Here is a 115,343-nt window from a genome sequence, read left to right on the forward strand (position 1 = left end):
GACCAGTGCGCTTGGCATGATCCTACGTGATAACAATTGGGGAACGATTGAGCAGGATTTTGCTCGTCGTGATTTCTCTATTAATGCGATGTACTATCAACCACGTCAGGGTGTGATTTTAGATTTTTGCAATGCCATTGATGATGTAAAAAGTAAAACTTTACGTTTATTGGGTGAACCAAAGCTACGCTTTGAAGAAGATCCTGTGCGAATGTTGCGTACATTACGCTTTGCAGCCAAACTTAATTTTAGTATTGCACCTGAAATCCTGGATGTGTTTACCCCTGAAATGACGCAGTTATTACGTGACATTTCTCCGCACCGTTTATACGATGAATCACAAAAACTCTTTACAATGGGGCATTTGCAACGTGTTTTACCATTACTGATTGAATTTGGTTTATGGAAACAGTTGTTTGCTGAAGTCAGCCCAGATGTAACTGCATTTGTTGCTTTGGCTGCAAAAAATACCGATCAGCGTATTCAGGTTGGCAAAACCATTAACCCTGCATTTTTCTATGCCGTATTGCTTTGGCGCAACTTTCAGGAGCGTACAGAGTTTTATTTGGCAAAAGGTGTAGTTGCCGCTGAGGCTCGTGCACAAGCAGGTTTAGATGTACTCAAACGCCAGTCGACGCGTACCATTATTCCACGTTTTGCTGAAACTTTTATTCGTGAAGTTTGGGAAATGCAAACGCGTTTGTTGAGCCCAAAACCACAACAAATTGAAAGTTTAGCAGGGCATGCGCGTTTTCGTGCAGGCTTTGACTTTTTGTTGTTGCGTGAAAAATCGGGTGATGACACTACGCAAGGTATGGGACAGTGGTGGGAAGCCTATCAGGATATGACCATAGACCAAAAAGAAGTGGCTATTTCCCAGTACAATCGTCAACGTGCCAAGACCCGTCGTAAACCACGTACAGAAGATGTTGAGGTTGATACAGTAATCGCACCGTTGGTTGCAGAAGCAGCACCAACCCGCAGTCGCCGTTCGCGCAACAAATCTGCACAAGCACCAGTTCGTTCAACTGCAAACACAGCTGTAAGTAATGCTGATGGTGTTGATGCGAATCATCCGATTTTAAAACGCAAACGGGTACAGCGTGATTTAAGCCAAGTGATTTTTGGGCCAACACAATGACAGTGACCAGTTATATCGGTTTAGGAAGCAACTTGGGTGATTCACTACATATTCTGCAAGAAGCCATCGCAAAACTGCGAACTTTAGGTGATGTCCGAGTCTCGCAGTTGTACAGTACCCCACCGATGGGACCACAAGACCAACCCGATTATTTGAATGCAGTTGCTGAGTTGAAAACCGATTTGGCACCCCTTGCGTTATTGGATCAATTACAGCAATTTGAACAGAATGCCGGTCGAGTACGTTTACGTCGCTGGGGCGAGCGTACTTTAGATTTGGATCTGCTGTTATATGGACAAGAGAAAATTCAACATGAACGTCTCACTGTACCGCATGTGGGGCTGTTATTGCGCGATTTTGTGGTGATCCCACTATTAGACTTAGATGTAGAGTTAACTGTTGATTCGCAGTCACTGAAACAGCTCGATATTGTTCAGGCATCCACTCTAACCCCGATACTGAACCGTCATTGGGCTGATGTGTCACAGCAGAATCAACCTCAGGATGAACAAGAGGACGCTGAATGATTAGTCTCCATGATTTAAGACAATTGAAAGCACAAGGTAAAAAGTTTTCTTGCTTGACTTGCTATGACGCCAGTATGGCAAAAGCAATGCAAGTTGCAGGAATTGATAGCATTTTGATTGGAGATTCCTTAGGAATGACCATTCAGGGGCACGATTCGACTTTACCTGTGACAGTTGCAGATATGGCATATCATACAGCAGCGGTGCGCCGTGCTAACCAGCACGCTTTTCTCATGACAGATTTACCTTTTATGAGTTATGCCACACTGAATGACGCATTGCAAAATTCCAGAATGGTGATGCAGGCTGGCGCACAGATGGTCAAAATTGAGGGTGGAGCATGGCTTGCAGATACGGTCAAAAACTTAACCCGTAACGGTATTCCAGTCTGTATGCATCTGGGACTCACGCCGCAGTCAGTACATGTCTTTGGTGGTTATAAACTACAAGCGAAAACCCGTGATGCAGCCGATCAACTGATTGAAGACTGTCGGGCTTTGGTTGAAGCAGGCGCTGCCATGTTGCTCTTAGAGTGTGTACCTGCACAGCTAGGCAAAGAAGTCACTGAACTGTTTCCTCATATTCCTGTCATTGGGATTGGTGCTGGAAAAGATACAGATGGGCAAGTGCTTGTTGTGCAAGACATGTTAGGATTAACTTTTGGGAAAGTTGCCAAATTTGTGCGTAACTTTATGGCAGAGCAGTCAGGTGAACATGCGATTGTCGATGCTCTGAAATCCTATCATCAAGCGGTGCTTGAGCAAAGTTTCCCAAATATTGAACATACTTTCCAAGTTGAGTTGTAATCATGAAAACTGAAACGACCATTCAGGGGTTAAATGCAGCGCTTAGTCCAGCACGTACTGCAAAAAAACGCATTGGATTTGTCCCAACCATGGGGAATTTGCATGAAGGACATCTCAATTTAGTTCGCGAAGCGAAAAAATTGTGTGATGTTGTCGTGGTCAGCATTTTTGTGAATCCAATTCAGTTTGGACCAAACGAAGATTTTGATAATTACCCACGGACTTTAGACAAAGACAGCCAGTTACTTGCCGATGTCGGTTGCGATATTGTTTTTGCACCGAGTGTGGAACAAATGTATGGCAAACAGCCATTGTTAACAAACATTAGTGTTTCGGGTATTACGGCTGATTTGTGTGGTGCGTCGCGCCCAGGACACTTTGATGGTGTTGCAGTTGTGGTTAGCAAGTTATTTAATATTGTTCAACCTAGCTTGGCATTTTTTGGGCAAAAAGACTTTCAGCAGTTGGCGGTCATTCGTCAGTTAGTGCAAGATTTAAGTTTCCCGATCGAAGTGATTGGTGTGCCTATCACACGTGCTGCTGATGGTTTGGCACTGAGCTCACGTAATGGTTATTTGACCCCTGAGCAACGTGCGGTGGCACCAACGATTTATCAAAGTTTGAAACATGCTGAAAAGGCTTTGCTAGAGGGTGTGAGTCTGGATACCGTTTTGGCTGAGATTACAACACAACTTACACAGGCAGGTTTTGTCGTTGATTATGTTGAGGCGCGTAGTCCAGCGCTGCAAATGGTCACAGACTTTAAACAAGATACTGTGATCTTTGTGGCAGCAAAATTAGGCACAACTCGTTTAATCGATAATTTGATTGTCAAATTTGTTGGATAACATTGTCTAAACGCAATGAGGAAAGCAGTGTCATGAAACGTATTTTAATTGTCACAGGTCAATCAGGTTCAGGAAAATCCTCTGCGCTACAGGTGCTCGAAGATTTGGGCTATTACTGTATTGATAATTTGCCGTTGGCACTGCTTCCCGAAATTGTTGCCAAACTGGATCATGAAAATAATCTTGAACAATTGGCGCTTGGTGTAGATGTTCGTAGTACACAAGCGGATTTTCAGGAATTTGATCACGTTTTTGAACAATTACAAAAACATGGTGTGGTCGATGTGATTTATTTGACCACGCAGGATCAGGGGTTGATTTCTCGTTTTAGTGCGTCACGCCGTCCTCACCCACTTGCAACACGTTATAAAACTTTGCTTGAATGTATTGCAATAGAAAAAAGCCTGTTGCTGCCAATGCAGTTTCGTGCAACAGTCAATATTGATACTACAGACAAAAGTGTGCATGATTTAAAGCATACCTTGTTGTCCAAACTTGGACAGTCAGAAGATATGGTTGTGATTTTACAATCATTTGGTTATAAACATGGCATTCCACTCGATGCTGACTATGTTTTTGATGTAAGACACTTGCCAAATCCGCATTGGGATTTAGAATTACGCAAATTCTCTGGTCTAGATACACCGATTCAGGAATTTTTGGGTGCAAATGATCAAACCAATGCCATGTTTAATGATATTTATCAGTTTTTAGAAAAATGGCTTCCTGCCTTTGCAGAAGGGCATAGACATTACATTACCGTCTCCATTGGATGTACGGGTGGGCAGCACCGCTCAGTTTATATGGTGGATAGACTCAGAAAAGCACTGAAGGCGAACTGGTCTATTCAGGTTTTACATAGAGAAATGAAGCATTGGTCATGATCGACACGACAGTAGATGTAATTAACAAACTTGGTTTACATGCACGTGCCTCTGGCAAATTAATTGAAGTGACCACCAAATTCCGCTCTTCGATTCAGGTAGGTAAGGGCGAGAAATTGATCGATGCAAAAAACATTATGGCATTGTTAATGCTTGGTGCTGGAAAAGGGACAACATTACGCATTGTTGTAGACGGACCAGATGAAGAGAAAGCCTTAGACGAAGTTCTGGCACTTTTCGCAGCAAAATTTTATGAGGCAGATTAAACGTGGCACGACGACCGCAACCGCAACAACGCTATACCGAAGAAGATTTTGAATCTTTAGATGGTCGTGCAAGCAAAACTGAACAAAAGAAAGCTGTACAGCGTATGGCAGCTTTGGGTGAACGATTGGCCGCACTATCCATTAAGCAAATTCAACAACTCCCTGTTGAAGAACGTTTAATTGAAGCGCTGCTTGATGTACAAACTATTAGCTCATTTGAAGCACGCCGCCGCCAATTCCAGCGGATTGGTAAACTGCTTCGCAATGAAGATGAAAGCCTGATTTTATCGTATCTAACTCCGCAGCAAGGCGTGAAAAAACAGGTACAGTTGCAACGCTGGGTCGATCGCATGATTGAGCAAGGCGATAGTGCGATTCATGAATTTAGCAAGCAGTTCAATGCAACTGATAAGCATACTTTGCGTCAGCATGTCTTGCGTATTTACCGCGACAAGCAACTTGAAGCAACGGACGAAGAGCTTGAAGTTTCACGTCAGAAGTTGTTGAACTATGTACAGCAAGTTGGACTGCTCTCTGATCAGGGTAAATCAAGATAAATAAAGCGACCTTTAAGGTCGCTTATTTTTTGTGTTGAATTTAGCCTGTTTGCTGTTCTGCACGTTGTTTTGCCCATTCTCGCAAAATAAATTTCTGTAACTTACCTGTCGAGGTTTTGGGGATTTCGGTCATCACGATATCTTTTGGTAACTTATAACGTGCCAGATATTGTTTGCAATGTTCAATTAGTTGCTCTGCACTGAGTTCATGACCTGTTTTGACTTCAATAAAAGCACAAGGTACTTCCTGCCAGTAAGGATCGGGTTTGGCAACCACTGCCGCAGTTAAAACAGCAGGATGCTGATACAGCACTTCCTCAATTTCAAGAGATGAAATATTTTCTCCACCTGAAATAATCAGGTCTTTAGAACGATCCATAATTTTGGCATAGCCATCAGGCTGACAAACTGCAAGATCACCCGTGTGAAACCATCCGCCAGCAAAAGCTTCTTCGGTGGCTTTTGGGTTTTTTAGATAACCTTTCATGACAATATTGCCACGGAACATGATTTCGCCCATGGTATGTCCATCATGTGGTACGGGTTCCATAGTTTCAGGATCAATCACTTTCATGCCATCTTGTAATGGGTAGGGTACCCCTTGACGCGAATGCAATTGAGCTTGTTCCTGAATAGATAACTCACTCCAGCCTGCTTGTGAAGCACAGAGTGCAGAAGGACCATAAGTTTCAGTCAGACCGTAGACATGCGTGACATTAATGCCAATATTGCGCATACCTTCAATGATCGCTGCGGGTGGTGCGGCACCTGCGACCATGACTTCTACTCGATGGTTAAACGCGATCTGTTTGTCTTTAGGGGTGTTAATCAGCATAGACAACACAATCGGTGCGCCACAGAAATAATCAACTTTATGTTGGGCAATCAGCTGAAAAACCTGTTCCGTGTCGACTTTACGCAGGCAAATATTGGTGCCGCCATTGGCAGCCATTGTCCATGCGAAACACCAGCCATTGCAATGAAAGAGTGGTAGTGTCCATAGATATTTAGCGCGCGGAATCATGCCACTGGCAATGATGTTACTGGCGGCATTAATGTACGCCCCCCGATGATGGTAAACCACACCTTTGGGGTTGCCTGTTGTGCCTGACGTGTAGTTGAGACTGATGGCATCCCATTCATCGTTAGGTAAATGCCATTCAAAATCGGCATCTCCCTGTGCGAGCCAAGTTTCATACTCAATAAAACCAATATCCTTTACAGCGCCATCATATTCGGCATCATGCACATCAATCACAAGAACCTGATGTTTAACCAAAGCCAGTGCTTCTTGTGCTAGTGTCGAAAATTCACTATCAACTAGCAAGACTTTGCTTTCGGCATGGTCTAGCATAAATGCCAGTGTTTTGGCATCGAGGCGGGTATTGAGTGTATTGAGTACAGCACCAGCCATGGGAACTGCAAAGTGCGCTTCAATCATTGCAGGAATATTGGGCAATAATACCGAAACAGTATCATTTTTCCCGATACCGAGCTGATTGAGCTGGTGAGCAAACTGGCGACAGCGAGTATATTTTTCACGCCAAGTAATCTGCCGCGTACCATGAATTATGGCGGCTTGATGCGGATAAATATGAGCTGCCCGTTCCAGATAGCGCAGTGGTGATAATGCAACAAAATTCGCTGCATTTTTCGGTAATTCATCGTATGCACTGACTGCCATGTCAATTGCTCCTGTCGTGTTGTTGTTCTATCGTTTTGACTATTTTGCATACACATTAGATGAGTTTTGCTGTAAAAATTAGCCCTGCTTTAGTCTTAAGTGTACTGGCTGGAGAATTTTATTTTAGGCCTGAGGATTGATATGGTTTAAAAAAATTATAGATTGAAATACAAAGGTTTCTTAAATAGCACAAGACGTGTAGAATCATAGGGGACTTTTTTAGCCACCGTTTTTATTTTGAGGTTTTCCTCGATTTTAATCTCGCGGTGACATGCTCTATTGTGCGGGGCATCACTCCTTAAGGATTTATCTATGCCAATTATCACATTGCCAAATGGCGATCAAAAAACTTTTGATCAAGCTGTATCCGTTATGGATGTCGCTCTAAGTATCGGACCTGGACTTGCAAAAAATACTGTTGCAGGTCGTGTAAATGGTCGCTTGGTCGATGCGTGTGACTTAATTACCGAAGATGCAACGCTGCAAATTATCACGCCTAAAGATGAAGAAGGCGTCGAAATCATTCGTCACTCATGTGCGCACTTGGTTGGTCATGCAGTTAAGCAGCTTTTCCCAGAAGCAAAAATGGTGATTGGTCCTGTCATTGAAGAAGGTTTCTACTATGACATCTGGATGCCACGTCCATTTACATTAGATGATATGGCTGCCATCGAAGAGCGTATGAAAAAGCTCATCGACCAAGACTATGATGTCATCAAAAAAATGACCCCGCGTGATGAAGTGATCGCAGAATTTACTGCACGTGGTGAAGAATACAAATTACGTTTGATTGCGGACATGCCAAATGAAACGCAAATGGGCTTGTACTACCATCAAGACTATTTGGACATGTGCCGTGGTCCACACGTACCAAATACAAAATTCTTAAAATCATTCAAGCTGACTAAAATCTCTGGTGCTTACTGGCGCGGTGATGCGAAGAATGAACAGTTGCAGCGTATCTACGGTACGGCTTGGGCGGACAAGAAACAGCTTGCTGCTTATATCAAGCGTATTGAAGAAGCGGAAAAACGTGACCACCGTAAAATCGGTAAAGCACTTGATTTGTTCCACATGCAAGAAGAAGCGCCTGGTATGGTGTTCTGGCATCCAAATGGCTGGACCATTTATCAAGTGCTTGAACAATACATGCGTAAAGTTCAGCAGGACAATGGCTACCTTGAGATTAAAACACCACAAATCGTAGATTTCACTTTGTGGGAAAAATCAGGCCATGCGGCAAACTATGCGGACAACATGTTTACGACTCATTCAGAAAGTCGTAACTATGCTGTGAAGCCGATGAACTGCCCATGTCACGTGCAAGTGTTTAATCAGGGCTTGAAATCTTACCGTGATTTACCAATTCGCTTGGCCGAGTTTGGTTCATGTCACCGCAACGAACCATCGGGTTCATTGCACGGTATTATGCGTGTGCGTGGCTTTACTCAAGATGATGCGCATATTTTCTGTACCAAAGAACAAATCGGTCAAGAAGTTGCTGACTTCATTAAACTGACTTTAGACGTATATAAAGACTTTGGCTTTGAAGAAGTGCAAATGAAATTGTCTACTCGCCCAGAAAAGCGTGTGGGTGATGATGCACTTTGGGATATGGCAGAGAAATCTTTGGCAGACGCGTTGGATGCAGCAGGTCTTGATTGGGACTTGCAACCAGGTGAAGGTGCATTCTATGGTCCGAAAATTGAATTCTCATTGAAAGACTGCTTAGGTCGTGTGTGGCAGTGCGGTACAATCCAGTGTGACTTTAACTTGCCAGAGCGTTTAGATGCTTCATTTGTAACTGAAGATAATGAACGTGATCAACCTGTGATGTTGCATCGTGCAATTCTTGGCAGTTTTGAGCGTTTTATTGGTATACTTATTGAACACTATGCTGGTTTCATGCCACCTTGGTTATCTCCAGTTCAGGCATGTGTCATGAACATTACCGATTCTCAAGCAGAAGCGTGTGAACAAGTTGTGGCAAAACTCAAAGAAAATGGTTTACGTGCCATTTCAGACTTGAGAAATGAGAAAATCGGCTTTAAGATTCGTGAGCGTACACTTGAGCGTATTCCGTACCTTTTGGTACTCGGCGATCGTGAAGTTGAAGAAGGTACTGTCAATGTCCGTACCCGCTCAGGAAAAAATTTAGGTACTATGTCAATTGATGCTTTCATTGACTTGGTGAAATCTGCCGTAGCCGAACGCGGCCGGTACATTGTGGAGTAAGAAAGATTAAACAGCCTGATCGTAACCAACAACAAGGTGGTAAAAGCAATCGTCCAGCATTGAACACTGAGATTCGTGCCAAAGAGGTACGGCTTATTGATGCTGAAGGTGAACAAAAAGGGATTGTTTCATTAAATGAAGCATTGCGAGCTGCAGAAGATGCTGATCTTGACCTTGTTGAGATCGTTGCCAATGCAGAGCCACCTGTTTGTAAAATCATGGATTTCAACAAGCACTTGTTTGATCTGAAGCAAAAGCAAAAAGATGCAAAGAAAAAACAGCATCAAGTGCAAGTGAAAGAAATTAAGTTGCGCCCTGCAACTGATGTTGGCGATTACAACGTTAAGCTGCGTGCGATTCTTCGTTTCTTGGAAGAAGGTAACAAGGTTAAAATTACCTTGCGTTTCCGTGGTCGTGAAATGGCACACCAACAGTTAGGTTTGGCTCAATTACAAAAAATTGAAACAGACGTGGCTGAATGGGGTGTTGTTGAACAGGCACCAAAAATGGAAGGTCGCCAAATGGGCATGTTACTTGGACCTAAAAAGAAAAAGTAATCGCTTGGTTTGACGTAAAAAAGCATCGCCAGTTTTGGCGGTGCTTTTTTTATTTATGCGGTTTTTCGCTGAGTTGAAGTCATGACTTTGTTAAGATGCAATTGAGTATAATAAATGTAATATTTATGACAGTGTCAGCTTTTAATTGACTGTAATGATTAATTTAATTCTCATAATATGATTTTAAGATTTATTTTTGTCTTGATATATTGATTATTTTTATCAGTTTTATAGTTTTAGACCTTTCGTAAAAACATGATATAACAGGCAAACCAAAACTGACTCACTCAAATAAGCAAAGGAATTCGAATGATTGATGTATATTATTGGGGCACTCCCAATGGTCATAAAGTAACAATTGCGCTTGAAGAAATGGGACTTGAATATCAAATTTTCCCGATCAATATTTCAGAAAATGATCAGTTTCAGCCAGACTTTTTAAAAATCTCTCCAAATAATAAAATTCCTGCGATTGTTGATCAGAATGGTCCGCGTGGTGAGCCTATCTCTGTGTTTGAATCAGGGGCTATTTTGCAATACCTTGGGCGAAAAACCGGATTGTTTTATCCAACGGATGAGCAACAGCGCGTTGAGGTTGAACAATGGTTGATGTGGCAAATGGGTGGCTTGGGGCCAATGCTCGGGCAGAATCATCATTTTAACCGCTTTGCCAAAGAAAAAATTCCCTATGCGATTGACCGTTATATCAATGAAACCAAACGCTTATATGGCGTACTTGAAAAGCAACTGATTGGTCTGGACTATGTGGCAGGGGAGTACTCAATTGCAGATATGGCAATTTTCCCGTGGCTATGCCGTTATGAATGGCAAAGTATCGAGTTAGACGAGTTTCCAAATGTAAAAGCCTATATGCAACGTATGAACGCCCGTCCAGCGGTTCAAAAAGCATTGTCGATACACGTATAGTTTTTACTTGTTCTCCTTGGGTCTCATGAGTTATTGGTTGTTGTTTATCTCTGCTTTTGGGGCTGCAACGTTACTTCCTTTACAGTCAGAAGCTGTGTTGATGACTTTACTGATGCAAGGTCATCACGATCCCGTATTGTTGTTGTTTGCTGCCAGCGTTGGCAATGTTTTAGGTTCATGTGTGAATTGGTGGTTAGGGCTTAAAATTGAGCATTTTAAGCATAAAAAATGGTTTCCAGTGTCCGAATCTCGCCTAGAACAAGCACAGCAGATCTACCATCAATATGGTTTTTATTCATTATTATTGAGCTGGACACCAATTATTGGTGATCCGATTACCCTGATTGCAGGCTTAATGCGGGAAAATTTTTGGCGATTTTTAGGAATAGTGACAATTGCCAAAGCTGGGCGCTATATATGTCTGTATATTTTATATTTAGGCATGTTTGGGTGATGTGAGGGAAAGATATTCCTTTCCCTCATGAAATTAATGCTGAGAGCTTTTATTGACATCTACATCAAACAGTTCAGACGTTTTAATCCAGCTTAAAATCACGACAGCTAGCGTCATGCATCCCCCGAAAATGGTTGCGGTGATGGTGCCCATGTATTTGGCAGCCAAACCCGATTCAAACGCGCCAAGTTCATTACTACTCGAGACAAACATACCGTTGACTGCTGCAACGCGGCCTCGCATATTTTCTGGTGGGTAGAGTTGTAAAATTGTCTGGCGAATGACAACCGAAACGCTGTCACAAGCACCCGTCATGAGCAATGCAAACAGTGAGAGCCACATATGGTTGGAAAAAGCAAACATGAGTGTAAATATGCCAAACCCTGCCACCGCCAAAAGCATATTACGCCATGCATGTTGAGTTGGAGGGAAACGGGTCAGCAAGAGCATGGTAATGAGTGCTCCAATCGAAGGTGCAGCACGTAATAATCCCAAGCCTTCAGGCCCTGTCTTTAGAATATCTGAAGCGAAAATCGGTAGTAATGCGATGACGCCACCAAACAATACTGAAACCAGATCTAGCGAGATTGCCCATAGTACAATTTTGGTATTCCAGATAAAACGGAAGCCTTCTTGCATGCTTGACCAAAGGGCGGCTTTCTCCATCGCAGGAAATTGGCGTTTTTGTAGTAAATTCACCAAACAAAAGCAGGTAAACATCAGTGCTGCAACGGTGAGTAAACTAGTTTCACGTCCTAAACCTGCCAACATGAAACCGCCAAGCATCGGTCCTAAAATCACGCCACTTTGCCAGCCAATCGTGGTCCATGTTGCACCATTGGTATAGAGTTCACGTGGAATCAGGAAGGGTTTCAGTGAGGTTGCAGCGGGTGAATAAAACCCGCGAATAATCCCGAAACCAAAAATAACGCTATAAATTCCCCATTTGAGCATTTCAACTGAAATGAGATGAATATCATAACGATGAAATAGCGTCCATAGTATGAGCGGCAATGGGAAAGAGAAAAATAGACAGATTTTCATGATGGTCTGTTTATTGAACTTATCCGCAAAATATCCACCCCATAAAGACAGGCTAATAAAGGGGATGGCTTCTGCCAGACCAATCATACCAAGGGTTAGCGGGTCTTTGGTAATCTGATAAAGACTGTATCCGACAATCACTTCCTGAATGAGGATACCGAGCGTTAAACAGAGTTGGTTAATCGTAATAATCGAAAAATCGCGATAGCGAAGTGCAGCAAAAGCATCCTGTTTTGTGTGCATGATATTAGAATATAGGCGAGGTAAAGAAGTTGATTATAGCGATATTGGACTAAGATTACTCTCATGATTTGAGATTTTAACTATTGAATATAGTGAAAATGGATATAAATTTTTAAGATAAATTCATCCATCATATTCACGAAAAATAATCTGGCAGGGCAGCTCAAGCTTTATCCTGAGTTTGCAGGATTTGACGAGTCTGACAGCCCAGCAGCGTTGTTTTAATCAGGGATGCATAACAGCGTATCCATCAGTCTGATTTTTCTCTGTAACATAAACTCGTCTGTGGCATTGGTTGAGCATGCCTTGGCAACATGACAGATTTAAAAAAAATAGTCATTCAAATCTATTACAAACTCTGTTTGCAGAATGGCTAGGTCATGTCAAAAATTAACAGGAGAAATGCTTTTGTTTTGAGCAAACTTACTATAAAATACTGCCTTCCTTACCTGCAGGTCGTTATTGCAATGGTGCAAACGAGCCGAACAGGTGCTTAAAGAGGTTGTTATGGCTAAGTTAAAAACTCGCCGTGGTGCAGCTAAACGTTTCAAAGCGACTGCTAACGGTTTCAAGCGTAAACAAGCGTTCAAACGCCACATTTTGACCAAAAAATCTGCTAAGCGTATTCGTCAGTTGCGCGGCTGTGTAATGGTTCACGTGAGTGACGTTGCTTCAGTTCGTCGTATGTGCCCATACATCTAAGGAGATTTATAAATGGCTCGTGTAAAACGTGGTGTAGTGGCTCATCGTCGTCACAAAAAAATTCTTGCTCGTGCTAAAGGTTACTATGGTGCTCGTTCACGCGTTTATCGCGTAGCGTTCCAAGCGGTAATCAAAGCTGGTCAATACGCTTACCGTGACCGTCGTCAGAAAAAACGTCAATTCCGTGCTCTATGGATTGCGCGTATCAACGCTGGTGCTCGTCAAAACGGTTTGTCTTACAGCCGTATGATCGATGGCTTGAAAAAAGCTCAAGTGATCATCGACCGTCGCGTATTAGCTGACATCGCTATGCATGATGCAGTTGCATTTGCTGCTTTAGCTGAAAAAGCTAAATCTGCTTTAGCTGCATAAGCTTAGAGATTCAAAAAAGACCGCATTTTGCGGTCTTTTTTTATTGGCGAATCATCTAAACCTGAATTTTTTAGTAAATCTGATTATCAAAATCAGCACACTGAACAGTGCTAGAACTGACATTTACTTGAATTTAAAAACCACATTTATGATCAGCATAACCCGCTACGATAACCGCTAATTTTACTTATTAATTGCGATTACTTTGATATCCACTTTTTTGCAGTCTTTATCGACACAAAAACCAGAGAACCAGAGCTCGCCACTTTCACCAATCATCACGCCACGCGTGTTTGCAAACAAGTTTTCATATTTTTGTTCCTGAATGGTTTTGACCAGCATTGGATCAAAGATTTCATCGTAACGTTTGAGTAAGTCCTGACGCGATTTAAACGTGACTTTCTTGCCATTTAAATTGATTTTTATGGGATAGTTGATCATCGCAACTACTTGGTTTTTATGGTGTTCATAGGTTGCAGTCTGAAAATCTTTCAAAAACTTCTGATAAGGCTGATGCTGACCATATAAAAAATCGAGGCGTTGATTGACTTCATGGGTGTTATCTGTAGCGGAGGAAGTGGGTTGTGCCCAACTGCTAATCGGTAAACTTAATACAGCAACTAGACCAAAATGGCTTAAACGAGAAAAGCTTATCTGCATAGTTTTATCCTTTTAGTACCCAATAAGACGAATATCATCGATATGGGTTTTTTATAATTGTTGTAGATTAAAACAAGGTTAAGTCAATCAAAAGATTGGCACATCTTTAAGATATACCAATCTGTTATCTCATTAAAAACCAAAATAATATGCCAAAGCACAAATCAACACTGTGATAATCACTAACGCGATCACATTTTTATTTGAAATCTGATGCTTATGCTGTTCGCTGGTTGCTGCTTTATGCAGATGTAAACCAGAATGGGATACTGCTTGAGCTTGTGGTGCTGGCGCATCAAATGGTGTCTCAGGTTCTATGACTTTACGCTGTGCTGTTTGGTAGTGGTTAGCAGTTTTAACAATAAATTTACTGAATAAATCATCAAGTTTTACCGAAAAATGCTTAAATGCGCGTTGTTCGTCGACCGATGAAAAGACCTGATTTTCTTCTTTATGAACTTTCGCTTGCTCAGCGAGATCAAGCTCTAGGGCTTCAAGTTTGATCAGTAATTCATTGCTTAAATTCGCCTGATATTGTGCAGGAAGGAGTGCTGATTTTTCTTCTAGGTCAATCGCAATCTTTTCTGGCTGGGTTAGATTAAACCCAGTGTAGTGCTGTTCAATAAAGCGTTGTTGCTGAACAGCTTGGGCATAAGTGGTGTTGAATAACTCTTGGGTAAGATACTGCTGAATCCGCTCCCAGTCAGGAGCTTGTAGGTCTGCCTGAATTTTTTTGTAGAGTTTGCTATTTAATTCGAAATTCCACAGGGTTTCCTGACGAATCGTGCTTTGCTGGGAAGATGGAATGAGAAATTCCTGTTCTGCATTGAACCATTCTGCCAGCTCATTGCCAAATACCCATGCGGTTTTTTTCTTGTCATGATGGCTGACAATAAAATGCGAATAGGGGAGTAATTCAATGTTTGGATTTGGATTTTTTTCATCGTTGAGCATGCTTGAAGCATGTAGGCTCAGGCGAGTTACTCCCTGTTTTTTTAGGTTTTCTAACCAGATTTGAAAATGCTGGGCAAGCAAATGCTGTGACATCAAATCACGAAACGCGAAAACATGCTCATCAAAAATGGGAAGCTCTCGCCACTGTTGCACACTCAGACCATGAGACAAATATTCATTGCCATAGGTCACTAAAGTCAGTTGTTGTTTCCAAATCGGGTCGAGTGCCATAGTGTTTCTCAGTATTACCGTTGCAATATTTTATACTTTTTACAAATCAGGATGGTATTAGAATTTTCATCGTGTACAAAGCTCATCAATATGCTGAAAAGCTGTTAGAATGACAAGTTTAATTTATTTTTTAACATTGATGCTTTGAGAGAAATTATGTCACTGGAAGCCCTGACCACTGAAGCGCTGGATGCAATTGCTGCAGCTCAAGATCTTGCTACACTTGACCAAGTACGGGTGCAGTTTACAGGTAAGAAGAGTCAGCTTGCAGAGCAGTCAAAAGCCTTAGGAAAAATGGATCCTGAACAACGTAAAGTTGAAGGTGCAAAAATTCATGCTGTTCGTGAAGCAATCAATAACGCTTTGACTGAGCGCCAAACTGCATTACAACAACAAGCATTAACTGCCAAACTGGCGAGTGAAACCATCGACATTACCTTACCAGGTCGTGGTCAGAGTATGGGCAGTATTCACCCTGTGACGCAAGTACAAGAGCGTATTTGCCAGTTCTTTACCAAGGCAGGTTTTACCGTTGCAACAGGGCCTGAAGTTGAAGACGATTATCATAACTTTGAAGCGCTCAACATTCCAGGACATCACCCTGCACGTGCCATGCACGACACTTTCTATTTTGATGCATCGCATTTGCTACGTACCCATACTTCTGGTGTGCAAATCCGTACAATGGAAACAACACAACCGCCGATTCGTATTGTCTGCCCAGGTCGTGTTTACCGTTGTGACTCTGACCAGACACATTCACCGATGTTCCATCAAATTGAAGGGTTGTATGTGGCAGAAAACACGAGCTTTGCTGAATTGAAAGGCTTGTTGGTGAACTTGCTGAATGAATTCTTTGAAAAAGATTTGAAAGTGCGTTTCCGTCCATCGTATTTCCCATTTACTGAGCCAAGTGCAGAAGTGGATATTATGGATGAGCGTGGTCGCTGGTTGGAAGTTTTGGGTTGTGGCATGGTGCATCCAAATGTTCTTCGCTCAGCAGGCATTGACCCTGAAAAATATAAAGGTTTTGCCTTTGGTCTGGGTGTAGAGCGTTTTGCAATGTTGCGTTATGGTATCAATGACTTGCGTATGTTCTATCAAAATGATGTGCGTTTCTTGCGCCAATTTGCTTAAAACAGATTTTTTTAAAATCCTCTCCTAAGCTCTTCTTTAAAAAGAAGAAGCGCTCCGCATTAAAGAATGGAATTTTCCGACAATGTGGACCTTGGACTAGGGAGAGGATGAAATATTTTAGATATATAGGTTTTTTACGAAATGAAAATTAGCGAAAACTGGCTGCGCACATGGGTCAACCCAGCAATCGATAGCAATACATTATCTGAACAACTGACCATGCTCGGCTTGGAAGTCGATGAGCTTGCACCTGTCGCCAAAGCATTTACAGGCGTTGTTGTGGGTGAGGTGCTGACAGTAGAGCAACATCCAGATGCAGACCGCTTACGTGTAACCACAGTGAATATCGGTTCAGGTGAGCCATTGCAAATCGTATGCGGTGCGCCAAACGTGCGTGTAGGCATGAAAGCACCTGTTGCAACGATTGGTGCAGTTTTGCCAGGCGATTTCAAAATCAAAAAAGGCAAGCTTCGTGGTATTGAATCACACGGTATGTTGTGCGGTGCTTCAGAGATTGACCTTGAAGATAAAATCGATGGTTTGCTTGAGCTACCTGAAGATGCGCCAATTGGTGTCAACATTCGTGAATATTTGAAACTTGATGACAATGTCATTGATATTTCAATTACACCAAACCGTGGTGACTGCTTTAGTGTCCGTGGGATTGCCCGTGAAATTGGGGTAATTAACCAATTACCCGTGACTCAGCCTGAGATTCAACCTGTTGCAGCTACCATTGCCGATGAAAAAGCAGTCGTTGTGACGACTCAAGGTGCACCACGTTATTTGGGTCGTATCATTAAAAATGTCAACGTGAAAGCAGCGACACCAGAATGGATGGAGCAAGCTTTAACTCGTTCAGGTGTACGCACACATAGCATTTTGGTGGATATCACCAACTACGTCTTGCTTGAACTCGGTCAACCAATGCATGCGTTTGACTTGGCAAAACTTGAAGGTGCGGTACAGGTTCGTCAAGCGACTGCTCAAGAAAAACTTCAATTGCTCAATGAACAAGAAGTTGAGCTGAATGAAGATGTCATGGTGATTGCAGATGATGCAAAAGCTTTGGCAATCGCAGGGATCATGGGTGGTCTAGCATCAAGCGTGACCGATGACACCCAAGATATTTTCCTTGAAAGCGCATTCTTCAATCCGCTTGCAATTGCAGGACGTGCGCGCCGTTTCGGTTTGCACACGGATTCATCTCAGCGTTTTGAACGTGGCGTAGACTTTGAATTACCAATCTTGGCAATGAATCGTGCATCACAGTTGATTCAACAGCTTGCAGGTGGTGAATTTGGCCCTGTAACTGTAGCTGAACAAACAGACCTATTGCCAAAACGTGAAGCAATTGAACTGAACCAAGCTCAGGTTGATCAATTGTTGGGTTATACCGTAGCAAGTGACTTTATTACGGATGCTTTAACTCGTTTAGGCTGTACAGTAACAGTTAAAGCACAAGGTGAGTGGTCAGTTGTACCTCCATCACACCGTTATGACATGGCAATCTACCAAGACTTGATTGAAGAAGTAGCACGTATTCACGGCTATGACAACATTCAAATCAGCTTGCCAAAAATTGACGTGCAATTGGCGACATATCAAGACCGTTTTGAATTGGCTCAATTGCGTCAAACCATCGCAACTTTGGGTTACCAAGAAGCGATCAGCTTTAGTTTTGCTGATTTGAAATTGGAAAAACAGCTCAATCCAAATGTACAGCCATTGGCATTGGCAAACCCGATTTCAAGCGATTTGGCGGTGATGCGTAGTACTTTACTCTCAAGTTTGATTCCTTGTGTGCAGTACAACCTGAACCGTCAGCAAAACCGTGTACGTTTCTTTGAGTTAGGTCTGCGCTTTGATTATCAAAATGCAACCAATATCGATGAGCTGAAACAGATTCCGACGCTAGCGTTAATTGCAGTAGGTTCGTCTGCACCAGAGCAGTGGCATGTGAAAACTCAGCCAATGGACTTCTTTGACCTGAAAGGTGAAGTTGAGCAAATTCTTGCGGCTGGACGCGTCAAAGTTCAGTATCAGCGTTCGACCCGTGAATGGCTACATCCTGGTCAGTCAGCTGAAATTGTGGCCGATGGTCAGTCGATTGGTTACTTGGGGCGTTTGCATCCATCATTGGAAAATGAATTGGATTTGGGCACAACTTGGGTGGCTGAACTCGATCAAACGGCTGTTTTGCAATCTTATGTATCTAATTTTACAGAATTATCACGTTTTCCGTCGGTTAGACGTGATATTGCGCTTTTAATTGATGATAAGATTGAGGTAAAAGAGATTCAGCAGTTAATTCAACAAACTGGTGGAGAGCTTCTCGATTCAACGTGGTTGTTCGATGTATACACTGGACAGGGGGTTGAGGCTGGTAAGCGATCGTTGGCATTTGCTTTGTTGTGGCAACATGCTTCGAGAACACTAGAAGATGCTGAAATTAAGTCAGGTATGGATCACATCATTGAAGTGTTGCAAAACACTTATCAAGCAACATTGAGGGCGTCATGACAGCATTAACAAAAGCAGAAATGGCAGATCATTTAAGTGAGCTTACGAATTTAAACCGTCGTGAAGCCAAACAAATGGTTGAGCTATTCTTTGATGAAATTAGCCAAGCATTAATCGCTGGCGAACAGGTTAAACTTTCGGGGTTTGGGAACTTTGAGCTACGTGACAAACGTCAGCGCCCTGGTCGCAACCCGAAAACGGGCGAAGAAATTCCAATTTCTGCACGTCGCGTAGTCACCTTCCGTGCTGGTCAGAAGTTTAGACAGCGCGTGGGTAATGAAATCGAACAAGACTAATCGGGTCTTGGAAAGAGAAGGGGTGATTGATTCACCCCTTATTTTTTTATAAATAATGCTGCTTAATCCAAGCAACACTTTGCATCAACTGTTCATCTAAAGACGCTTGAGATACATGATGCACTGTATATGATTGATTTGGTGTTAGTGGTTCAGTGCGTAAAAACTCGAGCATTTCCCGAGAGAGGTTGAGGCGCTGTGCAAGTGGTTGCCATCTGAGTAGTGTTGCCAGTATTGGGAGTGGAACACAAAAGTGAGGAGGCTGGATTTTAAGCTGTTTCGCAATCAATCTGACAACATGATGAAAAGATAAACTTTGCGGATGTGCAAGCAGAATTTCCTGTTGATAACTCGATCTATCCTTTAAACACTGAATGATACCTTGAACCACATGATCTACACTTACCCACGGTAAAGTGTGCCGAGCTGAGCCAGGAAGGGCAAGCATTTTACCTTGATTAATCTGTTTAACAATTTGGGTAAACACCTGATGCTCTGCAATTTCACCTGTGTTTTCAGTCCCAATCAAAGTAGCAGGATGAATCACTGTCCAGTCCAGTTTAAGCTCTTGAGCAAGTGCTAAGCTACGAAAATGCGCTTCAATTTTTGAAGCTTCATAACTACCCAGTTGACGGTAAAGCTGCTGCCAGTTGCTTTGTAATGGTTGTGCTGGATCAATCCCGTATTGCTGCAAGTATGCTTTTAATGTCAGCATATAGCCTGAAATCAGTATGACTCTCTGTAGTTGTGTCCGTTCTTTTAAGAGTTGGATGAGGATTAAACTGCCATCAACATTGGTTGTTTGAGCTTGAACCGCAGTTAAATTCCATGCAAATAAAACACCTGTGTGGATCAATGTATCCACTTGAGCTAAACGCTGCCAATCTGAAGCAGATACAGCCAAATCACGTTGTGCTAAATCTCCTTGAATATATTGTAAATGAGCAGTATCACCGCCTTTCTCTTGTAGCCATTTGCATAGCGTGGGCATTTGCTGTTCTGGGTTGCGGAGTAGAGCAACTACATCTTGTTTTTGCTGTAATAATTCTAACAGTACGAATCGTCCTAAAAAGCCTGTCGCACCTGTGACTAAAATCGCCATAATTTTTCCTTTAGGGTTATATTTCGATTTAGTCTAAACTGTGGAGTACACTCTATAGTCAAGAAGAATAATCATGCTCATTCATGCATTGGGAAAACGGGTAGGCTTAAGTCGAGATACGCTACGGTTTTATGAAAAATTGGGATTAATTGAAGCTCAGAGGGCGGAGAATGGCTATCGACATTATTCTGAGCAAATGGTTTTCCGTTTAGAGTTGATTCAGTTAGCAAAGTCGTTGGGGTTTCAACTGAGTGAAATTTCAGACTTAATCAAAATACTGGCAATACAAGAACAGCTTTCTGCTGAGCAGTTACAGGAGTGCTTAAAAGGAAAACTTGTAGAAGTTGAAGAAAAATTACAGCAATTGCATACGCTAAAAGGATTATTAGAAGGGATGTTACAACAGCAGCTTTGCCCGATTGAATTGAACTGTATGCAAAATTTAGACATAAAAAAAGAGAGTCGTTAGACTCTCTCTTTTTTCACTAGATTCGGATGAATTAGTGAGCAGCGTCAGAAGCAGCAGTTGTAGCTTGAGAAGCAGCAGTTGTAGCTTCAGAAGCTGAAGAAGTAGCTTGAGAAGCAGCAGCAGTAGCTTCAGATGCAGCAGCAGTAGCTTCAGATGCAGCAGCAGTAGCAGATGCTGGAGCAGATGCTGGAGCAGCTTCTTGAGTTTTCTTAGCACAACCAACGAAAGCTAAAGTTGTAACAACAGCAGCTGCGATAGCAATTTTCTTGAATAACATGGCATCACTCTCATAAATTAGAGACAAAAAAAACCTAAGCAAACTTGTTTGTGCTTTAATTATCCCTATACGTTCGATAGGTAACAACGCATGGAGCAAGTTTGCTGGCATGACAATATGCTATCACTGCGCATATTGAATTACTACTACTGAATGAAAAAAAAACGAAAAAAAACGGGCTTTTTAGGGGGTGTTTTAACAGAAAATAACAATAAAAAATCAAATTACATTTAGATAAATGATGGAGTAACTATTGAAAAAAGCACAGACTTTTCTTTGATACGAAATGAATGAAAAAATGAGAAAAAATATATGCTAACAAATAAGTGAAAAGATTGTGAAGATATGTAACGGTTGTCAACTTCAAGCCACTAAAAGCGTTAGTGGCTTGAAAATAACGGATGAATTATTGTTTACGTTTCATTTGTTCAAAGAAATCGTCATTGGTCTTGGTTTCTTTCATACGATCCAGTAAAAATTCCATCGCTGTTAATTCATCCATTGGATGAAGCAGTTTACGTAGAATCCATACTTTGCGTAGGTTATCTTCACTCATGAGGCGTTCTTCGCGACGAGTACCTGATTTTTTCAGGTTCATGGCAGGGAAGACACGTTTTTCAGCAATACGACGGTCAAGCGTGATCTCTTGGTTACCCGTACCTTTGAATTCTTCATAAATCACATCATCCATTTTACTGCCTGTTTCAATCAATGCAGTTGAGATGATGGTCAATGATCCGCCTTCTTCAATATTACGTGCCGCACCAAAGAAGCGTTTTGGACGTTCAAGTGCATGGGCATCCACACCACCAGTTAAAACTTTACCTGAAGATGGAATCACTGTGTTGTAGGCACGTGCTAAACGAGTAATCGAATCGAGTAGGATGACGACATCTTTTTTATGTTCAACTAGGCGTTTGGCTTTTTCGATGACCATTTCGGCAACCTGTACATGGCGCGCTGGTGATTCGTCAAAGGTTGATGCAACAACTTCACCGCGAACTGTACGTTCCATTTCGGTGACTTCTTCTGGGCGTTCGTCAATGAGTAGAACAATCAAGAAAACTTCTGGGTTATTGCGTACAATTGATTGAGCAATGTTTTGCAATAACATGGTTTTACCGGCTTTTGGCGGTGCAACAATAATTGAACGTTGTCCTTTACCAATCGGTGCGATTAAGTCAACAACACGAGCGGTTAAATCTTCTGTTGAACCGTTCCCGAGTTCCATAACCAGTTGTTCTGTCGGGAAAAGTGGAGTCAAGTTTTCAAACAGAATTTTGTTGCGTGAATTTTCAGGTGTATCGTAGTTAATTTGGTTAACTTTTAATAATGCAAAATAGCGCTCGCCTTCTTTTGGAGGGCGAATGGTTCCTGCAATGGTGTCACCTGTGCGCAGGTTAAAACGTCGAATTTGAGACGGGCTAACATAAATATCATCAGGTCCAGCAAGGTAAGAACCCGCTGCTGTACGTAAGAAACCGAAACCATCAGACAAAATTTCTAAAACACCATCGCCAAAGATTTCTTCACCGTTCATGGCATGACGTTTTAAAATCGCGAAAATAATATCTTGTTTACGGTTACGCGCCATCCCCTCAAGGCCCATAAACTCAGCAATTTTAATGAGTTCGCCAATCGGTTTTTTCTTGAGTTCAGTTAAATTCATAGGTGGTCAGTGTGTGTCGATGTAAGAACATCTAGAGTAACGATTTGGAAGTAAATGCAAGAGTCAGCCGCATGCAATGAAAGTTGCACAATAAACGCAGAATCTGTTTAGTTCATTGTTTGAAGATCAAAATAAACAATTGCAGTGCCGAGCGGCGATCTTTTGTTGTGTTGCAAGAAAGGACTTGCTTAAGGCTTTGCCTTCCTTGAGCAATAAGAATATAAGTGACATCTGGGGAATTGTCAATTTACACCAAACAAAATACGCAAAAAATGGCGTATTTTGTCGGATTTTTTAGATTTAGATATTTTCGTCGATAAATGCAACAAGACGTGAACGAGGCACTGCACCTACTTGTTGAGCAACAACTTCACCATTTTTAAACAACAATAATGCAGGAATATTACGAATATTGTAGTTCACAGCAGTTGCTTCACAGCTAGTGACGTCAACTTTAACAACTTTCACTTTGCCTTCGTACTCGCGAGATAAATCTTCTAAAACAGGAGCAATCGCTTTACAAGGACCACACCAGCCAGCCCAGAAATCTACAAGGACAGGTGTTTCAGAATCCAGAACGTCAGCTTTGAAATCTGCGTCTGTGGTATTAACTAGGTTAGACATACAAATGCTCCAATATGATCAGTTGTCAATAACAGTCTTTATTTATATAGATATATAAGTATTACACAGCTATTTTCAACATCATAGTCTGATGAATAGTTGCATTCTCGGATGCCATTGGTTTTTTGTCTAATGGATCATCACGATTGATTTAATCGACAGTAGCAATAATCATGAAAATCTAGTGAAAAACTGGCAGTTCAGCCCGTAAACTGCTTTTCAATTTGCGGTGAGTGAATTACTCTAAGCAGCAATTAAGTTGATTTGTTATGCACAATGTCTGATTTTCTGATTGATGAAGAATTGCTCGCTGCAATTGATATGGGGTCAAACAGCTTTCACTTGGCAATTGCCCGTGTAGATCACGGAGAAGTTAAGAAAGTTGTTTCAATGTCGGAAAAGGTACAGCTTGCTGCTGGATTAGATGAAAATAAAAATTTAACCGAAGCGGCCCAACAGCGTGGTTTAGCGTGTTTGGCACGTTTTGTCGGACGTTTAAGTTCAGTACAACCGAATCGTTTGCGTATTGTGGCGACCAATGCGTTACGCCAAGCTAAAAATGGACATGAATTTATTCAGCAAGCAGCTGAAATTTTGCCAAAACCAATTGAAATCATTGCTGGGCGTGAAGAAGCGCGTCTGATTTATCTGGGCGTCTCACATACCATGGCAAATGGCGGGCGTCGATTGGTAATTGATATTGGTGGTGGATCAACCGAGTTTATTATCGGTGAACAATTCGAACCTTTATGTACTGAATCTTTGCAAATGGGTTGTGTGGCTTTCACCAAAAAATATTTTGAAGATGGTGAAATTAGTTATAAAAACTTTAATAAAGCGTTTGTTGCCGCCTGTAAGGAACTTTCTGCGATTGCCAACTATTTTAAAGCAGAGGGTTGGGATACGGTTGTTGGTTCAAGCGGAACAATTAAAGCGTGTCGCCAGATTATGGTTAACATGGGCTGGAGCGATGAACAAGAAAGTGTGACTCGTGAAGGCTTGGAAAAACTCAAAGATAAATTACTTAAATATAAGCATGTTTCAGAAATGGAATTTTCTGGCTTAAAAGAAGATCGTCGAGCAGTTTTGCCAGCTGGGATTGCTATTTTATATGCAGCGTTTGAAGTTTTGGATATTGACCATCTGATGTATTCAGATGGTGCATTACGTGAAGGTGTGATGTATGACCTCCTAGGTCGTTTTAAGCATGAAGATATCCGGGATCGTAGCGTACAGGCACTGATTGGTCGTTATGGTGCTGATCCTAAACAAGCGGAACGTGTCGTAAAAACCGCTCAATTTTTATTTGATTCGGTTGCAAGTAAACTAAAATTAACCAATGAAGACAGTGACTTAATACGTCGAGCAGCCTATTTGCATGAAATTGGTTTAGCGATTAGTCATGGTGGATATCATCGTCATGGTGCATATTTGTTGCAGCATTCCGACATTCCTGGTTTCTCGCAAATTGATCAAAATCATCTATCACATTTGGTTGCACATCACCGCCGTAAATTGCGTAGTGAAAGCAAAATGGATGTTTTAAAGGTTGGGGGACAGTCTTTAGTTTATCTTTGCTTGCTGCTTAGACTGGCTGTTTTACTCAATCATAGTCGTAGTGATCAGATGCTTCCTGCCATTGAATTAGAGGTCTTGGATGCGCAACAATGGCAATTAACTGTTTCTGGCGATGCGAAACAATGGCCATTACTGGTTGCAGATTTGCACGATGAGCAAGAGCAATTTAAGCATTGGGACATTGATTTGATCATTCAGTCGGAAAAATTTATTGATTAACTCGATTCGGTTAATTTAAGGATAATATTCGACCTATGAAAAATAAATCTGCTCAATCTCAAGCATGGAAAACTGTACAAATTGCACGTCATCCTGACCGCCCACAGTTTTTAGACTATGCAAGTGAATTATTTGATGAGTTCGATACATTGCATGGTGACCGAGTTTTCGGTGATGACGGTGCAATGATCGGTGGTTTAGCACGTTTTAATGGTCAGCCCGTTATGGTGGTTGGTCAGCATCGTGGTCGTACCACTCGTGAGCGTTTAAAACACAACTTTGGTATGTGTAACCCAGAAGGCTATCGTAAATCACAGCGTTTACTTGATCTTGCTGAGCGTTTTAACCTGCCTGTATTTACCTTTATTGACACGATGGGCGCTTATCCTGGTGTTGGTGCAGAAGAACGCGGTCAGGCAGAAGCGATTGCAACGAGTCTTGCTCAGCTTTCTCGCCTAAAAGTGCCAGTGATTGCGACTGTGCTGGGTGAAGGTGGTTCAGGTGGTGCTTTAGGAATTGGTGTTGCTGACCGTGTGATCATGTTGTCACATAGTATTTATTCAGTGATTTCACCTGAAGGTTGTGCATCTATTTTGTGGAAAACTGCCGAGAAAGCTGAACAAGCTAGTGAGGCGTTGGCATTGACTGCTGACAAATTACAAAAAATTGGCATTGTGGAACACATTGTTGATGAAGGCGAGGGCGCGCATTTAAATCCTGATCAAGTCATGGAAAACTTACGTGAAGTGCTCACTCAAGTCTTGGCAGAATTACAACCGATGGATGCTGAAGCACGATGCGAAGCACGTTATCAACGTTTAATGAAATTTGGAAGCAGCAACTTAGGTTTAGCATCTTAAGAGATGCTGACCAGTATTTTTCTCAGCAGAGCTTTCTAATTGGATGTAGCGGCGGCATGGATTCCATGCTGTTGCTATATTTGATGCACTCGCTTTTCCCTCAGCGTGTTCGCGCCATTTATATTGATCATCAATTACAAGCACCGAGTCAAACTTGGGGTGTAATGGTCGAAGATTTCTGTCATAAGTTTAATATTCCCTGTCTTGTTCAGGCTGTCGAAGTTGCTTCTGGTAACCTTGAACAGCAAGCACGTCATGCTCGTTATACTGCCTTTTTGCAACATAAGCAGGCGGATGAAGTATTAGTTCTAGCGCATCATCAGCAAGATCAGGCTGAAACAGTGCTTTTGCGGCTATTGTCAGGAGCAGGAGTGGGCGGTCTGGCAGCGATGCGTGCTATAGATGCGCGTGAAGATTTCACCATCTGGCGACCTTTACTGGATATTTCCCGTGAACAGATTGCACAGTGGGTCAGCCAGTTACAGCTTCCTTATATTGATGATCCCACCAACGCCGATCCGCATTATGATCGGGCATGGTGCCGAACTGAACTGTGGCAAATATTGCAACAGCGCTTCCCGCAAATGCAGTCGGCTTTAGCTCGTAATGCACAATTAATGCAGGACGCAGATGATATTTTACAAGAGGTTGCACAGCAAGACTGGCGGCAATGTGGTGATCACACACATCTAAACTTGGATACCCTGCAACAATTAACACCTGCACGGCAACGACAATTACTGTCTGCATGGATGAAAGGCGAGCTGACTTATCGCCCGAGTTTGGATGCTGTACTGCGTTTACAGCAAGAAGTCATTCAGTCAAGAGCTGATGCGCAGGCTTGTCTGTTTATCAAGCCTTATTATTATGTGCGTTTTCAAAAGCAGATATACCGCTTAACCACGCAGCAGTATTTATGTAAGCAAACAGATGTGATTCCAGCACAGCAACAAGTTCGATGGACAAAACAACAGCCTGTTACATTGATTTCGGGTAAATATACTTGTCGTGAGTCGGAGTATGGTCTATCTCCTGAATTGTTAGATACACCACTTATGCTGTATCCGCGTGTAGGGGGAGAAAAGATTCATTTGTATGGTCGAGTAGGTGCATGGCCACTGAAAAAAGCTTTGCAGGATGCACAAATTTTTCCTTGGTTACGTCATCGGGTGCAAATTTTGGCAAAAGATGATGTTATTCTAGGAGTCTTTACCCCTCAGGGATTTTGGCTTGCACAGTCTTGTTACTGTCAGCATGGTGGATGGCAGCCAAAACTTATCCATGAGTAATAAAAACATTGTCGAGTATGAGCATGAACAGCGCTTTAAATTGCAATATCAGTTTTATTGGTGGCGGAAATATGGCTCAAGCCTTAATTGGCGGGTTAATTTCACGCGGTCTTCCTGAAAATCAGATCCAAGTTGCAGATCCCGTTGAGCAAATTCGTTCAATCCTGCAAGAAAAAAATATTGCGGTATTTGCTGATAATGCTAAAGCAATTGAAAATGCAGATGTGGTCGTGCTTGCAGTGAAACCACAGGTTTTAGCAGATGTTTTAAAACCATTACATGGCTTGTTTGAAGGTAAGTTAATTATTTCTATTGTTGCAGGCGTAACGATTGAGATCATTGCAGCTTTGACTGGAACGCAGCGTATTGTGCGAGTCATGCCAAATACTCCAGCACTGGTACAAACAGGTGCGCATGGTATGTATGCTGATGCTTCGGTGAGTCAAGAAGATCGTAATTTGACAGGTAAAATTTTAGCAGCAACAGGACTAGGGCTTTGGGTAAATACTGAAGCACAAATCGATGCTGTGACCGCAGTATCTGGTTCAGGGCCTGCATACTTTTTCTATTTGATGGAAAGTATGATTCGCGCTGGCAAGAATATGGGGCTAGATGAAAAAGTCGCTGCTGCGTTGACTTTGCAAACTGCTTTGGGTGCTGCACAAATGGCGATTAGCAGTGATAAGACGCCTGCTGAACTGCGTAAAAATGTGACATCACCAAATGGTACAACCCAAGCTGCTCTTGAAGTGTTTGATCGTGCACAGGTTTCACAAAGTATACAGACAGCATTAGCTGCTGCTCAAAAACGTAGTCAGGAATTGGCTCAAGAATTAAGTGACAGTATCAAATAAATTGAAAGGTAGGAAAAGTAGCCGATGGGAATGACTTCGACGCTATTTGGTATTTTGATGAATGTCGCAATTTTGCTGGTGTTCTTAAGATTCTTAATGCAATTAGCGATGGTAAATCCATATAACCCTGTAGTTTTATCTACCATTAAAGCCACTAAAATTGTAGATATTTTTAGCTCGATTTTTCCGACATTGGCAAAAGGACGGGTCAATCTCGCTGCTTTGGTTTTGTTGGTGATGATTTATTTGTTAAAAATCGTGGGTGTGGCATATTTGTCGGGTGTTATGCCGCATGGCGCAGTTCATCTGATTATTTTAACTTTTGTGACGATGATTCAGGACTTAATTACGTTTTGTCGTTATCTGATTTTTGCCACGATTATATTGGGGTGGGTGGTATTATTTACTCAGTCAAACTCTCCGTATATTGAAGTTGTACAAGAACTTGCAGAGCCTTTGCTTGCGCCGTTTCGTCGCATTTTACCGAACATGGGGATGATTGACTTATCCCCAATTCTGGCATTTTTAGCATTATATATTGCTGAAGCACTTATGAATGAAGTTGCCCGAGTATTGCTCATAGGACTGTAACAACATCTAAAATAAAAAAACCAGCATGATTGCTGGTTTTTTTATTGCGTGTGATAACTCAGACTTGGTCGTTAACATTCACATCTTTGGTTTCACGGATACATAAAAATGCCAGCAGAGAGAGGATTGCTGCTGCAGATAAGTAATAACCTACAGTGGCTAAACCATAATTTTTTGCTAGCTCGGTGGCGATAAGTGGCGCAAAAGAAGCACCCAAAATACCTGCCAAGTTAAAGGTGAGCGCTGAGCCTGTATAGCGTACTGAAATTGGAAATTGTTCGGATAACACTGTTCCAATTGGGCCGTAGGTCAGCCCCATAATACTTAAGCCGATACATAAGAATATAAACACAGCAAACAGACTGCCAGAAGCAAGAAGTGGCGCAAAGAAAATTCCGAACACCGCAGCGATTGCACAAACCAAAATAGACGTGGTTTTACGTCCAAATTTTTCAGCAAGTACCGCAGACAGAGGAATTGTTCCTGCAAAACATAGAGTCGCAACCAACTGGATTTCAAGGAACTGATTACGGGTATAGCCCAGTTCGGTCGTTCCCCATTGCAGCGCAAAAACTGTAGTGAGATAAAACACCACAAAGGTACAGATTGCAGCAATTGTACCTAAGCACAGAGACTTGAAATGTTTGGTGAAAACATCTTTTACAGGAATGTTAACTTCTTTTTGCTTGTCCAAAACCTTCTGGAAGGCAGGTGTTTCTTGTAGTTTAAGTCGAATATATAAACCTACAAACACGAGGATAGCACTAGAAACGAAAGGAATCCGCCAACCCCACTGCATGAACTCTGCATTCGACATGCAGGCGCTGAGCAGTAAAAATGCGCCTGTTGCTAAAATAAACCCGACGGGCGCACCAAGTTGAGGAAACATGCCATACCAGGCACGTTTGCCTTCAGGAGCATTCTCAGTGGCAAGTAAAACTGCACCGCTCCATTCACCACCTAGACCTAAGCCTTGGCCTAAACGGCACAGTGCCAGTAACAATGGTGCAACTACGCCAATTTGTGCATAAGTGGGTAATAATCCGATGCTGATCGTGGAGATACCCATCGTCAGTAAGGCTGCAACCAATGTGGCTTTACGCCCAATACGATCACCCAAATGCCCAAATAATGCTGCACCAATCGGGCGAGCAATAAATGCAATCGCAAAAGTGGCTAAAGACTGAATACGTGCAACGCTTTCGTCACCACTTGGGAAGAACAGATGTGGAAAAATAATTACTGCGGCAGTTGCATAAATATAAAAATCAAAAAATTCAATGGTCGTACCCACTAAACTGGCTAACAATACGCGAGTTTTTGAGTTTACGGGTACAGCCTGTGCTTCTGCTGTTGTAGATGTCGATGACGCCATAATTCAACCTTTACTTAAAAAACAGACATGGTTAACAGCGTAATCTTTTTAAAAAAATACCTAATTTTTTAAAAAAATACGAAAGACACCACACTTTTAAGCAGGGTTACTACAACTAAAAGATGGGTGTTAAGAAAAAGCGTATAGATAGACTGCCAGGAAATGTGATCCTGCGCCAATCAGTACAAAAATATGCCAAATAACATGGGTATATCTTACCTTTTTTAGGGCATAAAACAATGCACCCACCGTATAGGCTAACCCGCCAGTAATCAGGAGCATTAAGCAGCCATGGGGTAAATAACGCTGCATATCATCCATCATCAACACGGCAAACCAGCCCATCAGTAAGTAGGCAATCAGTGAAACTTTATTAAAACGGTGCGCCAGGCAAAGTTTGAATACTGTACCAATGGCAGCAATACTCCATAATGCAATCAGTAAATAATGCGCTTTTGCAGTGGGAATATTTAAATATAAAAAAGGTGTGTATGTTCCCGCAATCAGATAATAAATGGCGGTGTGATCCAGTTTTTTATACCAGTGACGTTTAGCTGCGGTTTTCGCCCAATGGTATAGCGTTGAACATACCAACATTAAAATCAGGCTGAATGCATAAATCCATAAACTGAACCATTTATCCATACTGAGAAAAGCGCTTTTATACAGCAATAAAGTGCTGGCGAGGATGGCAATCACTGCACCAGCCCCATGAGTTAAGACATTAAGGTGTTCTTCTGAGGAGTCGTAGTTAGTGACATTCGACATTATTTTAATGATAACCTGATTAAAAATACATTTGTATATTAATTCAGTTTTGCATTTAAGGTAAGAACAATTAGAATGGATTTGTAAATTTCTTTAGGTTGTGATTATGTCCATACTGACTCAGCGTTCTGAACAGGAACAACAATGGCTTGCCGAGTTGCAGGCAGCTTTAACCGATCATCATTTTCAGCGTTTAGTATTGAGTCAGTACCAGGGCGAGATTGCGGAGCTTGAGAAGGTTAGTTTTCGCATCATCGAAATTCAACAGCAGCCTAAACTCTGTGCGGTTTATCAATATAAAACCCAAGACGTTACTAAAAATTATGATTTTACCGAGGCTTATAATTGCATCGCAGAATTGCTTGCCGGCTGTAAGCAAGCCAACCTGTTTGTTGAGGGCGAAGAATTACAGCTCAAACGAACCAAAAAAAAAGTGATCCTGACGCGTAGCCAAAAGCAAAACACCACAATGACCCAGCAAGCGCATAATCGTGAGAAACAACGTTATATTTTGCAGGAACAGGCCTATTTGCAAGATTTGGGGATTACTGATCATAAAGCCCAACTTGTGCCAAGTATGGCAAGAAAGTGGAAGCAAATTAATAAGTTTATTGAAATTTTTTCCAATGCGATTGAGCAGATTACCCCAGAAGATCGGGCATTGCATGTGGTGGATTTTGGTTCGGGGAAAGGTTATCTGACCTTTGCCATGTATGACTATTTGCAGCAGCAAGGTTTACAACCCAAAATTACAGGCGTGGAACTGCGCGATAACTTGGTCGAGTTTTGTCAAAAAGTTGCAGATAAAAATCAATTTAGCCAACTGGAATTTTTTCAGGGTGATGTCCGCAGTTATCAACCTGAGCATTTAGATGTGATGATTGCATTGCATGCTTGTGATATTGCCACGGATTTTGCCATTCACTGCGGCATTCGTCTGAATGCTTCGGTGATTATGTGTGCGCCGTGCTGTCATAAAGAGTTGCGCCCGCAACTGAAAAGTCCTGAAGTGCTGAAACCGATGCTGCATTATGGTATTCATCAGGCACAGCAGGCGGAAATGCTCACCGATACCATTCGGGCGTTGCTGCTTGAAGCCTATGGTTATGAAACTAAGGTGTTTGAGTTTGTATCTTTAGAGCATACCAGTAAAAATAAAATGATTTTGGCAGTACGCCGTAAATCGGTGAGTGTACCTGATGCTAAAATCATGGCACAGATCGAAGCGTTGAAGCAGATGTATGGCATTGGTCAGCATAGCTTGCAGCGATTGCTGGAAAATGAATTGGTCGATCAGGATCGGGCAGGCTGCCGCTGCTAAGCTCGCAGCAACTGTTGCCAATCCTGCATGGCACGATAACCTGCTTCAACACCGACCTGATAGCTATAACGCAGACGCTTCGGGTCTTGGCACAGACGATTTGCCATGTATTTGTGTTCGGGAGGGTTAATCTCCAGAATTTTGAGCGGTTGTGGTTTGCGTAAAAAATCGACGGACTGATTGTAGTGTTCGCCCCGTTGTTTCAGGCTTTGGGCAAAACCATGATGCTGTACGAAACGAGAAAGTAAAGCATCCGTTTTTTGACCTTGTTTGGCATAGTGTCGAGGTCGGGTGCGAATCACCATCAAGGCATCCATTTGGTGTTGTTGTGCAGTCCATTGCACAGGTAAAGCATCGGCAACACCACCATCAAAAAATGGCTGCTGCTGTACCCAAACGGGTTGTCGTGTAATAAACGGAATAGAACTCGAGGCCCTTAAACTGTCGAGTAATGTCTCAGGTTGGGCACGCTGATAATGTGCCTGACCTGTATGTGCATGGGTCAGTACAATATAAAATTCGGGATGATTTTTGAATAATGTCGCAAGATCTAAAGGGTTTTCTTGTTCCAGCACATCCCACATCCATTTGACATCCATCAAGTCACCACCTTTGAAAAAGCGTTTGAGCTGAATGAATTCGGGGCGTAAGGTCTGATCAAGGAAGATATCTAAGTTACGTCCTTTTTGCTGAGCGAGATAACTGGCTAAAGTGGTGGAGCCCGATGAAACGCCGACATATAAGTGAAAAGGATTGAATTGTTCTGTCAGGAAGGCATCAACTACGCCTGTACTGAAAGCTGCTCGCATCCCGCCACCTTCCACAACTAAGGCGCTAGATTGAATAGCATGATTCATATCGTTTTGATCTGTTTGTTCAAAATCGTATTATGCAATAGATCGGATTTTTATGGTTTTATGAGGTGTGATATGCGGAGTCATTTTACGAAAGGGAAAAAACAATCTCAGGCATTTCGCCTGAGATTGTTTAGAATTTTATAATGAACCGTGTAATTGGCGATATAGACCTGGGGTCACGCCAGTCCACTTTTTGAAAGCACGGTGGAAGGTGCTGGTTTCACTAAAACCGACTTGCTGTGCGACATCTTCCAGAGTCAGACTTGGTTGTAAAAGCAAGTGAATTGCAGCATCACGACGTAATGCATCTTTGACACCTTGATAGCTTTTGCCTTCAGAAGCCAAACGACGACGCAAAGTTTGTGGTGAAAGATAAAGCATTGAAGCAACATCATTAAGCGTTGGCATTTCTTCGCCAATATGGCTTTTCAGCACATCACGAATACGTGTGGTCAATGAGTTGATGTTTTTAAATTTCACTAAAAGCTGTGCAGGAGCAACTTTTAAGAATTCTTCCAGTGTTTCTTCATTTTGACGAATCGGTAAATCGAGATAGTCTGCCGCAAAAGTAATTTCAGTCCGAGGAGCATCAAACTGCATCAGTGGTGCAAAGAATAATGCATCGTATTCATCTGCTTGTTCTGGACGCGGGTATTCGAAATTCACTCGTTCTAAAGAAATGCGACGGTCAATCAACCAAGATGCCAAGCCATGCCAAATCATCAGCATGCTTTCAGTCATAAAGTGGTCTGGGTCGAGTTCACGAGGAATAAGAGGAACTAGACGTGCTTCGTGTTTATCGCGTTCAATCGCAATAAACCAGTCATCACGAAATAAACGATAAAACTGTTCTGATAATTCAAGCGCTTGGCCTAAAGTTTTGGCATGAATGATCAGTTGGCACATCATGGCAAATGTACCCAAACGACGCGGTTCTGTGGAAAAACCAGCATGTTCGTCTTGGGTCACCATCCATAACATTTGAATAAAACGGGTGTACTGTTCGGGAGAAACACGGGCTTTAGGTTGTTTGAGTAATTCAGCTTCGATGCCGACATGTGAAAGGAGAGTTTCGACATCCATGCCCAGTCTTTTCACACCAGTCAAAGCTGCATTCACGAAATGTATACTAATCGTGTCGCGGCTGACATTGATTCCTTCAATCGCTTTGATATTCACAAATAATTGACCTAAATGAAGATAAAAAATTATTAAGGCAATTTGCATTGTCTGTAAAGGGAAATTTATTTTAATTGCTGCAAACTGGTGCTGACATGGCGGAATATGACATTGTTTTTATCAAAAGTTGCACACTTGATGATTCGGTTTGAAATGAACGTCATGTATAAAATATTAAAAACTTGAGTATAAAAATTGGTATTTTTTAAGCAAATGAATTTGCACTAAAATTGTGCCTAATTTTAACTTGATCATTTTTTGAAAAAATTTAAAAAATCGCAATCAAAAAATAAACAGTTGATTTTTATTGTTCTTTAAAAATAATTAATTTTTTTAAGTATTTAAAAATAAAATATAGTTTTGTTATTTGGATTGCCTGACTGAGGTAACAAAACACTCAACATTTATTACAAAAATAATAGTATCCTACGCGTTTCGATCAACAACATAGAGTTTTCAATGTTGCGTAGATTTGCTTTTATCTCTCAAGTATCCATGTGTTCTGTCATGGTTTCCCTTGCTGCTCAGTCACACGCGGCTGATGCATTTAGCACCGAAAGCCCATATATGTTGGGTGATTGGAATGGGCAACGGGCAGCCTTAAAGGAACAAGGATACGACTTCTCTCTTGGTTATACAGGAGAGTTGGCTAATGTGCTTGATTCAAAAAATACATCAAGCCATAGCACAGAATATTCGGGTCAAGTGAGCTTGGGTGCTCATCTGGATTTGAACAAGATCTTGGGTTGGCAAGATACTGAAGCGCAGATGACTGTGACTGAACGTCATGGGCGCAATTTGAGTAATACCTCGGATGCCTTGAATGGGCAGTTAAGCTCAGTTCAGGAAGTTTGGGGACGTGGGCAAACTTGGCGTTTAACCGATTTCTGGATCAAACGAAAATTCCTTGATCAAAAGTTAGATGTCAAAGTGGGGCGCTTTGGTGAAGCTGAGGAATTTAACAGTTTTAACTGTGATTTCCAGAACCTTGCACTTTGTGGCTCGCAAATGGGCAACTGGGCAGGTGACCAGTGGTATAACTGGCCAGTTAGCCAGTGGGCTGTCCGTGTGAAATATCAATTGCAACCTAACTTGTTTGCACAAGTCGGGGCATTTGAAGTAAACCCTGAAAACCTTGAACGCGGTAAAGGCTTTAACCTTAGTACAGATGGTTCAAAAGGCGCATTAATTCCTGTGGAATTGGTGTGGCAGCCAAAATTAACTGCTGCGCAGTTACCGGGTGAATACCGTTTGGGCTATTTCTATAGCACAGCAGATGCCAGCAAATTGAATTCACAAGCACAAGACATTGCCAACACTTCAGCACATAAACAAGGTGGTTGGGTGTCTGTCAAACAACAGTTAACGATGCATCAGGGTGATGTGAACCGTGGTTTGACTGCTTGGGCGAACTTTACTTTCTTTGATGATGCAACCAATGCTGTGACCAACATGCAAAATTTTGCACTCAGTTATAACGGCTTATTTGATGCTCGTCCGCAAGATGAAATTGCAGTGGGTGTTGGACGCATTCATAAAAGTGCGCAGGGTTATAATAGTGAATATGATGCCGAATTGTACTATGGCATTCATGCAACCAACTGGCTAACTGTGCGACCAAACATCCAGTATGTTCGTCATGTAGGTGCTTTGAAAGACGGTAACAATGCTTGGGTTGGTGGTATCAAATTCGTCACAGCTTTCTAATCTGACAGAACGTTCAAATCCTTATTGCACTGCATGTGCCTAGTTTTGTGCAAAATATAAACAAAACTGGGCTTTTCTCTCACAATGCAGTGTGTTCTTGTTAAATGAAAATCATTATTTCATATCAAGTAAAAGCTTAGGGCTTTTGCTTTGGTATTGATTTAACCAAAATATCGAGGTGTGTTTATGACTCAACCCTCACAACGCTCAGGTTTTCAAACTTTGATGGCAATTGCGATTGCGCTGATTGGTTTGATTTTACTGGCTGGCGGTGCGTATGCCGCGTTCTTGGGCGCTTCTTTTTATTATGTGATTGCTGGAATTTTATTATTCATTTCGGCAATTTTATTATTACGTAATTCTGCGGCTTCGTTACTGGTTTATGCAGCACTTATGCTTGCCACCATTCTTTGGGGTCTTTGGGAAGTCGGTTCGGACTTCTGGGCATTGGTTCCTCGTTATGACATCTTGGGTGTAATCGGGATTTTACTGTTATTACCTGCGGCAACGCGTGGTATTCAACAACCTGTAAAACTGAGTCGTATTGCCTTGGGTTCAACCCTTGTGATTGCCATTTTAGTGATGGTGTATTCGATCTTTAATGATCCACAAGAAATCAACGGTACGATTACCAACCAACAGCCTGCAAAAGCACAGGCAGTCTCAGGCGTTGCTGAAGGCGACTGGCCTGCGTATGGTCGTACTCAAGGTGGTGTACGTTATTCTCCACTGACTCAAATCAATGATAAAACGGTCAAAGATTTAAAAGTAGCATGGACATTCCGTACTGGTGATTTGAAAACGGGCAATGACTCGGGTGAAACCACCAATCAGGTGACGCCAATCAAGATTGGCGACAACATGTACATGTGTACCACGCACCAGTTCCTGATTGCGCTTGATCCAGCAACAGGCAAGCAAAAATGGCGCTTCGATCCGAAACTCCAAACGAATCCAAGCTTCCAGCATTTGACTTGTCGTGGCGTGTCTTATTTTGATGCCAACAATACCCAAGGTTTTGCAGCGAGTTTGCAGCATAAAACTTCAAGTTCAGCGCAATGCCCACGTAAAGTCTTCTTGCCCGTCAACGATGGTCGTTTGATTGCGATCAATGCTGATAATGGTCAACGCTGTACTGACTTTGGCAACAATGGTGAAGTGAATTTACAAGCCAATATGCCGTATGCTTATGCAGGTGGTTATAACCCAACTTCTCCACCAGTGGTGACAGGTACAACTGTGATTATTGCGGGTTCTGTAACGGACAATTACTCTAACAAAGAACCTTCTGGTGTGATTCGTGGTTACGATGTCAACACAGGTAAATTGTTGTGGACATTCGATACTGGCGCGCAAGATCCAAATGCTTTACCAGGTCAGAACACAAACTTTGTCAACAACTCACCAAATGCATGGGCACCGCTTGCCTATGATGCGAAACTGGATATTGTCTATATTCCAACAGGTGTAGGTACGCCTGATATTTGGGGTGGTGACCGTAATGAGTTGAAAGAGCGTTATGCCAATTCGATGTTGGCGGTGAATGCAACCACAGGTAAACTGATCTGGCACTTCCAGACCACACATCACGATTTGTGGGATATGGACGTACCATCTCAACCATCACTTGCCGATGTTAAAACCAAAGATGGTCAAACGGTTCCTGCAATTTATGTCTTGACCAAAACAGGTAATGTATTTGTTTTGGATCGTCGTACAGGTAAAGCGATTGTACCGATTCATGAACGTGCTGTACCGCAAAAGGTTGAGCATGGTCCACAAACAGCAGGTGAACGTTACTCTGCAACCCAACCATTCTCGGATCTGGATCTGGCACCACAAGGCAAATTGACTGATAAAGACATGTGGGGCGCGACCATGTTTGACCAGTTGATGTGTCGTATTGAGTTCAAGAAACTGAACTACAATGGTATTTATACGCCACCATCTGTCAACGGTACGCTGGTATTCCCAGGTAACTTGGGTGTGTTTGAATGGGGCGGCATGTCCGTCAACCAAGACCGTCAAGTTGCAGTCATGAACCCAATCGGATTGCCATTTATCAGCCGTCTGATTCCTGAAAATCCAAACCGTAAAGAAACTGCCAAAGGTGCAGGCACTGAGCAGGGTATCCAGCCAATGTACGGTGTGCCGTATGGTGTGGAAATTAAACCATTCTTGTCACCAGTGGGCTTGCCATGTAAACAGCCTTCATGGGGTTATGTTGCAGGTGTGGATTTAAATACCCATCAAGTGGTTTGGAAAAAACGGATTGGTACGATTCGTGACAGCTTGCCAAAATTGTTCCAGTTACCAGCACTGAAAATTGGTGTACCTGGTTTGGGTGGTTCGATTTCAACTGCAGGTAATGTCATGTTTGTGGCAGCAACTCAAGACAACTATATCCGTGCTTACAATGTCAGCAACGGAGATAAACTTTGGGAAGCGCGTTTGCCAGCAGGTGGACAGGCAACACCAATGACTTATGAAATCAATGGTAAACAATATCTTGTGATTATGGCGGGTGGACATGGTTCATTTGGTACCAAGATGGGTGACTACCTAGTTGCTTATGCCTTACCAGATGCCAAATAAGCTATAAGCTTTGATCAAAATGCTTACTTCGGTGGGCATTTTTTATATCTATAACAATATTTTGGGGAAAAGTAGGGGAAAAGTAGGCGAAGTGCTTGAGCTAAATTTGTTAAAAAATAGATGAACTTTTAGTAATTATATTTTTATATTTATCAAAGTTTTATTGAAATTTGATCTTGGTGATCAGATCAAGAGCACTAATCTACGCTTTAGTCGTATTCGTGCCGGATCATAACAGAAGGACGTAACAAATGGCTTATGCTACAGTCAATCCATATACGGGTGAAACTTTAAAAACTTTTCCAACTGCAAGCAAGGAAGAAGTGCTTGAAGCGATTGATCAAGCTTACAACACTTTTTTAAGTTGGAAAGAAACCAGTTTTGAACAACGTGCTGCAATCTTGAATAAAGCAGCCAGTATTTTGCGCAATGAAACCGATAAATATGCACAATACTTAACTTTGGAAATGGGTAAGCTATTTACTGAAGCAAAGCTTGAAACCATCTTGTCGGCTGAAATTTTAGAATATTATGCCAAGCATGCCGAAAAATTATTAGCACCAGAAAAACTCCCAACTGATGCACAAGGCGTTGAAGCAACCCTATACCATGAACCACAAGGTGTATTGCTTGCAGTTGAGCCGTGGAATTTCCCGTTCTATCAAATCGCACGGATCATCGCGCCTCAACTGTCAGCAGGTAACACGATTCTGTTAAAACACGCGTCAAATGTGCCACAAAGTGCCAACGTGTTTGAAGAATTGATGCTTGAAGCGGGTTTACCTCAAGGCGCATTTAAAAACTTATATTTAGCGCATGAACATACTGCAGTGATTCTCAACGATCGCCGTGTATGTGGTGTGGCATTGACAGGTTCTGAAGCAGCAGGTGCAATTGTGGCTGCTGAAGCAGGTAAGGCACTGAAAAAATCAACTTTAGAGTTGGGCGGTGCAGATGCTTTTGTAGTGCTTGAAGATGCTGATCTACAAAAAACTGTGGACTGGGCGGTGATGGGTCGTCACTGGAATGCAGGTCAGGTTTGTGTTTCGTCTAAACGCCTGATTGTGGTTGATGCAATTTATGATCAATTCTTGGCATTGTACAAAGAAGGTGTGGCAAAACTTAAAGCAGGCGATCCGATGGATCCTGAAACCACGCTTGCGCCATTGTCTTCACAAAAAGCCGCTGACGATTTGAAAAAACAGGTCGAAAAAGCGATTGAAGCAGGTGCTGTGGTTGAAGTGATTGGTGCGCCAGTGCCAGAGCAGGGTGCTTTCTTCCAGCCATTACTCATGACCAACTTGCATGAAAATAACGAAGCGCGCCATTGGGAGTTTTTTGGCCCAGTGACTCAACTTTACCGTGCCAAAGATGAAGCCGATGCGATTCGTATCGCGAATGATACGCCGTTTGGTTTGGGTGGTTCGGTGTTTACCCAAGACCATGCACGTGGTGTTGAAGTTGCAAAACAAATCTATACAGGTATGGTGTTCATTAACCATCCAACTATGGTGAAAGCTGATTTGCCATTTGGTGGGGTTGCACACTCGGGTTATGGTCGTGAACTGATCGGTTTAGGTATTAAAGAGTTTGTGAATCATAAACTTGTTGGTGTAGCAGATATTGATGCACCATTCTAAACAGCACTGAAATACAAGTTTTAAAAAAAGCTGACCTCAATCGAGATCAGCTTTTTTATTGCAGAAAGCTCTTTATCAGTAAAACCGTTATTAAATATGTAAAAAAAGCATTTTGTTGATGAATTAAAGCCCTTTATGCTATGGCAGTTAAATTGAACTTACTAGCTGAACGCCATGTATTTATACACTGATTTCGATCAGCAACTGGTGAATGAACGAGTTGCACAATTCCGCGATCAAACAGAACGTTATCTCGCGGGAAAATTGACCGAAGACGAATACCGCCCATTGCGTCTACAAAATGGTTTATATGTACAGCGTTATGCGCCAATGTTACGTATTGCCGTGCCGTATGGCTTAATGAACTCAAAGCAATTGCGTAAAATTGCAGATATTTCTAAAGAATATGACCGTGGTTATGCTCACGTATCGACACGCCAAAATATTCAGTTGAACTGGCCAGCGCTTGAAGATGTGCCAGATATTTTAACTGAACTGGCAACGGTGCAAATGCATGCTATTCAGACTTCAGGAAACTGTATTCGTAACACAACAACTGACCAATATGCAGGTGTTGTGGCAGGGGAAATTGCTGACCCGCGCCCAACCTGTGAATTGATTCGTCAGTGGAGTACATTCCACCCTGAATTTGCATTCTTGCCACGTAAGTTCAAAATTGCAGTGTCTGCACTTGAAGAAAAAGACCGTGCTGCAACGTCATTTCACGATATTGGTGTATATATCGTGAAAAACGAAGCAGGTGAAATCGGCTATAAAATCAAAGTCGGTGGTGGTTTAGGTCGTACACCAGTGATAGGTAGTGTGATTCGTGAATTCCTGCCACGTGAAGATTTGATCGCTTATTTAGATGCAGTGTTACGCGTTTATAACCTGCATGGTCGCCGTGACAACAAATACAAAGCGCGTATCAAAATCTTGGTGAAAGCCATGACGCCTGAAGTCTTCGCTGAAAAAGTTGAAGCTGAATTTGCACATACGCGTGAGCCACTGAAAATTCAACCAGAATTCTTGGCAAAAATGGATGCGGTCTTTACACCATTTGCTTATCAGGATTTGCCTGACGAAGATTTTACTGAATTGTTCGCGCAATATCCAAAATTCAAGCAATGGTTTAATGTCAACACCAACGCACATAAAGTTAAAGGCTATCGTATCGTGACGATTAGCTTAAAACGTGCAGGTATTGCACCAGGGGATATGACGACGGAAGAAATGCATTTTATTGCAGATCTTGCAGACAAATATACCTTTGGTGAGTTGCGTACTACACATGAGCAAAATATTTCTCTAGCCGATGTACCGCAAAAAGATGTATTTGCATTATGGCAAGCACTGGAAAATGCCAACATGGCACGCGCACATATTGGTTTTATTACCGATATTATCTGCTGTCCAGGTGGTGATTTCTGCTCATTGGCAAATGCAAAATCAATTCCAATTTCTGAAGCGATTACTCGTCGTTTCGAAGACTTGGATACTGTTTATAACTTGGGTCATTTAGACTTAAATATCTCAGGTTGTATGAATGCCTGCGGTCATCACCATGTCGGTAATATTGGTATTTTAGGTGTTGATAAAAAAGGTGCAGAGTTCTACCAAATCACTTTGGGTGGTAACTCAGACCATGATGCTTCAATTGGCGATATCTTGGGGCCTTCTTTTGCCGCAGATGCTGTGCCAGATGTTGTTGAGGAAATCCTGAATACTTACCTTGATTTACGTCAAGAAGGCGAAGAGTTTATTGAAACTTACCGTCGTGTGGGGATTCAACCGTTTAAGGAGCGTGCATATGCTTAATTTAGCCTTACCTGTGCTATTTAAAGATGGCACGATTCAAGACAATACTTATCAGGCCGTTGCTGAAGATGGTACAGTGCCACAAGGTGATGTAGTTTTGACGACAGCTCAGCTTGAGCAATTGAGCCAAGTACAAGGCAAAAAAGCTTTGTATATTACAGTGAATGATTCACCTGAAACACATCACTATCCATTAGAGCAGCTTGATAGCATTTTTATTGAGTTTGCTGGTTTTAATGATGGTCGTGGCTATTCATTTGCAGCGTTGTTACGCCGTCAAGGTTATCAGGGTGAATTGCGCGCTGTAGGCGATATCTTTAAAGACGTTTTAAATTATTTAAAACGTTCTGGCTTTGACAGCTTTGTGGTCAAAGAAGGTAAAGATGTTCAAGAAGCTGCAGCAGGGTTGAAAGACTTTACCAACCCGTACCAAATTTCAACAGCAGTTCCACAAGCGGGTTATCAAACTGGCGCTTAACTGCTAAATTAAAAAAAAGCTGGATTTGTTCCAGCTTTTTTTATGTCTAAATTTTCAGATGAGAAAAAGTGGAGTGTTGATCATAAGAAAACAATTCATTTGAAACCCGATCTAGCAACTCAAAGGTGTTTCATGCCGAACACTTCCCATCATATTGAGAATGATTTTACGGTGAGGTGCGTCATACTGGCTACAGTAATAAAAACTACCCATGGAGCCTCTAGGTAAACCTGTATTTCCTTGAAAAACTAAATTAGGTGAACCTAAACTACCTTGCCAGCGCAGATTGCCATAGCGAAGCTGCATCGGGTAAGTATTTAGCAATTTTTCATGCGTTTCTCTGCTGCGATTTTGATTTAAATCGAGAAAGGAGATTGATCCTGTTGCCCAGTCATTGCGACTACAACTTTCAAAATCTTCACTAGCACAAACTACAACGTTATTATGATATAAAACAGCATGTTGTTTGGCCTGCTGTAAATGTAGACTTAATTGAATAGGAATAAGTTGGGATTCTTGCTTTGCTTTGGTATGATGATAAAAAGGCATCACCATCATGGACAGGAGAGCTAAAATAATGATTGCAATCATCAGTTCTAATATGCTAAATCCACCTTTTATAAGATTCATTTGATCGTTTCCATTGTAATTTTTAATCGTAAAAAATATGTTTTTTATGCATTTATTTTTATTCTTTAATCTAATGTGTAAAAAATTTATGCGCCAATGTGAATTAAATTTGATAAAATTTTACCGAATTACAACGGAAATTGTAAGGAAATTTGTCAATAATTCGTTCTTAGATTTGGGTTATTGACTGACAATCAGTCAATAGAAGTACAAGATTGGCTTAAATAATAATCGAGATATTTAAAATCTTGATCAGTAAATAAAAATTTTAGGCTGAGCTTAAAATAATTGTTTTTCTCTGGAGGATATCCATGAAATTAAGTCGTATTGCTGTTGCTACATTGCTTGCAGCGTCTCCATTTGTTGCAGCAAATGCTGGTGTTACAGTTACCCCATTGTTACTTGGTTATACATTCCAAGGTACTGAACATAATAACGGAAATGATCACCTTCTTGATTCAAAAGCGGGTCAAGGTGAAGCACAAGACGATTTAGCAGTAGGTGCAGCGCTTGGTGTTGAATTAACACCATGGTTAAGCTTCGAAGCTGAATACCTTCAAGTGAAAGGCGATGTTAAAGGTGGTGCAGTTAATGCTCCAGGCGCTGAATACAAGCAAAAACAAATCAACGGTAACTTTATTGCGACCTCTGATTTGATCACTAAAAACTACGACAGCAAAATCAAGCCATATGTATTGTTAGGTGCTGGTCACTATGACTATGATTTTACTGGTGTAAACCGTGGTACACGTGGTAACTCAGAAGCAGGTACTTTGGGTAACGTAGGTGCAGGTGTATTCTGGCGTTTAAATGATGCATTGTCGCTACGTACAGAAGCACGTGCAACATACAACATTGATGAAGATTTCTGGAACTATACAGCGCTTGCTGGTTTGAACGTTGTGATCGGTGGTCACTTGAAACCTGCTGCGCCAGTAACAGAAGTGCAACCTGTAACTCCAGCGCCAGTTGTTCAACCACAACCACAGCCACAAGAGTTGACAGAAGACTTGAACATGGAACTCCGTGTGTTCTTTGATACCAACAAGTCAAACATCAAACCACAATACAAACCTGAAATTGCAAAAGTTGCAGAGAAACTTTCTGAGTATCCAAATGCAACAGCGCGTATTGAAGGTCACACAGACAACACAGGTCCACGTAAGTTAAACGAACGTTTATCATTGGCACGTGCAAACTCTGTAAAATCAGCACTTGTACATGAATACAATGTTGATCCATCACGTTTAACTACTCAAGGTTTTGCATGGGATCAACCGATTGCTGACAACAACACGAAAGAAGGTCGTGCAATGAACCGTCGTGTATTTGCTGCTATTACTGGTAGCCGTACAGTGATTGCTCAACCGACAGCGCCAGCAGCTCAATAATTTGAGTTGAGGTGAAAAAGAAAGCGGCTCATAAGAGCCGCTTTTTTTGTCATGGATATTTTAATAGGTGAATCATGATTAATGGGTTGAAAAGAATAGAGTAAATAATGAGGTTATTAAAAATTAAAATAAACTGAATAATTTTTAAATATAATTAAAAATTATACCTGTTTATATGGTTATTATTGTTGAACTATATAGTTATTTATATATTGGGTTATCTGAATTTTGATCTAAATTATTATATTTATTGATATTTTTTTGAAACTTTTTATGAACTACATTTTTTTGTAACTACATTATATAAATTTCAAAAGTTTAATTTGTAAATTGAATGCAAATCAGAGTAAAACAATATTTGAAGTAAAATAGTTTAATCTAAAAAAAGATGACCTTAGTCATGCTATTCAAGTTTAAATTTTCTGAATGAGCTTGTATTATACAGACTCGAAACTTTAAAAGACTGAGATGTAAGAATATCTCAGAAAGTAAATAATTTAGGTCATACCTAAAATAATTGTTTTTCTCTGGAGGATATCCATGAAATTAAGTCGTATTGCTGTTGCTACATTGCTTGCAGCGTCTCCATTTGTTGCAGCAAATGCTGGTGTTACAGTTACCCCATTGTTACTTGGTTATACATTCCAAGGTACTGAACATAATAACGGAAATGATCACCTTCTTGATTCAAAAGCGGGTCAAGGTGAAGCACAAGACGATTTAGCAGTAGGTGCAGCGCTTGGTGTTGAATTAACACCATGGTTAAGCTTCGAAGCTGAATACCTTCAAGTGAAAGGCGATGTTAAAGGTGGTGCAGTTAATGCTCCAGGCGCTGAATACAAGCAAAAACAAATCAACGGTAACTTTATTGCGACCTCTGATTTGATCACTAAAAACTACGACAGCAAAATCAAGCCATATGTATTGTTAGGTGCTGGTCACTATGACTATGATTTTACTGGTGTAAACCGTGGTACACGTGGTAACTCAGAAGCAGGTACTTTGGGTAACGTAGGTGCAGGTGTATTCTGGCGTTTAAATGATGCATTGTCGCTACGTACAGAAGCACGTGCAACATACAACATTGATGAAGATTTCTGGAACTATACAGCGCTTGCTGGTTTGAACGTTGTGATCGGTGGTCACTTGAAACCTGCTGCGCCAGTAACAGAAGTGCAACCTGTAACTCCAGCGCCAGTTGTTCAACCACAACCACAGCCACAAGAGTTGACAGAAGACTTGAACATGGAACTCCGTGTGTTCTTTGATACCAACAAGTCAAACATCAAACCACAATACAAACCTGAAATTGCAAAAGTTGCAGAGAAACTTTCTGAGTATCCAAATGCAACAGCGCGTATTGAAGGTCACACAGACAACACAGGTCCACGTAAGTTAAACGAACGTTTATCATTGGCACGTGCAAACTCTGTAAAATCAGCACTTGTACATGAATACAATGTTGATCCATCACGTTTAACTACTCAAGGTTTTGCATGGGATCAACCGATTGCTGACAACAACACGAAAGAAGGTCGTGCAATGAACCGTCGTGTATTTGCTGCTATTACTGGTAGCCGTACAGTGATTGCTCAACCGACAGCGCCAGCAGCTCAATAATTTGAGTTGAGGTGAAAAAGAAAGCGGCTCATAAGAGCCGCTTTTTTTTATAGCCAATATTTTGCTTTCAGTTCATGCTTCATAGCTTTTCTCATTCGGCGATGCTGTGCTTTAGGCTTTTCACTTTCATGGATTCCACCTTTATGTAAAAGGGGAGACAGTGCAACAGGGTTGCGTACTTTAATTTTGGGCATGCTTTTCAGTTTCATGGGTTTAGCCTTTAATACATAAAATCTGTTTCAAGGTGTGGACAACGTCAATCAAATCACTTTGATAAGCAATCACCTGATCAATATCCTTATAAGCACTTGGAATTTCATCAATCACGCCGCTGTCTTTACGACATTCGATACCTTGAGTTTGCTGAATCAAGTCTTGCTGACTAAACAAAAGTTTGGCTTTGCTGCGACTCATTTTACGACCCGCACCATGTGAGCAGGAGCAAAAGGATTCAGGGTTGCCTTTACCTCGAACAATATAGGAACGTGCACCCATTGAACCCGGAATAATGCCAAGCTCATCTTCACCTGCGCGAATGGCACCTTTACGCGTCACAAAGACATTTTCACCAAAGTGCGTTTCTTGACTGACATAATTGTGATGGCAGTTAATCGCCTCCTTGGTCATCTGAAATGATGGCAAAATCGGGCGAATGGCTTCTAAAATCAGCCGCATCATTTCACGTCGGTTTTCATAAGCATAGTTTTGTGCCCATTCCACAGCTTCCACGTAGTCATTAAAGCTATTGGAACCTTGTGCAAAATAACTCAGATCTTTGTCAGGAACATGCCCAAAGCGTTGTTGAGCTTCTTTCTTTGCCAATTCAATAAAATACGTGCCAATCATATTACCTAAACCACGGCTACCCGAATGTAGCATGACCCAGACATCCTGATTTTCATCCAGACACAGTTCTATAAAATGATTGCCACCACCAAGTGTCCCGAGCTGTTTTTGCCAAGTGGCATCAAACTGGCGCAGCATGCGAACCAGACCGGGATGTTTGCTAATGATTGGCTGCAAGCGTTTTTCCAGTGGTGTTAAACTTGAGGCCTTGGCCTTGACTTGCTTGTGCATGGCAAAACCGACTGGCACTTTACGTTCAATAGCATGGCGTAAAGGCGACAGATTATCGGGCAGTTGCTGCGCTTTTAAACTTAGGCGAATTGCGTTCATGCCGCAGCCAATATCCACGCCAACAGCCGCAGGAATAATCGCCTGTTTGGTTGGAATGACGCTACCAACAGTTGCCCCTTTGCCGACATGGACATCGGGCATGACTGCAATATGTGAATGAATAAATTGCAGTTGTGCCATTTTGCTGAGCTGTTCGATACTTTCGTGATCAATGTCTTGGGTGAAAATCTTCACAGGCACACCATAGTGCCCCTCAGCATTTAAAATTTTTTGAATGCTCATTTGGTTTTTCTCAAATTATTGTTGTTTTGTCCGAATATCAGGCATAAAAAAACCTAGCGAATGCTAGGTTCTATGCATTCGGACAGATGAGATTTGTACACCTGTCCGTGAGACGACATCGTGCCAAATCAGTTATGTTGTAAGCTCGCTAGTACTGGCATGATGTCCTCCTCAAAATCTATCCATAGTGGATAGTGCCGAAATTCAATATCGGCGAGATAATAAACCTAAAAAATCAAATGTCAAGAAAATCATGACTCATCATCTTGCATTGGCTTCACATCCATTTCGTTGTAAGGAATGAGTTTGGTCTTATAGATCCACTTGTAACTTAACCATACAGCCAAAAACAACGGGAGGGTGATATAGGTCGCAAGCAGACTTAACCAGTCAATTTTTGCACCCAGTAACGCCTGATAATTTTGCCCTAAAATAATGATTGAACACAAAATAAAGGCAAACCATGGTGCAAATGGGAAGAATTTTGCACGATAAGCCAAGTTCTCAATTTTGTAACCTTGAGCCACATAACCTTTACGGAAACGATAATGTGAAATTGCAATCCCGAGCCAGACAATAAAGCCACACATTCCTGACATATTGAGCAACCAGTTATAGATTTCCTGTTTACCCATAAAACTCGTGAGGAGTGATAATGCTGCAATCGCAGTAGTTGCATACAATGCACGCATTGGTACACCACGTTTATCGAGCTTTGCAAACCAGCGTGGAGCACTGCCTTCTTCAGCCATATCCCACAACATACGGGTAGATGAGTACATGCCCGAGTTACCCGCAGATAAAATAGCCGTTAGAATCACTGCATTCATCAGACCTGCAGCAAAAGCAAAACCTGCTTTTTCATAGAGTAGGGTAAATGGAGACAGGGCAATATTGTTGCTACTCGCTGCCTGAATGAGGCGTGGGTCGTCATAACTGACCAATGTACCGATAATGAAAATACAGACGATATAAAACAGCAGGATACGCCAGAAAATTTGTTTGATTGCCAGTGGAATGGTTTTATGCGGATCTTTAGATTCACCCGCAGCAACCCCAACCATTTCAGTGCCTTGGAAGGAAAAACCTGCAATCATGGCAACCCCGACCATGGCTTGGAAACCACCAACAAATGGTGCGTCTTTATGTGTCCAGTTGGCAAAAGGCAGGGCATTCGGGGTCAGCATAATTTTTAAAATGGTCGCAAAACCAATAAAAATAAAAATAATGATGGCAATGACTTTGACCAGAGAAAATACAAATTCACTCTCACCAAAAGTTCTGACCGACATGGCGTTAATCGCGAAAATCACAATTAAAAACAGCAAGCTCCACCAAAAACCTGGAATTTCAGGGAACCAGAATGCCATGATCCACTGCGCTGCAACCAGTTCAAATGCGACAGTAATCGCCCAGTTGTACCAGTAGTTCCAGCCCAGTGCAAAACCAAAACCTTCTTCAACATATTTGTTGCCGTAGGTAAAAAATGCACCCGAAGTTGGATTGTGAGTTGCTAGTTCGCCAAGGCTGGTCATTAAGAAATAAATCATAATCCCGATCAGGACATAGGCAAGTAACGCGCCGCCTGGCCCTGCAGTGCTGATAGTCGAACCTGAGGCTAAAAATAGCCCTGTTCCAATAGAACCACCAATTGCAATCATATTCAGATGGCGAGCACCCAACTTACGCTTTAGGTGCGCATGTTCATTCATTTCGCTCATCTAGTTTCCTTATCTGTTTGTTGCGCAGGCATATAACACCTTAAAGCCTTGTTGATCAGTTTTCGTGTCGCCATGCCCGAAATACTGCTCAATTAAAATCGGATAATTTAAAAAACGGTTTGCCACAATCCATAATTCGCCATGTCCTTGAAGATGGTGCTTTGCTTGTTGGCACAAATCTTCACTGACTGCATAAGAAGTGTGAATCCCCTGATGAAAAGGCGGATTACTCACTAAGGCATCTAGCCCAGTCGGGGCATCTTGAATACCTGTGACTGCATGTAACTGGATCTGGTTGGTAGAAATGGCATTGTACTGACAAGTCAGTTCCGTTGATTTCAATGCAAATGCATCGACATCGAGCGCATGAACGACATTCTCAGGATTCAGCTTTGCCAAATAGCAGCTAATAATGCCTGCACCACAGCCAAAGTCGGCGAGTTTACCTGATTTAACTTGGGTGAGGTATGGTAAAAGCACCGCTGTGCCAACATCTAAATGGTCTTGACTAAACACACCGGGTAAAGCGCAAATTTTCAGTGTTTGATCTGCAACTTGAATCTCATAGGTTTTGAGCCATGCTTCGAGCGGTTTTTCCTGCTCTTGTTGTTGTAGAATCAGTTGCCAAAACTGGCAGTGACGGGCACTGTCGAGCTTGAGGGTCTTACCATAGGTTTGTAACTGTTTGGCTGCACGTTCCACACCACCTTTTTTCTCACCCACCAAGAAAATTGATTGTCCAAGCTGCATATGGCTGGCAACCTGATGGATGATATAACTCAGCAGCTCTTTCGATTTCGGAACAAAAATAACGACTTGATCAAAACTCTGCTCAGGAAATGTCACAGCAAAGTGGCTGTCCAAACCTAAAGCCAGATGCGCTTGGTGATCGGCAAAATTCCATGTCCAGATACTTCCTTGTACCGTGTCGCGCAGTTCAATCAGGAGCTGATCATTGGGCGCATGAATAAATAAAACGCGACCTTTGAGTTGATCTTGCTGGCGCAAGACGACTTCACTTCGAGGATCCATGATGACACCCTACACAAAATAAAATGTCCAATCCGCATATCACTGGGATTGGACATTGTTTAAAAAAATTACTGTTCTGTTTGGTCAGGTAAAATCAAGTTGAGCAATAATGCTGCGATACCGCCAGTTGCTACGCCAGAACTGAAGATATTGCGCATGAGTTCAGGCATATGCTTTAGAAAATCAGGAACTTGTGCAATACCAAGCCCAAGCGCTAAAGAAATCGCAATGATCAGTAGCGCACGGCGGTCAAGCTTAATACCTGCCAGAATATTGATGCCTGATGCGGCAACTGCCCCAAACATCACCATGACAGCACCACCTAGAACTGCTTCGGGTACAGCTTGTACCATACCTGCAATTTTAGGGAATAAACCCAATAAGACCAACATGGCTGCAATCCAGATTCCGACATAACGGCTTGCGACACCTGTCAATTGAATCACACCATTATTTTGCGCAAATACAGAGCTTGGGAATGTATTGAAAATCCCTGCAATCAATGAGTTAAAACCATTGACCAGTACGCCGCCCTTGATGCGCTGCATCCAGGTTTCACCTGTTACAGGCTGTTTTGAAATCTTACTGGTTGCAGTAATGTCACCAATTGCTTCGAGTGAAGTCACCAGATAAATAAAGGCAAATGGTAAAAACAGTGACCAGTTAAAACTGATGCCAAAATGCAGTGGAGTTGGCAACTGGAAGGTAGGTGCTTGATGGAATGCAGTAAAGTCCAAATGCCCCATAAAGCCTGCCAAGATATAACCAATCACTAGAGCCAGTAAAATTGCTGAGCTTTTGATCCAGACCACAGGAATACGATTGAGGACAATAATAATGGCAAGAACGACACTCGACATGATCAGGTTGTCGCTATTGGCAAATGTGCCATTGGCCATGGCCGCATAACCACCGCCCATACTGACCAAACCTTCTTTAATCAAGGTAAGTCCAATCAGTAAAACCACAATCCCAGTGACTAGCGGAGTAATCAGTTTTTTGACCCACGGTAAAACCCGTGACACGCCCATTTCAATAAATGCACCAGCAATCACTACACCAAAAATAGCCGCCATGACTTGTTGGTACGGCGTGCCATTGGCAATCATCATGCTGCCAATCGCCATGATTGGGCCAATAAAGTTAAAACTGGTGCCTTGTACGATGAGCAAGCCAGCACCGAGTGGCCCAACTTTTTTAGACTGCAGAAAAGTTGCAATCCCTGAGATCACCAAAGACATCGATAAAATCATGGTGGTTTCATGAGCTGGAACTTTTAACGCGCCACAGATCAGTAAACCTGGCGTTAAAATCGGAACGAGAATGGCAAGCAGATGCTGCAAGGCTGCGAAGAATGCAATCCATGGTTTTGGCTTGTCATTAAGCCCTAAAAGCAGATCAGGTTGAGGGTTAGAATGGGGAGATATATCTAAATCCGACATGGAATTGTAATAAATAATAAGCAAGATGTTGCTATTCTAATCGAGTTACATCCCTTTACAAACTAAAAAGCGGCTTGTCTGACGAAAAAAGTGTTGTTGTCAGGCAACTGTCACTACTCAATGCTAGTGTTTTTTTGTATAATTTGCCCTCAAATTTAAAGCGTATCGAATTTACATGTCTGATATTAAAACTCTCCGTAATATTGCCATCATCGCGCACGTCGACCATGGTAAAACTACTCTCGTAGATAAACTTTTACAACAATCAGGTGCACTCGGTGACCGCGCGGGTGAGATTGAGCGTGTTATGGATTCGAATGCGCTTGAATCAGAGCGTGGTATTACTATTTTGGCAAAAAACACGTCGATCACTTGGTTGGACAAGCGTACTGATACGACTTACCGTATCAATATCGTGGACACCCCGGGACATGCTGACTTCGGTGGTGAAGTAGAACGTGTATTGTCAATGGTTGACTGCGTATTACTTCTTGTGGATGCACAAGAAGGTCCAATGCCACAAACTCGTTTCGTAACGCAAAAAGCGTTTGCACGTGGTTTGAAACCAATCGTGATCATTAACAAAGTTGACAAACCAAGCGCGCGTTGTGACTGGGTTATTGATCAAGTTTTTGATTTGTTTGACAACTTGGGTGCAACTGACGAACAGTTAGACTTCCCGATTGTTTATGCTTCAGGCTTACGTGGTGTTGCTGGCCCAGCACCAGAAGAATTGGCTGAAGACATGACACCGTTGTTTGAAACGATTGTTGACATCGTTGAACCACCAGCAGTTGATGTTGATGGTCCATTCCAAATGCAGATTTCATCACTTGACTACAACAGCTTCGTGGGTGTAATCGGTGTTGGTCGTATTCAACGTGGTTCAGTAAAAACCAATACACCTGTGACTGTGATTGATAAAGAAGGTAACACACGTAACGGCCGTATTTTAAAAATCATGGGTTATCATGGTTTAGAGCGTGTTGATGTTGATTCAGCATCAGCAGGCGACATCGTATGTATTACAGGTATTGATGCACTTAACATTTCAGACACCATTTGTGATCCGAAAACTGTTGAAGCATTACCGCCATTGTCTGTAGATGAACCTACAGTATCGATGACATTCCAAGTGAACAACTCACCATTTGCCGGTAAAGAAGGTAAATTCGTGACTTCACGTAATATTCGTGAACGTCTTGACCGTGAATTGATTCATAACGTAGCACTTCGTGTAGAAGATACTGACAGTCCAGACCGTTTCAAAGTTTCTGGTCGTGGTGAACTTCACCTTTCAGTATTGATCGAAAACATGCGTCGTGAAGGCTTTGAAATGGGCGTATCTCGTCCACAAGTAATCATCAAAGAAGTTGATGGTGAAAAACAAGAGCCATACGAAAACGTAACATTTGACGTTGAAGAACAGCATCAAGGTGCTGTAATGGAACAAATGGGTCACCGTAAAGGCGAAATGACCAATATGGAAGTTGACGGTAAAGGTCGTATCCGTATTGAAGCAACTGTTCCTTCACGTGGCTTGATCGGTTTCCGTTCTGAATTCTTGACCATGACTTCTGGTACAGGGATCATGACATCAAGCTTCTCTCACTACGGTCCTGTTAAACAAGGTACTGTTGCGAAGCGCCAAAACGGTGTATTGATTTCTATGGTTCAAGGTACTTGCTTGGGCTATGCGTTATTTGGTTTACAAGATCGTGGTCGTTTATTTGCTAAACCACAGTTGGAAGTTTACGAAGGGATGATCGTGGGTATTAACTCTCGTTCAGACGATATGGTTGTAAACCCAACTAAAGCGAAACAATTAACTAACGTTCGTGCATCTGGTACAGATGATGCTTTAACTTTAGTCCCTGCAATTGAATATACGCTTGAACAAGCGCTTGAATTCATTGAAGATGACGAATTAGTTGAAGTAACACCAAAATCAATTCGTATCCGTAAACGTTATTTGACTGAAAACGAACGTAAGCGTAACCGCGATAAATAAGTTCTCTTAAGTCATAAAAAAACCGCTAATTTTAATTAGCGGTTTTTTTTGTATAAGATTTTCTACAAAGGATTGGCAAATTTTCAAAACCAAGTAAATTAAATGGAAATACATATACAAATATATACCGCATTATATAACTCAGATGAAAAGAACTGGAGATTTACATGAGCATTTTAAAAGAATTTCGTGAATTCGCGGTAAAAGGCAATATGATTGACCTTGCTGTGGGTGTCATCATTGGTGGTGCATTCGGTAAAATTGTCGACTCATTAGTTAAAGATATTATTATGCCGATTATCACCCTGATTACAGGCGGCGGCGTCGATTTTACCCAAAAGTTTATCGTATTGGGTAAAAACCCCAACAACCTGCAATCTCTGGCTGAAATGCAAAAGGCAGGAGTTAACGTACTGACTTATGGTAATTTCTTAACCATCCTGATTAACTTTATTATTCTGGCGTGGGTTGTATTTGTTATGGTGAAATTGATTAACAAAATGCGCCGTAAACAAGAAGCAGAAGCTGCGCCTGCACCTGTTGCAACACCTGAAGATATTCAATTACTTCGTGAAATTCGTGATGAGTTAAAAAAGAAAGCATAGTTCTGTATAACTAAAAAAGCAGCTATAACCAAGCTGCTTTTTTTATGTATGATGACTCAGTTTTTTTGTAAAATGAATCCGCGAGAATATCAATCATTCTGCTGCATCAGGATAGGGAAAATGAACCAACTATTTACTTATGGCACATTGCGTCCAGGGCAAGCCAATGCACATATTCTGGGAAATATGGGTGGAAAATGGCAAATAGGCTATGTCCGTGGTGTTGTGCATACGCTGGACTGGGGGCCTGATCAGGGCTTGCCTGCGTTAGTGCTTGATCCACAAGCAGAAAAAATCGAGGGTTTACTTTTCTCTACAAACCAGTTGGCAGACAATTGGGAAATGCTGGATGATTTTGAAGGGTTTCAGTATCAGCGAGTCATGGTAGATGTTGAGCTTGAGTCTGGTGAAATGGTTCAGGCATGGACATACCAAATGCACCCTACAGCCAAATCTGCACACACCTAAAATTAAAAAATGATGCTTAAATCTCGCTGTGTATTTAAGCATCATATTGATTTAAAAATGCATACGAAATTTGATTTCCAGTAAATGAAAACCAAACTGGCTTTTTATAGGGCCGTGCAATACTCGTTCAGCCGCAGTAAATACCAGTTTATCAATCACAGGCACCAGTTGCCCTTTTTTGACTTCACCCAGTTCACCGCCACGTTTTGCTGAATTACACGTTGAGTATTCTTTAGCAAGTTTGGAAAAGTCACCACCCGACTGAATTTTTTTCTTCAGCTGTTCGGCAAGCGTTTTATCCTTGACCAAGATATGACGTACAATTGCAGTTTGCATAGGTTGAGCCTCCTGACAGGTTATGATTTTGCTGTTTTTTTAAGTGGCTGGCATTGTGGACAAAACACACTGGCGCGTTGCCCCAGTTTGATATTTTCCAGTGTGGTTTCGCAGTTGACACACATTTCGCCTGCACGCCCATAAGCCAATAAAGTTTGCTGAAAGTAACCATTTTCCCCCATGGCATTGGTATAGTCTCTTAGCGTTGAGCCGCCTAGATCAATCGCAGAATTTAGAATACGTTTAATTTCCACCACCAAAGCACGGATTTGCTGTTGGCTCAGGCTTGAAGCTGGTTGTGCTGGATGAATTCCCAAATTGAACAGACTTTCTGTTGCATAGATATTGCCTACGCCCACCACAATATGATTATCCATCATTGCAACTTTGATACCAACATGTTTGGATTTTAGCTTTTGAATCAAATAATCAGCATTGAAGGCATCAGTCAATGGTTCAGGGCCGAGAGGGTCAAGCAGTTTATGCTGGGATTCTTCATTGAGCCACAAGATACAGCCAAAGCGACGTGGGTCATGATAACGTAACTGCTGCCCACCAAAATCTAGAATAAAATGATCATGCTTGCGTAGTTCATCCTGAGCATCGCAAATCCGAAAACTGCCTGACATACCCAAATGCCACAACATGCTATCTTGTTCGAATTTTGCCAAAATATATTTAGAGCGCCGTTGTAATCCCAACAGTTTTTGACCACGTAACTTGTCAACATCTTGTGGAATGACCCAGCGCAATTGGGGCTGGCGCACTTCTACACGTTGAACAGTTTGCAAAAGCAACGGCGCTAAGCTATTTTTGGTCGTTTCGACTTCGGGTAATTCAGGCATAGCAAGACAATAACAACAAGAAAAGGCATACTTTAGCATGCACGAAGAAACAGGTATATCCGCAACTTGTGTTCGGACAGTGGCATTACTACAATACGAGAATACAAGGAAGGTTCACCACTCAAAACATAAACTTGTCAGATCACTGACCTTGGTTGTTCACGAAGCATATTGTTTTGCTTGCAATTTTGAATGCCCTAATTGTTCCCCCTCAAAAGATTTAGGATGAAAATGATGCGTAATATGCATGCCAGTTTTGCTGTGAAAAGTGCCATGTTGTTGATCACAGTATGCGTATGTCGAAGTTTATATGCTGAAGATGACGTTGCCATTCAAGAAGATTTGCCAATCATCAAAGTTGAAGCGACACATACCGACACCAGCTATGCCAAAACACCCGCTTCGGTTTTTCGGGTAAATGCACCAAAGCAGCAAGACAATATTGGGGTGAACCTCACGGAAGTGGTCAAGGGGATTCCAAGTTTACAACTGAATAACCGTGAGAATTACGCGCAAGATTTGCAGCTTTCCATGCGAGGTTTTGGGGCACGCTCGACTTTTGGGGTGCGTGGTATTCGTTTATATGTCGATGGCATTCCTGCCACTATGCCTGATGGTCAGGGGCAAACCTCAAACATCGACCTGAAAAGTCTGGATCATCTGGAAGTACTGACAGGGCCATTTTCATCTCTATATGGAAACTCTTCTGGTGGTACGATTCTGGCAACCACGAAAGAAGGTCAGGGACGTGATTCAGTAACGATGGGGTATTCGGGTGGGAGTGATCAGCGCAGTAACAGCTCGATTGTGTTGCAAGGCGGTGCACATGCTGAAAATGAACCTGCTTATGTGATCAGTTCTTCGTATTTCGATACCGATGGTTACCGTGAGCATAGTGCGGCAGATAAAGTACTGAACAATGCCAAGCTGACTTGGAATTTGAGTGATGGCAGTAAAATCAACTGGGTGACCAACTACGTTAAAATCAATGCCGACGACCCAATGGGGCTGACACGTGCTTTATGGGAGCAAAACCCAAAACAGGCGGTGAGCAGTGCAGAAACCTACAATACCCGTAAGGAAATTGAGCAAACTCAAACTGGCATAACGTGGACAAAGCCGCTAGATGATCACAATGAACTGTACGCCATGACTTATGTTGGCAACCGTCATGTGATTCAGTATCAGTCCATTCCTAAATCGACCCAAGCCAATGTGAATAATGCGGGCGGCGTGATTGATTTTGACCGTAATTATTATGGAGCAGATTTCCGCTGGACAGGCAAGGAACTTCTGCCGAACACCAGCATTAGTGCAGGTGTAGCTCTTGACGCGATGGATGAAGACCGCAAAGGTTATAACAACTATGATGCAGCGGGTAATTACGGGGTGAAAGGTACTTTGCGCCGTAATGAAGATAATACCTTGTGGAATATTGACCCGTATCTTCAAGCATCATGGCAGTTTTTACCGACCTGGCGTCTAGATACAGGCGTGCGTTATAGCAACGTACATTACAAGTCAGACGACCACTATTTGAGTAATGGCAATGATAGTGGCAAAACCGAGTATGCAAAAACATTGCCTTCAGCAGCACTGAGCTGGCAGATTGTCCCTGAGCTACTGGCGTATGTCAGTTATGCCAAAGGCTTTGAAACCCCGACTTTTACCGAGATGGCATATCGTACCGATGGTGCAGCAGGTTTTAACTTTAATCTAAAACCTTCGAGCAGCGATAACTATGAAGTGGGCTTAAAGTCAAAAAATCCTTGGGGATATTTCACACTTGCAGCCTTCCAAAGCAAGACTAAAAATGACATTGTATCTTATGCAACGGTCAATGGTCGGGCAACTTATCAGAATGTCGATAAAACCCAGCGCCAAGGCGTAGAGTTTTCTTGGAACAAGAATCTTTGGAAAGACCTGAAAGCGCAGGCAAGCTACAGTTATTTGGATGCGACCTTTGATTCGGATTTCAGCTCAGCATCAGGCACAGTCAAAAAAGGCACATATATTCCTGGAATTGCAAAAAATCAGGCTTTTGCACGCTTGGCATGGCAGCCACAAACGGGTGTGTTTGCAGGCATCGAAGCGCATTATATGGATAAAATCTATATCAATGACGCGAATTCCGATGCAGCGCCAAGTTATACCGTGACGGCAATAGATGTCGGCTACAAATGGAAAATGCAGGATTGGACAATCAATACCTATGCCCGAGTCGATAATTTGTTTGACCGCAATTATGTTGGTTCAGTGATTGTGAATGATGGCAATGGGCGCTATTTTGAACCTGCAGAAGGACGCAACTGGAGCGCGGGTCTGAGTATTACCAAACAATTTTAATGAAACAGGGGACTGTCTTAGATGTCAAAATTATTCGAAAGCATTCAGTTTGCTGATCTGAGCTTAACCAACCGAGTGATCATTGCACCGATGTGTCAATATTCTGCGACTGAAGCAGGGGAAGTCAGCTATTGGCATGAGCAGCAGTGGGCAAATTATGCCTTGTCTGGTGCTGGTTTGTGTATTGTTGAAGCGACAGCAGTACAAGCTGAAGGGCGGATCAGTTATGCAGATTTAGGCTTGTGGAATGATCAGCAGCGAGACCAGATCAAAGCCTTACTGGCTAAGGTCAAAAGCATTTCCCCGATGCCTTTTGCAGTGCAGTTGGCACATGCAGGGCGTAAGGCTTCTACAGATAAGCCGTGGCATGGTCGTGGACAATTTGCACCTGAGCATGCACATGGCTGGCAAACGGTTGCGCCGAGTGCTGTGCCATTTGCTGAGCAGGATCTTGCACCACATGCATTAACGCTTGACGAAATTCAGACTGTAAAACAGGACTTTGCTGCCGCAGCACGACGTGCTGTAGAGGCAGGTTTTGAGCTGATAGAAGTGCATGCTGCACATGGTTATTTGCTGCATCAATTCCTGTCGCCGTTGTCGAATCAGCGCCAAGACCAATATGGTGGCGGTCTGGAAAACCGCATGCGTCTAACACTGGAAGTTCTGGAGGCAATTTTACAGGTCGTGCCGCAAGGTTTCCCTGTCGGAGTGCGTATTTCGGCAACCGACTGGATGGAGTCACAAGCAGAAGCGAGCTGGACGCTAGAGTCTAGCGTTGAGTTGGCTAAGCAGCTTGAAAAAACGGGTGCGGCATATGTGCATGTTTCCAGTGGAGGCTTACATGAAAAACAACAGATTGATATCGAACCTAACTATCAAGTGCCTTTTGCGACTGAAATCAAGCAACATGTACAGATTCCTGTGATTGCCGTAGGTTTGATTACCGAGTCTCAGCAAGCGGAACTTATTGTGCGTCATCATCAAGCCGATGCAATTGCCTTGGCACGTGCGATTTTATATGACCCGCGTTGGGTTTGGCATGCCGCAGCTTCTTTGGGCGAATCTGTTGAGATTGCACCTCAGTATTTGCGCTGTCAGCCACATGGTTTTAAAAACCTGTTCCATGCGTTTGCTGAAAGCAACGCGTAAGGCTCAGGTAGAACCATTGGTTTTTGAAATCTTGTTGCCCATGTCTCTGCTCATGGGCACAGGCTATGCAAGTGTTAAGTTAGGTTTATTGACTGCCGAGCAGATTAAGGGCTTAGGTGGCTATGTCATCAAAATTGCACTACCTGCACTCATTTTACATTCCCTTGCCAGCAAAAATCTGCATGAAATCTGGTTGCCACCTTATTTGCTGGCGTATGCAGGCGGGTCACTGATTTTATATGCACTGGCATACTGGATTTATAAACGACATTTTCACCATGTCCTAACCCAGACCGCAGTCCTGTCCATGGGTGCAGCAATGTCCAATACGGGATTAATCGGTAGTGCAATTTTACCGTTAGTATTACCCAATCATGCCGTGATTTATCTGTCATTGACTTTAATGATCGAAAACCTGCTGATGATTCCAATGGTGCTGTTACTGGCAGAATCAGGCCTACAGGCGCAGCATCATCCTTCAAGAATGTTGTATCAGGCATTAAAAAATTTACTGAAAAATCCTTTGGTGATTTCGATTATTTTGGCAATGCTCGCGGTTATCTTCGAGTTAAGGCTACCTGAAATACTCGATAATGTGCTGAATGTTTTAGGAAAAACAGCACCTTCTCTGGCACTTCTGGTGATTGGGGGCAGTTTGGTTGGCATGAAATTGCGAGCACTAGATACGCAAACGATTACATTGGTGTTGCTAAAAGTAGTGCTGATGCCGAGTGTCATTTTCGGTCTATTTTTTCTTTTGCCTTATGCTTCTACAGAAATGCAGCATGCTGCGACCTTGATTGCGGCTTTGCCGATGCCAATCATATTTGGTATTTTAGGGCAAATTTATGGGCTAGAGCAGCGAGCTGTTGCTGCACTCATGCTCAGTACCCTTTTAGGTTTTATGGGGATTAGCGTGCTGGTCGCCTGTTGGTGGTAGATGGCTTGACCCATTAAATTGTCTGCGGTTACTATGCAGCAAGCGATTTTTTGTTCTATTTTTTCAGAAACTTCAATCATGATAATGTGCTTTGCGATCAAAAAGCTGTTTTTAAGTATGTGAAAAGTCATTTGAAAATTCTCATGATCTAATCCAAGAGCGACAGAGACGAATTAACCAAAAGGAAGTGTAATGGCCCGACCACGTTTTTTACCCGATAATTTTAGTCTGATGATCATTGGTATGGTGGTCTTAGCCAGCTTTGCACCGATTCATGGTCATGCTGCCAGTATCTTTGGGCAACTCACCAATTTTGCCATTGCATTATTATTCTTTTTGCATGGTGCAAAACTGTCTCGTCAGGCGGTCATGGATGGTCTGACGCATTGGCGCCTGCATTTGTGCATTTTTACTGCCACTTTTGTCATGTTCCCAATTTTAGGCTTGTTGCTGAAACCCGTGATTGAACCATTACTGGGACATGAGCTGTATTTGGGTATTTTGTACTTGGCGCTGTTGCCATCAACGGTACAGTCATCGATTGCCTTTACTTCAATTGCTAAAGGCAATGTGCCTGCTGCATTGTGTAGTGCATCTGCATCCAATATTTTCGGGATGTTTATTACTCCGTTTTTAGTGAGTCTATTCATTGGTCAGTCCTTGTCGCACCACGATACAGGCTCATCCAATGCTGTACTGAATATTGTGTCGCTGTTATTGGTTCCCTTTGTATTGGGGCAAATTTGCCGCTCAAAACTTTTCCCACTCATTAAGCAGCATGGTGCTGTAGTCAAATGTGTGGATCAAGGCTCGATTTTGATGGTGGTCTATGCTGCATTTAGTGAAGCAGTCATTGAAGGAATCTGGCATCAAGTCTCTATTGAAACGCTGGCGGGTCTATTTGTGGTGTGTGGTGTGTTGCTGGCAATTGTAATGCTACTCATCCATTTTTCCAGCCGTGCTCTAGGCTTTAATCAAAAAGATCAGATTGCGATTTTATTTTGTGGTTCGAAAAAGACTTTAGCCAGTGGTGTGCCGATGGCGAAGATTATTTTTGCAGGGCAGCCGATTGGTTTGATACTGTTACCATTGATGCTATTTCATCAGATTCAGCTGATTGTTTGCGGTATTCTTGCCAGCCGTTTTGCGCAGCGCGATGAATCTTTGGATGACAAATAAAAAGCACCCCAGCCATGAGGGCTGGGGATTGCTCCAGTTACTGTACTGAGTCCAGTAATTTATTAATATCTCCAGCACTGCGTGCACCAGAAATACGCTGACCATCTTTTAGGAAGAAGGTTGGTGTGCCATCGATACGGAGTTTTTTGCCTAATTCTAGGTTTTTCTGTACGGGCGTTGTGCAGCTTGCTTTATCACCTGGTTGTTTGCGATCCAGAACGTAACCTTCCCATGCAGCATATTTATCTTTTGAGCACCAGATTTTTTGTGCCATCACTTCTGCATTGGGGTGCAAGTTGGTCAATGGATACAAGAATAAATAAACTGTGACGTTATCAACTTGTTTGAGTTCTTCTTCTAGCGCGTGGCAGTATGGGCAATCAGGGTCGCTGAAAATATACAGTACGCGTTTACCGTTGCCTTTGACATGTTTAATTGCCTGATTGAGCGGTAAAGTTTTCACATCGATTTTGGTTAATTCTTGCTGGCGCTGTTCGGTCAGGCTGACTTGGTTTTTGAGATCAACCAAATTGCCGATAAAGAAATAACGTGCTTCATCATTGGTATAGACGATTTCGCCATCCATATACACTTCATAGATGTCTTTAATTGGGGTCGGTTGAATCGATTCTGGCATAATATCTGGATAATTTTTTTGCAGATTGGCTTTTAGTGTCGCAATATCTGCATGTGCCATACCGATTGTCATAAGGCTAAGTCCGAGCGCTGCAAGGAGTTTTTTCATAAAGTGACTCTGATGAATGTTATGAGGAATACAGGCGGAAGAAAACCAGTGCAATTTATACAATTTTAGTGTGCGTGGCTTTGGGTAAACGTTTTTTACCCAAAGCCTAGGGCGTGTTCTACTGTGGGCGAGCAACATCGGCACTGAGCTGCTCAGGCAAGTCAAGTACAGTCAGATTCAGTTCGGTCAGTGCAGCGGGTTTAGCAACCACAAGTGCCTGAAAACCTGTTGCAGTTGCAACGCTATTGACTACTTCAACATCGCTATGTAATTGGCTTGCGATAGCAGGAACGTCTCCTGTTCCTGCGACTAAGTGTAGCCAGTGTTTAGGTTTGGCTTTAAACCATAAACGCGCCACAATTTCCTGACCTAAATAACAACCTTTGTCGTAATCGACACCTTCACGCTGATGCAAACGTAGCTCTTGCGGTTGAAACTTATGTGCAGTGGCTTGGCAAATATAGGCCTGTCCCTGTGCAATCGCTTGTTGCTGCCATGCTGTGATATCTGTAGGTTGTGCAGCAAAACTTGTACTGGTCGCAGTGAGGGTAGGGAAAACCTCACCTACAGTGCTTAACGTCATTTTAGAAAATGCACCATATTTTTTAATATGTTTGGCAAATTCTTCACTCTGGTCTTTGGTGACAACAATTTCAAAATGTTCAGCGTCAAGTTTAGTAAGCCATAACCCAAACTGGATACGACCTTTTAAATCACAAATAGCAGTATAGCGAGGTGTTTGTTCTGGGAGGCGTTCAACATGCAACGTGACTTGACCTTGCAGAAATTTTTGCGCATCTACGCCGTTGAGTTGATATTGAATAAAAGCTAAATCACTCATCTTGTTCTCAAAATTAGGTTTTGACTATAGGAGCTATTGTGGCGGATTTTCTTGGAAAATTCAGCCGTAGATTGTTATGTTTCTGCGCAAAGCCGAAAAATAGACAAAATACATGCTGGGCCATTTGAATGCAGTCATTGTTGTGTCGAGAAATAAAGCAATTACTACATAAATCAGCAAAGCTTTTACAGCATCTAAATACCGAATCGGTTACATTAACGCACTTTCTTTAGTGGCAAAAAAATAGGGCAAAGTTGCGGTGAAAAAGCTCATTGTTACTCTTAGTGTCGTGGTTGTATTGTTCATAGTGGCATGGTTGGCTTCGCCTTACTGGATGCTGTATCAGCTCAAGCAAGCTTATGAAAACAATCAGCCCGAACGCATTTCTGCATATATTGATTATGAGGCGGTAAAAGAAAGCCTTAAACCGCAAATGAACGCACAGTGGTTTGCTGCCGATTTGAATCAAGGGCAGCATCCGTCCTGGAAGCATTTGGTAGCGCAATATTTGGGTGAGCCGATTACCGATGCAGTGCTTGATCGTGTCGTTACGCTGAAGACCCTGATTTTATTATTACAAGGCAAGCAGTTGGCACAGTCCTTATCCATTCACCACAAGACTGAAGATAATAGCTCAAATATCATAGAAGCAAATATGAGCCATACTGCATCTGATCCTGTCTCGACAGCGAGCAGCAGTGAGTTGCAATATCATGCAGGCTATCGCGATTTAAACCATTTTGTGATTCATGTGGTGCATTTACAAGGTGCAGACACCCAGTTTATTTTTACTCGTGATGGCTGGCATTGGAAAATGACCGATATTGATCTGGACTTAGGTACACAGCAGGCATCTTAATGGGTTTTCATGATCTGTACCGTATGAGTTCACATGCGGTGATTACCAATCATCAGCAACAAGTATTGTTACTTAAAGCGACATATGCCAATCAGGCATGGGGTTTACCTGGTGGTGGTCTGGATGTTGGTGAAACCATTCATCAAGCATTACTGCGTGAATGTCAGGAAGAACTGGGCTGTACAGTTGAAATTGCCTATTTGAGTGGCGTGTATTATCACAGTGCAGTCAATTCGCATGCCTTTATTTTTCGTTGTTATTTGCCTGAGCAGGCGCAAATCAAACTGAGCGATGAGCATTCAGCATATGAGTGGTTTAATCTGGATGAATTGACCGATGTGCAACAAAAACGGGTGCAGGATTGTTTGAGTTTTCAGGGAATGGTGCAGAGCGCGAGTTTTTAGCTGAATCATAGCCAGCAGACTGACTATGATTCACCATGTCAGAATTTATTCTTCTAGAAAAACAGTAAAAGTCTCGACAGGTTCGCGCGGAGTGATAAAGGTATTTACCGTGTCATCAGGGTCAGCGTAGCCAAGCGCAACCGTACAGACCAGTTCTTCATCTTCAGGTGCGCCCAGTTCTTCCAGTACGATCGGGTGAAAGTGGTTCCATGCCGCTTGTGGGCAAGTGTCCAAGCCACGTGCTTTCGCTGCGACCATGACATTTTGAATCATCATGGCAATATCCATTTTTGAACCAATCCCCATCGCTTTGTTGACGGTAAAATATAAGCCTACAGGCGCATCGAACAATTTAAAGTTACGTAATTGCTGCGCAGCCATTTTTTCTTTTTCGCCACGCTGAATGTTAAGCAAACCATATAAACCCCAGCCATTGGCACGACGGCGGTCAATAAATGGTGAAATCCATTTTTCAGGATAATAAGCGAAAGTTTCCTTATATTTTTCGGCGAGCTCAGGGTGTTGATTCACTTCAATTTGAGCCTGACACACGCGCTCAACCATTGCATCACGTTTTTTACCTGTGACGACATACACTTTCCATGGTTGAGTATTGGTACCCGAGGGTGCGCGGCTCGCAACAGCTAAAATATCTTGAATAAGCTGCGTTTCAACAGGGGTGTTTAAAAAAGCGCGTACCGAATGGCGTGAAGTAATTGCATCATCGACGTAGCGAACTTGCTCCAAGTTCATAAGTACTCCTGTAATCTCTTAAGGTAATGGTTTTTTTAGCACTATAAATGATAGTGCTAAGCAGTAGCTAGAGAAACGCGCAAGGAATTATATTTAGAACTGTAGAAAAAATATCATCTACTTTTTTTGAATAAATGGTCAGGTTTAACTGACTGTTGTTACGAAGGAAATTTTGAGTTAAATTGAAAAAATATAGAATAATTGTTGTTTATTTATACTAAATAATGAGATTGCTTGTATAAATAATAGTAAAAAATAGTTTGAAAAATAATCACTAAAATGGTGCGAAATCCTAAAAATAAGTTGGTTTTAAGTTTCATATCGGTATAATTGCGTCTTTTTTTGGTGCAAGAGATTTTTTTGGTGCAGTTTTTGCAGGGTGGGAAATTCTTCATACTGTTTTATTCTTAATCTTTTCTAAAGATTTTTATTGATTTTGACTTGTACCAGTCAAAAATTTTTTGTTGATGGCTAAGCAATTTTATTGTGTAGCACGGCTTATTAGATGCGGCGCTTTATGATGGGCAAATAGCTCAATAATGCTCACCATCACTCAACTCAAACTTTGTGGAGCTCAGTAAGTCTTTCATGGACATCGCATAATTGTGAGTGTATATGAGGAGATGATATAGCGCATAATTTATGCAGAAAGAGTGCTGAATTATCCAAAGAGTGATGCCCGTATGATCTAGAAGGATGTCTGAATGAATTCGGAATTAAATGCATTCCTCATGCAGTGGGTTGCATATTTTAATGACCCATTATGGAATTTCTTGGTGATCTTGCTACTAGCGGTAGGCTTAATTTATACCGTTGTAACAGGTGGTGTACAGATTCGAATGTTTTTACAAAGTATTCGCGTCATGAAAGAAAGTCGCCAGCCAGGGCAAGATGAACATGGGATCACCCCATTTCAAGCTTTTGTTACAGGTTTGGCCAGTCGTGTTGGCGTAGGTAACATCGGCGGGGTTGCTATGGCAATCGCAATTGGTGGTCCTGGTGCGGTATTTTGGATGTGGGTTACTGCATTGGTTGGCATGAGTTCAGCATTTGTTGAATCCTCTTTGGCACAGTTATTTAAAATCCGTGATGAACACAATGAGCAGTTCCGTGGTGGTCCTGCTTATTACATTACCAAGGGCTTAAAGAGTAAGCCGTTCGGGATTGTTTTTGCCTTGGCGATGATTTTGGCCTACGGTTTCGTTTTTAACTCGGTACAAGCCAATGCCATGATTGATGCTTCATCGCATGCTTGGGGTTGGGATAAAGCCAATATTATTCTTCCGCTCGGTGGTTTGAACCTGACCATTTCTTGGGTCGGTTTGGCTTTGGTTGCAATTACTGCACTGGCTATCTTTGGTGGGATTAAACGGATTGCACATTTCGCTGAAATGTTTGTGCCATTAAAAGCAGGCTTGTATCTGGCGCTGGCTTTTTATATCTGTATCAGCAATTACGACATTATTCCGCACATTTTCTACCTGATTTTTAGTAAAGCGTTTCAGTTTGATGCAGCAGCAGGCGGCTTTTTCGGTAGCATGGTGTCCATGGCAATGATGCAAGGCATCAAACGTGGCCTGTTCTCAAATGAAGCAGGGATGGGGTCTGCACCAAATGCAGCGGCAGCATCGGATGTACAACATCCAGTCAACCAAGGGTTGGTACAAATGCTGGGTGTATTTGTAGATACCTTTGTGGTGTGTACCAGTACCGCCCTGATCATTCTGATTTCAGGCGTTTACACCAGTTCAGGTTTGCAAGGTGTTGAACTGACTCAACATGCTCTGGAAACCCAGATTGGACATTATGGCGGTGACTTTCTTGCCTTTATCCTGTTCCTGTTCTGCTACTCTGCGATTTTAGGCAACTATGCTTATGCAGAAAGTAATGTGCAGTTCATTAATAACAGCCCTGTGGTGATGTTTATTTTCCGCCTGATGGTGTTGTTTATGGTGTACTTCGGCGCGATTACCAGCGTACCTTTGGTCTGGTCAATGGCAGACTTGTCGATGGGTATCATGGCAACCATTAACCTGATTGCGATCTTACTCCTCATGCCATTCTTGCGTATGATGCTGAAAGATTATCGGGCACAGCTCAATCAGGGTGTGAAAGAACCTGTATTTAAACTGGACAATCATCCAGAATATAAGAAAAAGATCGATACCGATATTTGGTAAGATGTAGTCAGAAAAGCCAGTGTTATCACTGGCTTTTTTTGTTTAGAGCATATTCCGAATTTCCTGCGCACAGTGGCGTAGTAATGGCAAAATGCTTTTGATCAAATAGTTTTCATCAATCCGCTGCTGTTGTCCAATACAGTTCAGTGCTGCGATGGCTCGTCCCTGAGCATCAAAAATAGGAACTGCAATAGCAATAACCCCCAGTTCGTGCTCCTCCTGTGAAATACAATAATCCTGTTGAGAAATCTTCTCTAATTCCTGCAAAAAATCACTTTCATTGGTGATGCTAAAAGGTGTTAGGCGCTTTAAACCATAGCGCTGTACCCACGCTTGGCGTTCACTTGGATTAAGTTGTGCCAAGAGTAACTTACCCGTTGAGGTGGCATGGGCAGGTAGGCGATGCCCCAGATGCATACCGTAAGGATTGAGTCGCAGGCTGTCAGGCTGTGGTAGGAAACTGCGGGCAATTGGTACGACTTCATGCTCATCCAGCACTACGACTGAAAAAGTCTGATTGGTCTGCACGCTCAGCAAGTTGAGCAAAGGCTGTGCGATTTTGGGCAGGTGTGCAGAACTTAGATAGGCGCTTGAGAAACGTAGCACACGTGGCGTTAACCAGAAATAATGTTGATCGCTATCTAAAAAACCTAAAAATTTTAAGGTTTTGGCATAACGCCGTGCCGCCGTGCGGCTAATACCTGTGCGCTGGGAAATTTGGGTGATATTCAGGCGCTGTCTTTCTATACCAAAGGTTTCAAGTACGATCAGCCCTTTAGCCAAACCTGCAATATAGTCTTCCTGAGCAATCTGTTCTCCATTGGCTGCTTGGAGATATGCCTGTTGTTCCATGGCGAGAGTATCCTATTTTGAAAACTGTCCGATAGTCGGACAATAGTATTGTATATCGGGCATTTTCCTATTCTAGACATAGAGCGATCTGAAAAAACAGCTTAATTTACTTGCAGGATATTAATTTGGTAGGGATATCATCATGAAAAAGCTCAACACTCAAGTTGTGATTATTGGCTCGGGGCCTGCAGGTTTGTTACTTGGGCAGTTGCTATATAAAGCTGGGATTGAACATGTTTTGCTAGAGCAGCGCAGTGCTGAATATGTGGCGGCGCGTATTCGTGCAGGTATTTTAGAACAGGTCTCTGTTGACCTGTTGCATTTGGCAGGTGTTGATCAGCATCTCAAACAGCAAGGTTTGCCACATTCAGGTATTGAGATTCTGAGTCATGGTACAAAGTATCGTATTGACCTGTCAGCGCTGACGCAAGGTAAACAGGTGACGGTATATGGTCAAACAGAAGTGACCAAAGATTTGATGCAGGCACGTCAACAGGAACAGCTCAGTTCATTTTATGAAGCGCAGAATGTACAAATTCATGATTTCGACAATGCACCGAAAGTCACTTTTGACTATCAGGGCGAGCAGTACCAGATTGATTGTGAGTTTATTGCAGGCTGTGATGGCTACCATGGTGTTTCTCGTGCCAGCATTCCACAAGAGCGTATTCAAACCTTTGAGAAAGTTTATCCTTTTGGCTGGTTAGGTTTACTGGCAGACGTGCCACCTGTTGCAGATGAGCTGATTTATGTACAGTCAGAACGTGGTTTTGCACTATGCAGTATGCGTTCAAACACTCGCAGCCGTTATTACTTGCAAGTACCTTTGACCGATAAAGTAGAAAACTGGTCAGATGAACAATTTTGGGAAGAGTTAAAGCGCCGTTTAGACCCTGAAAGTCGAGAAAAACTGGTGACAGGTGCTTCATTGGAAAAAAGTATTGCGCCGTTACGGAGTTTTGTCACCGAGCCAATGCGTTTGGGTAAGTTGTTTTTGGCAGGGGACGCTGCACATATTGTGCCGCCAACAGGAGCGAAAGGTTTAAATCTTGCGGCTTCAGATATTGCATATTTGGCTAGTGCCTTAATTGAATATTATCAGCACGGTTCTGAACAAGGTATTGAGCAGTATTCTGAGAAATGTTTACAGCGCGTATGGAAAGCGGAACGTTTTTCTTGGTGGATGACGAATTTACTGCATGATTTTGAAGGTGATACTGCTTTTGAGAAAAAGCTTAAACAGGCTGAATTGAATTATGTTTTAGGCTCTGAAGCAGGGCAGGCAACACTGGCAGAAAACTACGTGGGTTTACCATGCGAAGTTGAACATTTACAGCAGTTGTTTGCCGAGGGGAATTGCCAGAAAGCCTCATAAGGATTGCATTAAATTGGCGAACTTTTCAGAAGTTCTGCCTGTAGTCAATTAAATGGCAATATAACGATACCCTCATAATATGATATGCATCATAAGGTTTCTATAGTTTTGCTCAACCTTGAGTTGGGCAAAATACGTGATGAGTTAACGCGTTAATATATTCTATGTATTGGGCTGATAGTATTTATCGTTAGTCAGTATTCTCTATGAAAACTTATGTATTGAGTTGCTTTTTGAGTTGTAAACTACAGAAAAATAGTTAATTTATAGCCAAAAGATTAAATTTTGCATATTTGCTGAACAGATGGTGTTGAAACTGGTTGACGTGATTTAAAGAACTGTAGATAATGCACGCACAGTTTACGGCTATGTAGCTCAGTTGGTTAGAGCACCGCACTCATAATGCGGGGGTCACAAGTTCAAGTCTCGTCATAGCCACCATTTTTATAAACCATGCATCACTGCATGGTTTCTTTTTTTGTGCCTGACGTATGCCTAAGATATAAAAAAGCCCGAACATAAATTCGGGCTTTTTGTATTTTTTTAATTAGATACCCGCTTTCCAGCCATTTACAATTGGGTAGCGGCGTTCACGGCTAAACGCACGTGAGCTAATACGTGGGCCAATTGCACCCTGACGACGTTTGTATTCATTGCGATCAACCAACTGAATGACTTTTTCTACAGTCGCCTGATCAAAACCACGGGCAATAATGTCAGCTTGGCTGCTGTCTTCTTCAATATAAGCATATAAAATGGCATCAAGCACATCGTATGCAGGTAAAGAATCTTGGTCTTTTTGGTCTGGGCGAAGTTCTGCTGAAGGTGGGCGAGTAATGACACGCTCAGGAATCACAGGAGTTTCACTGATACTGTTACGGTATTTTGCCAATTCAAATACAATGGTTTTGTACACGTCTTTAAGAACTGCAAAACCGCCGACCATATCGCCATACAGTGTGCAGTAACCTACAGCAAGCTCAGATTTATTGCCTGTAGACAGGACTAGATTACCAAACTTGTTCGACAAGCCCATGAGTAAAGTGCCGCGTGCACGTGCCTGAAGATTTTCTTCAGTCGCATCGGCAGGGCGATCACCAAAGAAAGGATACAGGGTTTGCATAAAGCTATTCACAATCGGGTGAATTTCTGCAATACCAAACGTAATCCCTAAAGCTTTTGCTTGTTCAGCGGCATCTTCAACACTGATTTGCGAGGTGTAGGTATACGGCATCATCACAGCTTGAACTTTATCCGCACCCAAAGCATCAACTGCAATCGCCAAGGTTAAAGCAGAGTCAATCCCGCCAGATAAGCCTAAAATAACGCCAGGAAAACCTGAACGTTGAACATAGTCACGGGTTGCCATGACGAGGCTTTGATAAATCTCAGCCATGGTGTCGAGTTCAGGAGCAAGAGTTTGCTTGGTGTAAGCAGCCTGTTCTGTATCGAAGTCTACATAGTAGAGTTCTTCTTTGAAGCTTGCAGCACGTAAAACGATATCACCATTGCGGTTAATAGCAAAACTTGAGCCATCAAAAATCAAATCATCCTGACCACCCACCTGATTGCTATAAATCAGGTTGAGATTGAGCTCTTTAGCAACTTTAGCCATGGTGGTTAAACGGTGCTGTGGTTTACCCACTTCGTAAGGTGATGAGTTGAGTACCAGTACACTGTCAACATTGAGTTGGCTTAACTGCTGTACAGTGTCGAGGCTCCAAATATCTTCACAAATCAGTACACCAAATTTATGACCTAAATATTCAAAAATCAGGTGTTGTTGACCTACGGCAAAGTAGCGTTTTTCATCGAATACACTGTAGTTCGGCAAATTCTGTTTGTTATAAATCCCCAGAATTTCACCATCTTTCATTACGGCTGCTGAGTTAAAGCGTTGTCCATCTTCAGTATGATGAACAAAACCAAAGACCATCAAAATATCTTTTACCTTGCTCAGCTCAGCCAACGCAGCTTCAGTGCGTTTTTTTAGGCTAGGGCGCAAAAATAAATCTTCTGCAGGGTAACCAATCATGCTGAGCTCAGGAAATAAAATAATGTCAGCATGCTGTTGCTTGGCTTGGTTTGCCTGTTCGATCATTTTCTGGGTGTTGTTTTCAATATTGCCAATATGTGGAGAGAATTGAGCAAGGGCAATTTTAAAATTTTTCATTCAAATAAAATCCTATTCCTATAGGGCTTACATCAGGCTGATTTATAAATTTAGTTGTTCAGCGTAATGTAAAGTATAACAGGGATATACAGTGGCGTTCAGGTAGTCATACTATATACGAAACACAGCTTAGATTGATCTTAAATCTAAAAAAATTCTGCTGGAAATACAGAAAAACCAACATTTTTGCTCAGTTTTAATAAAAAATCGACCCTAGTGAATATAGAACGAATTTTTCTATGTCAAAGCTTTATCTTCAAAAAATCCAGACTTGCAAATTTTTAGCCAAAACAAAATAAATATAGTAGACTGGCGCGAGTTTTAAAGGCTGATCATTTTAACAGTCATATTGGGGTTGCTGAGCAGAGAAGGTTAAGTTTGCTAAGAACTGGATTTGTACTTGCACTGAGTGCAATGTTGCTGCAAATCGCCGTATTTTTACAGGCGCTGCTTCCGGAAAATTTTCAGATTTCACCGGTATGTGCCACTGTTTCCGATGCATTAGCCCTTACAAATACAAACCCCAGCAATGCCACCCAAATGAATATGTCGATGGCTGATATGTCGCATATGCAGGGCATGCATATGTCGTCGCATGTATCTGTACATGACAAGCATCAGCACGACCCAAATCATGAATGTCTTTATTGTAAAGTCTACGGACATGTGGTTGCGTTTCTCGATTTGGAAATTAAAGAAGTCTTCGAGCGCCTACAAGTTCGCCTGATTGCTTTTCAAAAAGCGTTTAAACATATCTATTTTGTTTTACAACGACTTTTTCTTATTCCACAAGGGCGAGCGCCCCCTCTTTTTGCTTAAACAAAATATTCAATACAAGGTATTTGTTCTTGAGGAAATCCTCAAGGATTTTGTTTATGACATAAAAAGAGAAAATTCATGTCACAGCCGAAATTTATTTTACGATCGCTTGCGGTTGCAGTCGCACTTGCTTCAAATTTTGCTCAAGCGGAAGAAACTACAGATCAATCATCGATAACGACAGATGAAATTCAACTTGCTCCCATTGTGGTTACAGTAGTAAAAGGCAAGAAGACTAATGGTTTAGTGGTTGTTGCTGATCCTAAACAGCCAATTCAACCTGTTCCAGCGACTGATGGTGCGGATTACCTTAAAAGTATCGTAGGATTTAATGCGATTAGTAGTGGTGGAACCAATGGCGATGTCACATTCCGAGGAATGTTCGGTTCACGCATTAAAATGCTCACCAACGGGACTGAAAAACTAGGTGCGTGCCCTGCACGTATGGATGCGCCAACTTCTTATATTTCGCCTGAAACCTACGATAAAATTACGGTGGTGAAGGGGCCAGAAACGGTACTGTATCCGACCCCAGGTTCAGCCGCAACCGTGCTTTTTGAACGCACTCCAACAAAAAAACTAACTAGTGAAAAGCCGTATCAGGGAACAGCCAGTGTGTTAGTCGGTTCCTATGGTCGTTTAGATCAAAACTTTGATGGAACATTAGGTGATGAAACCAAATATTTACGCCTAACGACCAGTCGCTCAACCTCAAGCAGTTATAAAGATGGTAATGGCAATAAAGTCCCATCGGCATGGGAGCGTTGGACAGCAGACATGGCGATGGGATGGACACCCGATGACGATACATGGCTGGAACTCAATGCTGGTACAGGAGATGGTTACTCTGAATATGCAGGGCGTTCCATGGATGGGGTGCAATTTAAGCGCCAGAGTTTAGGTTTCCATGCGGAAAAGAAAAACCTGACTGAACATATTAAAAAAATCGAAGCGCAAATCGACTATACCGACAATGATCACGTCATGGATAACTATAGTTACCGTAGTAATGCGGGGGTACGAAGTTCGATGGAACTGGCTCGTCAAACACTCAATTCGCGTTTGGCAATGACCAGCGAGTGGGGGAAATTGAGTGTCGTGAGCGGTGTCGATTCGCAGCACTGGAATCATGGTGGAGATATGAAAAGCACCATGATGATGATGAATAAGCCTTATATGCGTAATATGAAATATCAATCCTATGGCGCATTTAGTGAACTAACCTATCATTTGAACGATAGTAATCAATTGGTGGCAGGTGCACGTCTAGATCATGTGGCAATGACCACATCAAAAACAAATATTATCACCAATCCAAGTGAACGCACTGAAACTGTACCCAGTGCTTTTATTCGCTTAGAAAATAGCTTGCCAGATTCTGGCATTAAAAATTATGTTGGTTTAGGTTATGTCGAACGAGTTCCTGATTTTTGGGAATTGTTTAGCACTAAACTCGCTTCAGGGGCTTACAGCATTAATAACATGGATGCTGTAAAAACAGAGAAAACGACACAGCTGGATATCGGTTCACAATGGCAGCAAGGAAAATGGAATGCTTGGGCATCGGTCTATGCAGGTATTGTGAAAGATTTTATCCTGATCCAGTATGCCAATCCAAGCATTTCACAGTCTTATCCGACTGTGCGTAATGTCGATGCAACGATTGCAGGGGCAGAAACAGGGCTGGGTTATCAATTTACCCCGCATATTCAAACTGATTTGAGTGTCATGTATGCATGGGGTGAAAATACTTCCGATCATACGCCGTTACCACAAATTGCACCTCTCGAAGCTCGCCTGAATCTCCGTTATGTACAAGACCGTTACACATTGGGTTTATTGGTACGTTCGGTTGCCGAGCAGAACCGTTATAGTTTAAATCAGGGAAATATTGTGGGTTATGACATGGGGGCAAGTAAAGCCTTTACCACCATTGCACTCAACGCAACCTATCATTTGACTCAAGGTGTTGACCTGTCTTTGGGTGTCGATAATCTCTTCAATAAAGCCTATGCTGAACACTTAAATAAAGCTGGGGCGAGTGCTTTTGGTTATGCTGCAAATACGCAGTTTGACAGTATCGGTCGTAATTATTGGGCACGAATGAGCTTTAAATTTTAACGCAAAATTTTTTCAACTTGTAACTAGGTAAATTCTATGGAAAATTCACAAGGCAAAAGCACTTCAAAGGTTTGGCGTGGTGTCGTTATTGCTGTGATTTTAGGTATAACTTTTTTGGGTTTTTTATATTACAGCGTTGCATCCGACAGCAATGATATCAATCGCTACTCTCAGCAATGGCGCTCTACGGGTGATGAATCTTCAGCATCTGCACAACATGATATGTCCAATATGAAAGATATGGATATGTCGAAAATGAGCGAGCATGATATGGCAAATATGCAGCATGATGCGCCTGCAAGTTCAGCAAAACAACCTTAAGTCAAAGGTATAGAAACCTGTTTTGTAGTGTATTTAGAGTCGTTTGTGGATTGTATTCAGTCAAATTGCAGCTTCTCAACCGATGTTACTGAAGCAATGTGAGGCTTTACTTGTATGTGTCATGCTCATGTATGTTGCAGAGTATCGACACATATAGTTGAGCCATTGTTTAAGTTAGAGTACTGATGTTGTTGTTCAATAATCTGACTGATTGAGCTGTATTTACAGTGGATTTTATTGCTACTAAAGCAGGTTTCTTCTGCAATGTTGAGCTAGCTTCGCGCAGCTATGCGCTGTTTATCACATGATAAAAAATTGGGTGAGGATAATGGACATAAAAAATCAATCCATTCATCAGACACAGGATTTGCGATTGGCACAGCAAATTGTATTGGCACGTAAGCGTATTCAAATTACTCAGTTACAATTGGCACAAATCTTGGGAGTTTCTGTCAGAACACTGGAGAGTTGGGAGCGTGGAACACGAAAACCATCGAGTGCCGCACAGACATTATTAAAACTCTTTATTCATAATCCGAGTTTTGTTGTCCGTTATTTGACATATTAACTCAGCATAAAAAAGACCGCAAAATGCGGTCTTTTTTGTCGTTTGCTGCTTTCCTTTAGGGGGAATTAGCGTTTGATGTCGCGTTGAGTTTCGCCAGTATAAAGCTGACGAGGGCGACCAATCTTGTAAGGTCCGCTGTGCATTTCTAACCAGTGGCTGATCCAACCCACTGTACGTGCAAGAGCGAAGATTACTGTAAACATTTCTGTTGGGATACCAATCGCTTTAAGGATGATACCTGAGTAGAAGTCTACGTTTGGATACAAGTTACGTTTAATGAAGTATTCGTCAGAAAGTGCAATACGTTCAAGTTCCATTGCAAGTGCAAGTTGTGGATCGTTGATGCCAAGAGCAGCAAGAACTTCGTCACAAGTTTCTTTCATGACTTTCGCGCGAGGGTCGAAGTTTTTATAAACACGGTGACCGAAGCCCATGAGTTTAACTTCTTTAGTTTTTACTTTTTCCATGAAGCCAGCAACATTTTCTACAGTGCCGATTTCATCAAGCATCTTAAGAACAGCTTCGTTTGCACCACCGTGAGCAGGTCCCCAAAGTGCAGAGATACCAGCAGCGATACATGCATATGGGTTTGCACCAGTTGAGCCTGCTAAACGTACTGTAGATGTAGATGCGTTTTGCTCATGGTCAGCATGAAGCGTGAAAATACGATCCATTGCTTTAGCAAGAATTGGGTTTACTTTGTAATCACGGTCTGCTGGAGTAGCAAACATCATGTACAAGAAGTTTTCCGCATAGCTCAAGTCATTGCGAGGGTACATGAATGGTTGACCCACTGTGTACTTGTAGCTCCACGCTGCTAGCGTAGGGATTTTCGCAATCAGGCGAACTGCAGTAATTTCACGATGATTAACATCTTCGATGTTCAAATTATTGTGATAGAACGCAGACAATGCACCAACTACACCAACCATGATTGCCATAGGGTGAGCATCACGACGGAAACCATTATAGAAACGACTTACTTGGTCATGAACCATAGTGTGGTTGCGAACTTTTGCATCAAATTCTGCTTTTTGTTCTGGCGTTGGTAATTCACCATTTAAAAGCAAGTAGCAAGTTTCTAAATAGTCAGCTTTAGTCGCTAATTGATCGATTGGGTAGCCGCGGTGTAATAAAACGCCTTTGTTACCATCGATGAATGTGATTTTAGATTCACAAGAAGCGGTAGCCATAAAACCAGGGTCGAAAGTGAAATGACCTGCGGCTAATACGTCTTTAACGTCAATAACGTCTGGACCTAATGTACCGCTATAAATTGGTAAGTCGATTTCTTTTCCATCAAGTTTTAAAACGGCTTTCTTGCCAGTTGCTTCAGACATTCAATAGATCTCCTGTCCTGGTGAATGTTGATCTGATACGTATTAATTGTATTTTAATGAACGTAATCAGGGGGATAAACACGGACAAAGCTTATGCCTTACTAAAAAATTGTCAATAATACTTTGGATTAACTTTTAACCTCTATGTTAATAGCCTCCATGCTGTATACATCCAAATTTGTAGTAGCGTTCTTTTGTCCGACATAAATGTACAGCAAGCAGTGGCGAAAAATACAGTACATATTGCAATTATCGTATGGAAAAAGAGGCAAAAAGGCTTAAAAGTGTTTAAAAAATAGTCATGAAAATGACTAAAGTCTATAAAACACGGTTATTTGCTGTCGAAATATTTGGTAAAACATTTATTGGTAAAAAGTCATAATCACTTTTCATTAAGCTATGCGCTAGATCACATATTTAGCTCAATATAGATGAATGTGCCTACTCTCATAGAAAAAAACAATGATAAAAAGCGACAACTTAGTAAAGTTTATTCATGAGCGGTATTTATTTTAAAAATGGTTAATCTTCGGGTAAGTGATCTTCAAATTGGGTAAAAAACTCAAAAATAGCGAAAAGGTATGCAAAAGGTTGGTTGTGTATCTACCCAGATAAATGTTCCTTATTCTTTTTTATAATATTGGTCTTTGGTTGTAGGGTGAAATTTGGAAAAAATTTCTGAAACTGATGCTGATTTTTAAAATTCACTTATAAAAATAATAACATAGCAAATAAATGATGGAAAAATACAAGGAATTTGTGAAGAATAAACTATGTAAATGATTCTTATTTATAGAATAAATTGAAATTGTAGGCATTTAGGTTGTTTGAATTTTGTTAGTTTGCGTTCTATAATCAAGTGTCGTTTAAAAGTTTAGGCATTTGCTCGCCTAACGATGCCAGCTTTCCTTCGAATTAATCAAACAAACTCCGGATGGAGTTTCTACTTACAGGATGCCCGCTGTGAAAAGCAACAGACCTGTCAATTTGTCCATGGGGCAGGTGTTAGCGGTTAACTTACGCTCTCCCGTGGCTATTGCATCAATCTTGCACCGTTTATCTGGTGTCATCGTATTTTTGTTGGTTCCAGTACTTTTATGGATATTAGATAAGTCACTGTCTTCGCCAGAAGGCTTTACTTATGTGAAAGAACAAATATTTGGGAATTTCTTAGTACGATTCATTGTTTGGGTTTTTGTAGCAGGCTTAATTTACCATTTTATTGGTGGTATTAAGCATTTACTCGCAGACCTTGGTTTTAATGAAGAACTACAAAGTGGTCGAGTTGCAGCTACAATTTCATTGGTTCTATCTGTGGTAGCAATTATCGCAGCTTTTGTATGGATTGTATTCTAATGAAAAGTGCTACAGGTTTAACAGGTTCAGGTTCTCGCGATTGGTATCTCCAACGTGTGAGCGCGGTTGTTCTAGCAGTTTATACAGTCGTGATCTTTGGATGGATTTTATTCCATGGCGGCTTTGGCTTTGAACAATGGTCTGGCTTTATGATGACTTTGCCAATGAAAATTCTTTCATTGTTGTCAATTTTATCATTGGTTGTACACGCTTGGATTGGTATGTGGCAAGTCTTTACTGACTATGTAACTACTCGTCAAATGGGTCCATCTGCTAAAGGTTTGCGCCTAGTGTTAACGAGTGCAGTGATTATTGCTGTGTTTGTGTATGCGATCTGGGGTATCCAGATTTTCTGGGCGAATTGATAGGAAAAAATCATGGGCGCGATAACCCCTAAAGAAGATTATTCAAATATCCAAAACCTGACTTTCGATACTGTTATCGTTGGTGGTGGTGGTTCTGGTATGCGTGCTGCTTATCAGCTAGCTCAAGCTGGTTTGAAAGTTGCAGTACTGACTAAAGTATTCCCAACACGTTCGCACACTGTTGCAGCGCAAGGTGGTATTGGTGCATCTCTTGGTAACATGCAAGAAGATAACTGGCATTACCACTTTTATGACACTGTAAAAGGTTCAGACTGGTTAGGTGACCAAGACGCAATCGAGTTTATGTGTCGTGAAGCACCAAAAGTTGTTTATGAACTTGAACACATGGGTATGCCATTTGACCGTAACAAAGATGGTACGATCTATCAGCGTCCATTTGGTGGTCACTCTGCAAACTATGGTGAAAAACCAGTTCCACGTGCATGTGCAGCAGCTGACCGTACAGGACACGCGCTTTTGCATACGCTTTATCAAAGCAACGTGAAAATGGGTACTCAATTCTTTGTTGAATGGATTGCACTTGACTTAATCCGCAATGAAGAAGGTGATGTTCTTGGTGTAACAGCAATTGACCAAGAAACAGGTAACATTGCAGTATTCCAAGCAAAAGCAACTTTGTTTGCTACTGGTGGTGCTGGTCGTGTGTACCGTGCATCAACAAATGCATATATCAATACTGGTGATGGTCTTGGTATGGCTGCACGTGCTGGTATTCCATTGCAAGATATGGAATTCTGGCAATTCCACCCAACAGGTGTTGCAGGCGCAGGCGTGCTTCTTACTGAAGGTTGCCGTGGTGAAGGTGCGATTCTTCGTAACAAAGATGGCGAACCATTCATGGAACGCTATGCACCAACTTTAAAAGACTTGGCGCCACGTGACTTCGTTTCACGTTCTATGGACCAAGAAATTAAAGAAGGTCGTGGTTGTGGTCCTAAAGGTGACTATATCTTGCTAGATATGACTCACTTGGGTGCTGATACCATCATGAAACGCTTACCATCTGTATTTGAGATTGGTAAGAAATTCGCGAACGTTGATATCACCAAAGAACCAATTCCAGTTGTACCAACAATCCATTATCAAATGGGTGGTATTCCAACCAATATTCATGGTCAGGTTGTACTTCCTGAAGCAGCAACTGCTGAACAATTGGATGCTGGATACGACAAGGCAACTGACACTTATCATGCCAACAATCAGCGTAACTTCGTGAAACCAGTAAAAGGTTTTTATGCGATTGGTGAGTGTTCTTGTGTATCTGTACATGGTGCAAACCGTTTAGGTACAAACTCATTGCTTGACTTGGTTGTGTTTGGTAAGGCTGCTGGTGAACATATTATTGATTATGTAACCAAGCATCATGGTGATGAATACGCACCACTTCCAACAGATGTTCTTGTGAGTACTTTGGCTCGTGTCCGTAAATTGGATGAGTCAACTAGCGGTGAAAATGCTCAAGACGTTGCTGATGCAATTCGTGACATCGTTCAAGATCACGCAGGTGTATTCCGTACTCAAGCATTGCTTGATGAGGGTGTAAAACAAATCCTTGCGTTAGAACCACGTGTACGCAACATTCATTTGAAAGACAAATCTAAAGTATTTAACACAGCACGTGTTGAAGCACTTGAAGTTGAAAACTTGTATGAAGTTGCAAAAGCGACATTGATTTCTGCAGCTGCACGTAAAGAATGTCGTGGTGCGCATACGGTTGTTGATTATGAATTGTCACCAGATCATCCTGAATATCCATATGGACGTCGTGATGATGACTGGATGAAGCATACTTTATGGTATTCATCTGACAACCATCTAGAATACAAGCCAGTGCGCTATAAACCACTGACTGTTGATGCGATTCCACCAAAACCACGTACATTCTAATCGGGAGTATAAAGATGAGTAGAGGTACTCGTACATTCGAAATCTACCGCTATGATCCTGATAAGGATAAAGCGCCGTACATGCAAACTTTCAAGCTTGAGTTGACAGATAAGCACCGTATGTTGCTTGATGCTTTACTTGCTTTGAAAGTGCAAGATGAAACACTGACTTTCCGTCGTTCTTGCCGTGAAGGGATTTGTGGTTCAGATGGTGTGAACATCAACGGTAAAAATGGTTTGGCTTGCTTGCAAAACCTGAATGATCTTCCTGAGAAGATTGTGATCCGTCCTTTACCTGGTTTGCCAGTAATCAAGGACTTGGTTGTTGATATGAATCAGTTCTATGATCAATACAACAAGATTCAGCCATTCCTGATTAACAACCAGCCAGCACCACCAAAAGAGCGTTTGCAATCTCCTGAAGAGCGTGAACACTTAAACGGTTTGTATGAATGTATTTTGTGTGCATGTTGTTCAACTTCATGCCCATCATTCTGGTGGAACCCAGATAAATTCTTGGGTCCTTCAGCATTGTTAAATGCTTACCGTTTCATTATTGATTCACGTGATACAGCGACACAAGATCGTTTGGCTCGTTTAGACGACCCATTCAGTCTATTCCGTTGTAAAGGAATCATGAACTGTGTATCAGTTTGTCCTAAAGGTTTAAACCCAACAAAAGCAATCGGTCACATCCGTAGCATGTTGTTAGACCAAGCGGGCTAATTAGATGTACAAAAAAGCGCACATTGAATGATGTGCGCTTTTTTTTATTTGTAGTAGGAGTGTTAAGCTAAGTTGTCTTCTAATTGAATGTTTTTGATGGATCGATCAACATATATCTCTGTTTTGTATTTATATATTTTGATGCGTGATGAGAGGTATGTGGGAAAAAAATTAAATCAATTGGGATAACATGTTAGCATTTAGCAAGTCACTATATTAAAAAAAATAGTGAAAAAAAAGAGCTATTATTTTCATAATGTGAGAAAATAGCATTGTTAAAAAGTAACAGGAAAACGTTTTAGAAAAGCTAAATCGTGTATTTATCTTTATCTAAGACGATTTGCAAAAAATTGCTCGGCTTTTGGTCGGGTATAAGATGAGTGATGATGCCAGGTATGGGCGTTATAATTCATTGTGCCTATAAGGTAGGTTATGCTTATTTTATAAGCACGAATATTCCTGATGATGAAAGTCATCGGGCATGGTGTCATGGTTACCAATCTGACATTATCGATCATGGATTGCTTCACTGAGTAATCTGTAATATTTTTGCAATAGGAAATGGGTCCAAAAATGCAAGAAGTTGCTGACGCATTGCGTCTTGATACTGAACTTTCCGCTGATAGTGCAGCGTATATCGAAGAACTATACGAGCAGTACCTAACTTCTCCATCATCTGTCAGTGAAGACTGGCGTCAATATTTCGATAAATTCCCAAAAGGCGACCAACCACACGGAACTGTGCGTGAACAATTTTTATTACTTGGTCGTAATTCAAATCGCGTACAGTCTGTTGTGCAAAGTACCGTAAGCACTGAGCATGAAAAGCGCCAAATTGGTGTTTTACAGCTTATTTCTGCTTATCGCAACCGCGGACACCAAAAAGCGAAGTTGGACCCTCTCGGTTTAGCAAAGCGTGAAGACGTTCCTGATTTAGAATTAAATGCACATGGGTTGACTAAATCTGATCTAGATACCGTATTTAACACCGGTAATCTTGCGATTGGTAAAGATGAAGCAACTCTTGGTGAAATGGTTGAAACCATGCAGGCGATTTACTGCCAATCTATTGGTGCAGAATATATGCACATCGTAGATACAGTGGAAAAACGCTGGATTCAACAGCGCCTTGAAGGTGCGCGCGGTCAATTTAGCTTTACAGCTGAGCAAAAGAAACATTTCTTGGAGCGTTTGACTGCCGCTGAAGGTTTGGAAAAATATCTCGGTAATAAATTTGTAGGTGCAAAACGCTTTGGTTTGGAAGGTGGCGAAACCTTCATTCCAATGGTCAATGAAATTATTCAACGTGCAGGTACAGTGGGCTGTAAGGAAGTGGTTATTGGTATGCCACACCGCGGTCGCTTGAACTTGCTTGTGAATATCATGGGTAAAAACCCTGCTGACCTATTTGGTGAGTTTGAAGGTAAAGCACTGAACAAGAAAGGCTCTGGTGACGTAAAATATCACCAAGGTTTCTCATCAAATGTGATGACACCAGGTGGCGAAGTTCACTTGGCATTGGCGTTTAACCCATCACACTTGGAAATTGTTGGGCCTGTAGTTGAAGGTTCTGTTCGTGCACGCCAAGTTCGTCGTAAAGACATTGGTGGTGACGATGTGTTACCTGTGATTGTTCACGGTGATGCTGCATTTGCAGGTCAGGGTGTGAACATGGAAACTTTCCAAATGTCACAAACTCGCGGTTATACCGTTGGTGGTACTGTTCATATCGTTGTGAATAACCAAGTTGGTTTTACAACATCTGATCCGCGTGATGCACGTTCTACAGAATACTGTACCGATATCGCGAAAATGGTTCAGGCACCAATCTTCCATGTGAATGGTGATGATCCTGAAGCAGTTGTATTTATTGCTCAACTTGCACATGACTTCCGTCATACATTCCGCAAAGATGTTGTAATTGACTTGTTCTGTTACCGTCGTCGTGGTCACAACGAAGCAGATGAGCCATCAGCAACTCAACCTGTGATGTATCAGGTGATTAACAAGAAAGCGACTACACGTACGCTATATGCTGATCAGCTCGTACAACAAAAAATCTTGGATCGTGCTGAAGCAGACAAGATGGTTGAAGATTACCGCGCGGATTTGGAAGCGGGTAAACACGTTGCTAACGCATTGGTTCTTGAGCCAAATACAAAAATGTTTGTGGACTGGACACCTTACTTGGGTCATGACTACACAGACAACTGGGATACATCATTTGATATCGAACGCTTAAAAGCGATTGGTACAAAAATGCGTCAGCTTCCAGAAGGCTTTGAAATGCAACGTCAAGTTTCAAAAGTCATTGACGAACGCTTGAAAATGCAAACTGGTGAAGTGCCTTTAAACTGGGGTGCTGCTGAAACTTTAGCCTATGCAACTTTGCTAGATGAAGGTTATTTGGTGCGTATCAGTGGTGAAGATGTGGGTCGTGGTACATTCTCACACCGTCACGCTAAACTACATAACCAAAAAGATGGCTCAGTTTATATTCCACTTTGTAATGTCAAAGAAAACCAACCACGCTTTGCGCTTTGGGATTCATTGCTTTCTGAAGAAGCAGTTTTGGCATTTGAATACGGTTATGCAACGACATTGCCAAACAGTTTGATCGTTTGGGAAGCTCAGTTTGGTGACTTCGCGAACTGTGCGCAAGTTGTGATTGACCAGTTCATCGCATCTGGTGAAACCAAGTGGGAACGTGTTTGTGGTTTAACCATGTTGTTACCACACGGCTTTGAAGGTCAAGGTCCTGAGCATTCATCTGCACGTCTAGAGCGTTATTTGCAGCTTTGTGCAGAAGACAACATGCAAGTGATCACACCGACAACGCCTGCACAAATTTACCATGCATTGCGTCGTCAGGCTGTTCGTCCAATCCGTAAACCATTGATTGTGATGTCACCGAAGTCATTGCTTCGTCATAAACTTGCAGTATCTAACCTAGATGAATTGGCAAATGGTCAATTCCAAACTGTGATTGATGAAGTTGATCAAATCAACAAAGCAGACGTAACTCGTATCGTATTCTGTGGCGGTAAAGTGTATTACGACTTGCTTGAAAAACGTCGTGAAGCTGCGCTAGGTAATGTTGCGATTGTTCGTGTTGAACAGTTGTATCCATACCCAGAACAACGTATTGCTGAAGTTCTGAATGCTTATCCAAACGCAACAGAAGTTGTTTGGTGTCAGGAAGAACCGAAGAATCAAGGTGCATGGCACTTTATTGCCCCATTCTTATACGAAACAGTATCAAATGTTGGCAAACAAGCACGCATTAGCTTCGCAGGTCGTGATGCTTCTGCAGCCCCAGCATGTGGTTCACCATATTTACATGCAAAACAACAAGCTAAATTAATTCAAGACGCGCTTGCGATTGAAGCCTAATCATCAGGAGAGACTAAAGAATGGCAACCGAAATTAAGGCACCAGTATTTCCAGAGTCTGTAGCAGACGGAACAATTGCAACTTGGCATAAAAAAGTTGGTGAACCTGTATCACGTGACGAAGTGATCTGTGATATTGAAACTGATAAAGTTGTATTGGAAGTTGTTGCACCTGCTGATGGTAGCTTAGTTGCAATTGTGAAAGGTGAAGGCGATACAGTTCTTTCTAGTGAAGTGATTGCTCAATTTGAAGCGGGTGCTGCTGCAGCAGCTGCTCCTGCAGCAGTAGAACAAGCAGTTGCTCAAACTCAAGCTGGTGCAGCTCCTGTTGTTGAACGTACAGAAACTGTATCTGATCAAGCTCCTGCGGTTCGTAAAGCTTTAACTGAATCTGGTATTGCTGCGACTGACGTACAAGGTACAGGTCGCGGTGGTCGCATTACCAAAGAAGATGTTGCAAACCATCAAGCAAAACCAGCTGCTGCTAACGTAACACCGTTAAGCGTTGCAGTGGGTGAGCGTATTGAAAAACGTGTTCCAATGACTCGCTTACGTAAGCGTGTTGCAGAACGCTTGCTTGCAGCAACTCAGCAAACTGCAATGTTGACTACGTTTAACGAAGTGAACATGAAGCCAGTGATGGAAATGCGTAAACAATACAAAGACATCTTTGAAAAACGTCATGGTGCACGTTTAGGCTTTATGTCTTTCTTTGTTAAAGCAGTTACTGAAGCGCTAAAACGCTATCCAGCAGTCAATGCGTCTATTGACGGTGATGATATTGTTTATCATGGCTATTATGACATTGGTGTTGCTGTATCTTCAGAGCGTGGTTTGGTTGTTCCAGTACTTCGTGATACCGACCGTATGAGCTATGCTGAAGTTGAAAATGGCATCCGTGATTTTGCTTACAAAGCACGTGACGGCAAATTGGCAATTGAAGACATGACAGGCGGTACTTTCACTATTACTAACGGTGGTACATTCGGTTCATTGCTTTCAACTCCAATTTTGAACCAACCGCAAACAGGTATCTTGGGTATGCATAAAATCCAAGAACGTCCTATGGCGGTTAATGGTCAAGTTGAAATCTTGCCAATGATGTACTTAGCGCTTTCTTATGACCACCGTATGATCGATGGTAAAGAAGCTGTAGGCTTCTTGGTAACAATCAAAGAATTGTTAGAAGAACCAGCTAAACTTATCCTAGACCTTTAATTTTTTACGAATAATACAAACCAAGGCAGAGAGAGATCCTTTGTCTTGGTGCATGGAGATAAACATGTCTCAGCAATTTGATCTTGTTGTTATTGGCGGCGGTCCTGGTGGTTATGAAGCTGCAATTCGTGCTGCTCAACTAGGTTTTAAAGTCGCTTGTATCGAAAAACGTATTCATAACGGTAAGCCATCTTTAGGCGGTACTTGCTTGAACGTAGGTTGTATCCCTTCTAAAGCATTACTTGATTCTTCACATCGTTATGAAGATACAGTGCATCATTTGGCTGATCACGGTATTACTACTGGTGAAGTAAATTTTGATCTTGCAAAACTTCTTGCTCGCAAAGACAAAATTGTTGACCAATTGACTGGCGGTATCGATCAATTGCTTAAAGGCAATGGTATTGAGTGGTTAAAAGGTACAGGTAAATTACTTGCTGGTAAAAAAGTTGAGTTTGTTTCACACGAAGGTGAAACTCAAGTTTTAGAACCAAAATATGTCATTCTTGCGTCTGGTTCTGTGCCTGTAAATATTCCTGTAGCTCCTGTAGATCAAGACTTGATCGTAGATTCAACAGGTGCACTAAACTTCCCTGAAGTACCTAAACGTTTAGGTGTAATTGGTGCTGGTGTAATTGGTTTAGAACTTGGTTCAGTATGGCGTCGTCTTGGTGCTGAAGTTGTTGTGTTTGAAGCAATGGATGCATTCTTACCAATGGCGGATAAAGCACTCGCTAAGGAATTTCAAAAAATCTTGACTAAACAAGGTTTAGATATCCGTGTTGGCGCTAAAGTTGCTGGTACTGAAATTAATGGTCGTGAAGTGACTGTTAAATACACCCAAGGTGGCGAAGAAAAAACTCAAACTTTTGACAAATTGATCGTTTGTGTTGGCCGTAAAGCTTATGCAGAAGGTCTGTTGGCTGAAGATTCAGGCATCAAATTAACTGAGCGTGGCTTGGTTGAAGTGAATGACTGGTGTGCAACTTCTGTTGAAGGTGTATACGCGATTGGTGACTTGGTTCGTGGTCCAATGCTTGCGCATAAAGCAATGGAAGAAGGTGTAATGGCGGTTGAGCGTATTCACGGCCATGCTGCACAAGTGAACTATGACACAATCATCTCAGTAATCTATACACATCCGGAAGCGGCATGGGTTGGTTTAACTGAAGAGCAAGCCAAAGAAAAAGGTCATGAAGTAAAAACTGGTCAATTCGGTTTTGCTGTAAATGGTCGTGCTTTGGCTGCGGGTGAAGGTGCTGGTTTCGTTAAATTCGTTGCTGATGCCAAAACTGACCGCTTATTGGGTATGCATGTTATTGGACCTGCAGCATCTGATATCGTTCACCAAGGTATGATCGCACTTGAGTTTGTATCTTCTGTTGAAGATCTTCAGTTGATGACTTTTGGTCACCCAACATTCTCTGAAGTTGTACATGAAGCTGCACTTGCTGTAGATGGTCGTGCGATTCACGCGATTCAACGCAAACGCAAATAATTAGATGAATTAAATAATCTAATTAGAAAATGGCGGTTAATATAACCGCCATTTTTTATTTTAAGACACTGAAATATATAAACTTAATATAATAAAAATCACCTATTATTTATCAATAAAATACCTAAACTTTAGAATATTTTTGAAAATGATGCTTAATTTGTAGTAAAAAGTTGAGTTCCCTGAAAATTTCCACTACAACTAGAATTAGACTTCAGCATGATGCTGTCGTAGCTCGCTTATCGAGATGTATTTTAAAAAAAGTGCATGCAATAAATATAAAAGGTACACAAATGAATTTACATGAATACCAAGCCAAGGCGTTACTTAAGAAATATGGTTTACCTGTTCAAGAAGGTATCTTGGCAACATCTCCCGATGAAGCGGTTGCAGCCTATAAAAAACTGGCTGGAAAATTTGCAGTAATTAAAGCACAAGTACATGCAGGTGGGCGTGGTAAAGCAGGCGGTGTAAAAGTTGTTAAATCTAAAGATGAAGCTGCTGAATATGCAGGGCAAATTTTAGGTACACGTTTAGTCACTTACCAAACTGATGCTTTAGGTCAGCCTGTCAATAGTGTACTGGTTTGTGAAGATGTTTATCCTGTAGAGCGTGAATTGTATTTGGGTGCGGTTGTTGACCGCTCATCGCGTCGCGTAACGTTTATGGCATCGATTGAAGGCGGTGTTGAAATTGAGAAAGTGGCTGAAGAAACACCTGAAAAGATCATCAAAATCAGTATTGACCCTTTAGTGGGTTTATTGCCATTTCAAGCACGTCAGGTCGGCTATGCATTACAGTTGAAAGATGAGCAGATTGATAGTTTCACTAAACTGATGCAAGGCGCGTATCGCGCATTTATTGAAAATGATTTTGCATTGTTTGAAATCAACCCGTTATCTATACGTGAGAATGGGGAGATTTTATGTGTCGATGCCAAAATTGGCATTGATTCTAATGCTTTATATCGAATCCCTGAGGTTGCGGCACTACGTGATAAAACTCAGGAAAATGAGCGTGAACTCAAAGCTTCTGAGCATGATCTGAACTATGTGGCCCTTGAGGGTAATATTGGATGCATGGTCAATGGCGCAGGGCTAGCGATGGCAACCATGGATATTATTCAGCTTTATGGTGGCAAGCCTGCCAACTTCCTAGATGTTGGTGGTGGTGCAACCAAAGAACGTGTGATTGAAGCATTTAAAATTATTTTGGCAGATCATTCTGTTGAAGCTGTATTAATTAATATTTTTGGTGGGATTGTACGTTGTGACATGATTGCTGAAGCGATTATTGCGGCAGTTCAAGAAGTAAATGTCAGTATTCCAGTGGTGGTTCGCCTAGAAGGCAACAATGCTGAGCTTGGTGCAAAAATTCTGGATGAATCAGGGCTAACCCTCATTTCAGCCAATGGTTTAGCTGATGCAGCACAGAAAGTGGTTGCAACATTACAACAAGATCAGAATCACTAAAGGAATATTGCTATGAGCGTGTTAATTAATAAAAATACAAAGGTTTTGGTTCAAGGCTTTACAGGTAAAAATGGGACATTTCACTCCGTACAGGCATTAAATTACGGGACAAAAGTTGTGGGTGGAGTAACGCCAGGCAAAGGTGGTCAGACGCATCTTGATTTACCTGTATTTAATACCATGCAAGACGCAATGCGCGAAACACAGGCAGATGCTTCAGTGATTTATGTACCTGCACCTTATGTGCTGGACTCAGTTGTCGAAGCAATTGATGCTGGCGTCGGTTTGATTGTTGTTATTACGGAAGGTGTACCAACGCTGGATATGTTGAAAGCCAAACGTTATTTGGAAACTTGTGGACAAAATACGCGCCTGATTGGCCCAAACTGCCCGGGTATTATTACACCTGAACAATGTAAAATTGGCATTATGCCAGGGCATATTCATCGGGCAGGACGTATTGGAATTATTTCCCGTTCAGGAACTTTGACGTATGAAGCTGTATCGCAAACCACTAAACTTGGTTTAGGCCAGTCAACCTGTATCGGGATTGGGGGAGATCCAATTCCTGGTATGAATCAGATTGACGCTTTAAAATTGTTTCAAGATGACCCAGATACCGATGCGATCATTATGATTGGGGAAATTGGTGGGACTGCTGAAGAAGAAGCAGCGGAGTATATTCAATCTAATGTGACTAAACCTGTAGTTGGGTATATTGCAGGGGTTACTGCGCCAAAAGGTAAACGCATGGGTCATGCAGGCGCGATTATTTCTGGCGGGAAAGGTACAGCCGAAGAGAAATTCATGGCATTTGAAAAAGCTGGAATCGCCTATACCCGTAGTCCTGCAGAAATTGGCACAACCATGCTCGAAGTTTTAAAAGATCAAAAACTGATTTAAATCAAAATTCTAGACTAATTTTAAAATTCAAGTTTTTACTGGCTAGAAACTTGAATTTTTTTATGCAAAATTTAGATAAAAAAATACGCAATGGTTGGGGTGACCACTGCGTAGAACAACGAAAAACTGAAAACAGTTCCGTAAAATGGAGAAATGTCATTTAGCTGTAACAACTAAACGCTATAGGAGCAGTATATAAAAAAGCTGACTAAAATAATAGGCTTTTACGCAATTTAACTGTTAAATAACGTAAAAAAATGACGCTTTTTGTTGCATGTTTTGCACATAATTAACAAAAATGGTCACTTTTGGTCATACTTTTCTGTGGTAATGCTCAGAAACGGAACATTCCAAGCCCATCTTTTACTTCATCTAGTGTCGTTTGAGTAATGACCTGACACTTTTGTGTACCTGCTTTCAAAACATCCATAATATAGTCAGGGTCTTTAGAAAGTTCATTGCGACGTTCACGAATTGGTGCAATCAGGTCTTTTAAAATACCTTCAAGGCGTTTTTTCACCGTGCCATCGCCTAAACCACCACGGCGGTAGTGAGCTTTCAATTCTTCAAGTTCTTCTTTATTTGGATCGAAGGCATCTAAATAAGTAAACACCACATTGCCTTCAACTTGACCCGGATCTTCAATGCGCAAGTGATTTGGGTCGGTATACATGGCATTCACTGCTTTTTTGATGTCTTTGTCTGTGGCATTTAACACAATTGTGTTGCCCAAAGACTTGGACATTTTGGCTTTGCCATCGAAGCCAGGCAAGCGTCCTACATTTGATAACAATGCTTTACACTCTGGTAGTAAATCACGTCCGATCTGACGGTTAACACGACGTACAATTTCGTTGGTTTGTTCGATCATTGGAATCTGATCTTCACCAACAGGTACAACAGTTGCTTTAAATGCAGTAATATCAGCAGCTTGAGCAACTGGATAGCATAAGAAACCTGCTGGAATATCGCGCTCGAAACCACGCATTTGAATTTCTGACTTAATGGTTGGGTTACGCTCTAAACGTGCCACAGTCACAAAGTTCAAATACAGCATGGTGAGTTCATTTAATGCGGGCAGATGTGACTGAACGCAAATCGTGGTTTTACTTGGGTCAATACCAACAGCCAAGTAATCTGTAGCAACTTCGATGACATTGCGACGGACTTTTTCAAAGTTATCGGCATTGTCAGTTAAGGCTTGCGCATCGGCAAGTAAAATGTGTTGATGATGCGTGTCTTGTAAGCCTACACGTGAACGTAGTGAGCCAACAAAGTGACCTAAATGCAGTTGTCCAGTTGGTCGGTCACCTGTCAAAATAATTGGGCGTTGATCTGCTGTTGTCATGAGATATCCTAAACGCTGTGCTTTGATCGTTTTTTAAAAATGCATTTATTGTAAGGCATAAGCGGAACGATGTCTTATGACAAAACTAAGCAATTGCTTAAGATTGTTGGTTTTCATGCATCAACATGCTGAAAAATACAAAAACACTTTACAATATTGAAAAACCTTCATACTGGATAATAAATATATGGCAAGTAGCCTACTGCTGTTATTAGATGATATTGCAACGTTACTAGATGATGTTGCCTTAATGAGTAAAACTGCAGCACAAAAAACCGCAGGTGTTTTAGGTGATGATCTTGCGCTGAATGCTCAACAGGTCACAGGTGTGAAAGCCGAGCGTGAATTACCTGTGGTTTGGGCTGTAGCGAAAGGCTCATTATTAAATAAATGTATTTTGGTGCCCGTGGCACTGATTGTCAGTATTTTTGCTGCTTGGTTAATTAATCCTTTATTGGTGATAGGTGGATTGTTTTTGTGTTATGAAGGCGTAGAGAAAGTTCTACATAGCTTGCATACCAAGAAACATACCGACGTCAGTGAAATTCCCGAAATGCCAGATGATCTGGTGGCTTATGAGAAAGATAAAATCAAGGGTGCAATTCGTACTGATTTTATTTTATCGGCTGAGATAGTGGTGATTACTTTAGGTACAGTGGCCACAGCAACCCTGATGAATAAAGTCATTGTCATGAGTCTGATCGCGGTGGTGATGACATTGGGTGTGTATGGGCTGGTTGGTCTGATTGTCAAAATTGATGATATGGGGTTGTATCTGACTCAGCAAGACAAGGCATGGAAAACCCGTGTGGGTAATTTACTGTTGGTATTTGCGCCTAAACTGATGAAAACTTTGTCTGTTGTAGGAACAATAGCAATGTTTTTGGTGGGTGGTGGCATTATTAATCATGCGGTTCCATTTGCACATCATTGGACTGAGCGTGCGATCGATCAGGCAGAAGTGATTCCAACCGTTGGGCAGATTATGGGCAGTATTACGCCAATGCTGTTAAACATGGGTTTGGGGGTTATTGCTGGAGCAATCGTTCTTGCTGGAGTCACCGTATTGAGTAAAATTTTCACAAAAGCCAGTTAAGGGATGGGATGCTGTTATGGAATGGAAAGGTCGTCGTGAAAGTGACAATGTGGAAGACCGTCGTGGCGGTGGTGCTGTAAAAACAGGAGGCATCAGTATTGTTGGGTTGGTGGTTGCCTTTGTGGCTTGGAAGTTTTTTGGTGCTGATCCACAGCAAACTTATCAGGTGACCAAACAACTCACAACACAACAGCAGTCCCATCAGCAAGCGATACAGCATCCGACCAGCGAACAGCAAGAAGCCAAGCAGTTTGTATCTACAATTTTGGCAGATACCGAAGATACTTGGACAACAATTTTCAAACAGCAAGGTTGGCAATATACACCAGCCAAATTGGTACTTTATCGGCAGTCTACCTCAACAGCGTGTGGTGCAGGGCAATCTGCAATGGGGCCTTTTTATTGCTCATCCGATAAAAGTGTTTATTTAGATACCGATTTCTTTGTTGAAATGCGCCAGCAACTTGGCATATCGGGAGAGAAAAATAGCACCCAGCTTTCCCGTCAAGATCAGGCCGGTGATTTTGCTATGGCGTATGTGATCGCGCATGAGGTAGGGCACCATGTACAAAATCTTTTGGGAATTTCTGAAAAAGTCTATGCACAACGTCAGCAAATGAGTCAGAAACAAGCCAATCAATTGTCAGTACGACAAGAGTTGCAGGCGGACTGCTTTGCTGGAATTTGGGCAAAATATAACAATCAGCGGACTCATTTTTTACAACAGGGCGATGTTGAAGAAGCTATGGATGCTGCTGAGAAAATTGGCGATGATTATTTACAAAAGCGTAGCAGTGGACAAATTGTTCCAGACAGTTTTACCCACGGCACAAGTCAGCAACGGATAAAATGGTTTGATCGTGGCTTAAATGCACAAGATTTATCAGCCTGTGATACGTTTCAGCATCCTTTATAGTGAGAAGGTTCTATGCGTTGGCTCAGTTTATTTGTTGGATGTTTAGGTTGGGTATTGTCGTTTTATACTACTGCACAGCAACCGATTGAGCAGCATATTTTGGTGCAAGGCATACAACGCCAGTACCTTGTACTTGATGCACACCATCAGAAACCTGCGCCGCTAGTGATAGTGTTGCATGGTGGCGGTGGCAATGCATCACGAATGTTGCAGCGCTGGCAGACAGTCGCCCAACGTGAAGGTTTGATTGTGGTTGCACCAAATGCAGAGAAAGCGACATGGAATGCTCTAGGTTGTTGTGGTGATGCCCAACAGCAGCAAAGTGCAGATGCTGCATTTATTCAGGCAATGCTGAAAGAAGTTGAGCAACGAACTTCGGTTGATCAACATCGCATTTATGTAGTTGGTTTTTCAAATGGCGGTATGCTGACTTATCAATTGATTGCACAGCAGCGAGCGCCTTTTGCAGCTGCAGCTGTGGTTTCTGCAGCAATGTTTTCTGGGCAGCCGCAACCTCAAACCGCGATGCCATTATTGATTGTGCATGGAATGCAGGATCAGGTTGTCCCAATTAATGGAGGTAAAAGTCAGGTACGTTTTGTGGCACGTGCTCAGACGCAAGCTTTTTTACCACTCAATCAAACAATTGAGATCTGGAAGAAGGTCAACCAATGTCAGGCAAAAGACCTAAAATCCAATACGGTAGCATTTGAATTTTGGCAATACCGTGCTTGTAAAGCAGATTTACAGGTGTATTTACTGAAATCTCAAGGACATACGTGGTCAACAGTAGAAGATGCAGATGGCATTGATACGACTCAAGTTATTTGGGATTTTTTAAAGCAACATCATCACTAACGATTTAATTATTTGAAATATATAGATATTTTATTTATTAAAGATTTTTTGATTTTGTGGTGTGGTTTTTTTATTTCATTAATAGTCTAAAAAGGTGTAAAAATTTTCATTTATGTGTGTGATTGTGTGGTATTTTCCCCAAAAATAACAAAAAATATGTAAAATGATTCAGACGTCTTTTTTCGTCGCAGAGCTTTTATTTATGTAAAAACAAAATCAGTCTAGTGATATAGGGGGCTTATGGGTAGTTATTTTATTTTACAGGTCTTTACAGTTATTTTTGCCCTATCTATTGCAACTACAATTTTCAATAAACGTATTTTAGGTTTTCCTCAAGCGATTGGTGTACCGATCGTATCGGCAATTCTTGTCTTTATTTTACAGTGGGGTGCAAGCCTGCTGAGTGGTAATCATTTTATTACCATTAATATTCATAATATTGAAAATGCAGTTCGCCACATCGATTTTTATGATTTTTTAATTAATGGCGTGATTTGTTTTATTTTAACGTCGTCAGCATTAAAGTTTAAAATTTCCGATTTGCGCAATCACTGGAAACCGATCAGCATTCTGGCCAGCATTTCACTGGTTTTGTGTGCGGTCTTTTTTGGTGGCATGTTATTTGGTTTTCAGGCGTTGATCGGACATCCTGTACCAATCGCCATACTATTATTGTTAGGCTCGGCATTGGGTGCAACTGACCCGATTGGGATTAAAGGCGTACTCAGTTCAGTACGTGCACCGCATCATCTGATTGTAAAGCTTGAAGGCGAATCACTGTTTAATGATGCGATGTGTATTGCTGTATTCATGACTTTGTTGAATGTGATTCAGGGTAAAAATTTTACGCTGATCGGCACATTGGAAACCTTGTTGTATGAAATTGTTGTTGCGGTATTGATTGGCTGGGCATTTGGACAAGGGATTTTACGTTTACTACGTGGTAAACATGAACCAGAGTCTCTCATTTTGACTACGGCACTGTTGGCATGTGGTTCATACTTGGTGGCGTTATTTGCCCATGCTTCAGCACCGATTGCCTGTGTGATTGGCGGGTTGATTGTCGGCAATCGCTGGCAGGAGATTCTATCTGAAACGGCAACTCGCGAAATTAATCATTTTTGGCATACGGTAGAGGGAATTATTAATTCATTCCTGTTTACTTTAATTGGTCTGGAATTGTTTATTCTGGATCTAAACGCCAGCATGATTTTAGGTGGGATTATTGCCTTTATTGTATTGCATATTTCCCGTTTTGCCGCCAACTTTTTATCTTTTGCCTGTTTTCCAAGTTTTCGTAGAAATAGTTATAACGGCAGTCTGACAATTTTAAGCTGGGGCGGGGTACGTGGTGGCCTATCACTGGCTTTGATTTTGGCAGTGGCAAACCATCCGACTCTCAGTCCTTATAGTAGTATTCTGATTGGCTATACTTTTATTGCGGTGCTACTGTCAGGTGTGGTCTGTGGTTTAGGATTGCCTGCGGTAATGAATGCATTTTATTATAATCCGCATGAGGAAACCGAAGGGTTTAAGGGCTGGTATCAGCGTTTGTGCCATAAAATGAATCGTAAAGGTGTGAAGTACATTGTCGGGGAAGATGCCAATGGCAGTGAAACCATTACTGTGTATAACCCCGAACAGATTGCCGATGTGAAAGCGGATGATGGTGTGGCTGCTTTACATGATCCAAGCAAGATGACAGAGCGCAACCTGCTAGAAAACCCCCATAATTTCTAAGTGTTAAAGCCATCTTTTAGATGGCTTTTTTATCTGAGAGGCTTTTATGCAAGTTGAGTTGTATCGCCAGATTTTGGAAGTGGTTGCGCGTATTCCACAAGGAAAAGTGGCCAGTTATGGACAGGTTGCCAAAATGGCAGGTTTGCCACGCCATGCCCGATTGGTCGGGAAAGTTTTGCAGAGTCTTGAAGAACACAGCGATATTCCTTGGCATCGGGTTGTGAATGCCCAAGGTAAAATTAGCCTGAGCCAGACCAATGCCCAAGGAGAAAATCTGCAAGCCATGCGCTTGATTGATGAAGGGATAGTTGTGATGGATGGTCGAATTAAATTAAAGGTATATCAGTGGGGAAATTGAGATTGAGTGCAATCTCAAATGTTTTTAAGCAATATAAAGATATGGAAAAATAAAAGTCATTTGAATACACATGCCATTCAGTGAATTTAAGCAGACGTTAACATACGGGCAGATTTGACGGTCTATCGGGCTGGAAGGGTAGTCATCAAACTAATTGTTTTGATTCAGATTGGTTTACCATAAGCCAAGCGCAATCATATTCCTTTCGTTCTGGTTCTCACTGGTAGATACCCGCAATTTCCTGAAAGGATTCCTTTGTATGTCAATATATTTGATGCTGCATATGGGATTTATGCTGAAATAATAAGTTAAAAAAAAGGAAGTACTTTGTACTTCCTTGATCTTTATAGATATTCTACGCTAACAATTTCGTATTCTACTTCACCCTGAGGTGTCACGATTTTGACTTCATCGCCTTCATTTTTGCCTAGAAGACCACGTGCAATCGGTGAATTCACTGAAATTTTATTGATTTTAAAATCTGCTTCGTCATCACCTACGATTTTATAGGTTTTACGTTCTTCTGTATCTAGGTTTTCAATGGTGACCGTTACCCCAAACACAACGCGACCATTTTGCTCAAGATCATTCACATCAATCACTTGGCATGCGCCGAGTTTACCTTCGATGTCCTGAATACGACCTTCACAGAAACCTTGTTGTTCACGAGCAGCATGATATTCTGCATTTTCTTTTAAATCGCCATGTTCGCGTGCTTCAGCAATTGCTTGAATAATACGTGGACGCTCAACAGTTTTTAAATGCTGTAATTCTTTCTCTAAAGCTGCTTTGCCCTCAGGCGTCATTGGATAACGTTGCATTTTAGTCCCTCTAAATGAAATGGGATAATACCGTTTAAAAAAAAGAAAAATCCCGCCACCGATTAGGTGACGGGACTTATCGGATCAGTAATTAACTTAACTTTTGTAAATCTTGCAAGCGATATACATCCATTGGTAATTGGATCGCAAAGGCTTGGCAAACTGCTTCAGCACCGTTAATGGTAGTGGTGTAATACACTTTACCTTGTAGAGCAGCACGACGAATCATTGCTGAGTCATATTGAGCGCGTTTGCCCTCAGTGGTATTGACAATAAGGTGTATTTCGCCATTTTTCAAGCGGTCTACAATGTGTGGACGGCCTTCGGTGACTTTATTCACGCGTTCGCATTCAAGACCAGCATCGCTCAGTACTTTGTGAGTACCAGAAGTTGCAACCAGTTTGAAACCGTATTCAGCAAGGCGTTTTGCAATATCAACCACGTGTTCTTTGTCTGAATCACGAACAGACAAGAATGCATGTTTAACTTCGCCTTCAGTTGGTAAGCCAGGTAAGCGTTCATTTGAGCCTAAAACAGCTTTATAGAATGCTTCACCAAAAGATTTACCAACGCCCATTACTTCACCTGTAGATTTCATCTCAGGTCCAAGCATTGGGTCAACACCAGGGAATTTAGCAAATGGGAATACCGCTTCTTTGACAGCAAAGTGAGTCGGAATAATCTCTTTGGTGAAACCTTGAGATTCTAAAGACTGACCAGCCATACAACGAGCAGCAACTTTCGCTAGAGATTCACCGATACACTTCGATACGAAAGGAACAGTACGTGATGCACGAGGGTTTACTTCAAGTACGTAAATGTCGTTGCCTTTTACTGCGAACTGAACGTTCATCAAACCAATTACACCAAGCTCTTTCGCCATAGCAACAGTTTGACGGCGCATTTCGTCTTGGATTTCTTGAGAAAGCGAGTATGGAGGAATCGAGCATGCAGAGTCACCTGAGTGAATACCTGCTTGTTCGATATGCTGCATGATACCGCCAATCACGACATCTTTACCGTCAGATACGCAGTCAACGTCAACTTCGATTGCTGAATCCAAGAAGTGGTCAAGCAAAACAGGTGCTTCGTTAGAGGCTTGAACTGCTTCGCGCAAGTAGCGTTTCAACTCATCTTCGTTGTACACGATTTCCATCGCACGACCACCAAGTACATAAGATGGGCGAACAACCAGTGGGTAACCCACTTTTGCAGCTTCAGAAATACCTTCTTCAGCAGATTTTACAATGCTGTTGCTTGGTTGACGAAGTTGTAGACGTTGAATCATTTGCTGGAAACGTTCACGGTCTTCTGCACGGTCAATCGCATCAGGAGATGTACCGATAATTGGCGCACCAGCTTCTTCTAAAGCACGAGCCAATTTAAGCGGAGTTTGACCACCGTACTGTACGATAATACCTTTTGGCTTCTCTGTACGTACGATTTCAAGTACATCTTCCAAAGTGATTGGTTCGAAGTACAGGCGATCCGACGTATCATAGTCGGTAGAAACTGTTTCAGGGTTACAGTTCACCATGATAGTTTCATAACCGTCATCACGCATTGCAAGCGCCGCGTGTACACAACAGTAGTCAAATTCAATGCCTTGACCAATACGGTTTGGACCACCACCGATCACCATGATTTTGTCACGGTTTGATGGATTCGCTTCACATTCTTCATCGTAAGTTGAATACATGTAAGCTGTGCCTGATTCAAACTCGGCTGCACATGTATCTACGCGTTTGTAAACTGGATAAACACCCAAATTCCAACGCTGCTTGCGGAATTGTTTTTGTGAAATACCCATCAAGTTTGCAATACGTAAGTCAGATAAACCTTTACGTTTGAATGAACGGATATTGTCAGCAGTTAAGTCACCAAAGCCTAAAGATTTCACTTTAGCTTCAGTTTTAATGATGTCTTCGATTTGAATCAGGAACCAACGGTCAATCTTGGTTGCTTCAAATACGTCATCAAGAGTAAAACCATGACGGAAGGCATCTGCAACATACCAAATACGCTCAGGACCTGGAACTTTAAGCTCTTTAAGAATTTTATCTTTCGCGCCTTCAGCACCAACAGCAATTTGTTCGTCAAAACCACAAACGCCAACTTCAAGACCACGAAGTGCTTTTTGTACAGATTCTTGGAAGTTACGACCAATCGCCATCACTTCACCCACAGATTTCATCTGTGTAGTCAATACAGGCTCAGCTTGAGGGAATTTCTCAAAGTTGAAACGTGGAATTTTGGTTACGACATAGTCGATTGCAGGTTCAAATGACGCAGGTGTTACACCGCCAGTGATGTCATTTTTAAGCTCATCAAGGGTATAACCAACAGCCAATTTCGCAGCAATTTTTGCAATCGGGAAACCAGTTGCTTTAGATGCAAGTGCAGATGAACGAGAAACACGAGGGTTCATCTCAATCACAACCATACGACCATCTTTCGGGTTAATACCGAATTGAACGTTTGAGCCACCTGTTTCAACACCGATCTCACGAAGAACTGCAATCGATGCGTTACGCATGATTTGATATTCTTTGTCAGTTAGTGTTTGTGCAGGTGCAACGGTGATTGAGTCACCAGTATGTACGCCCATTGGATCGAAGTTTTCAATCGCACAGACAATGATACAGTTGTCATTTTTGTCACGAACAACTTCCATTTCGTACTCTTTCCAACCAATCAAAGATTCATCAATCAATAATTGTTTAGTTGGAGAAAGGTCGAAACCGCGTTCACAAATTTCAATAAATTCATCTTTATTGTACGCGATACCACCACCTGAACCACCCATCGTGAATGATGGACGAATGATCACAGGGAAGCCAAAACGTGCTTGAATTTCTAAGGCATGTTCCATGCTTTCTGCAACATCTGCACGAGGACATTCAAGTCCGATTTTGCGCATTGCGATGTCAAACAGTTTGCGGTCTTCAGCTTTTTCAATCGCTTCTTTGCTTGCACCAATCAATTCAACATTGTATTTTTCTAAAATACCATGTTCATCAAGTGCAAGCGCACAGTTCAATGCTGTCTGACCACCCATTGTAGGGAGAACAGCATCTGGGCGCTCTTTCTCAATGATTTGTGCAACAGTTTGCCAAGTGATTGGCTCGATGTAAGTTGCATCTGCCATTGCAGGGTCGGTCATAATGGTTGCTGGGTTAGAGTTCACCAAAATAACGCGGTAGCCTTCTTCACGAAGTGCTTTACAGGCTTGTGCACCAGAATAGTCAAACTCGCAGGCTTGACCAATCACAATAGGACCAGCACCAATAATTAAGATGCTTTTAATATCCGTACGCTTAGGCATTATTCGCTCCTTAATTACTTCTTAGCGGCTTCGATAAGTTCGATGAAATGATCGAACAGTGGAGCACAGTCATGTGGACCTGGGCTAGCTTCAGGGTGACCCTGGAAGCTGAACGCTGGTTTGTCTGTGCGGTGGATACCTTGCAACGTGCCATCAAACAACGATTTATGCGTTGCTCTTAAGCTGGCTGGTAAGGTGTCTGCATCGACTGCGAAACCGTGGTTTTGCGAAGTAATCATCACTGTACCATTTTCAAGGTTTTGTACAGGATGGTTTGCACCGTGGTGACCATGACCCATTTTGATGGTTTTTGCACCAGAAGCGAGGGCAAGAATTTGATGACCTAAACAAATACCAAACACAGGTAAATTTGTCGTTTCAACAATAGTTTTTACAGCTTCAATTGCGTAATCACATGCCGCTGGGTCGCCAGGACCATTCGACAAAAATACGCCATCAGGATTTAATGCCAGAACTTTTTCTGCAGGAGTCTGTGCAGGCACAACGGTTAATTTACAACCGCGGTCTGCAAGCATACGTAAGATGTTGGTTTTGACACCGTAGTCGTATGCAACGACATGATATTTTAATTCAGGTTGTGCAAAGCCTTGACCCAAAGCCCATGAACCTTCAGTCCATTCAAAGCCAGTTGGATCGCAACATTCTTTGGCAAGGTCTAAACCGTTTAAACCGCCAAATTCACGTGCTTTTGCCAAAGCTTGTTCTTCAGTAATGTTCTCACCAGCAAGGATGCAACCGTTTTGTGCACCTTTGTCCCTTAAAATACGCGTTAATTTACGTGTATCAATATCTGCAATTGCAACAACATTGTGCTGTTTTAAGTACTCAGCCAAAGATTGTTCAGCGCGGAAATTGCTATGTAATAAAGGGAGATCGCGAATGATCAAACCGTTCGCCCATACCTTATGGATGCGACCTGATTCAGAATCTTCTGCGTTACAACCCGTGTTTCCGATATGCGGATAAGTTAATGTCACAAGTTGCTGTGCATAACTCGGGTCAGTAAGAATTTCTTGATAGCCAGTCATGGCTGTATTAAAAACGACTTCACCAGTCGTACATCCCGTAGCGCCGATAGAGGTACCTTTAAAGATAGTTCCATCTGCGAGGGCTAAAATGGCGGGGGTGCTCAAACCAAAGCTCCTGAATTTTAAGCTGTAAAAAAGCGAGTAGACATAAAAAAAGATGGCTGCCTAAAAACATGCCCTCCTTTGGTCTGCTCGCTTGTAACTTAAAAACATATTGTACGCATATAAGTAGATAAAGTCCACGTATTTATAAATAATCAATTGGGCGCAAGCATTGTGCTAAACAATCACATTGTATGGCAAAAAAAGCAATGTCATTATGTGAGAATTCGTGAATTGTTAGACAATTTTATGGTGAAAAAAACGACAGTTTGTTAGATTGAAAAACATCAACAAATAAATATCTTTGTGAAAAGGAGCTAACTTATGGCGACAAAAACACCGCTACAAGAAAAAACAGAACAATTGGAACAAGCCGTAACTGATGTCAAAACCAAGGTCGAAGGTAAAGTGCAAGAGGTTAAAGCCAAGATTGAGGATAAGGTTGAAGATGTTAAAGCCAAGGTTGAAGACAAAGTTGAAAATGTTAAAGCCAAGGTTGAAGATAAAGCTGAAGCTGTTGAAGTCAAATTTGATGCAGTGAAAGAAAAGGCTGCTGAGCAGGCTGCTCAGCTTGAAGCAGAAGCTAAAGAAGCTGGAGCATCATTTCAGGAGCAAGTTAGACAATTGAAAGAGGACTTTCTTGTTCGTTTTAATGATTTTCGGGATAAATTCACTTTGTCACAGGACGATCTTATCGAACTAAAAGAAGTGATCAAAATTGAATTTGCATCTATTGTGGAAGAATTTTCTAAACTTTCAAAAGAAGTTAAAGATGATGTTTCACAGTTCTCTACAAAACACAAAGAGCATGTGGCTGAAACTTTGCAACGTACAAAAAACAATGCAGTAGAAGCATGGCATAAGGTGAAAGAGGTTGATGAGAAAAAAGCGACTGAAGAAGAGCCAGTGAAAAAAGACAAAGCAACAGAAGATGTGAAATAAAATCTGAAAGGAACAACGGGTAAAAATGCCCGTTGTTCTATTTAAAAAGTATGAATCCAGTCACGTTTATTGTGAAAGTCAGCCTGCGGACTACTGTGCTGCATGGCGTAAAAATGCATGCCTTGTTTTGTATCGAGTATCGCAGTTAAACCAATAAATAAGTCATGCCATTTCAGTTGATGTTTTTGCATAAACTGAGCTAAATCAAGTGTGGCACTGAGCCCATAATGTGTACGCTGTAACGCAATAAGTTCAATATCGTGTGCCATTTGCGGCGGCATATCTTCTGGGTAGCGATATTCTTCAAATTGATAACATTGCCAAGCTTGGGATGGAGATAGGTTTATTTCACGATAATAATCTTCATTTTTAACCCCAATAAACAGCTCAAAACAAGTCTTCTCCCAAAGAAAATCTTGTCGAGGATGTGCTGTTTCTAGGCTTGACCAGTTGATCAGTTGTAAGGGGTCACGTAGCCAAAAGCCAAGATTTAAAGTGTAAGGTGCCTGATACTCAAGTGCACCGACCAAAGAAATCTCATGAAAACGTTGAAAAGCTTGTAGCTCGTAACTGGCCATACCAAACTCTGATTTAGTTAGCTAAATGTGCGTGACGAACGAGATTCGACAGCTTTGGATTTTGTTTCGCAGCTTTTTTGTAAAGTAGTACAATCTTACCAATTTTTTGTATCACTTCAGCTTGTGTTGCCTGAGCAAGTGCTTCTGTCACTTCTGCACGTGCATCGCGGTCTTCACCAGCAATTTTTACCTTAATTAATTCATGATCAGTTAATGCACGAACAGTTTCTTCGATAACGCTGTCGGTTAAACCTTGACCACCAATCATGACCACAGGATTTAAAGCGTGACCAATTTGACGTAAGCGTTTTCGTTCTTGAATAGATAGTGTTGCCATGAAATAAACCTAGTTTTTGAAAAGCGCAGTAGTATAGCAAATTGTAATCCGAACCGTATAAAAAACTTGGCTCTAATCACATAAATACATATTTTTTGATGATTAATTTCTTGAAAAAGTATGTTAAATTGGCGGGCTTAGTCGCTTAGTCCTCAACCGAGGAATACAAGTGTTTTTGATTAAGGCCGAATTTAAAACAGCAAAAAGTTTTAAATTTTTTAAATTAACGATAAACAGCATCAAAAAAAGTCATGTGTTTCGATGCAGATGCATACTGCAAGTAGAACATTTTTTTCGTACAATGCATACTTAATGTTTTTAAATATAGATGATTATGGCAACACGCATTACCAACCAAAAGTTATCTAAAAGTAGTCGTGCGTGGATGAGAGAGCATTTAGATGATCCTTTTGTGAAAAAAGCACAAAAGGAAGGTTATCGCGCACGCGCCGCCTATAAGCTTCTTGAAATCCAAGAGAAATATAAAATCATCAAACCAGGTATGACCGTCGTTGATTTGGGGGCTGCTCCTGGTAGTTGGTCGCAAATTGCTGGCAAACTCGTTGGTAATAAAGGTTTGGTGGTTGCTTCTGATATTTTGGAAATGGATGCACTCCCAGATGTAACTTTCTTGCAAGGTGACTTTCGGGAAGAAGAAGTTTTCGAAAAATTGTTAAATATTTTAAATGGACGTCAAGTTGACGTTGTAATTTCAGATATGGCCCCCAATACATCAGGTAATAGAGCTGTTGATCAACCCCGTCAGATTTATTTGTGTGAGCTTGCACTCGATTTTGCTCAAAAGGTTTTAGGACCAAAAGGGCAGTTTGTAGTCAAAGTTTTCCAAGGTACGGGGTTTGACGAGTTTCGTAAACAAGTAGTCGATAGCTTTGATGTGTTGAAAACAGCGAAGCCAGAAGCATCCCGCGCACGTTCAAAAGAAGTTTTTCTGATTGGGCAGGGACGCAAAAAAACATCGCAATAAAGTTGACTTGCCAAGTCGATAAAAATTGTGCATGTTGTACAATTCAAGGTAGCTTGAGTGTGTGACTCGCTTATTTGAGAATAAATCACCCTGAATTCTATAGGGCATGATTAAATTAGATTGATGATATGGGAATAAAGCTTTGAGCGATCTCTTCAAAAACGCCGTGTTGTGGCTAGTGATACTTGGAGCACTGATATTAATTTTCAGCAATATCAGTGATCACAAGAAACCGTCAGAAATGAACTATTCTGAGTTTGTTGCTGCGGTAAACGCAGGCCAAATTAAACAAGTCACTATAGATGGCGAAAAAATCACTGGCGAAAAAAAGAATGGTTCAGATTTTGAAAGTATTCGCCCTGCGGTTCAAGACCCTGAACTTATGCCAAGTTTGATCAAAAACAATGTTGTGGTTGAAGGTACTGCACCACAGCGTCAAGGTGTTTTGATGCAACTACTCATCGCAAGTTTCCCTGTGCTTTTGATTATTTTGTTATTCATGTTCTTTATGCGTAACATGGGTGGTGGTGCAGGCGGCAAAAATGGTCCAATGAGCTTTGGTAAATCAAAAGCAAAAATGCTTGCCGAAGACCAAATCAAAGTGACTTTTGCCGATGTTGCTGGATGTGATGAAGCGAAGCAGGAAGTTGTCGAGATTGTTGACTTTCTTAAAGACCCTGCAAAATTCAAACGTTTAGGTGCATCTATTCCAAAAGGTGTTTTGATGGTAGGCCCGCCAGGTACAGGTAAAACTTTACTTGCGAAGGCGATTGCTGGTGAAGCGAAAGTACCATTCTTTAGCATCTCAGGTTCAGATTTTGTTGAAATGTTTGTGGGTGTAGGCGCATCACGTGTACGTGATATGTTTGAACAGGCAAAACGTCATGCTCCATGTATCATCTTTATTGATGAAATTGACGCAGTCGGCCGTCATCGTGGTTCAGGTACAGGTGGTGGTCATGATGAACGTGAGCAAACCTTGAACCAGATGTTGGTTGAAATGGATGGTTTTGAAGGTAATGAAGGTATTATTGTCATTGCTGCAACGAACCGTGCAGATGTTCTTGATAAAGCTTTGCTTCGTCCAGGACGTTTTGACCGTCAAGTAATGGTTGGGCTACCTGATATTAAAGGTCGCGAGCAGATTCTACATGTGCATTTAAGAAAGTTACCATCAGTAACAGGTGTGGATGTAAAAATCTTGGCACGTGGTACTCCTGGCTTCTCAGGTGCTCAATTGGCAAACCTTGTAAATGAGGCTGCATTATTTGCTGCGCGCCGTAATAAAAATACGGTCGACATGCATGATTTTGAAGATGCTAAAGACAAGATTTACATGGGGCCAGAGCGTAAATCGATGATTATTCGTGATGAAGAACGTCGTGCAACGGCTTATCATGAATCTGGACATGCGATTGTGGCGGAAGTTCTACCTGGTACAGACCCTGTGCATAAAGTAACTATTATGCCGCGTGGTTGGGCATTAGGTGTCACTTGGCAGTTACCTGAACAAGACCAAATTAGCAATTATAAAGACAAAATGCTTAATGAGATTTCAATCTTGTTTGGTGGTCGTATTGCTGAGGAAATCTTTATTCATCAACAATCTACTGGTGCATCAAATGACTTTGAACGTGCAACAAAAATTGCCCGTGCAATGGTGACCAAGTACGGTATGTCTGACAAGATGGGTGTTATGGTTTATGAAGATGATAACCAGCAGTCTTTCTTGGGTAATATTGGTAGCCGTACAATTTCGGAAGCAACACAGCAACAAGTAGATGCCGAAGTTCGTCGCATCCTTGATGAACAATATAAAGTAGCTTGGGATATTCTTGAGAATAATAAAGATAAAGCCCATACCATGGTGAAAGCATTGATGGAATGGGAAACCATTGATCGTGATCAGGTGCTTGATATTATGGAAGGTCGTGAACCACGACCACCAAAAGTATATGTTGCAGAAAACCCTGTATCAGATCTTGAACCACCAAAAGATGGTCCATCAACTCCACCTCCATTACCAGTGTTGAGTTAATGATAAAAAGAGTCACTTAGGTGGCTCTTTTTTATTTTAAACTTAGCACGAATTAATTTTGAGTTTGAACTATGCACTATATACCTTTGTCTCAACGTCAGTTGAGATGTGGCAGAAAACTTTTAGATCTATCTCAGCCACATGTTATGGGCATTTTAAATGTCACACCCGATTCATTTAGCGATGGCGGGTTACATAATTCAAAGCAACAGGCAATTGAACATGCGCTACAGATGATCGTTGATGGTGCAACAGTGATTGATATCGGTGGTGAGTCTACGCGTCCAGGGGCAGCAGTTGTTACTGTAGAAGAAGAATTAAGACGAGTGATTCCTGTTGTTGAAGTTTTGGCAAAAGAGAATGTGATTTTATCGATTGATACCAGTCAACCAGAGGTAATGCGGCAAGCTGTAGAAGCGGGTGCACATATCTGGAATGATGTACGTGCACTGACTCGCCCGAATGCACTAGAAATGGCAGCAGAACTGAATATTCCTGTGATTTTGATGCATATGCGTGGTGAGCCAACCACCATGAATCAGTTGGCAGATTATCAGGATGTGACAGCAGAAGTGATTGCTGAGCTAAAGCAAAAGATTGATTTAGCAATTCAGGTGGGTGTTGCACCTGAAAATATTATGATTGATCCAGGTTTTGGTTTTGCTAAAAATGCAGCACATAATTTACAGTTGTTAGATGAGTTATGGCAATTGCATGAACTGGGCTATCCAATTTTGTCGGCATTATCCCGAAAACGTTTTATTGGTGCTGTAGTTGGGGAAACTGATGCAAAAGCTCGAGCTGTAGGGAGTGTAGCAGGGCATCTGCTTTCGATTCAGCAAGGTGCTTGCATGGTGCGTGCGCATGATGTCAAAGCAACAGTTGATGCGATTAAGGTTTGGCAAGCGATGCAAAACTGGCAGGAATGGGTATAAGTGAATGGGTGGTTAAAATCAAAAGCTGAGTGTTGATAAATTTATCAAAATGCCACTAGAAGCCTCAACATTCACAATAATATGAGGTTTGAAAAAACCTCACAATTTATAAGGTTTTATATCGCCCTTCCCAAATCAGCTAAAATGGTTGATTGTACAATTTTGACTTTACTCGGTTGGGGAGAATGTACTACCGCATTCTGCTTCCAATCTAAATTTGAATACTCCCTAAAATTCTAGATACATGCGGATTTGGTACGGTCACCATTCTCAAGCTCTAGTCATCGACGCAGAGTAGAAAATAGTGACTGACCTTGATCTAATGAAGATTGTTCACCACTAGAGAGATCGTTTTCATAAAAGCGGATTGTTTTAGGTGTTGGTTTTTAATTGGTTTGTACGTCTATCAGGGTAATCGAGTATAAATCGCACATGTAACTCAACACCTGTTTTTAGTGTGGCATCATCAACAATAAAATTCGGGCTATGATTAGGTGCAGCTTTACTCATATCTTGGTTTGCTGGAGTTGCCCCAATAAATACAAATAAAGAGGGCATCAATTGACCATAATAAGCAAAGTCTTCACTGGCACTTGCATTATTTTTTAAATAATGTGTTTTTTCATCGCCAGCAACTTCTTTAAATGTCGGGATCATTAATTCTGTCAGAGCCTTATTATTGGTCGTCACAGGTGCATAAGCCGATATTTTAACCTCTGCATTGACATGATTGGCTTGGGCGGTGTACTTGATCATCTCAGGAAGTTGTTGAATAATATTTTGTCTAATATTTTCATTGTTAGAGCGGATTGTTCCCAGCATATCGACTTTTTCAGGAATAATATTTCCAGCATTTCCAGATTGGATACTGCCGATACTAATGACACCCATTCCTTCGGTTAAATTTGTGCGGCGACTGATCATCGTCTGTAAGTTATTGATAATTTGGGCGGAGCTTACAATTGGGTCATTACTGAGCCAAGGCATGGAGCCATGCGCCTGTTTTCCTTTAACTTGAATACTTAAATTATCTGCGCTATTCAGGATTGCTCCATCTCTATAATAAATATGCCCACTTTGCAGCCCTGCTATCACATGCATTCCAAAAATAACCTCTGGTTTAGGATTGGACAGCGCTCCATCTGAGATCATTTTTCTTGAACCAATTTGATCTCCCTGGCTAAAATTATCGATATCTGCACCGCCTTCCTCAGCAGGTTGAAAAACAAAAACAACGGTTCCTTTAATTTTATCTTTGTTCTTCGCTAATATTTTGGCTGCGCCGAGGAGCATTGCTGTGTGTGCATCATGACCACATGCATGCATGACGGATACTTCTTTTCCTTGATAGATTCCCTTTTGTTTGCTGGCAAATGGCAACCCTGTTTTTTCTTCAATGGGTAACGCATCCATATCTGCTCTTAATGCCATCACTGGCCCTGCTTGAGCACCTTTTAAGATTCCAATGACTCCTGTTTTGGCAAAGCCTGTTTTAACTTCAATTCCATAAGATCGGAGTTCTTTTTGTACAAGCGCAGAAGTTTGAAATTCCATATTTCCCAATTCTGGATGCGCATGAATTTGGTGTCTTAATTGAATGGTCTCGGCTTCGTTCTTTAAAGATGCATCTTTCACCCAGTCAGCAAATGTATTTGAACTGAGTAAAAGCAGTGGTGCCATGAAACAAATTAATTTTGATTTTAAAAGCATTTTTTCCCCTTTGGTACTTCTGACCTTCCTTGATGCGAAATTATATTATGTCAGGTAAATTGCCAGATAAAACAACCTTATAGGTTGCTTTGAAATACTTAAAAGATATGAATCGAATAGCCATTACGCTCTATTAAATACAATGATCTTATAAAAAATTAATTATTTTAAGATGCTTAACCGATGCAAATTATTCGATGAACCTGTATATTGCACAGCAGAATTTAACCCTCGTATTGAAAATAGTTTGCTGATCAACTTTTGTATTTGATGTATCAAAGATAAACGTGATGAGCTTTCGGTTAAATACAGTGGCTTTGTGATGCCATATTGTTGTTTCTATTCAGAAATGATTATTTCTTATTAGTAACATGGATGATGACTAATTCGATATCTCGCTCATGCCCAGATTTTTTTCTCGACAAAAAACCAAGTCTACTAGGGTTGCAATAATTGCTCTCTTTTGTCTTTGTTGGCATTTACTGTTACCGACCATGATTAATCTCGGTTGGACACCTGCAGTTTATGGAATGTCTGAGCATTGCCAAATGCTTGCTGGGCAAACGATGGATATGCCTCAAGCAGAGATGAAACATCATCATCAAGTTGAGATGCTTGCTCAAAAGCAAGAGCAGTCTGACAGTACAGAAAAAATTGCCGAAAAGGTCATGAAAAATTGTCCATTATGCTCACATGGGCTAAGTGGTGGTCTTTTAGTGCTATTTTCGGGGATTTGCCTATTATTCATTCTGGTTTTGCTCAAGCAGCTAAGTACTTATATTTCATCAAGATATCAGATTCAGTTTTATTGGCGTGCTGATTACTATATTCCTCCTCCGCAAGCTCCACCTCTTATTCCATAAAAATATTGAAATTCAATTTATTCATTTAATTTCCATATCATGAACAATGAATGAAAGGCTTTTTTGCCTCTCAATTTTTCATTTCGTCATGGTGCGGATAGCTATAAATATTTTTATGGAAGATATAGATGCGTCTCTTCGCTTATATGACATCAACGCCATTTTTTCGTTTAACTACATTAACTCTTGCTTGTATGGCAGCCACTGCGGTTATGGCTGAACCTACAGATAACCCAGCAAATTCCACATTATCAAAGACCGAGAGTGATCTTCCGACAATTGTTGTGCGTGCATCTGCGCATAAAAAAGGTATGCATTCTGACTCGGAAGCAGTGAAAGGTTTTCCTGCAAGTGTGGCAACAGTCACGAAAAAGGACTCAGAAACCACAACCAATGTCATGAATACAGAAGACATGGTGAAATATTTACCTGATCTTCTAGTTAGAAAACGTTACATTGGTGATACTCAAGCACCGATAGCAACCCGTACAACAGGTGTTAATGCGAGTGCGCGTAGCCTGATTTTTGCAGATGGTGTATTGCTATCAACCTTAATTAATAACAATAACGGCAATGGCTCACCACAGTGGTTTATGGTGTCACCTGAAGAAATTAGCCGAATCAATGTCTTGTATGGTCCTTATTCTGCTGCTTATGCAGGCAACTCATACGGGGCAGTCATTGATATTGTTACACGAATGCCTGATCACTTTGAGGCAACGGCAACTATGCGCGGTGCGATTCAAGATTTCAAGTTATACAATAGCAAAGATCACTTCGGTTCTGGCGAGCTGAGTACCACACTGGGCGATCGTAATGGTAATTTTGCTTGGTGGCTAAGTGCCAATCATTTGGATAGTTCAAGTCAGCCGCTTACATTTGCAACCTTGAGTCAATCAAGCACACCTGCAACCACTCAACCCGTGATGAATGGGGCAATTGCAGGAGAAAATCGTACGGGGAGTCCAATTCAGATTTTAGGTGCAGGCAATATTACCCATACCATTCAGGATAATGTCAAATTAAAACTGGCTTATGATTTTAGCCCGACCTTGAGTGCCAATTATGTTGTCGGTTTTTGGCGAAATGATGCAGATGCCCATTCAGAAAGTTATCTCAGCAGTGCTGCTGATCAGTCAGCTTATTATGGTGCAACGTCTGGCAAGGTTAATATCGGGGGATATGCCTATAATGCGAGTAGTATTGCAGGTTTATTTTCCAGAAATGAGGTTTCACAGCAGCATTTAATGCAAAGTTTAACACTCAAAACCAATCATTCTGATGGACTCAATTGGGAAGTTGTTGCCAGTCATTTTGATTATTTAAAAGATTTAACCCGCCTTTCTAATGGTCCTTATGCAATTTCACAATCGGGTGGATCAGGACAAATTACCGATGCAAGTGGTACAGGCTGGTCAACACTGGATTTAAAAAGCTCATATCACTTCCAAAATGAACGTTTATCAAACCATACTTTAAGTAGCGGTTTACATGGGGACTGGTATCGGCTAGATAGTCAGACCTATAGTGCTAGTGACTGGCGAGGTGCAGAAGGTATATTAACCAGTGCTTCCCAAGGTAAAACCCAAACCACGGCTGCATGGCTACAAGATGTCTGGATGATTACACCGAAAGTTAAAGCAACAATTGGTGGTCGTTATGAAGACTGGCAGGCGACCAATGGATATAACCTGTCCACAGCAAACAGTAAACTTTTTTCGGTCAATCAACCTAATGAAGGCAAAACAGGTTTTTCACCTAAAGCCTCTGTAGCATGGTCATTTGCACCGAACTGGACACTGACAGGCTCATCTGGCAAAGCACTACGTTTCCCAACGGTTGGCGAGCTTTATCAAAATGTACAAACTGGTACAACCTATACGCAAGCCAACCCAAATTTAAAGCCTGAAAATGTACTTTCGCATGAGTTAGCTCTCGCTCGCGAAACAAATGACAGTTCAATGCGCTTATCTATTTTTCAGGAGCGCATCAAAGATGCTTTGATCTCGCAAACTGCGATGATTTCAGGTTATGCAACACCTGTTTCATATACCCAGAATGTAAACAAAACTCGTCAACGGGGGATTGAATTTACTGCGGCAAAACAGAATGCGCTGATTGATCACTTAGACTTGTCTGGAAGTATCAGTTATGTCGATGCCACAATTTTGGAAAACAGTAACTATGTGCCAACGATTGCGGGTGCAACTTCGGTGGGTAAACATACCCCATATGTTCCGGCTTGGCGTGCGACATTGGTTGGAACCTATCACATTACCCCTGAATGGAATTTTACAACGGCTGGAAGATATATTGGTCGACAATATGCAACGGTAGACAATACCGATACCTTTGCTAAAACCTATCAGGGCTTTCAACCGTTCTTTGTCATGGATGTTCGCACCAGTTATCGCTTCAATCACAATTGGAGTGCAGCCGCAGGGATTGATAATTTAAATAACTCTCAATATTTTCTCTATCATCCATTTCCTGAGCGAACTTTCTATGCTGAAGTGAAATATACATATTAAGCATTAAATTTTTTCAAAGCTGCTATACAAATAGCAAAACTGGGTGCATCACTGTCATTGATGCAAAATGAGTAGAAGCTTGGCTTCTACTCATTGAAATATTTAAAATAAGAGTTTGATAATTAAACCAATAAGTGCAGATACACCAATCACCCTTAAAACACTTTGGTTAAATTTAAATAAAGCAATTAAGGCAGACACTACAATTATTGCGGAAATAGCGTCAAATGGTCCATTAAAGCCTTTAGACCATAGAACATGATAGCCAAAGAATAATGCCAAATTAAAGATTACACCGACTACGGCTGCGGTAATTGCAGTCAAAGGTGCTGTAAATTTAATCTGATTATGTGTTGATTCTATAATTGGAGCACCTGCCAAAATAAACAGGAATGAAAAAATGAACGTGAACCATGTCACAATCACTGCACCTAAAGCACCTGCCAGAAACTGATGATCTGCTCCCAATAGATTCTGACTATAACCGCCAATAAAGCCAACAAAAGCCACCACGATGATTAATGGGCCAGGCGTACTTTCGCCTAGTGCCAAGCCATCAATCATTTGAGTTGGACTTAACCAGTGATAATAATTGACAGCGCCTTGGTAAACATAAGGCAATACAGCATAAGCTCCGCCAAAGGTCATTAGTGCCGCTTTGGTAAAGAACCACGCCATTTGTGTGTATGCATGATTCCACCCAAAAATATAGAACAAACTCAATAATGGTATAAACCACAATAACGCTGCAATAAAGACGACCTTTGCTAGGCGTGACCATTTAAATAAAGCATGCTCAGGTGTTGGAGTATCATCATCAATGATGGCTTTTCCATAAGACTGACCACTGGATTGATGAGTATTGCTTGAAAATAATGCAGGATATTTTTTACTGGTAAAATAACCTGTTAAAGCAGCGAGTAAAACAATAAGTGGAAATGGGGCATTAAAAGCGAAAATAGCAATGAATGCGATCACAGCAATCAGCCAAAGAAATTTATTCTTAAGTGATCGGCTTCCAATTCGATATGTTGCATGAAAAACAATGGAGGTGACGGCAGGTTTAATCCCGTAGAAGATCCCCGCAATGATGGAGATGTTACCAAATTTGATATAAATCCATGATAGTGCAATTAAAACAAAGAGGGAGGGTAAAACAAACAGAATACCAGCAATAAGCCCTCCTTTGGTTTTATGCATAAGCCAACCAATATAGGTCGCTAATTGCTGAGCTTCGGGGCCAGGTAACAGCATGCAGTAATTCAAGGCGTGCATGAATCGTTTTTCAGAAATCCATTTTCTTCGTTCTACAAGCTCTTGATGCATAATGGCAATTTGACCCGCTGGCCCTCCAAAGCTGATAAAGCCCAGTTTGAGCCAAAATAAGAAAGCTTGCCAAAAACTGATACTTTTAACTTCATTATGACGATCCATGTTCTTCTCCAAGTAGGTCAGCATATAAACCATCAAAAATAAGATTTGAGAGTTTTAAAAGCTGATCATCATTAAGAATTGTTGTTTTTAGCCCATGTATGACTTTTTCTAATCCAATCGCTTCAGGTACTTCATGGCCTCCTACATCGAGATAATGAACAATTTGAGCAATTTTGTTTAAGGCTGGATTACCGAGTTGAAAACTTTGAATCAAGACTTCAAAAGTCACAAGGGTGTCGATATGCGTGAAAGTTGCACCATCAAAGTCATAACCCGTCGCATCTTTAGGGCAATCTGAGGGAGAGTCTAGCCATATAAACTGTGCAGACGGATCAATGAATTTTTGTATGAGCCATGCTGATGCCAGTCGATCAATCCATGGGCGCTTTCTCGTTGCCCAAACCATATTCTGGAAAGACTTGGTGTCGTACTGTTTGACACTTTGAGAGATGAATTGAGGTTCATCAATTTCACCCAAACGAGCAATTATATGTTCAAGTACTGCAAGTTCTTTCGTGACTTTCTCTTTTATAGAGGTAGGAAAATAGTCTATTTGAATTAGATTGTTTAGATTCTTACGTATCTTTCTGATCTGTTTCAAATGTTCATTTTTTTTAGCAATATCTAATTGTTTTTCAAGATCATTGAGCTGTTTTGATAGCTCAATATACTCTGCGCTTTTATCAAATATTGCATGTAAATTCAGATTTTCTGGACATTCTGTATGGAAAATATGAGCTATTCCATTTTCATTGGTGTGCTCGTGGATGATTTGATTAAATTTATCAGCATACTCGGATGGCAATAAATAAACGCCATCCCGTAGTGTGGCTGCACCATTATTTTTGATTGCTCGCCATACACGCATACGTATTGATGACTTTTCTGTGGAGAGGCTAGAAATAAGAATGGATATTTTCATGTTATAAGCCATACAATTTATGTTATGTTTATAACATATTTTTTAAGTGGTGTTGATCAATTACGCTAAATGGCTATTCTGAATTTATGATAAGGTTTGCTTGTTTTTTGGATGAGCTTGAAGCGTATATAGATTGAGCAAGACTTAGCACAATTTATTAAATTTATTTTGCGGATGTATTCGTAAGTGTCCGATGAAGATATCTTCCCAAACCATGCGATAGGTCTTAATTTGATTCTTACTTAAAACAAGTGGGGACTTAATCCACGAGTCTATATATTCTGTAGCGCTTAGTGTTGCTAAAAAATCTAGAAAATACAACAAAGAATTCAAACTCAGTATTTTCGTCCTGCAAGAATCTTCTTATATCTTCGTCGCCTAGGTAGCCCAGCAGTATGATATTAATTCGACCTCATCAATCGCTGGATCAGAATTTTTAATCACCAAAGACCTGAAGCTGCAACAGATCATGCTCAATCCGCATTTATTGCCTTGCCTTATCTTGTAATATTCAATTTACTGCGATAGAGATAGAGCATGATTATTTTTAATATCATTGAAGTTCCATCTGGGAATTCTATTTCGGAGCGCTAAAAATTCCATTGATCTGTGGTTGTTCCATAATGTATTGTATCTTTTTGAATAAATTTTAACCTAAAGCGAATTGCTTAAGCGGCTATAAGGTATCCCTATAACGTAGCAGACAACGCTATGAAAGTTGTAAGGCTGTAACTGATTGAATGTAATGTAAGGTTTTTCACAAACTGCGCGATATTAAAGACGTTATTGGTCTGGTAACGCAAGGACTGCTC

At 41.6% G+C, this 115,343-nt stretch carries 100 protein-coding genes and 1 tRNA gene (1 of these 101 only partly in view); 66 read left to right on the plus strand and 35 right to left on the minus strand.

From position 1 onward, the window contains the following. The 7 genes in view from pcnB to yjgA are tightly spaced (at most 32 nt apart) and all read left to right on the plus strand, a layout consistent with a single transcriptional unit that may run on beyond the window. On the plus strand, positions 1 to 1,141 hold the 3' portion of the coding sequence (pcnB, locus tag P255_RS02880; protein WP_004903431.1) for a polynucleotide adenylyltransferase PcnB. 311 nt of this gene lie to the left of the window's left edge; the window shows 1,141 of its 1,452 coding nt (coding positions 312–1,452); its start codon lies off the left edge, out of view; it ends in the stop codon at positions 1,139 to 1,141. Further along, positions 1,138 to 1,668 carry a 2-amino-4-hydroxy-6-hydroxymethyldihydropteridine diphosphokinase gene (folK, locus tag P255_RS02885; protein ID WP_004903433.1) on the plus strand — a complete coding sequence of 177 codons (531 nt, stop codon included), beginning with the start codon at positions 1,138 to 1,140 and terminating at the stop codon, positions 1,666 to 1,668. Before pcnB ends, folK begins: the two co-directional genes overlap by 4 nt. Beyond that, complete coding sequence (panB, locus tag P255_RS02890) at positions 1,665 to 2,474, plus strand: 3-methyl-2-oxobutanoate hydroxymethyltransferase (protein WP_004903435.1); 810 nt, start codon at positions 1,665 to 1,667, stop codon at positions 2,472 to 2,474. Before folK ends, panB begins: the two co-directional genes overlap by 4 nt. Before the next feature lie 2 nt (positions 2,475 to 2,476). Then, the gene (gene panC / locus P255_RS02895) at positions 2,477 to 3,322 is read left to right on the plus strand and encodes a pantoate--beta-alanine ligase (protein WP_004903436.1); all 846 of its coding nucleotides are present in this window, start codon (positions 2,477 to 2,479) and stop codon (positions 3,320 to 3,322) included. A gap of 32 nt (positions 3,323 to 3,354) precedes the next feature. Further along, positions 3,355 to 4,206: an RNase adapter RapZ gene (rapZ, locus tag P255_RS02900; RefSeq protein ID WP_004903437.1), complete on the plus strand. Its 852-nt coding sequence runs from the start codon at positions 3,355 to 3,357 to the stop codon at positions 4,204 to 4,206. Next, complete coding sequence (locus tag P255_RS02905) at positions 4,203 to 4,472, plus strand: HPr family phosphocarrier protein (protein WP_004903438.1); 270 nt, start codon at positions 4,203 to 4,205, stop codon at positions 4,470 to 4,472. Before rapZ ends, P255_RS02905 begins: the two co-directional genes overlap by 4 nt. A gap of 2 nt (positions 4,473 to 4,474) precedes the next feature. After that, a complete protein-coding gene (gene yjgA, locus P255_RS02910; protein WP_004753683.1) occupies positions 4,475 to 5,029 on the plus strand; it encodes a ribosome biogenesis factor YjgA in 555 nt (184 codons plus the stop codon). 40 nt (positions 5,030 to 5,069) lie between these two features. Here yjgA and P255_RS02915 read toward each other — a convergent pair whose 3' ends face one another. Beyond that, entirely contained in the window at positions 5,070 to 6,713 is a 1,644-nt protein-coding gene (locus P255_RS02915) for an acyl-CoA synthetase (protein ID WP_004903440.1), read from the minus strand. 312 nt (positions 6,714 to 7,025) lie between these two features. On the opposite strand from P255_RS02915, the gene thrS reads away from it, so the two are divergent. The 4 genes from thrS to P255_RS02935 all read left to right on the plus strand — a co-directional run bounded on the left by thrS (position 7,026) and on the right by P255_RS02935 (position 10,886). Continuing rightward, on the plus strand, positions 7,026 to 8,948 hold the full coding sequence (gene thrS / locus P255_RS02920; protein WP_004903443.1) for a threonine--tRNA ligase: 1,923 nt from the start codon (positions 7,026 to 7,028) through the stop codon (positions 8,946 to 8,948). A gap of 5 nt (positions 8,949 to 8,953) precedes the next feature. Beyond that, positions 8,954 to 9,505: a translation initiation factor IF-3 gene (infC, locus tag P255_RS02925; RefSeq protein ID WP_081402000.1), complete on the plus strand. Its 552-nt coding sequence runs from the start codon at positions 8,954 to 8,956 to the stop codon at positions 9,503 to 9,505. Positions 9,506 to 9,814: 309 nt separating this feature from the next. Further along, positions 9,815 to 10,432 carry a glutathione S-transferase N-terminal domain-containing protein gene (locus tag P255_RS02930; protein WP_004903449.1) on the plus strand — a complete coding sequence of 206 codons (618 nt, stop codon included), beginning with the start codon at positions 9,815 to 9,817 and terminating at the stop codon, positions 10,430 to 10,432. Between the two features lie 25 nt (positions 10,433 to 10,457). Continuing rightward, positions 10,458 to 10,886, plus strand: a complete 429-nt coding sequence (locus tag P255_RS02935) for a YqaA family protein (protein WP_004903452.1) — start codon at positions 10,458 to 10,460, stop codon at positions 10,884 to 10,886. A gap of 33 nt (positions 10,887 to 10,919) precedes the next feature. Here P255_RS02935 and P255_RS02940 read toward each other — a convergent pair whose 3' ends face one another. Beyond that, positions 10,920 to 12,173, minus strand: a complete 1,254-nt coding sequence (locus tag P255_RS02940) for an MFS transporter (protein WP_004903454.1) — start codon at positions 12,171 to 12,173, stop codon at positions 10,920 to 10,922. A 507-nt stretch (positions 12,174 to 12,680) separates the two neighbouring features. On the opposite strand from P255_RS02940, the gene rpmI reads away from it, so the two are divergent. Together rpmI and rplT are read left to right on the plus strand one after the other, a co-directional pair. Beyond that, entirely contained in the window at positions 12,681 to 12,875 is a 195-nt protein-coding gene (rpmI, locus tag P255_RS02945; RefSeq protein ID WP_001096359.1) for a 50S ribosomal protein L35, read from the plus strand. 12 nt (positions 12,876 to 12,887) lie between these two features. Next, positions 12,888 to 13,247 carry a 50S ribosomal protein L20 gene (gene rplT / locus P255_RS02950; RefSeq protein WP_004753667.1) on the plus strand — a complete coding sequence of 120 codons (360 nt, stop codon included), beginning with the start codon at positions 12,888 to 12,890 and terminating at the stop codon, positions 13,245 to 13,247. Between the two features lie 183 nt (positions 13,248 to 13,430). Here the strand turns inward: rplT and P255_RS02955 are convergent, their stop codons facing one another. Together P255_RS02955 and P255_RS02960 are read right to left on the minus strand one after the other, a co-directional pair. Beyond that, positions 13,431 to 13,907, minus strand: coding sequence for a hypothetical protein (locus P255_RS02955; protein WP_004903456.1), 477 nt, complete (start codon positions 13,905 to 13,907; stop codon positions 13,431 to 13,433). Between the two features lie 132 nt (positions 13,908 to 14,039). Then, positions 14,040 to 15,092: a hypothetical protein gene (locus P255_RS02960; RefSeq protein WP_004903458.1), complete on the minus strand. Its 1,053-nt coding sequence runs from the start codon at positions 15,090 to 15,092 to the stop codon at positions 14,040 to 14,042. Positions 15,093 to 15,248: 156 nt separating this feature from the next. Here P255_RS02960 and pheS point away from each other — a divergent pair, with 156 nt between their 5' ends. The 3 genes from pheS to P255_RS02975 all read left to right on the plus strand — a co-directional run bounded on the left by pheS (position 15,249) and on the right by P255_RS02975 (position 19,048). Continuing rightward, positions 15,249 to 16,229, plus strand: coding sequence for a phenylalanine--tRNA ligase subunit alpha (pheS, locus tag P255_RS02965; protein WP_004903459.1), 981 nt, complete (start codon positions 15,249 to 15,251; stop codon positions 16,227 to 16,229). Positions 16,230 to 16,370: 141 nt separating this feature from the next. Continuing rightward, on the plus strand, positions 16,371 to 18,752 hold the full coding sequence (gene pheT, locus P255_RS02970) for a phenylalanine--tRNA ligase subunit beta (protein ID WP_004903461.1): 2,382 nt from the start codon (positions 16,371 to 16,373) through the stop codon (positions 18,750 to 18,752). Then, positions 18,749 to 19,048 (plus strand): integration host factor subunit alpha, encoded by a 300-nt coding sequence (locus P255_RS02975; RefSeq protein ID WP_004753656.1) that lies wholly within the window; start codon positions 18,749 to 18,751, stop codon positions 19,046 to 19,048. The genes pheT and P255_RS02975 overlap by 4 nt, the downstream gene beginning before the upstream one ends. 46 nt (positions 19,049 to 19,094) lie before the next feature. Here P255_RS02975 and P255_RS02980 read toward each other — a convergent pair whose 3' ends face one another. Next, positions 19,095 to 20,150 carry an SDR family oxidoreductase gene (locus tag P255_RS02980; protein ID WP_004903463.1) on the minus strand — a complete coding sequence of 352 codons (1,056 nt, stop codon included), beginning with the start codon at positions 20,148 to 20,150 and terminating at the stop codon, positions 19,095 to 19,097. A gap of 73 nt (positions 20,151 to 20,223) precedes the next feature. On the opposite strand from P255_RS02980, the gene P255_RS02985 reads away from it, so the two are divergent. Next, entirely contained in the window at positions 20,224 to 20,619 is a 396-nt protein-coding gene (locus P255_RS02985; protein ID WP_004903465.1) for a MerR family transcriptional regulator, read from the plus strand. 31 nt (positions 20,620 to 20,650) lie between these two features. Here the strand turns inward: P255_RS02985 and P255_RS02990 are convergent, their stop codons facing one another. The 3 genes from P255_RS02990 to trxA all read right to left on the minus strand — a co-directional run bounded on the left by P255_RS02990 (position 20,651) and on the right by trxA (position 23,189). Then, positions 20,651 to 20,896, minus strand: a complete 246-nt coding sequence (locus tag P255_RS02990; protein WP_004903467.1) for a hypothetical protein — start codon at positions 20,894 to 20,896, stop codon at positions 20,651 to 20,653. 406 nt (positions 20,897 to 21,302) lie between these two features. Next, a complete protein-coding gene (gene rho / locus P255_RS02995) occupies positions 21,303 to 22,565 on the minus strand; it encodes a transcription termination factor Rho (RefSeq protein WP_004903469.1) in 1,263 nt (420 codons plus the stop codon). 300 nt (positions 22,566 to 22,865) lie between these two features. Continuing rightward, on the minus strand, positions 22,866 to 23,189 hold the full coding sequence (gene trxA / locus P255_RS03000; protein WP_004903471.1) for a thioredoxin: 324 nt from the start codon (positions 23,187 to 23,189) through the stop codon (positions 22,866 to 22,868). A gap of 276 nt (positions 23,190 to 23,465) precedes the next feature. Here trxA and ppx point away from each other — a divergent pair, with 276 nt between their 5' ends. The 5 genes from ppx to P255_RS03025 are packed head-to-tail and all read left to right on the plus strand — an operon-like array spanning position 23,466 to position 28,580. Next, complete coding sequence (ppx, locus tag P255_RS03005) at positions 23,466 to 24,986, plus strand: exopolyphosphatase (RefSeq protein WP_004903472.1); 1,521 nt, start codon at positions 23,466 to 23,468, stop codon at positions 24,984 to 24,986. Positions 24,987 to 25,021: 35 nt separating this feature from the next. After that, positions 25,022 to 25,846: an acetyl-CoA carboxylase carboxyltransferase subunit alpha gene (locus tag P255_RS03010; protein WP_004903474.1), complete on the plus strand. Its 825-nt coding sequence runs from the start codon at positions 25,022 to 25,024 to the stop codon at positions 25,844 to 25,846. Further along, positions 25,783 to 27,135 carry a tRNA lysidine(34) synthetase TilS gene (gene tilS / locus P255_RS03015; RefSeq protein ID WP_081402005.1) on the plus strand — a complete coding sequence of 451 codons (1,353 nt, stop codon included), beginning with the start codon at positions 25,783 to 25,785 and terminating at the stop codon, positions 27,133 to 27,135. Before P255_RS03010 ends, tilS begins: the two co-directional genes overlap by 64 nt. A gap of 17 nt (positions 27,136 to 27,152) precedes the next feature. After that, positions 27,153 to 27,989 (plus strand): pyrroline-5-carboxylate reductase, encoded by an 837-nt coding sequence (proC, locus tag P255_RS03020; RefSeq protein WP_171063627.1) that lies wholly within the window; start codon positions 27,153 to 27,155, stop codon positions 27,987 to 27,989. Between the two features lie 24 nt (positions 27,990 to 28,013). Next, positions 28,014 to 28,580 carry a YggT family protein gene (locus P255_RS03025; RefSeq protein WP_004903481.1) on the plus strand — a complete coding sequence of 189 codons (567 nt, stop codon included), beginning with the start codon at positions 28,014 to 28,016 and terminating at the stop codon, positions 28,578 to 28,580. Positions 28,581 to 28,638: 58 nt separating this feature from the next. Here P255_RS03025 and P255_RS03030 read toward each other — a convergent pair whose 3' ends face one another. Then, positions 28,639 to 29,955, minus strand: coding sequence for an MFS transporter (locus tag P255_RS03030; protein WP_004903483.1), 1,317 nt, complete (start codon positions 29,953 to 29,955; stop codon positions 28,639 to 28,641). Between the two features lie 129 nt (positions 29,956 to 30,084). Then, a complete protein-coding gene (gene trhA, locus P255_RS03035) occupies positions 30,085 to 30,723 on the minus strand; it encodes a PAQR family membrane homeostasis protein TrhA (RefSeq protein ID WP_004903485.1) in 639 nt (212 codons plus the stop codon). Positions 30,724 to 30,829: 106 nt separating this feature from the next. On the opposite strand from trhA, the gene P255_RS03040 reads away from it, so the two are divergent. After that, positions 30,830 to 32,044 carry a class I SAM-dependent methyltransferase gene (locus tag P255_RS03040; protein WP_004903487.1) on the plus strand — a complete coding sequence of 405 codons (1,215 nt, stop codon included), beginning with the start codon at positions 30,830 to 30,832 and terminating at the stop codon, positions 32,042 to 32,044. Here P255_RS03040 and P255_RS03045 read toward each other — a convergent pair. Both P255_RS03045 and P255_RS03050 read right to left on the minus strand, forming a co-directional pair. Next, a complete protein-coding gene (locus tag P255_RS03045; protein WP_004903490.1) occupies positions 32,041 to 32,901 on the minus strand; it encodes a patatin-like phospholipase family protein in 861 nt (286 codons plus the stop codon). The two genes, P255_RS03040 and P255_RS03045, sit on opposite strands and share 4 nt — an antisense overlap. Before the next feature lie 138 nt (positions 32,902 to 33,039). After that, on the minus strand, positions 33,040 to 34,056 hold the full coding sequence (locus P255_RS03050; protein ID WP_370664279.1) for an AraC family transcriptional regulator: 1,017 nt from the start codon (positions 34,054 to 34,056) through the stop codon (positions 33,040 to 33,042). 483 nt (positions 34,057 to 34,539) lie between these two features. Between P255_RS03050 and P255_RS03055 the strand changes: the two genes are divergently transcribed. From P255_RS03055 to P255_RS03075, 5 genes are all read left to right on the plus strand, one after another. Next, positions 34,540 to 35,787, plus strand: coding sequence for a carbohydrate porin (locus P255_RS03055; RefSeq protein WP_004903493.1), 1,248 nt, complete (start codon positions 34,540 to 34,542; stop codon positions 35,785 to 35,787). Positions 35,788 to 35,973: 186 nt separating this feature from the next. Then, complete coding sequence (locus P255_RS03060; protein ID WP_004903494.1) at positions 35,974 to 38,382, plus strand: glucose/quinate/shikimate family membrane-bound PQQ-dependent dehydrogenase; 2,409 nt, start codon at positions 35,974 to 35,976, stop codon at positions 38,380 to 38,382. Between the two features lie 251 nt (positions 38,383 to 38,633). After that, the gene (locus P255_RS03065; protein ID WP_004903495.1) at positions 38,634 to 40,022 is read left to right on the plus strand and encodes an NAD-dependent succinate-semialdehyde dehydrogenase; all 1,389 of its coding nucleotides are present in this window, start codon (positions 38,634 to 38,636) and stop codon (positions 40,020 to 40,022) included. A gap of 174 nt (positions 40,023 to 40,196) precedes the next feature. Continuing rightward, positions 40,197 to 41,840, plus strand: coding sequence for a nitrite/sulfite reductase (locus tag P255_RS03070; RefSeq protein ID WP_004903496.1), 1,644 nt, complete (start codon positions 40,197 to 40,199; stop codon positions 41,838 to 41,840). Then, complete coding sequence (locus P255_RS03075; protein WP_004903497.1) at positions 41,833 to 42,318, plus strand: DUF934 domain-containing protein; 486 nt, start codon at positions 41,833 to 41,835, stop codon at positions 42,316 to 42,318. The genes P255_RS03070 and P255_RS03075 overlap by 8 nt, the downstream gene beginning before the upstream one ends. A 111-nt stretch (positions 42,319 to 42,429) precedes the next feature. On the opposite strand, the gene P255_RS03080 is transcribed toward P255_RS03075, so the two are convergent. Next, positions 42,430 to 42,948 carry a GspH/FimT family pseudopilin gene (locus P255_RS03080; protein WP_004903499.1) on the minus strand — a complete coding sequence of 173 codons (519 nt, stop codon included), beginning with the start codon at positions 42,946 to 42,948 and terminating at the stop codon, positions 42,430 to 42,432. A gap of 311 nt (positions 42,949 to 43,259) precedes the next feature. On the opposite strand from P255_RS03080, the gene omp38 (P255_RS03085) reads away from it, so the two are divergent. Together omp38 (P255_RS03085) and omp38 (P255_RS03090) are read left to right on the plus strand one after the other, a co-directional pair. After that, positions 43,260 to 44,339, plus strand: coding sequence for an outer membrane protein Omp38 (gene omp38, locus P255_RS03085; protein WP_004903501.1), 1,080 nt, complete (start codon positions 43,260 to 43,262; stop codon positions 44,337 to 44,339). A gap of 540 nt (positions 44,340 to 44,879) precedes the next feature. Then, the gene (omp38, locus tag P255_RS03090) at positions 44,880 to 45,959 is read left to right on the plus strand and encodes an outer membrane protein Omp38 (RefSeq protein ID WP_004903501.1); all 1,080 of its coding nucleotides are present in this window, start codon (positions 44,880 to 44,882) and stop codon (positions 45,957 to 45,959) included. Between the two features lie 47 nt (positions 45,960 to 46,006). Here omp38 (P255_RS03090) and P255_RS15445 read toward each other — a convergent pair whose 3' ends face one another. From P255_RS15445 to P255_RS03110, 5 genes are all read right to left on the minus strand, one after another. Further along, the gene (locus P255_RS15445) at positions 46,007 to 46,168 is read right to left on the minus strand and encodes a hypothetical protein (RefSeq protein ID WP_004903503.1); all 162 of its coding nucleotides are present in this window, start codon (positions 46,166 to 46,168) and stop codon (positions 46,007 to 46,009) included. 4 nt (positions 46,169 to 46,172) lie between these two features. Continuing rightward, positions 46,173 to 47,378, minus strand: coding sequence for an RtcB family protein (locus tag P255_RS03095; protein ID WP_004903505.1), 1,206 nt, complete (start codon positions 47,376 to 47,378; stop codon positions 46,173 to 46,175). Between the two features lie 251 nt (positions 47,379 to 47,629). Beyond that, positions 47,630 to 49,099, minus strand: coding sequence for an amino acid permease (locus P255_RS03100; protein WP_004903507.1), 1,470 nt, complete (start codon positions 49,097 to 49,099; stop codon positions 47,630 to 47,632). Between the two features lie 9 nt (positions 49,100 to 49,108). Next, positions 49,109 to 50,131, minus strand: a complete 1,023-nt coding sequence (locus P255_RS03105; protein ID WP_004903509.1) for a methyltransferase — start codon at positions 50,129 to 50,131, stop codon at positions 49,109 to 49,111. 68 nt (positions 50,132 to 50,199) lie between these two features. Next, the gene (locus P255_RS03110) at positions 50,200 to 51,573 is read right to left on the minus strand and encodes a uracil-xanthine permease family protein (protein ID WP_004903510.1); all 1,374 of its coding nucleotides are present in this window, start codon (positions 51,571 to 51,573) and stop codon (positions 50,200 to 50,202) included. A gap of 175 nt (positions 51,574 to 51,748) precedes the next feature. On the opposite strand from P255_RS03110, the gene typA reads away from it, so the two are divergent. The 3 genes from typA to P255_RS03125 all read left to right on the plus strand — a co-directional run bounded on the left by typA (position 51,749) and on the right by P255_RS03125 (position 54,657). Then, positions 51,749 to 53,584 (plus strand): translational GTPase TypA, encoded by a 1,836-nt coding sequence (gene typA, locus P255_RS03115; protein WP_004903512.1) that lies wholly within the window; start codon positions 51,749 to 51,751, stop codon positions 53,582 to 53,584. Positions 53,585 to 53,751: 167 nt separating this feature from the next. Continuing rightward, positions 53,752 to 54,189, plus strand: a complete 438-nt coding sequence (gene mscL / locus P255_RS03120; protein WP_004903514.1) for a large conductance mechanosensitive channel protein MscL — start codon at positions 53,752 to 53,754, stop codon at positions 54,187 to 54,189. A 120-nt stretch (positions 54,190 to 54,309) separates the two neighbouring features. Next, complete coding sequence (locus tag P255_RS03125) at positions 54,310 to 54,657, plus strand: gamma-glutamylcyclotransferase family protein (RefSeq protein WP_004903516.1); 348 nt, start codon at positions 54,310 to 54,312, stop codon at positions 54,655 to 54,657. Between the two features lie 51 nt (positions 54,658 to 54,708). On the opposite strand, the gene P255_RS03130 is transcribed toward P255_RS03125, so the two are convergent. Both P255_RS03130 and mutM read right to left on the minus strand, forming a co-directional pair. Next, positions 54,709 to 54,993, minus strand: a complete 285-nt coding sequence (locus P255_RS03130) for a peptidylprolyl isomerase (RefSeq protein ID WP_004903518.1) — start codon at positions 54,991 to 54,993, stop codon at positions 54,709 to 54,711. 20 nt (positions 54,994 to 55,013) lie between these two features. Continuing rightward, positions 55,014 to 55,838, minus strand: coding sequence for a bifunctional DNA-formamidopyrimidine glycosylase/DNA-(apurinic or apyrimidinic site) lyase (gene mutM / locus P255_RS03135; protein ID WP_004903521.1), 825 nt, complete (start codon positions 55,836 to 55,838; stop codon positions 55,014 to 55,016). A 234-nt stretch (positions 55,839 to 56,072) separates the two neighbouring features. Between mutM and P255_RS03140 the strand changes: the two genes are divergently transcribed. The 4 genes from P255_RS03140 (at position 56,073) to P255_RS03155 (ending at position 61,455) form a co-directional block, all read left to right on the plus strand. Then, positions 56,073 to 58,184 carry a TonB-dependent receptor domain-containing protein gene (locus P255_RS03140; protein WP_081402001.1) on the plus strand — a complete coding sequence of 704 codons (2,112 nt, stop codon included), beginning with the start codon at positions 56,073 to 56,075 and terminating at the stop codon, positions 58,182 to 58,184. A gap of 21 nt (positions 58,185 to 58,205) precedes the next feature. After that, on the plus strand, positions 58,206 to 59,336 hold the full coding sequence (locus P255_RS03145) for an NADH:flavin oxidoreductase/NADH oxidase (protein WP_004903525.1): 1,131 nt from the start codon (positions 58,206 to 58,208) through the stop codon (positions 59,334 to 59,336). A gap of 16 nt (positions 59,337 to 59,352) precedes the next feature. Continuing rightward, positions 59,353 to 60,276, plus strand: a complete 924-nt coding sequence (locus P255_RS03150) for an AEC family transporter (RefSeq protein WP_035365258.1) — start codon at positions 59,353 to 59,355, stop codon at positions 60,274 to 60,276. A 192-nt stretch (positions 60,277 to 60,468) separates the two neighbouring features. Continuing rightward, positions 60,469 to 61,455, plus strand: coding sequence for a bile acid:sodium symporter family protein (locus tag P255_RS03155; RefSeq protein WP_004903529.1), 987 nt, complete (start codon positions 60,469 to 60,471; stop codon positions 61,453 to 61,455). A gap of 37 nt (positions 61,456 to 61,492) precedes the next feature. Here P255_RS03155 and P255_RS03160 read toward each other — a convergent pair whose 3' ends face one another. Together P255_RS03160 and ygfZ are read right to left on the minus strand one after the other, a co-directional pair. Further along, positions 61,493 to 62,200, minus strand: coding sequence for a DsbC family protein (locus P255_RS03160; protein WP_004903531.1), 708 nt, complete (start codon positions 62,198 to 62,200; stop codon positions 61,493 to 61,495). A gap of 118 nt (positions 62,201 to 62,318) precedes the next feature. Beyond that, positions 62,319 to 63,041 (minus strand): CAF17-like 4Fe-4S cluster assembly/insertion protein YgfZ, encoded by a 723-nt coding sequence (gene ygfZ / locus P255_RS03165; protein WP_004903533.1) that lies wholly within the window; start codon positions 63,039 to 63,041, stop codon positions 62,319 to 62,321. Positions 63,042 to 63,300: 259 nt separating this feature from the next. Between ygfZ and P255_RS03170 the strand changes: the two genes are divergently transcribed. Then, positions 63,301 to 63,900: a DUF2939 domain-containing protein gene (locus P255_RS03170; RefSeq protein WP_004903534.1), complete on the plus strand. Its 600-nt coding sequence runs from the start codon at positions 63,301 to 63,303 to the stop codon at positions 63,898 to 63,900. Next, positions 63,900 to 64,304, plus strand: coding sequence for an NUDIX hydrolase (locus P255_RS03175; RefSeq protein WP_004903536.1), 405 nt, complete (start codon positions 63,900 to 63,902; stop codon positions 64,302 to 64,304). The genes P255_RS03170 and P255_RS03175 overlap by 1 nt, the downstream gene beginning before the upstream one ends. Before the next feature lie 45 nt (positions 64,305 to 64,349). Here the strand turns inward: P255_RS03175 and P255_RS03180 are convergent, their stop codons facing one another. Continuing rightward, complete coding sequence (locus tag P255_RS03180) at positions 64,350 to 65,057, minus strand: nitroreductase (RefSeq protein WP_004903537.1); 708 nt, start codon at positions 65,055 to 65,057, stop codon at positions 64,350 to 64,352. Between the two features lie 704 nt (positions 65,058 to 65,761). On the opposite strand from P255_RS03180, the gene P255_RS03185 reads away from it, so the two are divergent. After that, the gene (locus P255_RS03185) at positions 65,762 to 67,237 is read left to right on the plus strand and encodes an alanine/glycine:cation symporter family protein (RefSeq protein ID WP_004903540.1); all 1,476 of its coding nucleotides are present in this window, start codon (positions 65,762 to 65,764) and stop codon (positions 67,235 to 67,237) included. Between the two features lie 42 nt (positions 67,238 to 67,279). On the opposite strand, the gene P255_RS03190 is transcribed toward P255_RS03185, so the two are convergent. After that, entirely contained in the window at positions 67,280 to 68,089 is an 810-nt protein-coding gene (locus P255_RS03190; protein WP_004903541.1) for an IclR family transcriptional regulator domain-containing protein, read from the minus strand. Between the two features lie 142 nt (positions 68,090 to 68,231). Here P255_RS03190 and pobA point away from each other — a divergent pair, with 142 nt between their 5' ends. Together pobA and P255_RS03200 are read left to right on the plus strand one after the other, a co-directional pair. Continuing rightward, positions 68,232 to 69,464: a 4-hydroxybenzoate 3-monooxygenase gene (gene pobA / locus P255_RS03195; RefSeq protein WP_004903543.1), complete on the plus strand. Its 1,233-nt coding sequence runs from the start codon at positions 68,232 to 68,234 to the stop codon at positions 69,462 to 69,464. A gap of 364 nt (positions 69,465 to 69,828) precedes the next feature. Beyond that, positions 69,829 to 69,905: transfer RNA gene (locus P255_RS03200), tRNA-Met, on the plus strand. 106 nt (positions 69,906 to 70,011) lie between these two features. On the opposite strand, the gene P255_RS03205 is transcribed toward P255_RS03200, so the two are convergent. Then, the gene (locus tag P255_RS03205; protein ID WP_004903544.1) at positions 70,012 to 71,637 is read right to left on the minus strand and encodes an NAD+ synthase; all 1,626 of its coding nucleotides are present in this window, start codon (positions 71,635 to 71,637) and stop codon (positions 70,012 to 70,014) included. Between the two features lie 414 nt (positions 71,638 to 72,051). Between P255_RS03205 and P255_RS03210 the strand changes: the two genes are divergently transcribed. The 4 genes from P255_RS03210 to P255_RS03225 all read left to right on the plus strand — a co-directional run bounded on the left by P255_RS03210 (position 72,052) and on the right by P255_RS03225 (position 75,466). Continuing rightward, positions 72,052 to 72,456 carry a DUF2946 family protein gene (locus P255_RS03210; protein ID WP_004903545.1) on the plus strand — a complete coding sequence of 135 codons (405 nt, stop codon included), beginning with the start codon at positions 72,052 to 72,054 and terminating at the stop codon, positions 72,454 to 72,456. A 78-nt stretch (positions 72,457 to 72,534) separates the two neighbouring features. After that, on the plus strand, positions 72,535 to 74,577 hold the full coding sequence (locus P255_RS03215) for a TonB-dependent copper receptor (protein WP_004903546.1): 2,043 nt from the start codon (positions 72,535 to 72,537) through the stop codon (positions 74,575 to 74,577). A 36-nt stretch (positions 74,578 to 74,613) separates the two neighbouring features. Then, positions 74,614 to 74,898, plus strand: coding sequence for a hypothetical protein (locus P255_RS03220; protein WP_004903547.1), 285 nt, complete (start codon positions 74,614 to 74,616; stop codon positions 74,896 to 74,898). Positions 74,899 to 75,226: 328 nt separating this feature from the next. Next, positions 75,227 to 75,466, plus strand: coding sequence for a helix-turn-helix domain-containing protein (locus P255_RS03225; RefSeq protein WP_004753562.1), 240 nt, complete (start codon positions 75,227 to 75,229; stop codon positions 75,464 to 75,466). Positions 75,467 to 75,531: 65 nt separating this feature from the next. Here P255_RS03225 and gltA read toward each other — a convergent pair whose 3' ends face one another. Beyond that, the gene (gltA, locus tag P255_RS03230; protein WP_004903548.1) at positions 75,532 to 76,806 is read right to left on the minus strand and encodes a citrate synthase; all 1,275 of its coding nucleotides are present in this window, start codon (positions 76,804 to 76,806) and stop codon (positions 75,532 to 75,534) included. A gap of 963 nt (positions 76,807 to 77,769) precedes the next feature. Here gltA and sdhC point away from each other — a divergent pair. The 9 genes from sdhC to sucD all read left to right on the plus strand — a co-directional run bounded on the left by sdhC (position 77,770) and on the right by sucD (position 89,643). Continuing rightward, the gene (gene sdhC, locus P255_RS03235) at positions 77,770 to 78,162 is read left to right on the plus strand and encodes a succinate dehydrogenase, cytochrome b556 subunit (protein ID WP_004903549.1); all 393 of its coding nucleotides are present in this window, start codon (positions 77,770 to 77,772) and stop codon (positions 78,160 to 78,162) included. Then, a complete protein-coding gene (gene sdhD / locus P255_RS03240) occupies positions 78,162 to 78,527 on the plus strand; it encodes a succinate dehydrogenase, hydrophobic membrane anchor protein (RefSeq protein ID WP_004903551.1) in 366 nt (121 codons plus the stop codon). The genes sdhC and sdhD overlap by 1 nt, the downstream gene beginning before the upstream one ends. A gap of 12 nt (positions 78,528 to 78,539) precedes the next feature. Then, positions 78,540 to 80,435 carry a succinate dehydrogenase flavoprotein subunit gene (sdhA, locus tag P255_RS03245; protein ID WP_004903553.1) on the plus strand — a complete coding sequence of 632 codons (1,896 nt, stop codon included), beginning with the start codon at positions 78,540 to 78,542 and terminating at the stop codon, positions 80,433 to 80,435. Between the two features lie 14 nt (positions 80,436 to 80,449). Further along, a complete protein-coding gene (locus tag P255_RS03250) occupies positions 80,450 to 81,160 on the plus strand; it encodes a succinate dehydrogenase iron-sulfur subunit (protein WP_004753553.1) in 711 nt (236 codons plus the stop codon). 573 nt (positions 81,161 to 81,733) lie between these two features. Beyond that, entirely contained in the window at positions 81,734 to 84,553 is a 2,820-nt protein-coding gene (locus tag P255_RS03255) for a 2-oxoglutarate dehydrogenase E1 component (protein ID WP_004903555.1), read from the plus strand. A 20-nt stretch (positions 84,554 to 84,573) separates the two neighbouring features. Further along, positions 84,574 to 85,770, plus strand: a complete 1,197-nt coding sequence (odhB, locus tag P255_RS03260) for a 2-oxoglutarate dehydrogenase complex dihydrolipoyllysine-residue succinyltransferase (protein ID WP_004903557.1) — start codon at positions 84,574 to 84,576, stop codon at positions 85,768 to 85,770. Positions 85,771 to 85,834: 64 nt separating this feature from the next. Continuing rightward, positions 85,835 to 87,268 (plus strand): dihydrolipoyl dehydrogenase, encoded by a 1,434-nt coding sequence (gene lpdA, locus P255_RS03265; RefSeq protein WP_004903558.1) that lies wholly within the window; start codon positions 85,835 to 85,837, stop codon positions 87,266 to 87,268. 293 nt (positions 87,269 to 87,561) lie between these two features. Beyond that, positions 87,562 to 88,740 carry an ADP-forming succinate--CoA ligase subunit beta gene (sucC, locus tag P255_RS03270; protein WP_004903560.1) on the plus strand — a complete coding sequence of 393 codons (1,179 nt, stop codon included), beginning with the start codon at positions 87,562 to 87,564 and terminating at the stop codon, positions 88,738 to 88,740. Positions 88,741 to 88,752: 12 nt separating this feature from the next. Continuing rightward, positions 88,753 to 89,643, plus strand: a complete 891-nt coding sequence (sucD, locus tag P255_RS03275) for a succinate--CoA ligase subunit alpha (RefSeq protein WP_004903563.1) — start codon at positions 88,753 to 88,755, stop codon at positions 89,641 to 89,643. Between the two features lie 334 nt (positions 89,644 to 89,977). On the opposite strand, the gene trpS is transcribed toward sucD, so the two are convergent. Further along, positions 89,978 to 90,991 carry a tryptophan--tRNA ligase gene (gene trpS, locus P255_RS03280; protein WP_004903566.1) on the minus strand — a complete coding sequence of 338 codons (1,014 nt, stop codon included), beginning with the start codon at positions 90,989 to 90,991 and terminating at the stop codon, positions 89,978 to 89,980. Positions 90,992 to 91,178: 187 nt separating this feature from the next. Here trpS and P255_RS03285 point away from each other — a divergent pair, with 187 nt between their 5' ends. The 5 genes from P255_RS03285 (at position 91,179) to P255_RS03305 (ending at position 95,959) form a co-directional block, all read left to right on the plus strand. Next, the gene (locus P255_RS03285) at positions 91,179 to 92,087 is read left to right on the plus strand and encodes a DUF808 domain-containing protein (protein WP_004903568.1); all 909 of its coding nucleotides are present in this window, start codon (positions 91,179 to 91,181) and stop codon (positions 92,085 to 92,087) included. 16 nt (positions 92,088 to 92,103) lie between these two features. Beyond that, positions 92,104 to 93,003, plus strand: coding sequence for a KPN_02809 family neutral zinc metallopeptidase (ypfJ, locus tag P255_RS03290; RefSeq protein WP_004903570.1), 900 nt, complete (start codon positions 92,104 to 92,106; stop codon positions 93,001 to 93,003). A gap of 12 nt (positions 93,004 to 93,015) precedes the next feature. Beyond that, positions 93,016 to 93,861, plus strand: coding sequence for a CE1 family esterase (locus P255_RS03295; protein WP_004903571.1), 846 nt, complete (start codon positions 93,016 to 93,018; stop codon positions 93,859 to 93,861). Between the two features lie 240 nt (positions 93,862 to 94,101). Continuing rightward, on the plus strand, positions 94,102 to 95,601 hold the full coding sequence (locus P255_RS03300; protein ID WP_004903573.1) for a cation:proton antiporter: 1,500 nt from the start codon (positions 94,102 to 94,104) through the stop codon (positions 95,599 to 95,601). Between the two features lie 46 nt (positions 95,602 to 95,647). Further along, complete coding sequence (locus P255_RS03305) at positions 95,648 to 95,959, plus strand: MGMT family protein (protein WP_004903574.1); 312 nt, start codon at positions 95,648 to 95,650, stop codon at positions 95,957 to 95,959. Positions 95,960 to 96,303: 344 nt separating this feature from the next. On the opposite strand, the gene greA is transcribed toward P255_RS03305, so the two are convergent. From greA to carA, 3 genes are all read right to left on the minus strand, one after another. Further along, positions 96,304 to 96,780: a transcription elongation factor GreA gene (gene greA / locus P255_RS03310; RefSeq protein WP_004903576.1), complete on the minus strand. Its 477-nt coding sequence runs from the start codon at positions 96,778 to 96,780 to the stop codon at positions 96,304 to 96,306. Between the two features lie 91 nt (positions 96,781 to 96,871). Next, positions 96,872 to 100,105 carry a carbamoyl-phosphate synthase large subunit gene (gene carB / locus P255_RS03315; protein WP_004903578.1) on the minus strand — a complete coding sequence of 1,078 codons (3,234 nt, stop codon included), beginning with the start codon at positions 100,103 to 100,105 and terminating at the stop codon, positions 96,872 to 96,874. Positions 100,106 to 100,119: 14 nt separating this feature from the next. Next, positions 100,120 to 101,259, minus strand: a complete 1,140-nt coding sequence (carA, locus tag P255_RS03320; protein ID WP_004903579.1) for a glutamine-hydrolyzing carbamoyl-phosphate synthase small subunit — start codon at positions 101,257 to 101,259, stop codon at positions 100,120 to 100,122. A gap of 321 nt (positions 101,260 to 101,580) precedes the next feature. Between carA and P255_RS03325 the strand changes: the two genes are divergently transcribed. Next, positions 101,581 to 102,198, plus strand: a complete 618-nt coding sequence (locus tag P255_RS03325; RefSeq protein ID WP_004903581.1) for a hypothetical protein — start codon at positions 101,581 to 101,583, stop codon at positions 102,196 to 102,198. A gap of 41 nt (positions 102,199 to 102,239) precedes the next feature. Here P255_RS03325 and P255_RS03330 read toward each other — a convergent pair whose 3' ends face one another. Beyond that, positions 102,240 to 102,776: a DOMON-like domain-containing protein gene (locus P255_RS03330; protein ID WP_004903583.1), complete on the minus strand. Its 537-nt coding sequence runs from the start codon at positions 102,774 to 102,776 to the stop codon at positions 102,240 to 102,242. Between the two features lie 13 nt (positions 102,777 to 102,789). Beyond that, positions 102,790 to 103,113, minus strand: coding sequence for a ribosome assembly RNA-binding protein YhbY (yhbY, locus tag P255_RS03335; RefSeq protein WP_004903585.1), 324 nt, complete (start codon positions 103,111 to 103,113; stop codon positions 102,790 to 102,792). A 334-nt stretch (positions 103,114 to 103,447) separates the two neighbouring features. Here yhbY and rlmE point away from each other — a divergent pair, with 334 nt between their 5' ends. The 3 genes from rlmE (at position 103,448) to folP (ending at position 107,071) form a co-directional block, all read left to right on the plus strand. Continuing rightward, positions 103,448 to 104,098: a 23S rRNA (uridine(2552)-2'-O)-methyltransferase RlmE gene (gene rlmE / locus P255_RS03340; protein WP_035365260.1), complete on the plus strand. Its 651-nt coding sequence runs from the start codon at positions 103,448 to 103,450 to the stop codon at positions 104,096 to 104,098. A gap of 142 nt (positions 104,099 to 104,240) precedes the next feature. Next, positions 104,241 to 106,136 (plus strand): ATP-dependent zinc metalloprotease FtsH, encoded by a 1,896-nt coding sequence (gene ftsH, locus P255_RS03345; RefSeq protein ID WP_035364973.1) that lies wholly within the window; start codon positions 104,241 to 104,243, stop codon positions 106,134 to 106,136. A 71-nt stretch (positions 106,137 to 106,207) separates the two neighbouring features. After that, a complete protein-coding gene (gene folP, locus P255_RS03350) occupies positions 106,208 to 107,071 on the plus strand; it encodes a dihydropteroate synthase (RefSeq protein WP_004903591.1) in 864 nt (287 codons plus the stop codon). Between the two features lie 372 nt (positions 107,072 to 107,443). Here the strand turns inward: folP and P255_RS03355 are convergent, their stop codons facing one another. Next, entirely contained in the window at positions 107,444 to 108,781 is a 1,338-nt protein-coding gene (locus tag P255_RS03355; RefSeq protein WP_004903592.1) for an amidohydrolase, read from the minus strand. A 566-nt stretch (positions 108,782 to 109,347) separates the two neighbouring features. On the opposite strand from P255_RS03355, the gene P255_RS03360 reads away from it, so the two are divergent. Then, positions 109,348 to 109,644, plus strand: a complete 297-nt coding sequence (locus P255_RS03360) for a hypothetical protein (protein WP_228127522.1) — start codon at positions 109,348 to 109,350, stop codon at positions 109,642 to 109,644. Positions 109,645 to 109,772: 128 nt separating this feature from the next. Continuing rightward, positions 109,773 to 112,175: a TonB-dependent receptor gene (locus P255_RS03365; RefSeq protein WP_004903594.1), complete on the plus strand. Its 2,403-nt coding sequence runs from the start codon at positions 109,773 to 109,775 to the stop codon at positions 112,173 to 112,175. Between the two features lie 102 nt (positions 112,176 to 112,277). Here P255_RS03365 and chrA read toward each other — a convergent pair whose 3' ends face one another. Further along, entirely contained in the window at positions 112,278 to 113,609 is a 1,332-nt protein-coding gene (gene chrA / locus P255_RS03370) for a chromate efflux transporter (protein WP_004903595.1), read from the minus strand. Further along, a complete protein-coding gene (locus tag P255_RS03375) occupies positions 113,596 to 114,531 on the minus strand; it encodes a chromate resistance protein ChrB domain-containing protein (RefSeq protein WP_035364974.1) in 936 nt (311 codons plus the stop codon). Before P255_RS03375 ends, chrA begins: the two co-directional genes overlap by 14 nt. Positions 114,532 to 115,343: the final 812 nt, after the last annotated feature.

Origin of the sequence: Acinetobacter brisouii CIP 110357, from assembly GCF_000488275.1 — a bacterium.
GTDB classification, from domain to species: domain Bacteria; phylum Pseudomonadota; class Gammaproteobacteria; order Pseudomonadales; family Moraxellaceae; genus Acinetobacter; species Acinetobacter brisouii.

Coding starts and splice junctions, on each gene's coding strand:
- folK (WP_004903433.1), top strand. CDS start 1,138: ATGACAGTGACCAGTTATATCGGTTTAGGAAGCAACTTGGGTGATTCA.
- panB (WP_004903435.1), top strand. CDS start 1,665: ATGATTAGTCTCCATGATTTAAGACAATTGAAAGCACAAGGTAAAAAG.
- panC (WP_004903436.1), top strand. CDS start 2,477: ATGAAAACTGAAACGACCATTCAGGGGTTAAATGCAGCGCTTAGTCCA.
- rapZ (WP_004903437.1), top strand. CDS start 3,355: ATGAAACGTATTTTAATTGTCACAGGTCAATCAGGTTCAGGAAAATCC.
- P255_RS02905 (WP_004903438.1), top strand. CDS start 4,203: ATGATCGACACGACAGTAGATGTAATTAACAAACTTGGTTTACATGCA.
- P255_RS02915 (WP_004903440.1), bottom strand. CDS start 6,713: ATGGCAGTCAGTGCATACGATGAATTACCGAAAAATGCAGCGAATTTT.
- thrS (WP_004903443.1), top strand. CDS start 7,026: ATGCCAATTATCACATTGCCAAATGGCGATCAAAAAACTTTTGATCAA.
- P255_RS02930 (WP_004903449.1), top strand. CDS start 9,815: ATGATTGATGTATATTATTGGGGCACTCCCAATGGTCATAAAGTAACA.
- P255_RS02935 (WP_004903452.1), top strand. CDS start 10,458: ATGAGTTATTGGTTGTTGTTTATCTCTGCTTTTGGGGCTGCAACGTTA.
- P255_RS02940 (WP_004903454.1), bottom strand. CDS start 12,173: ATGCACACAAAACAGGATGCTTTTGCTGCACTTCGCTATCGCGATTTT.
- rpmI (WP_001096359.1), top strand. CDS start 12,681: ATGGCTAAGTTAAAAACTCGCCGTGGTGCAGCTAAACGTTTCAAAGCG.
- rplT (WP_004753667.1), top strand. CDS start 12,888: ATGGCTCGTGTAAAACGTGGTGTAGTGGCTCATCGTCGTCACAAAAAA.
- P255_RS02955 (WP_004903456.1), bottom strand. CDS start 13,907: ATGCAGATAAGCTTTTCTCGTTTAAGCCATTTTGGTCTAGTTGCTGTA.
- P255_RS02960 (WP_004903458.1), bottom strand. CDS start 15,092: ATGGCACTCGACCCGATTTGGAAACAACAACTGACTTTAGTGACCTAT.
- pheS (WP_004903459.1), top strand. CDS start 15,249: ATGTCACTGGAAGCCCTGACCACTGAAGCGCTGGATGCAATTGCTGCA.
- pheT (WP_004903461.1), top strand. CDS start 16,371: ATGAAAATTAGCGAAAACTGGCTGCGCACATGGGTCAACCCAGCAATC.
- P255_RS02975 (WP_004753656.1), top strand. CDS start 18,749: ATGACAGCATTAACAAAAGCAGAAATGGCAGATCATTTAAGTGAGCTT.
- P255_RS02980 (WP_004903463.1), bottom strand. CDS start 20,150: ATGGCGATTTTAGTCACAGGTGCGACAGGCTTTTTAGGACGATTCGTA.
- P255_RS02985 (WP_004903465.1), top strand. CDS start 20,224: ATGCTCATTCATGCATTGGGAAAACGGGTAGGCTTAAGTCGAGATACG.
- P255_RS02990 (WP_004903467.1), bottom strand. CDS start 20,896: ATGTTATTCAAGAAAATTGCTATCGCAGCTGCTGTTGTTACAACTTTA.
- rho (WP_004903469.1), bottom strand. CDS start 22,565: ATGAATTTAACTGAACTCAAGAAAAAACCGATTGGCGAACTCATTAAA.
- trxA (WP_004903471.1), bottom strand. CDS start 23,189: ATGTCTAACCTAGTTAATACCACAGACGCAGATTTCAAAGCTGACGTT.
- ppx (WP_004903472.1), top strand. CDS start 23,466: ATGTCTGATTTTCTGATTGATGAAGAATTGCTCGCTGCAATTGATATG.
- P255_RS03010 (WP_004903474.1), top strand. CDS start 25,022: ATGAAAAATAAATCTGCTCAATCTCAAGCATGGAAAACTGTACAAATT.
- tilS (WP_081402005.1), top strand. CDS start 25,783: ATGCGAAGCACGTTATCAACGTTTAATGAAATTTGGAAGCAGCAACTT.
- proC (WP_171063627.1), top strand. CDS start 27,153: ATGAGCATGAACAGCGCTTTAAATTGCAATATCAGTTTTATTGGTGGC.
- P255_RS03025 (WP_004903481.1), top strand. CDS start 28,014: ATGGGAATGACTTCGACGCTATTTGGTATTTTGATGAATGTCGCAATT.
- P255_RS03030 (WP_004903483.1), bottom strand. CDS start 29,955: ATGGCGTCATCGACATCTACAACAGCAGAAGCACAGGCTGTACCCGTA.
- trhA (WP_004903485.1), bottom strand. CDS start 30,723: ATGTCGAATGTCACTAACTACGACTCCTCAGAAGAACACCTTAATGTC.
- P255_RS03040 (WP_004903487.1), top strand. CDS start 30,830: ATGTCCATACTGACTCAGCGTTCTGAACAGGAACAACAATGGCTTGCC.
- P255_RS03045 (WP_004903490.1), bottom strand. CDS start 32,901: ATGAATCATGCTATTCAATCTAGCGCCTTAGTTGTGGAAGGTGGCGGG.
- P255_RS03055 (WP_004903493.1), top strand. CDS start 34,540: ATGTTGCGTAGATTTGCTTTTATCTCTCAAGTATCCATGTGTTCTGTC.
- P255_RS03060 (WP_004903494.1), top strand. CDS start 35,974: ATGACTCAACCCTCACAACGCTCAGGTTTTCAAACTTTGATGGCAATT.
- P255_RS03065 (WP_004903495.1), top strand. CDS start 38,634: ATGGCTTATGCTACAGTCAATCCATATACGGGTGAAACTTTAAAAACT.
- P255_RS03070 (WP_004903496.1), top strand. CDS start 40,197: ATGTATTTATACACTGATTTCGATCAGCAACTGGTGAATGAACGAGTT.
- P255_RS03075 (WP_004903497.1), top strand. CDS start 41,833: ATGCTTAATTTAGCCTTACCTGTGCTATTTAAAGATGGCACGATTCAA.
- P255_RS03080 (WP_004903499.1), bottom strand. CDS start 42,948: ATGAATCTTATAAAAGGTGGATTTAGCATATTAGAACTGATGATTGCA.
- omp38 (WP_004903501.1), top strand. CDS start 43,260: ATGAAATTAAGTCGTATTGCTGTTGCTACATTGCTTGCAGCGTCTCCA.
- omp38 (WP_004903501.1), top strand. CDS start 44,880: ATGAAATTAAGTCGTATTGCTGTTGCTACATTGCTTGCAGCGTCTCCA.
- P255_RS15445 (WP_004903503.1), bottom strand. CDS start 46,168: ATGAAACTGAAAAGCATGCCCAAAATTAAAGTACGCAACCCTGTTGCA.
- P255_RS03095 (WP_004903505.1), bottom strand. CDS start 47,378: ATGAGCATTCAAAAAATTTTAAATGCTGAGGGGCACTATGGTGTGCCT.
- P255_RS03100 (WP_004903507.1), bottom strand. CDS start 49,099: ATGAGCGAAATGAATGAACATGCGCACCTAAAGCGTAAGTTGGGTGCT.
- P255_RS03105 (WP_004903509.1), bottom strand. CDS start 50,131: ATGGATCCTCGAAGTGAAGTCGTCTTGCGCCAGCAAGATCAACTCAAA.
- P255_RS03110 (WP_004903510.1), bottom strand. CDS start 51,573: ATGTCGGATTTAGATATATCTCCCCATTCTAACCCTCAACCTGATCTG.
- typA (WP_004903512.1), top strand. CDS start 51,749: ATGTCTGATATTAAAACTCTCCGTAATATTGCCATCATCGCGCACGTC.
- mscL (WP_004903514.1), top strand. CDS start 53,752: ATGAGCATTTTAAAAGAATTTCGTGAATTCGCGGTAAAAGGCAATATG.
- P255_RS03125 (WP_004903516.1), top strand. CDS start 54,310: ATGAACCAACTATTTACTTATGGCACATTGCGTCCAGGGCAAGCCAAT.
- P255_RS03130 (WP_004903518.1), bottom strand. CDS start 54,993: ATGCAAACTGCAATTGTACGTCATATCTTGGTCAAGGATAAAACGCTT.
- mutM (WP_004903521.1), bottom strand. CDS start 55,838: ATGCCTGAATTACCCGAAGTCGAAACGACCAAAAATAGCTTAGCGCCG.
- P255_RS03140 (WP_081402001.1), top strand. CDS start 56,073: ATGCGTAATATGCATGCCAGTTTTGCTGTGAAAAGTGCCATGTTGTTG.
- P255_RS03145 (WP_004903525.1), top strand. CDS start 58,206: ATGTCAAAATTATTCGAAAGCATTCAGTTTGCTGATCTGAGCTTAACC.
- P255_RS03155 (WP_004903529.1), top strand. CDS start 60,469: ATGGCCCGACCACGTTTTTTACCCGATAATTTTAGTCTGATGATCATT.
- P255_RS03160 (WP_004903531.1), bottom strand. CDS start 62,200: ATGAAAAAACTCCTTGCAGCGCTCGGACTTAGCCTTATGACAATCGGT.
- ygfZ (WP_004903533.1), bottom strand. CDS start 63,041: ATGAGTGATTTAGCTTTTATTCAATATCAACTCAACGGCGTAGATGCG.
- P255_RS03175 (WP_004903536.1), top strand. CDS start 63,900: ATGGGTTTTCATGATCTGTACCGTATGAGTTCACATGCGGTGATTACC.
- P255_RS03180 (WP_004903537.1), bottom strand. CDS start 65,057: ATGAACTTGGAGCAAGTTCGCTACGTCGATGATGCAATTACTTCACGC.
- P255_RS03185 (WP_004903540.1), top strand. CDS start 65,762: ATGAATTCGGAATTAAATGCATTCCTCATGCAGTGGGTTGCATATTTT.
- P255_RS03190 (WP_004903541.1), bottom strand. CDS start 68,089: ATGGAACAACAGGCATATCTCCAAGCAGCCAATGGAGAACAGATTGCT.
- pobA (WP_004903543.1), top strand. CDS start 68,232: ATGAAAAAGCTCAACACTCAAGTTGTGATTATTGGCTCGGGGCCTGCA.
- P255_RS03205 (WP_004903544.1), bottom strand. CDS start 71,637: ATGAAAAATTTTAAAATTGCCCTTGCTCAATTCTCTCCACATATTGGC.
- P255_RS03210 (WP_004903545.1), top strand. CDS start 72,052: ATGTTGCTGCAAATCGCCGTATTTTTACAGGCGCTGCTTCCGGAAAAT.
- P255_RS03215 (WP_004903546.1), top strand. CDS start 72,535: ATGTCACAGCCGAAATTTATTTTACGATCGCTTGCGGTTGCAGTCGCA.
- P255_RS03220 (WP_004903547.1), top strand. CDS start 74,614: ATGGAAAATTCACAAGGCAAAAGCACTTCAAAGGTTTGGCGTGGTGTC.
- P255_RS03225 (WP_004753562.1), top strand. CDS start 75,227: ATGGACATAAAAAATCAATCCATTCATCAGACACAGGATTTGCGATTG.
- gltA (WP_004903548.1), bottom strand. CDS start 76,806: ATGTCTGAAGCAACTGGCAAGAAAGCCGTTTTAAAACTTGATGGAAAA.
- sdhD (WP_004903551.1), top strand. CDS start 78,162: ATGAAAAGTGCTACAGGTTTAACAGGTTCAGGTTCTCGCGATTGGTAT.
- sdhA (WP_004903553.1), top strand. CDS start 78,540: ATGGGCGCGATAACCCCTAAAGAAGATTATTCAAATATCCAAAACCTG.
- P255_RS03250 (WP_004753553.1), top strand. CDS start 80,450: ATGAGTAGAGGTACTCGTACATTCGAAATCTACCGCTATGATCCTGAT.
- P255_RS03255 (WP_004903555.1), top strand. CDS start 81,734: ATGCAAGAAGTTGCTGACGCATTGCGTCTTGATACTGAACTTTCCGCT.
- odhB (WP_004903557.1), top strand. CDS start 84,574: ATGGCAACCGAAATTAAGGCACCAGTATTTCCAGAGTCTGTAGCAGAC.
- lpdA (WP_004903558.1), top strand. CDS start 85,835: ATGTCTCAGCAATTTGATCTTGTTGTTATTGGCGGCGGTCCTGGTGGT.
- sucC (WP_004903560.1), top strand. CDS start 87,562: ATGAATTTACATGAATACCAAGCCAAGGCGTTACTTAAGAAATATGGT.
- sucD (WP_004903563.1), top strand. CDS start 88,753: ATGAGCGTGTTAATTAATAAAAATACAAAGGTTTTGGTTCAAGGCTTT.
- trpS (WP_004903566.1), bottom strand. CDS start 90,991: ATGACAACAGCAGATCAACGCCCAATTATTTTGACAGGTGACCGACCA.
- P255_RS03285 (WP_004903568.1), top strand. CDS start 91,179: ATGGCAAGTAGCCTACTGCTGTTATTAGATGATATTGCAACGTTACTA.
- ypfJ (WP_004903570.1), top strand. CDS start 92,104: ATGGAATGGAAAGGTCGTCGTGAAAGTGACAATGTGGAAGACCGTCGT.
- P255_RS03295 (WP_004903571.1), top strand. CDS start 93,016: ATGCGTTGGCTCAGTTTATTTGTTGGATGTTTAGGTTGGGTATTGTCG.
- P255_RS03300 (WP_004903573.1), top strand. CDS start 94,102: ATGGGTAGTTATTTTATTTTACAGGTCTTTACAGTTATTTTTGCCCTA.
- P255_RS03305 (WP_004903574.1), top strand. CDS start 95,648: ATGCAAGTTGAGTTGTATCGCCAGATTTTGGAAGTGGTTGCGCGTATT.
- greA (WP_004903576.1), bottom strand. CDS start 96,780: ATGCAACGTTATCCAATGACGCCTGAGGGCAAAGCAGCTTTAGAGAAA.
- carB (WP_004903578.1), bottom strand. CDS start 100,105: ATGCCTAAGCGTACGGATATTAAAAGCATCTTAATTATTGGTGCTGGT.
- P255_RS03325 (WP_004903581.1), top strand. CDS start 101,581: ATGGCGACAAAAACACCGCTACAAGAAAAAACAGAACAATTGGAACAA.
- P255_RS03330 (WP_004903583.1), bottom strand. CDS start 102,776: ATGGCCAGTTACGAGCTACAAGCTTTTCAACGTTTTCATGAGATTTCT.
- yhbY (WP_004903585.1), bottom strand. CDS start 103,113: ATGGCAACACTATCTATTCAAGAACGAAAACGCTTACGTCAAATTGGT.
- rlmE (WP_035365260.1), top strand. CDS start 103,448: ATGGCAACACGCATTACCAACCAAAAGTTATCTAAAAGTAGTCGTGCG.
- folP (WP_004903591.1), top strand. CDS start 106,208: ATGCACTATATACCTTTGTCTCAACGTCAGTTGAGATGTGGCAGAAAA.
- P255_RS03355 (WP_004903592.1), bottom strand. CDS start 108,781: ATGCTTTTAAAATCAAAATTAATTTGTTTCATGGCACCACTGCTTTTA.
- P255_RS03360 (WP_228127522.1), top strand. CDS start 109,348: ATGGATATGCCTCAAGCAGAGATGAAACATCATCATCAAGTTGAGATG.
- P255_RS03365 (WP_004903594.1), top strand. CDS start 109,773: ATGCGTCTCTTCGCTTATATGACATCAACGCCATTTTTTCGTTTAACT.
- chrA (WP_004903595.1), bottom strand. CDS start 113,609: ATGGATCGTCATAATGAAGTTAAAAGTATCAGTTTTTGGCAAGCTTTC.
- P255_RS03375 (WP_035364974.1), bottom strand. CDS start 114,531: ATGAAAATATCCATTCTTATTTCTAGCCTCTCCACAGAAAAGTCATCA.